The organism is Clostridioides sp. ES-W-0018-02 (assembly GCF_020658175.1).
Classification (GTDB): domain Bacteria; phylum Bacillota; class Clostridia; order Peptostreptococcales; family Peptostreptococcaceae; genus Clostridioides.
The window spans coordinates 1-115,343 of record NZ_JACVVY010000001.1; the positions used below are offsets into that span (position 1 = coordinate 1).

A 115,343-nucleotide genomic window follows, 5' to 3' on the forward strand; every position below is an offset into this window, starting at 1 on the left:
TTTGCTATATCATCGCCAATTTTGTACCATTTTGCATACCCTTTTGAATCTATTTGATATGTAAAAGATTTTTCTGATGATAAATTAGTTAGGGAATCTTCACTTACATATGTTTGTGTTGCAAATTCTAGGTATTCTGTACCATTTTCTTTATATAGTTTGATATCACTCAAATCACGACCCATTACACCAGGTATTTCTATAAAAGCATTTGAATTATTCTCATCTATTATTTTAGTATTAGCTAAAAAACCTGGAGTTTTATCAGAAACACCAAGAATTGCTTTAACAGAACCAAGCATATAGTGTTGAGAACTATATTTTTCATCCACTATATAGTAGCCTTTTTCACCTCTTTTTTCCCATGCTTCTTTGACACTATCTGATATATCATTGTCATCTACCTTTTGAGCTACGTAGTATAAACTTGCTGTCTGACCTAATCCAGGAACATCATCATAAGAGCTCATATTTAAATATGTGATATTATTTTTTTCTTTTACAAATTTTAGGCAACTATTACCTTTTTCAGATACAAATCTATCTTGACCTATGTATACATATTTATCTTCAGGTCCATTTTCTATGTATGGAGAAGATACTGTTAAAGTACCATTATCATTAACATCGATTTTTAGCATATTTGAAGAAGCATAAAGTCCACTATTTTCTTTTAAGTAACTTGGCATTTTGACTTGTTGTGGCTTACTAAATGTTTTATCAGGTTTTATTTCTTTAATTTTACCTTTTTCTTTTAATGCAGATAGTAAAATTTCTTGTCCGATTACTTCGTTAAGTTGACTACTTCCACCAGAAGAAACAACTGCAACTGCCATATTTTCATCTGGAAGCACTGTAAGATTACTATGGAATAATAAAGAATCTCCACCTTTTGTAAGTGCTTTTAGATTATATTGATTAAATGGATAAGTGTTGACACAATCCCATCCTAAACCATATCCAAGGATAGAGTCTTCTCCCTCAGGCCATAGACCATTTAAATATTCTTTATTTTCCATAGCTTTTACTGAAGCAGGAGAAAGAATTCCATTTGATTTTTTCATAAATGTTTGTGCAAATGTACATAGATTTTCTGCACTTGAATATAAGCCACCCATACCTATAGTATTAAAGTTATCTTGTGGAACTGCATCTTCCCAATAAGGTACATAGGCTTTTGCAAGTCTTGAACTATCAAAGCTATTTTCTGGAGTTTTTGTGTTTTGTAAGTTAAGTGGATTATTTATGTACTTATCAAGAAAATTAGTAAATGACATACCAGATACTTTCTCTACTAAAATTTCAGCTAAAGTAAATCCATCATTACAATAAACGGAAAAAGCTCCTGGCTTAGCTTTTAATCTTTGTTTCTTTAATTCTTCTAAGAAATTATCATGACTATAAGAATCATTGTCTCCCAATAAAAGGGCATTTTTTAAACTTCCTCCCATTAGCCCTGATGAGTGATTTAATAACATTCTTGGAGTGATTTCTTTATATCTATCATCAGCCATCTTAAATTCAGGTATATATTTTACAACAGGAGTATCTAAATTTACTTTTCCCTGTTCAACCAACTTCATAACAGCTGTAGTAGTAAATACTTTACTGATAGAGGCAATATTATACATATTATCCTTAGTTAAATTTTTATTATCTTGTTTGCTGTAGACTCCACCATTTCCAGAAATCTCAATTTTACCATTATCAATTAGAGCATATTGAGCGCTTACAGCTCCGTATTTAGATAGTAAAGTTTGAATTTTCTCTTTAGCAAGAGCTCTAGTTTTTGTGTAAGACTCCGAACCTTTACTATAATCATTTAACTCTATATCAGAGCTTTGATACTTATCGGAGATATTGTTTGTGTCATTATCAGCAAAAGTAATACTTGGAGTAGCAGTAAATAACATACTAAGTACTAATGTGCTAGATAATAACTTACATAATCTTTGCTTAAACATATTAAATTACCTCTTTTCCCTTTTAATAATTATAATTAGCATAACATTCTTAATTATTTTAATCAACAGATTATTGTTTTAAGAAAAGTGTATTTATAATAAGTATACATTTTATATATATGAGAAAAATAAAAATACAATATTTTGTTATCTGATAAAAAATAAAGGGTATAAGTAATATATAAATAAAATGGAGGAATCTTAAATTATGTACAAGACTATAAATAAAAATCAACTTAAGGAAATGATGAAAAATGAAAAAGATATTTTATTGTTAGATGTAAGAACTAAAGATGAATTTAATGAAAGTAAAATAGAAAATGCGATAAATATATCTTTACAAGAGTTAATTAATAATATAGATGAAATTTATGAATATAAGGATAAAAAGGTAATAGTTTATTGTAGAAGTGGTCACAGAAGTGTTACAGCATGTAATTTATTAGCCGAAGAAGGTTTTAAGCATTTGTATAACTTAAAATCTGGAATAACTGATTATATGAATTAAATACTTAGGTTATGTTAGGTGAAGTAATTTAATATTAAATTTTTATGATATGCTTTTATAAATTATAAAGGCATATTTTTATTTAAAGAAAATAAAGCTAGAATATATGTAAAAGTTATATTTATTTTTTAGAGGAAGAGAATTACAAAGGATTAATGTAACTACAAGTTTATCTAAAGATATGCAGAGTGGTATAAAAAGTGTCAATCTGTGTATCTTTAGATATAGAAGTAAGAGATAGAGTATAATGCTAAATTGTATTTGTAAAATATATGTATCTCTGATTATTGAGCTGGTATATATTTAAATATTCATAAGATAAGTTAGAAAAGAACGAATTCTTTCTATCTTTTCATCATTAGAAATGTCATTACGTAGTAATATACCTTGTTGACCGTATACACAAAAGTATGCTGTTGTATCGGAATCAGGAACATCAATTTCTCCTCGCGAATGAGCTAGTTCAATTTGTTTTTTTACAATTGGCAAAAGCTTTTCACAGACTTTTAAAGATAACTGGTCATGAATTTTTTTGTTTTGTTCTCCATGACATATTTTGTAATAAAGATTATCATCAGTTTCTATATCAATAAATGTTGGTACTTCTTCAATTATTTGTTTTAATGTTTTATTTTTATCGTTTAGTATAGATAGCATTTTATCTACTAAAGTTTGTGCATACTGATCTATAGCACTATCAAATAAGATTTCTTTTGATGGAAAATAACGATAACATAAACCTTGTGCAACATTCATATATTTTGCAATATCATTAATAGAAGTTTTTTCATATCCATTTTCATAAAATAACTTCATTGCAGTATCTAAAATTTCTTGTCTACGCTCATTAGGTTCTTTAGTAATACGTGGCATATAATAGCATCCTCCTTCTGATTTCAAGTACATAATAGCATATGGGATTTTGAAAGTCAATGAATGAATATCAGTCATTTATAAGTAATTGTGAGGGATAGTCTATTAACTAGAAAAAGGTAGTAACTGAGAAGCTACTACCTTTAATATAAACTTAAACTATAGATTATTTTTATAGGATTTTTAAAGATATAATCAAGTGTTTAATGTCCAGTTAAATTACTATCACCAAATTTTTTGTTAAATGGTTTTATAACTCTATTTATAGGCCCTTTTAAAAGTACATTTAAGCAGATGAACAAAATCATAAATAATAGTAATACTAATACATCCTTAATTAAATTTGGAGGATATATACCACCAACAGCCTCCCTTGTGGCACCTATTGCGTAAGTAAATGGCATTATAGGGTTTATTCTTTGGAAGAATGTAGGTGTAACTTGTATAGGGAATGTACCACCAGAAGAACCAATCTGTACAACTAGTAGTACTATTGCAATTGCCTTTCCTATATTTCCAAACACAGACACTAAAGAGTAAACTATAAAATTAAACACCATACTAGTAAACATGAGTAGAATTATTAGTAAAATTGGATGTTCTGCTGTTACTCCTAATAATAATATATCTCCAGTTCCAATTATAAATCCTTGAACGAGGGCTATACTTAAAAAAGTAAGTCCTCTTCCAAAATAAATCTCATAAGGTTTATAGTTTCCATGTACAGATGTAGATAATAATGCTGAAAGCAGTAATATACCTACCCATGTAGAAAGAACACTATAAAATGGTGTCATTGCAGAACCATAGTTGGCAATTGGATATAATTTTTCTGTCTTTACTTCAACAGGTTCCTTTAAAAAGTTTGATTTTGTCAATATATCACTTTCAAGTAAGTTAACTAATTTTTTCATATCCTCGCCATTGCTAATTTTACTTAAAGTATCAACTAAGTCATCCAACATTCCTTTTGCCAAAGGCAGTTTTTCTCTTATTAATGATATACTTTCTTGTGCATTTCCTGAAAGACTTAAAGAAGTAGTAAGAATTTCTTCAACCTTTGGAAGTTTTGCTTCTGCTTTATCTAAAACAGTAATTATATCATTTGCTACATTTATGCTTTTTTCAAATATACTGTTTATAGGTTTTGATATTTTTGAGTCAAAATTATTCAAAATATTTAAATTAATTCTTCCTATACCATTTGATAAACTTAAAACATTATTTAAGGCACTTATAGATGGCTGTTGCCCAGATATAACCTTATCTTTAATATCATTTAATGTTGATATAGAAGAATCTATTTTATTACTGGAATCTTCAAGGCTATTTATTACATCATCCAGTCTATTGTTGGATGTAAGCTGATTCAATTTAGTTAAAAAATCTTCTAAAGTATCATTTAAAGATTGTAAGTTAGAAAGCTTTTCTGATAAATTGTCTATCAATTTTGGTACATCTTCACTTCCACTGTTTACAGCATCAATTAAATTTAATGTAAGAGAAGAAGCAGAAGATGAAAGGTCAACCATTAAATTTAAATCAGACTTTATAAGAGGAGAAAGTTCATCTACATTGTTATTTGTATCCTCTAAGAATTTTTTTACATCACTTGATAATAATTTTGTATCATTTAAAGTCTTTTTAATTGTAGGTAAATCAGCCTTAATATCTCTAACTGTACCTGATAATTTTGAAGTAGCATCAGCAGCTAAATCGACCGTTTTATTTATATGGTCAAATCTTTTTTGAAGGTCCATAAGAGAGTTTTCAACTTTTGTTAGTTTTGGAAGACCATGTTCAATTCCTGCACCAACTCCATTTGATACACCAAGAACTATTTCACTCACTGTCTTTATTATTGTTTGATTAACTTGTAACTGTATTGCAGAAGCTCCCTTGTCAGTAATCTTTGGTGCAACTGCATTTATCTTTTCATTTACTGTATAGATAAGTTCACCCTTTTTGACATCATCTGTAATTAGGGAAGTTAAATCTTTTGTGAAATTCTTTGGAATCTTAAGTGATGCATAATAAGTACCTTTTTTAACACCTTCAAGAGCCGTTTTCTCATCTACAAACTGCCAACCTAAACTTTTATTATCTTTAAGTTGTTCAATTAACTGGTCTCCGATATTAATTTTCTGTCCTGCTATCTCATTACCTTTATCTTCATTTGTTACTGCTACAAGCATATTAGCAGTACTCCCATATGGGTCCCAAGATGCTTTTATGTTAAACCAAGCATATAAAGATGGTAAAAAAGCAAGTCCTACAACTATTATAAGTACTGCATAATTTCCACGTATATCTTTTAGGTCATTTTTAAAAATTTCTAATATATTTTTTAAACCCTTTGAAGGTCTTAAATTTTTCATATTATTCCAGTTTAAAATTTCTTTTAAACCATTTGTTTTTTTCAAATCTCTCACCTCCTGAATATTTTAATAGATAAAAAAGTTAGATTTATAATCAATTTTAAATTATATTACTTTTTACACAAATAGTAAAGTTAAAGTTTTGTCTTAATTTTAATACATATATATTATATATAATAGTATGCTATAAATATATATAAATATGGGAAATAAAAACAAATAATTTATAAAATATATAGTATAAAAATTAAGAATAAATCAAATATTTATAATTGATATAATCAATTAAATTATTGATTGTGATATACTTTTAATAGTTAGAAAATGCTATGAAGGGATGGTTGAATGAGGTATTTTAAAAAATATATAAAAAAATATATAGTGTTGTTTTTAACAGCAATATTTTTCTTAACATTGGAAGCTTTTTGTGATTTGGCACAACCAACTATAATGGCTAAAATAATTGATATAGGGGTTTCAAATAAGGACTTAGATTACATATTATCAACGGGAGCATTAATGATAGGTATAACTTTTTTAGGAGCAGTATTTTCAATAATAAGAAGTATAATCTCAGCAAGAGTTTCTCAGTGTTTTTCTTATGATTTAAGACAGGATGTATTTGAAAAGATAAATACATATTCATTGAAGCAAGTAGATAAATTTGGTAGAGCCTCAATAATAACAAGAATTACTAATGATATTAATCAGATACAATTATTTGTTCATGGAATGATGAGAGTTTTTATAAAATCACCAATTATGTGTATAGGAAGTTTAGTTATAGCGATAAAATTAAATTTAAAAATGTCAATAATTATTTTAATTGCAGTTTCAATTATATTTATTATAATATTGCTTAACATGAAGATTGGATATAAGTTGTTTAAAAAAGTACAAGAAAGTACAGATAAGATAAACTCAAAATTGAGACAGTTTTTAGGTGGAATAAAGGTAGTTAAATTATTCTGTAGGTATGATTATGAGAATAAACGTTTTGAAGAATTAAATAATGAACTTTTTCAAAATAGTAGAAAAGCCACAACAATGATGTCATTTTTTAGACCAACAATTACAATAATTATTAACATTGCTATAATAATAATATTGCTAATTGGGAGATATTTAATTTATTCTGGAGAAATTAAAATTGGAATTATAGTTGCCTATGTAAACTACATGACTAGAATATTAACATCACTTATAATGATTTCACACGTTTTTAATGTTTTTGTGAGAGCAAAAGCTTCTTATGAAAGAATAAGTGAAGTCCTAATTGATGAGAATGAAGAAGTAATTATCAAAAATACTGATTTAGATGCTAAAGAAAGAGAGTTAGAATTTATAAATGGTGATATAATTTTTGAAAATGTAGATTTTTCGTATAATAAAAATATAGATGAGAAGATATTAAAAGACATATCTTTTAAAATAAAAGAAGGGCAAAATATTGGCGTGATTGGTCAAACTGGTTCAGGAAAGACTTCTTTAGTCAATTTAATCCAAAAACTATATATAGTTGATAAAGGAGATATTAAGATTGGAGAGCATAGCATATACAGTATATCTAAAGATAGTTTAAGAGAAAAAATAGGTGTAGTCTTTCAAAATAGCAGTGTGTTTGGAAAGAGTATATCAGAAAATATAATTATGGGAAGTAAAGATATAAGTAAAGAAGATGTTGTAAAAGCATGCGAAATAGCAAATGCAAATCAATTTATAACAAAACTTGAAAATTCTTATGATGAAGTTTTGTTTCAAAGGGGTAAAAACCTATCAGGAGGACAAAGACAAAGAGTTACAATAGCTAGAGCTATAGCAAAAAAACCACAAATATTAATTCTTGACGATTGTTTTAGTGCGATGGACATCAATACAGAAACAGTTATAAGGAAAAATATAAAAGATTATATAAATAATTTAAGAGAAAATGAAAACAAGAAATGTACTATTATAACTATTTCACAAAAAATTAGTTCTATAATTGACTGTGATAAGATTTTAGTTTTAGATGAGGGAGAGGTGGTTGGATTTGCTGCACATGAAGATTTACTGGTTAGTTCTCCAACTTATAAAAAGATTTTTGAGTTGCAAAATCTAGTAAATGAAGATGTAAATTAAGGAGGAAGTGTATTGAATTTGAGTACTGGAAATCAAAAGGTGAGTAGACTAAAGAAAAAAGCAAAGCCTAAAGATTTTAAAAAAACATTTAAAAGAGTTTTTATGTACTTTAAAAAAGATAAAAAAATTACTAGATTAATTTTTTTACTAGTAATAATTGATTCAATTATATCAACTATAATACCATATACTCTTGGAAAAGTAGTTGACATAATAAATATTGATATATATTCAAAGTCTATTTTCTTAAAAGGAATACTTATTTTACTTTTATTTTATATAATTGAATTTTTAGTTAAGTTGTTCAAGGGGATATTTACAGCTAGATTATCTCAAAGCATAGTTAGAGATATGAGAAGTAATTTATTTCTAAAATTCAGGAATTTACCAATAACTTTCTTTGATAAGAGTCCTACTGGAGATATTATGAGTAGAGTAACAAATGATGTTGATAATATTAGTACAGGTATTTCAACTTCATTAGTACAATTAATTACAGGAATTTTGAACATATTGCTAACTTTCATTATGATGTTTATATTAAGCCCTATTTTAACTTTTTGCAGTATCGTATTAATACCAATAGTAATGTTTCTAAGCAATTTCATTGCAAAGAGGACTAGAGTTTTTTTTAAGCAACAACAAGTAGAATTAGGAAAACTAAATTCTCATATTGAAGAAATGATATCAAATATAAATGTAGTAAAAGCTTTTAATTATGAAAAAAAATCTGTAGGTGATTTCAAAGTAATCAATGATAGGCTTTTGAGTATTTCACTTAAATCACAGATTTATACATCTCTTTTAATGCCTATTATGAACGTAATTAGTAATATAGGATTTGCAATTATATGTATTATAGGTGGAGTACTTGCGTCTAAAGACGTTATAACTATAGGAGTTATAGCAAGTTTTTTAAGTTATGTAAGACAATTTACAAGACCTTTAAATGAATTAGCTAACTTATTTAATACATTGCTTTCAGCTGTAGCAGGATGTGAAAGAGTCTTTGAAGTTATGGATGAGCAAGAAGAAGAACAAATAAATAGTAACACTAAAAGTGACATTTACAACAATAAAAATAATAATTTAAAAAAATCTTTTATAAATGGAGATATTGAATTTAAAGATGTAAGTTTTTCATATGACTCAAAAAAGATTATTCTAAGTGATATAAACTTAAAAATCAAGGCTGGAACATCAAATGCCATAATAGGAGAAACTGGCAGTGGAAAAACGACAATTATAAATCTGATTACAAATTTCTATCAAGTAGAAAAAGGGAAGATATTTTTAGATGGGAATGATATATATTCAGTTGATAGGAATTGTTTAAGAAATTATTTTGGAGTAGTTCCACAAGAAAGTTATATATTTAATGACACTGTTATGGAAAATATAAGGTATGGAAACCTAACAGCAACTGATGAACAGGTTATATCTGCTAGTAAAATAGCAAATTTACACAAGTTTATAATTAAAATGCATGGAGGATATGAGACTGTTTTATCAGATAGGGGTGAGGATTTAAGTGAGGGGCAAAAACAATTAATTAGTATTGCTAGGGCGGTATTAAAAAATGCACCAATACTTATTTTGGATGAAGCTACGAGTAATATAGATATAGCAACTGAAGCTAAGATTCAAGATGCAATAAATAATGTGACTTATGGAAAGACTAGTATAATTATAGCTCATAGACTAAGTACTATATCAAATTGTAACAATATAATAGTTTTAGAAAATGGACGAATTGTAGAATCTGGAAATCATAAAGAACTAATGAAACTCAAAGGTCATTACTACAGAAATATACTGCTGACAAATCGAAATTAAAAATTAATAAAAAATTTTAAAAAAAATTGTTTGAAGGTATATGACACGGGTATATATAGACTAACTTAGAAAATAAAAAATTAAATTTGATATATAAAATATTAGGAGGAAATTAATTATGAAAAAATTTGTTTGTACAGTATGTGGATATATACATGAAGGGGATGCTGCACCAGCACAATGTCCAGTATGTAAAGTTGGAGCTGATAAGTTTGAAGAAATGAAAGGCGAAAAGAATTGGGCTGATGAGCACAGAATAGGAGTAGCTCAAGGTGTAGATGAGGAAGTAATCGAAGGATTAAGAGCTAACTTTGTTGGTGAGTGTACAGAAGTAGGAATGTATTTAGCAATGAGTAGACAAGCTGATAGAGAAGGATATCCAGAAGTTGGAGAAGCTTATAAGAGAATAGCTTTTGAAGAAGCAGAACATGCTGCTAAATTTGCAGAACTTCTTGGAGAAGTTGTAGTTGCAGATACAAAAGAAAACTTAAGAGTTAGAGTTGACGCTGAATATGGTGCAACTGATGGAAAATTAAAATTAGCTAAAAAAGCTAAAGAATTAGGATTAGATGCTATACATGATACAGTACATGAAATGTGTAAAGATGAAGCTAGACATGGTAAAGCATTCTTAGGATTATTAAATAGATATTTTGGAAAATAAATTTAATATAAATTAAGTAAACTTTTAGGAGTATTTCATTCATGGTTTTTAAAGATTATGAGTGAAATACTCCTTTTTGAGTAAATTAGATTCTAAAACAGTAAATTGACATGCATATAGGAATACATTAAACTAAGTATAAAAATATTGACTATTTAATAAAGGTGGTGGATAAACTGATTAAGTATACACATAAAAGTAATATAGCTATTGTAGTGCTACATGAAATTTATGGAGTTAACAATTTTATAAAGGATATTTGTGAAAAATACTATCAAGATGGATATGATGTATTTTGCCCTGAACTTTTGGGTAGCGGGAAAGTTTTCTCTTATTTAAAAGCTCAAGATGCATATAATTTTTTTATAAGTAATATAGGATTTAATATCTATGAAAAAGTAGAAAAACTTATAAATGATTTAAAATTAAAATATAAGCATGTATTCGTTATTGGATATAGTGTAGGTGCAACAATTGCATGGAGATGCAGTGAAAATTCCTTATGTGATGGAATAATTTGCTGTTATGGTTCTCGAATTAGAGATTATATGGATGTAATTCCAAAATGTCCTGTTTTATTAGTATTTGCAAAATACGATTCATTTGATGTTGAGTTTGTTGCCTCTCAACTTCTTGCCAAAAAACAAAATATTCAAATTGAAATCGCAGAGGCAAATCATGGTTTTGTTGATACATACTCAAAAAATTATTCCAATATTCATACACAAACATTTAATCTTCAACAAATAGAATTTCTATCTAAATATTCAAGTTAATAGAGAATATAATTATTTATAATAGAATTTAAACTTTGTTTGTCACACTCTCATACACAGAAGAAGAGAGTATGTCAAAATACATTTGTTTGTTGATATTTTAAAATTAGATAAAGACATTTTTACAGAAAAAGATGAAAGTAATAATGAAAATGTTTCCAAGTAAGAATTAAGTATATAAATAAATATAAAATAGATGAAAAATTATGTTAAGATAAATAAGATTTGTATGAGGAATAAAATTAATTGAGAGAAAAAATCAAAAGAATACAATAATCACTTGCAAAAACTATACTATTATGATAGACTTAAATCAAAATTAAGAATTGTAAAAAGAAGGAAAAAAATAGGTAATCATTTTAATGAACCACAATTTAAAAATAAGATACTAGAATTTAAATAGAAGGAAAAGTCTACATATAAATTTAAATTAGTATAAGGAGGAATATCGTATGCCATTAGTATTATCAAATATAGGAGAAGAAGTAGTTATAAAGAAGATTTCAGGAAGTGATAAGACAAGAACATTTTTAAATAGCATAGGATTTGTAGTAGGAACAAATGTTAAAATAATTTCTAAGATAGATGGTAATTTAATAATAGATGTAAAGGATACTAGAATTGCATTAGATAAAAAAATGGCAAGTAGAATAATAATATAGGGAGGTAGTAATATGAACAAGCTAAAGGATATTAAGTGTGGGGAAACTGTAAAAGTTAAAAAATTAGAAGGAGAAGGAGCTACACGAAGACGTATAATGGACATGGGAATTACAAGAGGTGTTGATGTATTTGTGAGAAAAGTAGCTCCTCTTGGAGACCCAATTGAAATAACAGTTAGAGATTATGAACTATCAATTCGTAAATCAGATGCAGAAAAAATTATTGTGGAATAATAAAGTTAATTATAGTAGAGTTAATGCAATTATATAGTGAGAATGATTTTCTGTATCAAAAATAATTTATATATCTAAATATTAATGGAGGGAATGGAAATGTCAATAAAAATAGGTCTCATAGGAAATCCTAATTGTGGCAAGACAACAATGTTTAATGGACTTACAGGTTCATCACAATATGTTGGTAACTGGCCAGGAGTAACAGTTGAAAAAAAAGGTGGAAAATTAAAAGGAAATAAAGATGTAGAAATAGTAGATTTACCAGGTATTTATTCTCTATCACCATATACATTAGAGGAAGTTGTTACACGTAATTTTATGCTTGATGATAAACCAGATGCAGTAATAAACATTGTAGATGCATCAAATATAGAGAGAAATTTATATTTAACAACTCAGGTTTTGGAATTAGGTATACCTACTGTTATAGCTCTTAACATGATGGACGTTGTTAAGAAAAATGGAGATAAGATAAATATTAAAAAATTATCAGAGGTTATAGGTTGCCCTGTAGTAGAAGTAACAGCTGTTAAAGGGCAAGGAATTATGGAAGCTGCTCAAAAAGCAATTGAAATTGCAAGTGGTAACAATAAATTAGATTTTAAGTTACCTTTTGTTGATGAAAGCAAAGGAGCAATAGAAAAAATCGAAAAGATAATAGAGGAAAAAACTCCATATATAGATATGGAAACACGTTGGTTAGCTATAAAGTTATTTGAAAGAGATGAAAATGTTATACAAAAGCTTGATATTTCTAAAGTAATATTAAATGACATAGAAGAGATAACTAGAAATTGTGAAGATGAATTGGATGATGATAGTGAAAGTATAATCACAGCAAATCGTTATGAATTTATTAGTTCAATAATTTCAAGCATAATAAAGAAAAATAGAAATGGTAAAGAAACTGTTTCAGATAAAATAGATAAGTTTGTAACAAACCGTATATTAGCACTACCTATTTTTGCACTTATAATGTGGGGAGTTTACTACATAGCAGTAAGTTCATTGGGTGCTATAGCAACTGATTGGACAAATGATGTATTGTTTGGAGAAATTATTCAAGGTAATGTAAGTAATTTCTTAGCTTCCGTAAATGTAGCTGATTGGTTACAAGGTCTTGTAGTTGATGGCTTAATTGGTGGAGTTGGAGCTGTATTAGGATTTGTACCACAAATCATGCTTTTATTTTTGCTATTATCAATACTTGAAGATTGTGGATACATGTCACGTGTGGCTTTTATAATGGATAGAATATTCCGTAAGTTTGGTCTTTCAGGAAAGTCATTTATACCGATGCTTATAAGTTCAGGTTGTGGAGTTCCTGGTGTTATGTCAACTCGTACTATAGAAAATGACAGAGATAGAAAAATGACTATCATGTTAACTACATTTATTCCATGTGGAGCTAAGATTCCAATAATAGCTTTATTTGCAGGAGCACTGTTTGGAGGGGCTTCATGGGTAGCACCATCAATGTATTTCTTAGGAATTGTAATGATAATTGTTTGTGGAATTATATTAAAAAGAACTTCTTTATTTGTTGGAGAACCATCTCCATTTGTTATGGAACTACCTCAATATCATGTTCCTAGTGCAAAAGGAGTTTTAATTCATATGTGGGATAGAGGAAAAGCATTTATAATCAAAGCAGGTACAATTATCTTTGTTGCTTGTGGAGTAATATGGTTCTTACAATCATTTAACTGGTCACTACAAATGGTAGATGCAGGAGATAGTATATTGGCTAGTCTAGGAAATATAGTTGCACCAATATTTGCACCTCTTGGATTTGGAAACTGGCAATCATCAGTAGCAACAGTTACAGGTCTAGTAGCAAAAGAGAATGTAGTTGGAACATTTGGCGTTTTATTTGGTATATCAGATGCAACAGAACAAGACCCAACACTTCTTGGTTCAGTTGCAAGTATGTTTACAGTAGTCAGTGCATTTTCATTTATGGCATTTAACATGCTTTGTGCACCTTGTTTTGCAGCTATTGGTGCTATAAAAAGAGAAATGGGTTCATGGAAATGGACATGGATTACATTAGGGTTCCAAACTTTAACAGCTTATATAGTTGCTCTTCTTATCAATCAAGTTGGAAGTGTACTTTTAGGAACTGGTGGAAGTATTGCTGGGGCAATAATATCTATAGTTATAGCAATAGCTGTAGTATTTGGGGTTTTAACTTATTCAAATCGAACAATAAAAAAAGATAAAATTGGTAATTTGAGCTATATGAAAAATTAGTTCATATAAATAAGGAGTGATGATTATGGCTACATTTATTATAGCAGCTATTGTGGTAGTATTAATGGCATTGGCTGTGATGCATATGGTTAATAACAAGAAAAAGAATGGCAGTAGTTGTGGATGTGGTTGTTCTGGATGCTCAAGTAGTAAGAGTTGCCATGATACTAAAAGATAGATAAAATAAGAGTCTGATAATAAAGTAAGTTAAACTTTTTATCAGGCTCTTATTTTTTATATAAATAATAAATTTCATATTTGAAGTCAATTAGACTATATTATATTTTTACTGTATAATTATAGACAAATATATGATTAGGAGGGATTATTGCTAAATACAGCAATATAAATGTTTATTATGTTTAAATTTGATGTAACAAATGAACTTATGTGTATAGCAAGAGGAAGTGGTAAATTTTTTGCTAAAAAAGGTGCTATGGTAGCATTTAAAGGAAATTTTAACTTTGAAAAATTAATATTAGGCCCAAATAATGGTGGTGGTTTAGGTAGAGCATTGCTAGGACATGTTCAAAGGTCATTGACAGGAGAACAAATGCCAATAATGGTTGTTGAAGGTGAAGGTGAAATTTACCTAGCACAAAATGCTTATCATGTAGATGTAATATCAATTGACCCAGGTGACTCGATTTGTGTTGAGAGTGAAAACTTATTAGCATTTTCAGAACAACTAGATTATAGTGTAAAATTAATTGGTTCAGGAGTAATATCTCAAAAAGGACTTTTTACTACACATTTAATAAATAAAACAAGTCAAAATCAAGATATTGCCATAATAACAGATGGGAACCCTCTAATACTTGAAGGGCCTTGTTGTGTCGACCCAGATGCGTTAGTAGCATGGACTGGAAGGGAACCATATCCTAAAGTAGCAAAACTATCATGGAAAACTTTTGTTGGTCAGACTTCAGGGGAATCTTATCATATGGAGTTTGTTGAGCATGGTCAAATTGTTATTATACAACCATCTGAAAGATTGTCCAGCTTGAATACAGATGCAACACCTTCTGACAGAATGAGGTCAGGTGGAGTAAGAATTGGTATAGATTAATTTTTATAGTGAATTTTAATTGTAGCTTAAAATATATTTAAAGAATAAAAAGGGTAGCAGGGGTAGGTATATTAAAAAGGAGTATTAGATGCTGGAGAGAATTCATAGAAAGTTTAAAGGATATTACATTTTCTTACTAATCTTAGTTTTATGGAAAATTGTATGTGTTTTAGGTATATGGAGTAGCTATATTTTGCCTCCGCCTGAAAGAGTTTTGGAAACTTTTATAAAAATGATAAATGATGGTTCTATTTTTTTAAATGTTTATGCTAGTGTGAAGAGGATATTTATAGGTTTTTTAATAAGTTCATTGATAGCAATACCACTTGGAATCGTGTTTGGTGTAAATAAAAAAATGTATGAATATTTCAAGCCACTATTTGAATTTATGAGAAGTACACCTCCACTAGCCTTAATACCTATGCTGATTTTATGGTTTGGTATAGGTGAAGAGTCTAAAATTATAATTATAGTTTTAGCATCGTTTTTTCCAATATTTTTAAATACACTAAAAGGGATAAAAAATTGTGACAGTAAATTAATTGAAGTAGGCAAGTCTTTTAATTTATCTAAGAAAAGAATTTTTTGCAAAATAATAATTCCTAATTCTATGTTAGATATTGTTGTTGGACTTAGTTTAGGTCTTGGGTATAGCTTTAGAGCTATAATTGGTGCAGAACTTATTGCGGCTTCTTCAGGTTTAGGATACTTGATTTCTGACGGTAAGGATATGTCAAGAACTGATATTGTACTGGTTGGAATTTTTGTTATTGGTTTTTTAGGTATACTTTCAGATTATCTATTTTCAATGGCAATAGCAAAATTTAGTAAAGGGAAGCAGGTTGATTTAAATGGTTAGAAATGGATTTTTATTAGAGAATATACATAAAAAGTATTTAGTTGATAATAAAGAACATTTAGTGCTTGATGATATATCATTAAGTATATCTAGCGAAGAAATAACGGTTATACTAGGGGAAAGTGGCTGTGGGAAGACAACCTTGCTTAGAATTTTAGCAGGTCTTGAAAGTACTACTAGTGGAAATGTATATTTTTTTAATAATGATAAAAAGTGTATCCCAAAAGTAGGAGTTGTTTTTCAAGAAAGTAGACTAATGCCATGGCTAAATGTAAGTGAAAATATACTTTTACATACTGAAAAAAATAATAGAAATAAAGTTGATTTAGATAGATATTTAAAGATGATGAAACTTGAAAAGTTTAAGAACTCATATCCAAATGAGTTATCAGGAGGAATGGCTCACAGGGTAAGTATTGCAAGAGCTCTTTCTTTTAACCCAGATATTCTATTGATGGATGAGCCATTTGCAGCATTAGATTATTTTACAAGAAGAAAAATGCAAAAAGAAGTAGTAAATATCCATAAAAATACTAAAAAAGGGGTAGTATTTGTAACTCATAATATAGAAGAAGCTATGGAAATAGCAAAGAAAATAATTGTTTTTAGTAAAAATAAAGGGATTAAACAATTTAGTGTCGAAGATGAATATAATAGAGATTTAACTAAAAGCTATTATATAAGCTTAAAAAAAGAAATATTAAGGGAATTGGGGGAGTTTTAAGTGATTAAGAGAAACAAAAAAATTTTAGCAGTAATGACATCTTTAGTAATGGTATTGGTTGGGACTGTGGGATGTTCAACCAAAGAAGAGGGTAATAAAGATGTTCCTACAAAAAAAGAGACTAGTTTACCTAAGGAAATAAATTTAACCTATGTGAAGTCTCCACTTAACGTTCCAAGTATACTGGAAAAGAAAGATGATTCATTTGGTAAGGAATTTAAAAAGGATAATATAAAAGTTAATTTTCATGAACTAACAACAGGCCCAGAACAAACTCAGGCACTAGCTGCTGGAGAATTAGACTTTTTACATGCATTAGGTGGAACATCTGCTATAATAGCAGCATCTAATGGAGTTGGACTTAAAGTTACAAATATCTATAGTAGATCACCAAAAGGATATATGCTTATAACTAACAATGAAAATATCAAATCTATAAAAGATTTAAAAGGTAAGAAAATTGTAGGTCCAAAAGGGACTATACTTCATCAATTATTGATTGCTGCACTTGCTAAGGAAGGTTATACGATAGATGATGTTGAATATGTAAACATGGATATTCCTAGTGCTGCCTCTGCATTAGAAAGTAAAAGTGCAGATGTTGCAATGCTTGCAGGGCCAGTGGCTTTAAAAACAATAAATGCAGGTAGCAAAATGATAGTAAATGGAGAAGGTTTAGTTAGTGGAATAATAGTTACTGCAGTAAGTGATGATTTTGCTCAAAAATATCCTGAATTAGTAAAAAGATTTATGAAAGTTCATGAAGATACTTTAAAATATATGGATGAGAATAAAGATAAGGTAATGGAAGAGGTATCAAAAGAAGTTGGTTTAACTTTAGATGAAACAAAGGAAATGTATTCTTGGTATGATTTTAGTTCTAAGATAACAGATAAGGACATAAAAGAGTTAGAGGATACACAAGAATTCTTGATGTCTAATGGAATGCAAGAAAAGAAAATAAATATTAAAGATATGTTATATAACCAAAATTAGTATATTAAGAAATTAGCATATTAAAATAGAAAATACATCCTTAAGTTATTGTGATAATAACATGATAAAAAAGGATGTATTTTTATTTTTAATTATTTTATAGAATAAAATCTAATTAGAAACAGCTTACTATTTTATCTACACTTATGTAGTCAAGTAATTTTCTCATTTTTTTACGATGAAGCAAGAACTTAGAATATGTGTCTTCTGATTGTTTTGGATCACCATAAACTTTCCAATACCTAATCATAGAAACTTCATAGTTACTATATCCCATAAATCCAATTACATCTTTAAGGGGATATCCTAAAAAAATACCTATTTCATCAGGAAAAGTATCAGTTTTAAGCTTTTCAACTAGATGCTCTAAATAAGCATTTACATTAGTATTTTGTTTGTATCCTAAAAACTTCAAGAAATTTACTGTTTTTTTACATTTTAATCTTTCTGACAATGCTGTTTTATTTACAAATAAAATTTTTAATCCTTTTTTTTCTTTATCAATAACTATAAAATCTATTCTTTTACAATTATATAGATATTTGTAAATATCATTAATTTTTTCCTCTCTATTTACATCAGTAAATGAAATATTTATTATTTCAGCAGGTTTAGAGCCTAAAAAAACTGGACCTAAAACTTCTAAAAGCCATTTTATATATGATGATTCAATTTTATTCTTACAACAAAATTGTGAATTGCAACAATGCATAAAAGATAACCTCCTTCAAATGAAAATTAATATCAATTAATTAAATTATACTATGAATGATAATCAATATCAATAATAAAATTATATTTTTTTTATTAATTACTTATCTATTATAATTTCCCAAAAAATAAATTATAAATTGTTTAATTTTAGTAAATAAAAAATAAAAATATAGAAATACTAAATTGAGAAAGAACTTTATTAAAACTTTTTGTAATATAAAACATCTAGGAGGATAATAAAAATGAAATTAAAAAGAACTTTATTTGTAGGACTAGCGTTAGTATTAGCTATAGGTATGACTGCTTGTACTAAAAAAACTGAAAAACCAAATGAAAATGCAGGAAAAAATCCAAATGAATCAGTAAACAACAATGAAGGTTATATGAATTATTATTCAACAAGCTATAATGATTATATAGCAGGTTTAAATAGATATTCTATTTATGATACTCCAGAAAGTATAAATAATCAATTTAAAGATAAAGAATATCCAGGAAATGAAAAATATTTAAGTGATGTAAAGGCTGCATACAAAGACAGTAGAGACAAAATACAATCATTTGTAACATCTCTTAAAAAAGATGGTAAAACAGAAGATGCTGAATTAAAGAAAATGAATGATGAATTAATAACTGAAGGTGAAAGATTAGTAAAAGATATAGATGCTAGATTAGAGAAATTAGATAAAGTATCTGATGAAGATATGAAAAAAGGTCAAAATGACTTTATGAAACTAGTTCATGGAACAGAAGATGTTGGAAATGATATAGGTAGTGGTTTTAGAAAAATGATAAAAGACATGAATGATAGATTAGGAATAACAGGAAATAATAAAAAATAGTAGAATAACCTGCCAATATCAACAATAAAAATTATTTTATAAAGCGCTGTAAAGCCACACGAACACTATGTTTGTGTGGCTTTATGTGTTTCTGTTTTAGTTGCTTAAAAATTCCGTTTTACGCCTATTTGATTTCAATATTTAATGATGGCTTATAAAAACAGTAAAAAAATATAAAACGAGAAATTTTCAGGTATAGTATCTAATCGAATTTTTAGCCTTGTTTTGTTGCCACATACAGGATAGCGTATCTACTCTATTTTTATAATGCTTTACTTTATTTCGATAAATAATTTAGAACACGATTATTAAAATCTTTTGCTTCCTCATACGCAGCATGTCCAAGACCTTTATATATAAATAATTCGCTGTCCTTAATTTTATCAGTTAATTCAACAGAAGAAGTTACACCAACTATCTTATCGTTATCGCCCCCAATTATCAAAGTGGGACATATAATATTATTCAACTCCATATATGCATCATGCTGAATACAAGAGGATGCTTGTATGAGAAACCGTCTAAAATCTTTAGGTTTACCGATTTTCCCAAGCAAGGGGTAAAGAAAACGATATTTTTTTAGATAATTCTCTGAATAAGAATTTTCTGATATGTCAATCATTAGATGCTTATATTTTTCTTGCTCTGCCAATGTAATCCAATTCCCAACAACTTCTTGTATGTTTTTATTCTGCTTTGATAGCGTAACTGCCAGTACGAGTTTCTCAATTAAATCGGGATAATCAATAGCAAGGTATTGTGCTATCATTCCACCTTGAGAAATACCTAAAACTTTAGCTTTAGTGATACCAAGTATTTTCATGGCTTTCGCTTGGTCTTTAGCCATATCTCGTGTAGAATAACCTTCTTTTAAATGGTTTTTTCTGCTAAAAACATATACTTTATAGTCTTTGGCGTACATGCGATATGCTATAGCCATTGCGATAGCCATTCTTTTGACTGTGGTTAATCCATCGCCTAGTCCAGGAAGCATGATTAAAATATCACTACCATTTCCAAAAGAGATATAGTCCATATCTGTATCGTCAATGCTGACGCATCCACCTTTTGCCTTCCAAAACATAACTGTATCCTCCTTTTATTTTAAAAGCCCCATTTTTAATATTTCCAGATATTCTGTTAGACTTTTTACATATTCATTTTGTATGTGTTCGAATGAATAGTTATCTATTTGAGTACTTACTAAAAAAGAATCGTTAAAACCTTTTAGAAACCACTTCAAAATGTCGATAGTTTTCTGCTTATCCCAACGAAAATTACTCAAATCAATATCTTTAACTAGATTGTCATATACATCAAATTCCTTAATACTATATCGTTCTATGGTCTTTTGGTAAATCTCAGTATCACTTCTTGTAAATGCACCTATTAACAATTTTGCTTTTTCAGGATTTTGAATATACCAAGAAAATTCTAAAGCAGAATATTCAATTATTCGTTGGAATAACTCTGGTGAAATGGCGATTGTCTTTTTTTCTAAACTTTCAATAAAGTCTGCTGTGACGGTATCAAGTATGAAAAAATACAATTCTTCTTTAGTAGAAAAATATTTAAACAAGCTACCTTTACTAATACCAGAGCTTTTAACTATTCTATTGGTGGAACTATTTGTATAACCATATGTTGCAAATTCAGATATTCCCACACTAATAATATTCCTTTGTTTGTCTTCATTAAGCTCAAAAAATAATTTTGTAGGCATGATATCTCCTTATGTAATGACCGACTGGTCATTTCCGTTGTACAATATTAGTAACCATGTGGTCACTGATATTTAGTATACTTATTAGTCACTTACTTGTCAATGAGTTTTTCAAAAAAATGTTACAAGTGGAGATATTATAATGCTTTATTACAATCTTTTCTTACATAGTGATGTATTTGGTTTTTGCCTGCCAACGAGACTGTATTTAAAGTTCCAATAACTCCAGTTCAGATGATTAGTATTTTCACAAATATTTACTTCGCATTTTAAAATAGTTCGTTTTTATTTTTTACTCCAAGTTCTTTGCAAATAAGTTCTTTATATGCTTCTACTTTTGCTGGAAAATCACTAACATTCTACTCGAAGAAATCCACATCCAAATAGAAATTAGATAGAACAAGTATCAGTTTTGTCAAAATAATTGAAAGAGTAGTATCTTGATATCCATTTTCTAAACTGATATGAGGTTTTATGAACTTTGTTTTCAATTCAGAATAATAAAAAATAAAAATTTCAAATAAATTTATTGACAAATATTATTAATAAATATATTATATATAACATAGCAAGAAATGATAATCGAATTAAATTAAATAACGTCTTATCAAGAGTGGTGGAGGGACTGGCCCTTTGAAACCCGGCAACCAGTATATTTTATATACATTGGTGCTAAATCCTGCAACTAATATAGTTGATAGATGAGTATAAATAGCTTTCTAAGCCTGAGTTTATACTCAGGCTTTTATTTTGTTAGATACAAATTTAAAATACATAAATAAAAATAAACATACAAATTGAGCAGAATATGTGGGGAGGAAATTTTATGATTAGCATAAAAAATGTTAATAAGTATTATGGAAAGACTCAAGTACTTAAAGATGTAAGTATTGAGATAGAATCTGGAGAAATTTTTGGAATAATAGGTCATAGTGGTGCTGGAAAATCAACACTACTTAGATGTATAAATGGGCTAGAAGAATATCAAGAAGGTAGTGTGCTTGTATCTAATAAGGAAGTAAAGTCATTAAATGAAAAGCAAATGAGGGATTTAAGAAAAGAGTTAGGTATGATTTTTCAACACTTTTCATTACTTGAAAGAAAAACAGTGTTTGATAATGTAGCATTACCTTTAGAGTGCTTTGGATATACAAAGGCAGAAATAAAAAAAAGAGTTTTAGAGTTACTAGAAGTGGTTGGTATATCTGAAAAGAAAAATGATAAACCAAGAAACTTAAGTGGTGGTCAAAAACAGAGAGTTGCAATTGCTAGGGCTTTAGCACTAAACCCACAAGTACTTCTTTGTGATGAAGCAACTTCAGCACTAGACCCAAATACTACAAAATCAATTCTTTCATTACTTGAAGATATAAACAAAAACCTAGGAATAACAATAATAGTTGTAACTCACCAAATGGAAGTTATAAAACAAATTTGTGGAAGAGTGGCAATAATGGAAAATGGAGAGGTATTAGAAATAGGAGATACAGAAGAAATTTTCTTGAGAAATACTAAAGGACTTAGAAAATTAATAGGTGAAGAAAGTATAATTTTACCAAAAGGAACAAATATAAAAATACTATTCCCTAAAGACATTTCTAATGAAGCTATTATTACAACAATGGCAAGAGAGTTAAACATAGATGTATCTATAATATTTGGGAAATTAGAACAATTTAAAGAAGATATTTTAGGTTCACTTATTATAAATGTTTCAGATAAAAGTGGAGATAAAGTAAAACAGTATCTTACAGATAAGGACATAAGATGGGAGGAAATGATAAATGAATAGTCTAATTGATTTTTTAACAACACTATTTCCAAATGCATTACTACAAACTTTATATATGGTCATAGTACCAACTGTAGTGGCAACAATATTAGGATTTATACTAGCAATTATATTAGTAGTGACAAAACCAGATGGATTAAAACCAAATAGTACGATTAATAGTGCACTAGGATTTATAGTAAACATATTTAGAAGTTTCCCATTTATGATACTTATAGTTGCAATGATTCCAATAACAAGATTAATTGTTGGAACAAGTATAGGAGAAACTGCTGCAATAGTACCAATAACTATTGGTGCAGCACCATTTATCGCTAGGATTATAGAAAGTTCATTAAACGAAGTTGATAAGGGACTAATAGAGGCTGCCAAATCTTTTGGAGCTACAAAAAAACAAATAGTATTTAAAGTTATGATAAAAGAAGCAATGCCTTCAATAGTATCTGGAATTACATTATCAGTAATTTCTATACTTGGTTATACAGCTATGGCAGGTGCAGTAGGAGCTGGTGGACTAGGTAATATAGCTCTTATTTACGGATACCAAAGATTTGACACAGCAGTAATGGTTTATACAGTAATAGCACTTGTAATACTAGTTCAAATAATACAAGGTTTAGGAAATCTAGCTTATAAGAAACTAAAATAATTTAATCAATAAAACATTTTTAAAGGGGGAGTAAAAAATGAAATTAAAAAAATTATTATCAGTAGCATTAGTGTCAGCAATAGCAATATCAGCAGTAGGATGTTCAAACAAAGAGGATAAAAAAATATTAGTAGGGGCATCATCAAATCCACATGCAAAAATATTGGAAGTTGCAAAACCTTTATTAAAAGAAAAAGGATATGATTTAGAAGTAAAGATATTTGATGATTATGTGCTTCCAAATACAGCTTTAGATGAGGGTTCTTTGGATGCTAACTTCTTTCAACATATTCCATTTTTAGAGGAGACTGTGAAGGAAAAGGAATATAAACTTACTTATACATCTAAAGTTCATATAGAGCCAATGGGATTCTATTCAGAAAAAGTTAAATCATTAGATGAAGTAAAAGATGGAGCAGTTATAGCTGTACCAAATGATGCGACTAATGGAGCTAGAGCACTTAAATTATTAGCAAAGCATAAATTAATAGAAGTAAAGGATGGCGAACTTATAACTAAAAAAGATATAACTAAAAATCCTAAAAATATACAAATAAAAGAAATGAATGCAGAACAATTACCAACAGTATTAAAAGATGTTGATGGAGCAGTAATAAATTCTAACTATGCTTTAACAGCGAATTTAAATCCTACTAAAGATGCAATAGTAATAGAATCAAGCGATTCTCCATATGTAAATATAATTGCTTGTAGAGAAGATAATAAAGATAGCGATAAGATTAAAGCTTTATCAGAGGCTATGAACAGTAAAGAAGTTAAAAAGTTTATACAAGATGAATATAAAGGAAGTATAGTTCCAGCTTTTTAAATTAAATATACAAAATCTATAAAATGAGTAAAATTTTAAAAACTTTACTCATTTTTTTTTATAACTAGAAAGTGACAAATTTTTTGGGAGAATTGTGGTAACATATTTATAGATAAAACTATATAAAAATGAAGAAGTGGTGGAGAATATGGAATCTAAAGGAACTTTAAGGAAGAATAAGGGCTATATATTGGCTAATGGGTTATTTTTAATTATTGCACTTTTGAATATAAATTTGTATACAGTTTCCATAAATATGTATAGAATAATTTTACTTTGGATATTTGGATATTCTATAGTTTATATAACTAGTTTTGAAAAAGATGAATTTATAAACATACTAAAATTAGGATGCCTTGTATTAGTTTTTGTGGGGATTTTAGGCATAGCAGAATTAGAGATTCAAAAATTCCAAGTTATGATACTCAATTTAAGTATAATTAATATATCTACATTTATATACTTAACAATTTCTAAAATAAAAAAACTGAGAATAAGTCATTTGTTGATTTTCAACAGTACTTTTGTAATAGTAGATTATCTTCTAAGAAGTATTTTTAATAACTTTTATTTGAATATGATTATTATGGCAATTAATGTTGCCATGTCTTTGTTCAATTTATTGTTTGTATTAAACAAAACTAATAGTGAAACTGAACATTATAGCTTAATAAAAAATTTATCATACTTTGCTTTATTTGCAACTATTATAGGTTTTATAACAACTTGTCAAATTAGTATAGTAGATACAGATAGATTAATAGGAGTAGTGTATTTATTGTTATGTAATTATACTTACTATGTGTATGTATACAGTCTAATTAATAGAGTGGTATATCCATATTATGAATTAAATTCAATAAATAAGAAATTAAGTAAAAAGTCAGAACAATTAAGTAAGATAAATCTAGCAATAGAAAAGGACATGACTATACAGAAAACATTAAAAAATTACATAGATGAAAGAAAAGAGTTATTAAGACAAGCACTTGATACTATACCAAATGTATGGATAATAACAGATTATGATTTTAATATAAGTTATACAAATAATGCATTTAAAGATGAATTTTCAAAGGACATGAAAAACTTTTATCAGATATTAAATTTTATAAAAGAAGATGAGTATGTAGCTGAAAAACTAAAGAAATTTGATACGGATATAAGTATAATTGATAAACAAGTAGAGCTAAATAATAAAATATATTTGTTAAGTTTAAGTAATAACGAAGAAGAAAGTAATTATTTAATAAGCTTAAATAATATTACAAATGAAATAAAAATGGATAAAGAGATAAGGGCTATAAATAAAGATTATGAAAATATAATATTAAATATACCATCTCCGATACTTGTAAGAAGTGCAGAAGGTGGTATAAAGAAGAATAAAGTAATAAGCATAAATAAAAAATATGAAAAGAGTTTTAAATGTACACCAAAAGAGCTAGTTAATATGACATTAGAAAAATATTTTGAAACCTTTAACATAGATTTTTTTGATAATAGAGAGTTTAAAAGATTAAATCTAACAAAAGAAAAGAAAGCTGAAATAGTAAGTTATAATGATACAGCAAATTGTATAATTAATTTTGTAATGTCTGATTCAGAGGGCGAAGAACATGTTGAAGAAGTGAGAGTTGGAGATTATTGGTCAAATAATAAATTATTTAAGTTACTTACATTTAGAGATATAACTAAAGAAATAAATATACTTAGAACAGTAAATGAACAAAAAATAATATATGAAAAATTATTAGATGCTATACCAGAGGCTATTTTTCTTGAAGATTTAAGTACATCAAGAGTACTCTATACGAATAGAGCTTTTAGAGAATTATTTGGAATATCAAGTGATGTACTAGGCGTAACAACACAAAAATATAGAAATATCTTAGTAAAAAAATACATAAACAATTTAAATATAGGTGAAAGAGAAAAAAGTATTCATATAGTAAATGAAAACAATCATATTAAAGAAGTAAAGATGATATCAAGAACCTTATACTTTGGGCAGAAGAGAAGTAGAGTGAGAATAATTAAAGATTTAAGTGTACAAAGAGAGTCTGAGAGACTTAAAAAAGCATTAATAAAACAAAGACAGTATGACCAGATGAAGATGGAGTTCTATGCTAATATATCTCATGAACTTAAGACCCCTTTAAATAATATCTATAGTTCAGTTCAGCTTATCGAGAATCTTTATAAAAAAGGAAAGATAATTGACTGTCAAGATATATTAAGAGAACACATAAAAATAACTAAACAAAACATGTTTAGATTATTAAGATTAATAGATAATATAATAAATATTTCTCAAGTTAAATCAGAAATATATAAGATTAAAGCGGTTAACTTTGATATTATCGATATAACAGAAAGAATAGTTACATCCATTAGCAGTTATGCAAAATCTAAGGGAATAGACTTAGTTTTTGATACAAATGAAGAAACCATGAGAGTAGGACTTGACCCAGAATCTATAGAGAGGATAATATTGAATATATTATCAAATGCTATAAAGTTTACTTTAGAAGGTGGAGAAATGCTTGTAGGAATATATAAAGAGGGTGAAAATGTAGAAATACTTATAAAAGATACTGGAATAGGTATAGAAAAGGAGAAATTAAACGACATATTTAATAGATTTAAACAAATTGAAAATAGTGGTATATCAAACGAATTCGGCAGTGGAATAGGATTATGTCTTGCAAAATCGTTAATTGAAATTCAAAATGGAGAAATTTATATAGATAGTAAATTAGGAGAAGGAACAAAGGTAAAAATAATATTCCCAATTAAAGAAGTAGTTGAAGAAGTCTATGATAAATCAAATTACAACGATAATATTGAAAAATTCGAGATAGAATTTTTTGATATATATAAGTAGTAAATATTGAAATCCATTATTTTATATATTAATATACAATTAAAAGCAGACTAATTTTACTTATGATTTTAGCTGTATTTAACTGACTATAAATAAACTTTATGAGGTGAAATTTTGGAAAAGGATTTTTTTAGGAAAAATGGAATTGATTTAGCTAAATCTATATTAGGTAAATATTTAATAAGAAAATATGAAAATAAAACCATTGTTACCAAGATAGTAGAGACAGAGGCATACATGGGTATAAATGACAAAGGCGCACATGTATATGGTGATAAAAGAACTGAGAGAACTAAGCCTCTCTATTTAGATGGTGGACATATATATGTTTATTTAATTTATGGTATGTACAATTGTCTAAATCTATCAGCAAATATAGAAAATGTACCAGAGTGTGTGTTAATAAGAGGTGTCGAACCAATAACTTCTTTAAATGAGATATCTGTAAATAGATATAATAAACTGTATGATAATTTGAGTAAGTATCAAATAAAAAATATTACTAATGGACCAGGAAAACTTTGTAAGGCTTTAAAAATAGATAGAAGCTTAAATAGTAAGAGTATAATGGGCGAAGAATTGTATATAAGTGACTTTTATTATGATAATGAAGGAAAAAAAGTATTTAGTGAAGATAAATTGGATATAAAAACTAGTAAACGTATAAATATAGACTATGCAGAAGAAGCAAAAGACTTTTTATGGCGTTTTTATATAGAATAGGTACTGATATCAATAAGATATATATTTATAAAAATTATTTTTTATAAATATATATCTTATTTTTTATAGAATTTTTATTTTAGTATAAATAAATTTATAAAGCAGGAGATGTATTTTCAGTAGATTTTTATAATTATTTTCAATTGTTTTGTTTATACAAACAAAGATATATTTCAACAAAATAAGTATGATAATATTATACTATAAAATAAATGAATATTAACTTTTGGACGCATTTTATTAAGAATAGTCGTGTTTATATATAAAGTTAGTTTATTTTATATTAAACAGATTATTTATTACAACAAATAATTATTTATAAAAAATAGAAAAATTTTGACAAAAAAAGAAAGTATCTTTAGAATAGAGATATATTTAAAATCGTATGATTGAGGTTATAAGGTGATTTCATATGGTTTATTATGAAAATTATTGTTAGACAGAAAATTTAAAAATGGAATTTAAAAAGATGATAAATATTTTGATAACGATTGTTAAATTAGGAAATAACAAGTCTGTATCTGTATAAATATTAGAAAAATATGTATAGTTTTAGACTGTAAAATATAAGATATTGTAGAAATAAAAAAAGGCATTGAATAGATACTATTAAATTGTAAAATTATGTTATAATTATTGTAAAGGATGTAAAAATCTGTAGAAATAGCAATGTAATAAGCTTGATTTTTAATAGTTAAATTCAAATAAACTATATAATGCAATATAGATAAATTAAAGATAGTAATCTGATAAAAATTATACTAATAGGATTTATATATTATGAACTATATAAATAATAAAGTAAATTATAGGAATAACTTAAGTTTTATAATATAGTTTTATAATATAAAAAAAGTCATTATAATCATATATATTAAAAAATAGAAAAATGATTAATAAATTTTATTAAATTAGGTAGAGAGATATATATAATAAATTATAAATAATGATAAATGTGTAGACAAAAGAAAGTGAATAAATTATATTTATACTAATAAAGTTTTTTTGAGGTGAAATATTATAGATATAATAGCCTATATTTATATTCTTATATTTATATTATGAAAAAATTAAAATTATTTAGGGGTGATGGTTTTGAATAAGGACATAGGAGCAAAAATAAAGCAACTTAGAACTCAAAAACAAATGACACTGAAAGATATGAGTGAGAAAACAAACTTATCAATTGGATTTTTGTCACAGCTTGAAAGAGGATTAACAAGTGTGGCAACAGATTCATTAGGTAAAATAGCAAATGTATTGGATGTAGATTTAACTTACTTTTTTATGAAACCAAAGGAGCATAAGAGACCTGTATTAAGAAGTTATGAAAAAGAAGTTTTTGATGTAGAAAATTCAACATTTATACATTATCATTTATCATCTAATTTAAAAGAAAAAACTATGTTACCAAGATTAATTGAAATTCTTCCAAGTAAAAGTAGTGAAGAAATTTGTTGCTATGTACATAGTGGTGAAGAATTTGTATATGTTTTAGAGGGCACTCTTACAGTGTTTTTGGGTGACGAGCAAATTGAAATGTATCCAGGTGATACAATACACTACAATAGTGAAAAGAACAATCACAATTGGGTTAACTATACTAATAAGATGGTAAGAATTTTAGTGGTAAGTATACCAAATCCATTTGAAAATTCTGATACAGTTAAAGAAGCTTAAAGTTTAGTTATTACTTATTTAAGGAGGAGTATTACAGTGAAAAGAATTGGATTTATAGGTGCAGGGAATATGGCCAGTGCTATGATAGGTGGTATAGTAAATTCAAAATTAGTTGAACCTAATATGGTAACAGCATCAGCATATACTCAAGGAACTCTTGATAGAATACATGCAAATTTTGGTATAAATACTACAAAAGATTCAAAAGAGGTTACTAGAAATTCTGATATAGTAATTGTAGCTGTTAAGCCAGACATATATGATGATATTTTAGAAGAGATAAAAGATTTTGTAGATGATAGTAAGATTATAGTTACAATAGCAGCAGGAAAATCTATAAAAGATATAGAGGCAATTATAGGTGAAAATAAAAAAATAGTTAGAACTATGCCTAATACTCCTGCACTTGTAAATGAGGCTATGTCTTCAATATCTATAAATAAAAATATAAAAGATGAAGATTTAGAAGCAGTGGTAGAAGTATTTAGTTCTTTTGGAAACACTGAAGTCGTACCAGAATATCTTATAGAAGCAGTGATTGGAGCGAGTGGTTCTGCACCAGCCTATGTGTTTTTGTTTATAGAAGCTATTGCAGATGCAGCAGTAATTGCAGGAATGCCAAGACAACAAGCATATAAATTTGCAGCACAAGCAGTTATGGGTTCTGCAAAAATGGTACTTGAAACAGGAAAACATCCTGGTGAACTAAAAGATATGGTATGCTCACCTGGAGGGACTACTATAGAAGCAGTTAAAGTCCTTGAAGAGGAAGGTTTTAGAGCCTCTGTTATAAAAGCTATATGTGCATGTATAGAAAAATCTCAAAAAATGAGCAAGTAATAAGAATTTATTTGAGATAAAAAGAATTGCCTTTTATAGAAAATTTCTATATTAGGCAATTCTTTTATTTACTTAATTTTTAAAATAAACCTGAAAGCCAATTCTTTATTTTTTCAAAGAAACCAACTGAGTCATTAGTATTGGATTGATTTTCAGAATTATTAGTTGTGTTATTTTCACTTGATTGAGTGTTATCATTATTCTCGCTATTATTTTCTGAGTTATCCGTATTATTAGAGTTAGTACTATCTTCTGAGTTATCTGTATTATTAGAGTTAGTATTATCTTGTGGATTTATTTGAACACCTTCTGTAGAGTTTATCACAGCATTTGAGCCAAGAGACTCATCATTAGTGTTATTTAAGATTCCCAAATCTTTTTTATCTCCTCCTGAGAATAAACCAGAGAACCAATCTCCTATTCCACTAAACCATCCACCTATAGTATCTAGTATTCCAGAACCTTTAACACTATCACCTAATTTTTTTAGTTGTTCATTTACATTGTCTGATACATTATCCAATGTATTTTTCATACTATTGTAATCATAATCTTGGTCAGCTATTTTTTTCATTACACCTTGAATTTGTTCTTTTTGTTCTGGTGTAATAGTAATATTGTAATTGTTTACAACATTATTTATCGTATTAGCTATTTGATTAGTATCCTTTGTACCATTTTTTACAATTTCTGTTTTGATATCATTCATCACACCAGTTGCTTTTTCTTGACCTATATCATCTCCTAAATCACCTGTAACCACTAACTCTTCAGAAGCAATTTCCTTTTTTGTTTCGTCAAGTTTTTTTCCTGATGCATCTTCAAATGCTTTCATAATTCCTGTCAATGCACCAGTACCACTTACAGGATATGGAGCAGCAGCAATAACATTTGCATTTTCAAGACCAGCTGTTGTAAGTGTTGAAGCAATCATTGAGCTAGTTACCCAAGTTAAATTTGCTGTTTTAACATTAATTCCATTGCCATTTGTTGTAGGCTCAACATAAGAGCAAGAAATAGTAACTTTACCAAGTTGGCTCTCTGTTGCAACACCTTGTAAATATTGTCTTTCTTCTGCATTTGTTACATCTAAAACTAAGACTTGGTCTTTTTTAACTCCAAAATAATTAAGCATTTGTTGTTTTTGAGATTCTGATAAGTTAGCTCCAAGTGTAACAACATTTGTTCCATCTGCATAAGCAAGGTTTAAACTTCCAAACACAAGCATAGTAGATATAATAATAGAGCTAATTTGTTTTTTAAACTTCATAATAATCCTCCTAGATTTAACATACATTACATTTTCAATATACATTTTTATCAATATACTGAATAAAAATATGTGCTACATTTCTATTATACTAAATATAAACTATTTTTTAAATCAATGCGATTACAAGTTTGTAATAAAAAAGGTAATATAAGGTAAATAATGAAAAAATAATTTTTATAAGAGATTGAAAAAACAATTAATGTAGTATACTATAATATAGAAATGATTATGATAATGTTATAGAATCGGAAGGAGAAAAAATAAATGTCAAAAGAATTAGTAAAAGACAGAGTAATAAAATATTTAATAGAAGATTTATTGGTACCTCAGGACATGATTGATACAAATGTTGAATTAGCAGAATTTGAAGAAGGTGCAGAGGGAACTTTAGATATTATTGTAAATGTTAAAGATGATGAGGATTATTACGCTCCAGTAATGATAGTGCAGTGTTTAGATGAAGATGTAGAATTAGAAGGGGAAGTTTTACAAAAACAAATAGAATTTTTAGAAGAAGTAGATAACATAACTATGTCAGGTAGATTGGTTTTAACTAATGGTGATGCTATGATGTATGCTGATTGGAGAGGCGAAGAATATGATACTGAGGCAGCACTTCCAACTTATGATATAATGGTAAAAGAGTTTAATGAGATGGAACAACAAGTTAAAGATTCAGAAGAAGAACATCATCATCACGATGAAAATTGTGGATGTGGATGCAATCATCATGAAAAGTAAATAACAAGCATATATATTAAAAAAGACTGTTTAATCAACAGTCTTTTTTTAGACATATATCAATCTAAAAACTTAGGATATAACAATATATAATAAAATAAATTATATATATAAGGAGGATATTAGGGTTAGAGGTAGAATAATATTATAGGTATAGTTTTTATAACTTTGTATACATAATATACAAAACAACTTATTTGAAGAAGGGGATATTATGTAGTTGTAGATTATGTAGTTTTAAATTATTTATTTTTGTTTTAGCAAATTCTATGAATAGAAGGGGTTTGATTATGGATACTAAAAAAGAAAATAATTATGAAAATTATATTTGTGTGGGTTCATCAAATGTATCAAATGCGATGAAAATGTATTTAAAGGAAATTGAGGAATACAAAATGTTGTCAGCAGGAGAAGAGGTAGAGCTGGCAAAGGAAATAATCAACTCATCTTCAGTAGCAAAGGAAAAGTTTATAAATTCAAATTATAGGTTGGTAGTGAGCATAGCAAAAAGATATAAAAGAGATAGTATTGATATGCTAGACTTAATTCAAGCGGGAAATATAGGACTCATAAAAGCAGTAGAGAAGTACGATTATAAAAAAGGATACAAATTTAGCACTTATGCTACATGGTGGATAAAACAAAGCATAACAAGATATATTGATGATTGCGAAAATACTATTAGAATACCTATACATCTTCACCAAAGAATAAATTTTGTAAAGAAAAAGAAACAAGAACTTTTAAATGTATTATTAAGAGAACCAACTGTAGATGAGATTGCAGATGCTTGTGGTCTTGAGGTTGAGAAAGTATTGGAATTATTAAAACGAGATAAAAATGTTGTATCTTTGGATACACCATTAAAAGAAGATGAAGATAGTAGTTTAGTTGAATTTATACCATCAGATGCTGATTTTAAAGATGTTGTAATGCATGAAGTGGAACAACATAATTTAAAAGAAAAAATAGAAGAATTACTTACAGGTCTTGGAGAACAAGAACAGCAGGTTTTGAGAATGAGATTTGGCATTGATGATGATGACCCTAAGACATTAGAGCAAATTGGAAAGGTGTTTGGAGTTACTAGAGAAAGAATAAGACAAATAGAAGCTAAAGCAATAAGAAAATTAAGACATCCAAGTAAATTAAAACAATTAAAGCATTTTTATTAATATTTATAAAGCGAATATAAAAGAAAGTAGGAGAAAGATTCTCCTACTTTTGTTTTTTCTTTTGTTATACTTACACATAATCAATAATGGTTTTTCAATAGGAAAATATGAGATTAATAAAATAAAAATTACCTTTACATTACTTTAACTTGCAGAAAAGTTGAGTTTTTATTAGCTTATTGACGACTATTAATAATCATATTGATGTACTTTATTTAAAATGCACTTATATATTTCTGTTAAGTATTCTTCATTGAGGAGAATACTTTTTTGGATTTTCTTTAAATAAATAGTTATTTAGTAAAAGTGATTAAAATTTTTCAAAATAGATAAAATATGTTAAAATATAACTTAAAAATGATTATATATTTTCCTTATGTTGAGATTATTAAGTTATAAGAAATGAATAAAATGAAATTTAAAGATATTGCTAATATAAGTGTTTTGTTTTACCCAGATTAGAAAATAATAACTCCATTTCTGTAAATTCAATTAAATTTATTCTATTAGATTTAAATTGCGATTATAGAAAATGTTGTATAAATAAAAAACATAAAAAATAATGTTATTTATGATATATTAAAGAATAAACAACTACTATTATCTTCAGAAAATGTAGGAATAATAGATTAAATTATATATAATAGGCTGGCTTTTACTGAACTAAAAGAAGTGTGTTAGAAGTGGAGTGATGAAATGAGCAAAGTGGCTAAAGCAACTTTTTATTTGATGATAGTTACTGTAATATCTAAGATTCTTGGAATGGGTAGAGAATTAGTTTTATCATCAATTTATGGAACAGGTTTGTATACAGAAAGTTATTTGACAGCTATGAATATACCAAATATTATATTTGCAGCAATAGGAACGGCTATAGTTACTACTTTTATACCAATGTATCAAGACATAAGTAGTAAACAAGGTGAAAAACAAGCAGTAAAATTTTTAAACAATGTCTTAAATATAATAGTTGGTATATGCATAATTGTAGCTATACTGGGTGTGATTTTTTCAAAACAACTTGTGAGTATATTTGCTATAGGATTTGAAGGTGAGAGATTTGAGCTTACTGTAAAATTTACTAAAGTACTTATAACGGGAATAATATTTATAGGTATTACTAGTGTTATGTCAGCATTTTTACAAATAAAAGAAAATTTTATCATAGTTGGATTTGGTAGTATCCCCTATAATATAGTAATAATTATTTCAATAATGATAAGTACCGTGTTTGGACCATATGTACTTCCAGTTGGTGCTGTAGTTGCTATGATAGTTCAGCTACTTTTTTACATGTTTTTTGTTAAAAAAACAGATTACAAATATTCATTTTACTTAGATTTTAAAGATGATAGTCTTATAAAATTGCTGGCATTACTTTCACCAGTGTTTATAGGTGTTGCTGTTAATCAAGTAAACTCATTAGTTGATACAACTTTAGCATCTACATTAGTTAAAGGTAGTATACCAGCACTTACTTATGCAGATAGGTTAAATGGTTTTGTTACAGGGACATTTACAGCCTCAATAGTGTCTGTTATGTACCCAATGCTGTCAAAATTAAGTGCAGAGAATAATCAAAAAAAATTTACTAGTTCAGTTAAATCTAGTGTCAATATGATAATAATTTCTATGATTCCTATTTCAGTTGGGTCTATTGTTTTTGCAAATCCAGTTGTTAGAATTATATTTGAAAGAGGAGCTTTTGATGCTAGAGCAACTCAAATGACAGCAACTGCTTTAGTTTTCTATGCAGTTGGAATGACTGCATTTGGACTTAGAGATATATTAGGTAAAGTTTTTTATTCATTACAAGATACAAAAACACCTATGGTAAATGGTATTATATCTGTTTGTGTAAATATAGTGCTAGATTTAATTTTAATAAAACCTATGGCTCATGGTGGTCTTGCTCTTGCAACTAGTTCATCATCAATTGCATGTATATTGTTACTTTTCATAAATTTAAGAAGGAAAGTAGGTTATTTTGGACAAGATAAGATAATAAAAGCAACCTTAAAATCATTAGTAGCATCAGTTATTATGGGAATTTTATCATATTTTACGTATAAATTTATATTTGGACTTTTAGGCGTAGGTACACTTAACGAGTTAGTATCATTAACCATTTCAGTAATAGTTGGAGGTGGAATTTATACATTACTAATGACCATTTTTAAAGTTGAAGAAGTTGATATGATATTAAATATTGCAAAAAGAAAGTTACACTTAAAAAACTAGTTTAACTATATTAATTATATATTTAGGAGGATTTTATGAAACACATATTAAAAACAGTAGACCATACTATTTTAAAGGCTACAACGACATGGGAAGATATTAAGATTTTATGTGATGAGGCTATAAACATGAATGTAGCATCAGTTTGTATACCACCATCATATGTAAAAAGAGCAGTAGAATATTTAAATAGTAAAATAAAGGTATGCACAGTAATAGGATTTCCTCTAGGATATCAAACTACTGCAACGAAGGTATTTGAAGCTGAAGATGCAATTAAAAATGGAGCAGATGAAGTTGATATGGTTGTAAATATTTCAGATATTAAAAATGGGGACTATGAGAAGATAGAAAATGAGATAAAAGAAATAAAAGCAATTATTGGAGATAAAATATTAAAAGTTATTATAGAAACATGTTATTTAGAGGAATATGAAAAAGTAAAGATGTGTGAGATAGTAACAGTGTCTGGTGCAGATTTTATAAAGACATCTACTGGAATGGGAACAGGTGGAGCTACTTTAGAAGATATAAAGCTTATGAAAGAGCATGTTGGAGAAAATGTTAAGATAAAGGCTGCTGGAGGTGTTAAATCGATTTCTGATGCAGAAAAATTTATAGAGGCAGGTGCTGAAAGATTAGGTACTAGTTCAATATGTAAAATATTAAAAAATGAAGACATAACAGGTTATTAAAACTATTAATTAATGGATAAAACAATGACAACTAGATATTAGTTTAATTATAAATTTATAGAACAAAAGGCAGAGGGAAATTTCCCTCTGTTTTTTTTATTTAATCTTGACAGAGAAAACTTTATAATATATTATAGTCTTATAGTTAGTTGCTTAAGTAATTAACTAACTTGGGAAGGAGGAACCTATGAAATTAATATTAAATAATGAAGAACCCATATTTATTCAGATAGCACGAGCAATTGAAGATGAAATACTATCAGATGGAATAAAAGAAGAAGAGCAGGTTCCATCAACAACTGAACTTTCAAAGCTTTATAAAATTAATCCTGCTACAGTCTTGAAAGGAATAAATACATTAGTTGATAAGAATATTTTATACAAGAAGAGAGGGATAGGAATGTTTGTATCAGAGGGGGCAAGAAGTATAATAAAAGAAGTTAGGAAAGAAAACTTTAAAAATAATTTTATAAAAAATCTACTTCAAGAAGCAGATAAATTAGAAATAAACAGAGAAGAATTAGTTGATATTATAATAAATTTTAAGGGGGAGTAATGTATGAGTAACTCTATTAGGATAAAAAATTTGTCTCATAGCTTCAAAAAACAAAAGATTTTTGATAATGTATCTCTGAATTTTGAAGAAAATAAAATATATGGTTTATTAGGAAAAAATGGTGCTGGGAAAACTACATTATTGAATATAATAGTAAATCAATTAATTCAAAGTGAAGGAGATATAGAAATTTCAGGAAAAAATATAAAAGAAGATTTAAAAGTATTGGAAGATATTTGTATTGTAAGAGAAAAAGAATTTTATAATTCAGACTTTAAGGTAGGTCAGATATTTGAGTTTTCTTCTAGCTTCTATAAAAATTATGATAAGGCATTAGAAGAAAAACTATGTAAATATTTTGATTTAAATATAAAGAAAAAGTATAGACAATTGTCTAGGGGAATGAAGACTATACTTTCAAATATAATAGGAATTTGTTCCAATTCAGCTATTACTATATTTGATGAACCAACAATTGGTCTAGATGCAGTAAACAGGCAAGAATTTTATAATGTAATCTTAGATAATTATATAAAAAATCCAAGAACGATAATAATATCAACTCATTTGATTGATGAAATAGATGATTTATTAGAGCATGTAATAATATTAAATGAAGGTAAGATTATTATAGATGAAGATATTGATACTATAAAACAAAAAGCTCATTATATTACTGGAAGCAGAGAAGAAGTAGAAAAATTAGAAACAATAAGAAATGTAAAGCCTAAAAAATCATTTGGAAATACAGTTGCCTATTTTTACTATGGTGACTTTAATAAAAACGATGAAAATATACTTAAAAATTCAAATATAGATGTAGGATATATAGGATTACAAGATATGTTTGTAAGTATGACTAAAAAGGAGGTTTTGTAATTGAATGAATTAAGACCATATATGAAATTTTTTAATAAAAATACAAAAACGTATATAATTTTATTTTTGGTAATAGGTGTTTTTTTAAATGTTTTACCACTTATTATTGTAAATTTTGCTAATTTACCTAAAGAAGACTTATCTTCATTTACAACTCCACTTTTAAACTATATAAGTATACTAATATTTGTATATGGAATATCTATAGTAAATAAAGATTTTTCAGGTGCTTTAAGTATAAGGGCAGATAGAAAGAATTGTATAAAAGCTATTATACTAACTTTAATTATTTTAGCCTTTGTTCTTTCTATTGTAAGTATAGTTTTGATATTTTTATCAAAGTTATCTATTGAGCTTATAACTGGTTATAAGGTAGATATGTTAGTTTTACTGAAACAAGATTTAATTTGGACCTCTATACCCATGATAATAAAATCATCAACAACAAATATGCCACTAGCTTATTTAAATTATTTTATAAATTTATGTATTAGTGAAATATGTATAGGTTTGATAGGCGCTTTATTGGGTGCTTTTACGTATAGGGTTAGAAAAGCTACAAGCTTTACCATATTAATAGGACTACCAATATTGATATTAATTTATGTAGTTAATTTTGCAATTAAACATATGCAAAAAATGATTACATATTTAGATAAAATTATTATTTTATTTGAAAATCCTTCTATTTTATTAGGGTTAAAAGTAGGAACTATATTTGTTTGTATAGCCTTAATAATATTACTACTTAGAAGAGCTCCAATTAAGGATTATGCAAATGATTTATTATAATTAAAATAGAAATCACCTTAAAAGTAGATTTAAATATTACTAGTAAAAAGCCCTTAAAAACCATTTATTTTGGATTTAAGGGCTTTAATTTCATTACAAATATGAAGTTTCTAAAGCGAAATTTGAATACGGTTACTTTAAGCTAGCTTTATTAATTTTAACAAGTATATATTTTACTAATACTTATATTTACTCTTATATTTTTTTATAAACAATATAGATATAAATATAGTTATAATTTCAGCAAATGGAACAGTAAGCCATAATCCATTTAGATGCAATATAGGAGGAAGAATTACAATTCCTATAATTACAAAAACAAAGGCACGACTAAAAGATATAATAGCTGAAATTTTTCCGTTGTGAAATGCTGTGAAAAATCCTGATGCAAATATATTTATACCAACAAATAAAAAAGCAAAAGCAAATATTTTTAGACCTTGTAAAGCTAAACCAAATACCTCATTATCAGGATTTACAAAAACTCTAACAATAAGTGGTGCAAAAACTAAAGCTACAATAAAAACTAAAATAGAAGAAACAAATATAAATTTTAAAGAATGCTTAAATGTTTCTTTTAACTTATCACTATTTTCAGCACCAAAATTATAACTTATCAATGGTGATACTCCAGCAGCAAAACCTAGATAAACCGATGTCATCAAAAAGTGAGCATAAAGTACTATAGTAAGAGCTGCAAGTCCAGTTTCTCCTGCTAATCTTAAAGCAACTATATTAAATAAGAATGTTGTAATTCCTGTAGATAATTCTGTAACCATTTCAGAAGAACCATTTATCATTGTATCCCTTATAAGTCTAAAATCAGTTTTTGGTTTTTTTAATTTTAATGTAGACTTACTTGATAAGAAGTAGGCTATACCTAAAATACAAGTTAAAATAATACCTATAGCAGTTGCAACCGCAGCACCTAGAAGACCCATTCCAAAATATTTAATAAACACATAATCTAATATTATATTTGTTACACCTCCAATTACTGATAGAAATAAACTAAATTTAGAGTTTCCATCAGTTCTTGTAAAATATTCAAATATAAATTTTAAAATATAAAAAGGTGTACATAAAATCATAACCTTACCATAAGTTATACAATAAGGTAGTAGTTTATCTGTTGCTCCAAGTAAAATAGATATTTCTTTGACAAAAAAATACGAGATTACTGTGAATAAAATTCCAATAATCAATGAAAATAAAACTATAAAAGAAAATGTAGAATTGGCTTCATCTTGTCTATTTTCCCCCATACGTATAGAAACTATAGCTCCTCCACCAGTTGCCATCATTATTCCAAAACCACAAACAAGGTTGATTATGGGTAGTACAATATTTATACTAGCAAGAGCATCTGAGCCAACTAATGTTGACACAAATATACCATCTATTATTGTGTATAAAGATATAAATACCATGGATATAATTGCAGGAGAAACAAATTTCAGAAATTCAAAAGTAGTGAATTTTCTTGTAAATAAATTTTCCATAAATTTTACCTCCTTTTATTACTCTCTATATATAATAAGGTATATAGTAACTATATAGTCAAGAAAAACTTTGCTAATACTATAAATGGCTTTAAATCAATAATAACTTATGTTTCGTATAATTTATAGAATAGCGATTAATGAACTTTTATTGAAAGAATAATTATACTCTATTGAAAAAGATAATTATATCTTAAGAAAATCTTTAGAAATATAGGTATATAATCTTAAGTTTTACAGCTTATCATATATATAAGATTTTGTTTGATAAGAAGTATATTTTAGTAACTATATATATTCAATATAGTTTTCCTTAGGTTGGCTATTATTTATTAAATGTAATAACTATAGTATAGAGAATAGGTTACTTTTATTTCAATCAACAATTTTATATATTATATAGATATTAGGAGTGTGAAGTATGAAAAGGTTTTTTGTGTTAGTTTTGGGATGTGTTTTTGTTTTAGGTATACTTTCTGGTTGTAGTAAAAAAGAGTCTAAGCCTATAGACACAAGCGAAAAGAATAGTGAATGGTTTTTTAATCTAGAAACCAAAGATGTAGATGGAAATAAGGTAACAAAGGAGGTGTTTTCAAGTAAAGACCTTACTCTTATTAATGTTTGGACTACCTGGTGTGGTCCATGTGTAGGTGAGATGCCAGAACTTGAAGCTTTATCAAAAGAATATGCAAGTAATAATTCAAATGTAGCTATAAAGGGATTAGTTGTAGAAGTGGATGGAGCTGATATGAAAACTGGTCTTTCGGATGAAGAGAGAGACTTAGTTAAAGATATTATGAAAAAATCAAATGCTACCTATCAACAATTAACAGTATCTGAAGGTTTGAAAAAGACTGATTTTAAAAGAATTATAGAGTTTCCAACAACTTATTTTGTAGACAAGAACGGGAAATTTGTAGGTGACAAAGTTGCAGGTGCAAATAGCAAAGAAGAATGGAAAAAAATTATAGATGAAAGATTAAAGATGGTAAAAAGTAATGAGTAACTTTATTAAAGAAAATAAAAAAGGTATTTCTATTATTGTAATTGGTATTTCATTTATTGTATTGGGCATATATCGTGGAGAAGCAAATATAGTATTAACTAAAGCAATTATGATTTGCCTTGAATGTATTGGTATTGGTTAGGAGAGCAATCATGAAGTTATTATCAAAAATAAACAATAATATAAGAATTATTACTCAGATTGCATTTACAGCATTAACAAATGGATATATAAATGGTTTTTTGCAAGGGACTATTTATGGTGGAGAAAGTAAAAACTTGTGTGTACCTGGATTAAATTGCTATTCTTGTCCAGGGGCACTAGGTGCATGTCCAATGGGTTCACTACAAGCCGTTTTATCAAGTAGGGATTATAAATTTTCATTTTATGTTGTAGGATTTTTAATGGCATTTGGAGCTTTTTTTGGACGCTTTGTTTGTGGATGGCTTTGTCCTTTTGGACTTATTCAAGATTTATTATATAAAATACCATTTCCATTAAAAGTAAAAAAAGTTTATGGTGACAAATATTTAAAATATCTAAAATACATAGTTTTAATAGTTTTTGTAATTATTTTACCAATTACTATTGTAAATGTAGCAGGTGGTGGTAATCCTTGGTTTTGCAAGTGGATTTGTCCTTCAGGTACATTATTAGGTGGGGTACCTCTTATTTTAGAAAATGAAAGTTTAAAAGAATCCATAGGATTCTTATTTAGCTGGAAATTAAGTATTTTGATATTGATTTTATTAGTGTCAATAATGATTTATAGACCATTTTGTAGGTACTTATGTCCTTTAGGTGCAATTTATAGTTTCTTTAATCCTATTTCAATATATAGATTTAAAATTGATAAAGATAAATGTACAAATTGTACAGTATGTCAGTCAAAATGTAAGCTTGATATTCCAATATATGAAGATGTAAATAGTTTAGAATGTATTAGATGTGGTGATTGTATAAAAGTGTGCCCTAAAAATGCAATTACTGTAACTTTTTCAAAAAATATAAAGAATAAATCAATATTTAAAAAAAATGTAAGGGGAAATAATTTAATGAAGAAGATTACTATATGTATTATGATGTTTGCAATCTCAGTATTAGTATTAACTGGGTGTAATAATGACAATAAAATAAAAAGTGAAGTAGATAATATGTTTAATGCAATAAAGACTCAAGATTCTGATAAAGTAGATAAATATTTTCCAGAATCAGGGTTAGGTAGTTTTATCTATAGTGACAAAGAAGGATTTAAAATGTATTCTAAAAATATGTCTTGGAAAATCGAAAATATAAAGAAAAAAGACGATAAAGTTATTGTAGATTTAAAAATTAATAATACAGATATGGTTTCTATATTAAAAAAGAATCCTCCTAAATTAGGAGAAATGATGCCTAATCCAACTATGAAGGACATTGATTCTGCAAATAAAAAAGAGTTTACAATTGCTTTAGAAGTCGTTAAGTCTGGGGAAAATTATATATGTAAAGCTAGCCCTGAATTTGCAATGAAACTTTTAAATGTAATTACTGGAGGAGGTACAGATTATCTAGCTGAGTATAATAAAGATTATTTTAAAAAACTTGATGGAGAATAAAAAAACTAAATTTATAGATAAAACATACTCAATAATTTATTAAAATTATGGTCAATATATAGAAGTTTATTATGTAAAAGTTGTTTCTTATAGAAATAAAGATGCTAATAAAGAACATAATTGGCAATATAAATATTTACTTGAATTATATAAAAATAATTAAATATGTAACATAAATAGTATAATAAAAGTGGCACTTAATTATAAGTGCCACTTTTATTATACTATTTATGTTATTTATAAGAGTTTATGTAGGTATTTTTTATAGGTTATAAATAGATTATATTGATTTGAAAAATTAAGTATTATAGTAATTATAAGTTTTAAATTTTAAGTTTTAAGTTTGGGACATGATATAAAGGATGATTCATATATTTTTCATAATTAGAACGAAGAATAAAATTATGTGTAGCTATGTATATTTGTTCTCCAATGTCATTGTTTAGTTCAACTCCCAATTCTTCACTTGCCTCTTTAGGAAATCCAATATGACCTTCATTTTTAATTGTATTGATAACTTTTTGGATGTTAATCATTTCGTTATCTTGAATAGATATATCAGGGCGTTCTTGGTAATTATCATTTACTAATTCTGGATAGAGTGATAACATATTAGATGTTTCAATCCAGCCTGCGTGAAAATCATTTGGAAATAATTTGATTTTTTCTTTAATAGAATTAGAAAATTTTCTTAAGATTCCCTTTTGTTCGCAATTAAAAATTGAACCCATAGGTGCAATGGAAATTATGCCATATTCTTTGTTGATTGATTCACAGGCTTGTTCTATAGCAATTGTATGTAGTGGGTCAGCATGAGCAGATATAACAACGATATTTTTAACACCCCATTTGACTATGTTCTTTAATGTACTATAAATTATTTTGTAAATTAATTCACGGCTAATATGAATATTACCTGGGAAAGTTCCCATATCTGCAAAGCCCAAAGGTATTATAGGCAGTTTTCCATAACAATAGCTAGGTAAAATTGAGTCTAGTTTATTAATTGCAAGGTTAATCCATTCATCTGTTTCATAAATATCCACACCTATTGGTAAATGTCTACCATGTTCCTCAATTGGAGCTATACCAACAAATACTACTAGTTTTTCTTTGTCTAAATTCAAAATATCTTCCCATGAAAGAGTAAGTAAGTTATAATTCATAGCCTTGAACCTCCTGAAAATTTATTTTAGTAGTGATATTATTTTCTATATACATAATAATTAACACTAATATGTATATATAGTACTTTATATAAATAGTAATATATATACATATTAGTGTCAAGAAAGAAATAACTCTGATTTTAAAAACAACGACGATTCTTTTAATAATTGTTAAGTGAAAAAGTTAATGCTTATAAATTTATTACAATATTTTTTAGACTAAATATAAAGAGCAAGTATAGTACTATTAAAAAATAGAAGATATTTATTCAAAAAACACCAATCGGAAATTAAAACAAAAAACTTTATGGTATTTATGAAAACTTTATTAGAAATACAATTTAAATTATATATTATAGAAGTTTAAATAATAAAAGTAGTAGATATTTTGATTTCTAAGGGAAATAGTATTTAAGAAAATTGGAATATAGAAATTTGAGGACAAGGTAAAAGTGATAGAGAGAAAATTTTATATAGAATTTTCTCTCTATCACTTATGTAGGTAAACTATGTAACATTATTTTATTATTTATGTAATTATTTTTGTTTACAGATGTATTTTATAGACCAAGATTTTCTCCAACTAATATTACTTTTATCTTATTTGCTGGACGACTGATTCTTGTAGTTACCATATATGCACAAATACTTTCAGGACTTGTGCAATCTATACAACTACCATTAATATAGCAAGGAGTATTAACATCTTGAAAACGCTGTACAACTGCTGGTGCAGCAATTGTTCTAGTTCTTTGTATTGCATCACCAATATTTTTTACAATCTTATTCATGCCAGCAACAACTATAACATTTTTTGGTCCAAAAATCATTGCAGCTACACGATTTCCATTCCCATCAATATTAAAAAGCTGACCATCTTCACTAATAGCATTACTACTCATTAAAAAAGTATCACATAGAAGTGCTTGACGCATAATTTCTGTTCTTTCTTCTGGACTTTTTGCCAAATCCCTATCAATAACTTTATATCCTTTATTTTTAACAGCAATTTGTACACCCATTTCCTTAAGAGTTTCAGAACCTCCCCATGAGACTGTATGATTTTGAGGAATTAAATCTAAAATTTGTTGTAAAGCATCGTTTTTAGTTTTACAGTAATAAGCATCAAAATAGCGTTTTTTAAGAGCTGTAACGATGTTTGGACCTAACTTATCGTAACGTTTTTCTAATGGTGTTTGTCTTATCATACTAAAATCACTCCTGTATTTAAATTTTAAAGTTGTAACTATTATGCTAATTAAATTTACCTACTAGATAATTGTATAAATAAAGATAAAGAAAAGATTATACAAAATAAGCTTACATAAAACCAATTTTATTATTAACTTTTCCTAAAATTATGAAAATAGTTACAATATAGTTATAACACAAATAAGTTTTTATTATAAGATGTATATTATTAATTTTTAGTAAATAATCAAGTGGAAAAATAGTTCTGTTAAGAGTTCTTATTTTTAAAACTACTATATAAGAATGTTGTAAATTGTAGTTGATTATATGATTTTTTCACAAATATTTATTATAAATAAATGACTTAAGTTCTATTGAATAATAAAAAAGTAAAGAAGCAGTTTAGATGCATCTTTACTTTAATTAATTTTATGTTATATAAATTTGTTTAGAGTTTTTTAATTACATATTTTTGTAGTTTTCCAATATTCTGATATAATGATTGGCTTCTCTTAACACATGGTCTGCTAAAAGTGGCAATATTATAGATTTTATTTTACATTCTTCTATTCCAGATACTCCAGCCTCTTTAAAATCTTTGAATTCAACTGTTTCATCTAGAGTTTTATCTGTCATACTATTTATAGTAGCATCATTCATTTTATTTGCTTCTTCTATTAATTCCTTAAATTTTGCAGCAAATTCGTTTGAAGTATTGATTAGTTCATTTTCAGATGGGTCAAGTAATCCTCTTATAAACAATGCATGCTCCATCATAATTTGATCCCAAAATAATTCTATCTCTTTAAAATCTTTTGAATCAATATCTATTTTATTTTCTAGGTCAATTACATAGGAACGATATAAGTTAGCTTCATGTATTATATGTTCAATAAGTAGAGGGTAATTTGAGGTAAATAGATTGCATGATAGCACTCCATCTAGAACTCTTTCCTTTAGATTAATAAGTCCATCAAGTAACTTTAGTGAATCTGAGTTAAGCTGAGCTACATAATTTACTAAATCTTGGCTAACCTGTGGATTTACACCACTTTGTAAATTTAATTCTCTTGTGGTTATGTTTTGATTTATTTCTATTCCTGTAAATTCCTCTGTCTTTTTTTCTGCATTCAATGTATGACTAGTGACAATTTCTTCTGAATATAATATATCAGGTCTAATTACACCATTGCTAGCACTAACAGCATATGATAATAATTCCTCAAATTGCTTTTTATAGTGGTCAGCTTCTAGAGCAAGATTGTAATCCTTAGGTGTGAATCCTGCTTCCAAAAAAAGAGAATGCTCTTTCATGATTCTTGAAAAAAATAAGTGTAATTCAAGTGATAAAATAACATATTTTTGATTATCTATCATAACTTCCTCCCTTTAAAAATTATCTTGTTTATAATACTTTATTCTTAAGATTTGATTTTATGTATATTAGAAATAAATTAATTAAATTCTCTTGTTACTAGTTTTAAGATTTATTATTAGATTTTAGTTTTGAATACATAACTTTTGGATAAAACTATTAAAGCTAAAATACATAAAAGTAGGCAAGAAGAATCTTATATAAAATTCTTTTGCCTACTTAATATACTTGACTTTATGCCAAACCACACTCACATAATAAAATCATTATTCTATGGAGACATGACTCCACAGTATCTTCGCCATATTTTTTAATAAAATCATCGATTTGAGTTTCTATAAATGAATAGTATTCTTTTAAATTAGCAATATATGCAGTCATTATATGGACACATTCATCAATTTTATCTTTAAACACAACCAATCCCCCTAAAAAACGAAAAATTAAAATATTCAGTAAATAGCATGTATTATTTCATTTGGTAACCTATATAGTATGATATATTGGCTAGAAAAATTTTACAAGTGGGTATGCAAAACTGGTTGTTATAATTGCAAAACTGGATAGCTGTTTTGTTATATATTCATGAATAAGAAACCAAGTAAGATATTGGGCAAATCCATTATCAAATAGATTTTTTATATATCATTTAAATTGGTAAATAGGATATTGATGTATTTTTTTTTATCAACTATAATTTAGAATATGAAGTGATAAATTTCCCCAGTAAATTAAGCTATTTAATGTGTATATATAAATGATTAAGCAATCCTCTGTAATAAAAAATAATTTTGGAAATGTTGTTATAAGTAATAGTAACAATGAAGGAGGCATGTATATGAACAGACATAACATTGAAATTATATTAAATCAGATAAAGACTAATATATATATTACAGATATTCATACTAATAAAATTATTTTTATGAATGAAAATATGAAAGAAGAATACAGTATTTTAGTTCCAGAAGGAAAAGTCTGTTGGGAAGTATTATATCCCGAAAAAAATATTCCTTGCAGTTGTTGTAAGATTTCAGAATTACTAGCGAGCAATAAAAAAGGAGTATCAATAAAATGGTATGAAAAATGTAATAAGTTAAATAGAGTTTTTGAGAATTATGATAGTTTAATTACATGGTATGATGGGACAACTGTTCATATACATCAATCTATAGATATTACAAACTCTATAGATTTAAACAAACAACTTAAGATTGATGAGTTTTGTCACGTATCAGATAACGATGAAAAAAAAGAGAACTTTGAGTATTTAAATATATCAAGAGATAAATTTGATTATGATTCCACTTTACTTTATGATGCTCTTATTAGAGGTACAGATGAATATATATATATATGTAACTTCAAAACAGGAGTATTTCGATATTCACCATCACAAGTTGAATTATTTGATTTACCAGGAGAAATTGTGGAAAATCCACTTGAATATTGGAAAAAAATTGTACATCCAGAGGACTGGAATCGTTTTTATAAGTCAAATATGGAAATAGGTAAAGATTATATGGATTATCATACAGTTGAATTTAGAGCTAAAAATCGTAGTGGAGAATATATATGGTTAAAGTGTAAAGGCCAATTAATGCGTGATGAATTTGGAGAGCCAAGTATTTTTGCAGGAATTATGACGCAGTTAGGTAAACAAAATAAGATTGACCCATTAACACAGTTATTGAACTACTATGAGTTTATGAGTGTATTTGAAGAAAAACTTTCAAATCCCATGATTGAAAAATTATGCATAATGCTACTAAATATTGATGACTTTAAGAATGTTAATGAGATGTATGATAGAGCCTTTGGAGATAACATAATAAAAACTTTAGCACAATCTATAAAATCTATTTTGCCAGGTAATGCTGAACTTTATAAACTTGATGGTGATGAAATGGGAATTCTTGTTGATAATGTTGAAGAAAATGACATTCGAATTCTATATGAACAAATACAGAATTTGATTATACATCTTCACTTGTGGAGAAAATATGGATTAAATATAACAATTTCTACTGGATGTGCTATATATCCAAAGCATGGAGATACAGTAAAAGAACTTTATAAATATGCTAGCTATTCTTTACAGTATGCTAAAGAACATGGAAAGAATAAACTTGTTTTTTTCTCTGAAAAAATCTTGAAAAATAAAATGCATTCATTGGAAATGATGTGGGAGTTGAAAGCATCAATTAATGATAATTTTCGAGGATTTAGTCTTAGATTTCAGCCACAAGTAGACACGCAAAGTCATAAAATAATAGGTGTAGAAGCACTTTTAAGATGGACTAACCAAAAAGGTGAAGCAATTTCTCCTTTAGAATTTATTCCGATTTTGGAAGAAAATGACATGATAAATGATGTGGGAGCATGGGTACTTCGAATGGCATTACGTACTTGTAGTGATTGGATTGATTATAATCCTCTTTTTACAGTAAGCGTAAATATTTCAGCTGTACAAATATTAGAGGAGACGTTTATTGAGGATGTAATTAAAATTATATCTGAGGAAAGTTTTCCTTATCAAAATCTTGTATTAGAGTTGACAGAAAGTCATACAGTACAAAATATGAGTATTTTACAAGATAAGTTTGAAATTCTACAATGTTTAGGAATTCGTATTGCTATGGATGATTTTGGTACAGGGTACTCTTCTTTAGAGATTTTAAAATTTTCTCCAATAGATATAGTTAAAATTGATAGAGTATTTGTCAAAGACATATTAAAAAGTAAGTTTGATGCTACATTCATACGATTTATTGTTGCAATTTGTCATGATGTAGGCATAAGAGTGTGTTTAGAAGGAGTAGAAACACAGGAGGAGTATGATTTAGTTAAGCAAATGAAACCAGATTACATACAGGGATATTTTTTTGGAAAGCCGCAAACAGCAAGAGAAATTTTAGCTATTTTAAAATTAGATATCTAATACTAATCAAATTTTCAATTTCACATTTACTTATATAATCTAGCAAGTAAATATATTTTAATTTTAACTGACATTTAACCTTAGATAAAAATAAAGAAAAAGTAAAATATAGGTAGATTATGTAAATATATATGCTATAATAGGGTTAACAAGAAGAAGCAGTCTACAATCTAAAGAGTGAGGTTCATGCGTAAAGAATATCCTCCCAACGTTAAGAAGGGAGGTGAATTGTGCATGGATATTTTTTTACGAGGTGTACTAGAACGTTTAGTTGCCAGTTTTATAGTTAACAAACTATTTGGAAAATGTAAAAAACCACTCGAAGCGGCAACTAAGAGTGGTTGGGAATTTGATTTAAAAATCACATTCCGTAAAAATGAGTAATTTTAAATTACGAACTCCACTCTACTGACAATAGATTGTAGTTCTTCTTGTTTTTTATTATACCACAAATTGATACAATTATTCAAAAAAAATATTTATATAATATGATTGATGATGCTAGTTCAATTCTAATTGTGTTCAAAATCTATTAATACACTATATTAAGTATTTGAATTGAGATTAAAATCTCATACAATTTTGTATCTTAGTTCAAAGTCTAAAAATCGGGTGGGACTTGGTAACTTCACTCATTATACAGGTACTGGTGATTAATCTAGGTTCGATTCATAGAACTTGAGACATAATATGTAATTCCACCTTAAAAAGACTAAGTTTGGGTAAGTTTAGTCTTTTTAAATTCTAAAATTCTTCTAATGCAGTTCATATTCAGTACACAAACTTTTGGTAATATATAAGTAAATCAAAGAGTGTATAGACACTAAATGAATTCAAATATACATACTTGTACATAAAATATATGATAATTTTGGGAGGTATAAACATGAAATGTCCTAACTGTGCTAGTGAGAAAATTCAAAAAAATATTAAATGGGGAGGAAAAGGAAATGCTGGTAATGTTGGACTAAGATATAGTTTACTAGGAGTAGCAACCGTATATTCTGATTTATGTTTGGATTGTGGTGAAATAGTTAGAACATACATAATGGAAAATACTGATGAGGATTGGCAGATAAAGAGAATAAAGAATATAAAAAAATAGAATAAGTTAAAAGGCTATCTTTGTAGATGGTCTTTTTTTATATAATAAATTGAAAAGGAGAATGAATTATGAAATTTGAAGAAGTATTACCACTAATAAAAAATGAAGAAAAAGCATTTAGATTATATTTGAATGGTAAAGGAATGTACATGCAAATGGATAAAGGCAGAAATTATGAGTTTTCATAAATTTATCCATTCTTTGTAATAAAAAACACATTAAATTCTTTTAATACATGGGTTCCAAGTGTAAGTGATATATTTGCAGAGGATTGGGAAGTAATAAGAGGAGAATGATAAGGGATGGATAGGAGGTTAATAAATGATAAGAGTTTTTATCCAAATAATATTTATCCAGCAATAGACTTTCTCAAGATAAAAAGACAGTTAAAATCAATATACGTTTATGAGATTGAACAGTTATTCAAGTCTCAAGTTGAAAATTTTAGTATATCAAAACTTAAGAATTGATGCTTAAGAAGGTAGCAACTGGAAATAGTTGTTACCTTCTTTTTTAATAAATTTAAAGTTTATAGAACAATATATCTTTTCCTAATTAAATAATAGGATATTATTGTTATGATAGACACTAATATTACTGATATTATTGCAGTATCAAGTCTTCTTATTAATAAACCCATGATTATATATTCTAAACCTATTAAATAGTGATAAAATATTTCTAGTTTAGTAGCTTTTTCTCTATCTATATTCCTATATTTTAATTCTAATTTATCTAAATATTTTTTCTTACAATAATTAGTTTTACCCTTGATTAAATATCCTACAGTAACTACTATTGTAAATGTTACTCCATAACTTAAAAATATAATGTTCCAAGAATTCATAGTAGAGATACCTCCATTTAGATTTATTTTCTTAATCAAAGTATATCAGTAGTATAAACATAAAGAGTGTCTAAAAAATTACAAATATTAACAAAGGGAATAAAATTATAGTAAAAGTTTTAATAATAAAACGAACAAAAACTATCATACTAAAACATAAGACATGTTATAATTGTATTACAAAGTTTCATTAATTACACTAAAAGCACTTCTGCAAAAGAGTGCTTATTTTTTTGGAATTCATTAATATATATGAACTATTAAGAACATTACTCAACACACTTTAAAATTGATTTAAATAGGTCTTTTTAACAACCTAAATCATATGATATAATAAAAAAATAGAAGTGTACTGCCAATACACTTCTATAGTTATAACTAAGCATTCTCATGTCGGGGAGTGCTTTTTTCATTTTTCCAAACAATATTATTTACTTCATCAATAATTATCAAATCAATCTCATTTTCTTCTAATATTTCTGTTGCAGTAAAAATTAGATTATCTAAGTCAAAACTTCGAGTTATTTCTAGTTGATTGTTGTTTAGAGTTCTTTTTAGTATGTAAGTCTTAAAACACACTTATATCACCTCTCATATTTATAAAAAAATTAAACATATATTAGCCTCTAAAATAGTTACATTAACTTGTGTTTTTAATAAACTTGTATTTACTCTTTTTTATCTAAAAGTATATTTATGAGCAAATATGCAACAAATAAAAAAATCTCAATGACACATAGTGTTATAGCTATAACTAGAAGTGATTGATTTTTCCATGCACTATAAGCTATGATGAAAAGAAATGTAAAAGCGCATAATGTATAATTCATAATTTTAACTAATATATGACTTGTTTTCATTGTTAAGTATAAGTCTCTTTCATCTGCATTATCTTGTAATTCTTCAACAATGCCTTTTTTTGAAAAAGCATTGTAAAAATTAAAGATTGCTATTGTAATTAAAAGGAATGATGAAATTAGGAATCTTTGTTCTTTTAAAATGCAGTAAATAACTATGCTAGCACAGCATAACATAGAAGCTATAACAGCTACTATAAAACCTCGTCTATTCTTTACCTTCATGTTTTTTGTCCTCCATTTCTTTATTTTCTTTTAAACAACATAGTTCTTCAATAGTTATACCAAACACTTGTGCCATACGATAAGCAAGCATAAGAGAAGGACTATATTGCTCTTTTTCAATAGAAATAATTGTTCTGTTTGATACATGGACTAAATCAGCAAGTTGTTGCTGTGTTAAACTCATATTTGTTCGAAATTCTCGCACTTTTGTTTTCATTCCATACCCTCTCTCTATATGAAGCTAACTTCATGTGAAGTTAGCTTCATAATATCCTAAAAAGAGTAAAATGTCAATTTTTTTTAGAGAAAAGATAAAAATAAACTAAAAAAGTAGAATATATTGTAAATTTTACCTGTAGTTTTTGTATTAAAAAGTTCCTACTATTAGTTTAAGTTAAATTTTATGTTATATAGAAAGAAGGAATATATTATGCTAAATAAAAAATTACCAGATGCAGAATTAAAACTCATGAAATTTATTTGGAATTTGGGATACAAAACTGTAATATCAAAAGATGTTGCAGATGAAATGGATGAAAACTATGGGTGGAAACATACAACTACAATTACAATCTTAGCAAGATTAACTAAAAAGGTTTTTTAATATCTCAGAGAATTAGAAGACATGTACACTATACAGTATTAGTGAAAGAAAAAGAATATTTGAAATTAGAAAGAAAAAGAATTTTTTGAGGTTTACATAACAATCCTTTATCAGAACTAATTTCAAAGCTACATAAAGAGGAAATAACAGAAGACAAAATAACAGAAATATGAGAATGGATAAAAACTTGGAAAGATGAAGATTAATAGAGTAAAAGGTAGCTACTAATATAAGTGCTACCTTTTTATTGATATGGATAAAATATGGAAAAGTTATATAAAATTGTGGGTAAAATATTTTACTGATATCTAACTGACATTTGACCTTTAAAATTAAAAAAATATTGATTTTATTAAATAATAACTACTTGATTTAGTAAATACTAAAGGATATAGTAACTATATAGACAACAAAGCGAAAAGGAGTGTACAAACCTTGGAAAAACAGTATTTTACTACAGGTGAATTTGCAAAACTATGTGGTGTTTCTAAGCAGACGTTGATTTTTTATGATAAAATAGGGATTTTTTCACCTGAATATAAAGATAAAAACAATTATAGATATTATTCAGTATATCAGTACGATACATTAGATATATTACAATCATTAAGAGAAATAGGCATGAGTTTAGAAGAGATAAAAGAATATATAAAAAATAGAAGCCCTCAACATTGTGTAGAAATGCTTAAAGAAGAAGAAAAAAAGATAAAAGAGAAAATAAAAAAATTAAAACAAATAAGTTCTAAAATACAAAACCGGATAAATACTACAGTTGAAGGTATTTCTAAGATATATAATGAAGAAATTTATATATCCAATAGATGTGAAGAATACTTAGTATTATCAAGTGATTTGAGTAGTATAAATGATGGCAATTTTATGATGGAATTGATTGATTTTACAAATTACTGTAAGTCAAAAAATCTGTATCAGGGGTATGAACTAGGAGCAATAGTAAGTAATGAAAATATAAAAAATGGAGAATATTTAAGTATATCAAGTTTTTATTTAAAAATAGATAAAAAAATAAAAGATAAAAAGCTATATATAAAGCCAGAAGGAATGTATGTGTGTATAAAGCATATTGGGAGATATGAAGACTCATATAAGTCCTATGAAAAATTAAAAAAATATATATACGATAATAACTATAAAATTATTGGTAATTCATATGAAGAAAGTATACTTGACTTTTTTTGCGAAAATAAGGAAGAAAATTATATGACTGAGATTTCAATTCAAATATCTATATAAGAATTAAAAATTAAAATAGAGGTATATTCACGTGATAAGTAATTTTACTTATCACCTGAATATACCTCTATTTTAATAATAAAGTATATGAATTTTTAAATAATACTTATAGGATAAAGTTTAATGTTAACTAAATGCTAATTATACAAATAAATTATAAACAAAAGTTGTTAAAAAACAAACAACAAAAGCAAGTACAGTAGGCATTAAAAATCCTAAGGCAGTCCATTTTAAACTTCCAGTTTCTCTTTTTATAGTTAAAAGTGTTGTTGCACAAGGCCAATGAAGTAAGCTAAATAACATAACATTTAAAGCTGTTAAATAAGTCCAACCATGTTCTCTAAGAACTTGACCTAGAGCACTAAAGCTATCTAATTCTATCATAGAACCAGTTGCTAGATAAGCCATTAAAAGTATAGGTACAACTATCTCATTTGCTGGAAAACCAAGAATAAAAGCCATTAATATGAAGCCATCTAGGCCAATTAGCTTAGCTAAAGGGTCTAAAAAGTTTGCAACATGTGATAATATGCTCAAATCTCCTATATAGATATTTGCAAATATCCAAGTTATTACACCAGCAGGTATAGCCACCATTACAGCTCTTCCTAAAACAAATATTGTTCTATCTATTATAGAAGTATATAAAGTTCTACCTATTTGAGGAACTCTATAAGGAGGAAGTTCTAATGTAAATGTAGAAGGAACTCCTTTTAATAATGTTTTGGAAAGAGTATAAGAAACCAACAATGTTATTATAACTCCTAAAATTATTAATAAGGTTATACAAAATGCAGTTGCTATACTAGATACAAAAGAGCTAGTTACAACAGAGCTAAAAAATATTGTAGATATGGCTATTAAAGTAGGAAAACGACCATTACAAGGTACAAAGTTATTTGTAAGTATAGCAATAAGTCTTTCTCTTGGAGAGTCAATTATTCTACAACCAATAACTCCAGCAGCATTACATCCAAATCCCATACACATAGTCAGGCACTGTTTACCATGAGCACATGCTTTTTTAAATAGATGGTCTAAGTTAAATGCAACTCTTGGCAAATATCCAAAATCCTCAAGTAATGTGAATAATGGAAAAAAGATTGCCATAGGAGGTAACATTACAGAAATTACCCATGCTAAAGTTCTATATAATCCTAATACTAACATATCATTTAACCACAATGGACAATTAATACTATTTAATATATTTGAAATACTTGGTTCAAATCCAAGTAATAAATTAGATAATAAAGTGGATGGATAGTTAGCACCTTCTATAGTAATCCACAGTATAGTACCTAATAATAAGAGCATTATTGGAAGTCCAAATATTTTAGATGTTAATATTTTATCTACTTTTTCTTCTCTATCTGTTGGTTTTTTAGCATTATTAGAACAACACTTATCACTTAATTTTTTAGCATAATCATAATTGATTTTAGTAAATTCATCTCTAGTCTTCTGTTTGTTTATATCATTTGGAACTTTTTTCTTTACTTCGTTAATAGCATCTATAGAATCTTTATCTATATAATTACTCATAGATTCAAAAATACTTTCATCGCCATCAATAAGTCTAAGACCCAACCACCTAGAATTTATATTTGGCATGATATCATCTAACTCTGGTTGAATTGATTTTACTGTGTTTTCTATATTTTCGCTGTATTTTACTGGCTTATTATTAAACTTGTATCTATCAAAAGATACATCATTTAAAATTTCTAATAGTTCACCCATACCAGAACCATTTCTTGCAGCAGTTAAAACAACTGGAATTCCAAGAGATTCCTCTAAGAAATCTTTATTAATATTAATACCTTTTTTTCTAGCTTCATCTATCAAATTTATACACAAAATGACTTTATCTGTGAGTTCCATTACTTGAAAAACTAAATTTAAATTTCTTTCAAGACATGTAGCATCACACACTACTATTACTGCATCTGGATTACCAAAGCATATAAAATCACGAGCTACAACCTCTTCTTGTGACAAAGCAAATAGAGAATATGTTCCTGGTAAATCTATTAATGCATACTCTGTATTTTGATATTTGAAATTACCACGAGCTGTAGCTACAGTTTTTCCTGGCCAATTTCCAGTGTGTTGTCTAAGTCCAGTAAGATGATTAAATACAGTACTTTTACCTGTATTTGGATTACCAGCTAGTGCAATTACAAACTGGTCTTCCTTGTTATCTATATCAAACATGTCTTTTAAAGAATTCATTTTAGTTGAGTTGTGTGTTAAACCCATATTAATATCCTCCTGCTAGAAAATTTTAAATGTCAGAAACTAATATTAGTCTACTTTCTTCTTGTCGTAGAGCTATCTTGCTACCTCTGATATTGTAGACAGTTAAATTATTTTTTGGTCCTTTTCTAACTACATCTATAACAGCTCCTCTAGTAAGACCAAGCGCTAACATTCTCTCTCTTAAATTACCACTAGATAATATATCTTCAACTTTAACAGTTTTTTTCACTTGAATATCATTAAGGTTTTTCATAGTAGCACCTCCATGCATGAAATTTAGCCTGAGCTAATCTTCTTATTTTAAACTATGCACTATGCTATTACCTTGTTACTTTTTGCAAAAAAAAGATAGGCAATATGCCTATCACAAAGTTGGGTATAATTCTTACTTTTGGGGAAAGTAGAATATAGAATAAAAATTAACATTTTGAATCTATATAATTATTGAATTTTGATAATAAAAAAGTCAGAAAGCGCAAAAGCCTTCTGACTTATATAAGGTATTTTCAAATACCTAGATATCAATTCAATATTTAATTTATGATTTAATTATATATTAACAATGTTAGCTTGTCAACACTATAATCTCATTTTAATATGTTCAATACCTGCTTCATCATACACTTCTGAAATTTCTTTAAAACCACAAGATAAGTAAAGATTTTTTATGTAAGCCTGTGCTGATAAGGTTATATTATTTTCATGCAAATTAACCTTTATAAAGTCTATAGCACAGTCCATCATTTTCTTTGCCAAGCCCTTTTTTCGATGAGTAGAAAGAACTAAAACCCTACCAATAGAAACATCATTATAAGAGCTATATTTTTTAGGGATTATTCTGGCATAAGCACAAATCAACCCATTCTCTTCTAAAAATATATGATAAGAGTTTTTGTCTACATCATCATAATCATTTAATGAAAATATCCTCTGTTCGCATGCAAATACTTCATATCTTGACTTTGCTATTTCGTAAAACTCATTTAGACTTAAATCATTAAAGTGTTTTATTTTAAACATAATAATTACCTCCTAAGTATATTAAAACCAAATATTAAGATATATTATACCATTTTATAATTTTTAACAGTAATACTTTTATTAAAATAGGTATGTGTTAAAAATATTTTAAAAAAGTGTTATACTGTATTAAAAACAAAATATTAGTTAGAAAAATTATGGTTTGTGGAGGAAGTTGTTTTGAATACTACCAAAAAATTAACTGAAGCGGCTTTATTGTCGTCTTTATTTATAGTAATAACAATTATAGCTGTAGGGACTGGGTTTGGATATGCCATTTATTTAGATTTTATAGTGCCAATATTTTTTTGTATAATATGTTTAAAGTGTGATTTAAAGTATACTGTTTTATCTGGAGTTATATCTCTTTTAATAATTTCCTTGGTGCTTGGAAATTTGGGAACTGCTATTTGGGCAAGTCAGAGTGTATTACTTGGTATAATATGTGGTTATTTGATAAGTAAATCATCAACAGTTATGGATGATTTAGTATATGGTTCAATTATTGGAGTCATTATAATGGTTTTTATTGATATATATGCTTCAGCATTAATAGGATACAGTTTTATGAGAGAATTTCAGGGATATAGTAAATTGATTTATTTTAATGAATACTCAGATTCTATTTTTTACTTACTGATAGCACTGTTTCCTTTTGGAATGGTTTTTTGTATATACTTTTTAAGTTTGATTATGGGACATAAATTACATATTTTAAACTCTAATGCATTAAAAAAGTTTCTAGTGTTTAAGAGTTTTAGATTTTTAAATCAATTTTTATGTTGCTCAAAGAAAGTTTTTTATATGTGTGTGTTTTATTTAACTATTTTTGAAGTTACAAATATATTAAATATTAAAACTGAGTTAGTTTACTTAAAAACAATTTTTATATCAATTGGATATTTGTGTATGTATTTTGTTATTAGAGATTCCTGTATGTCACTACAAAATTTTATAATAACTAAATTTGGAAAAGTAGCATACGCTAGAATTTCTTTTTTGATAGTAGTTATATCTTTATTTCTAATGTTTAAGATAACTGTTATTGGATTAATAATTATAAATGCATTTTTAAATAAGAAAATGAATATAAGATTGACTCAAATTAATATTGTCGATAAACAAATAAATATTTTAATTGAAAAATAAACTTTATACATTGGTAAAAAATATAAAAAAGTAGTATAATGTAAAAAAACATGTATATAATAATAAAAAAGGTTGACAAAATGTAAAAATAATAATATATTATGAGTAAGTTGAGAAAAATTTCTTGTAATTGATGAAATAATCTGAATATATAAGTGCTGTGAAGAGAAGAAGTAGAGCTGAATTTTATTTAACAGAGAGTTCCAGTTTGGTGAAATGGAATAAATTGATTTAGTTTGAATACATCTTGGAGCAATATCTCTGAAAGATAACAACCACTAAGAGATATCGGAATAGTACACGTTATAGTACATGAGTAAACAAATTATACTCTACAGAGATTAATATCGTGAGATATTAGTGAACTAAGGTGGTAACACGTAAGCAATGCTTTCGTCCTTTTAATAGGATGAGAGCTTTTTTTATTATAAAAATAAAAATCATAGATTATATAAATATTTTAGGAGGAATGAAAATGAAATCAATAGACGAGCAAATGCGAATCATTATGAAAGGTGTAGACGACTTAATAGACGAAAAAGAGCTAAGAGAAAAACTTATTAAATCAGAAAAAGAAGGAAAACCTATGATAGTAAAATTGGGGTTAGATCCAAGTGCTCCAGATATACACTTAGGTCATACAGTAGTTCTTAGAAAGATGAAACAATTACAAGATTTAGGTCATCAAATAGTAATTATAATTGGAGATTTTACAGGTAAAATTGGAGACCCAACTGGAAAATCTAAAGCTAGAAAAGCTTTAACAACAGAGCAAGTTCTTGAAAATGCAAAAACTTATCAAGAACAAATATTTAAAGTTTTAGATAAAGAAAAAACTATTGTAAGATTTAATAGTGAATGGCTAGCTAAATTAAACTTTGAAGATGTAATAAAATTAGCTGCAACTATTACTGTTGCGAGAATGTTGGAAAGAGAAGATTTTAAGAAGAGATATGAAGGACAAATGCCAATATCAGTGCATGAATTTTTCTATCCATTGATGCAAGCATATGATTCAATAGCATTAGAAGCTGATATAGAGCTTGGTGGAACTGACCAAAGATTTAACTTATTAATGGGAAGATCTTTACAAAGAGAATTTGGTATGGAATCTCAAATAGTAATAATGATGCCTTTAATAGAAGGTTTAGATGGAAAAGAAAAAATGAGTAAGAGTTTAGGTAACTATATTGGAATAGATGAAGAAGCTGGAATAATGTACCAAAAATCTATGGAGATTCCTGATGAACTTATAGTTAAATACTATAATTTAGTAACTGATGTTCATCCTGATGAAGTTAATAAAATTGAAACTCAGTTAAAAGATGGTTCAGTAAATCCAAGAGATATAAAAATGAATCTAGCAAGAGAAATAGTAACTTTATACCATGGAGAAGAAGCTGCTAAAGAAGCTGAGGAAAGGTTTAAATCTGTATTCCAAAAAGGTCAAATACCTGAAGATATACAAACAATTCAAGTTAAACAAGAAGAATTTGATTTAATTGAAGTATTAGTTTCTAATGAGATTGTTAAAAGTAAGAGTGAAGTTAGAAGATTAGCATCTCAAGGTGGAGTAAAAGTAAATGGTGAGAAAGTGGAAGATTTAAGTACAGTTGCTAAAGAAAGCGAACTTGTTGTTCAAATAGGAAAGAAAAAATTTGTAAAAATAGAGTTAGTAAAGTAAAATAAAAGCAAGTTCGTTGGTTATATAAAAGTATAATCAATGAACTTGCTTTTTTATTATATTAAGGTTTTAAATTGGTAACCATTATCTTTAAAATATGTTATAATTTGGTCTAGTGCATTTACTGTTTCTTGCTTTCCATAAGTATCATGCATTAAAAGTACAACTATTTCTTTACCTTCAGAAGATTTCTTTGCATGTTCAAATAACTCTTGAGCATTTTTCTTTTTACCTTCTGCATCAGCATTTAGAGCATTCCAGTCTATTGATGCCATATTTTTTTCTTTTAAGTAGTTACCTAAAGGTTCCATATTTTTCCATGACATATATCCACCTGGGCATCTAACTACATGTGATGAAAAATTCTTTCCTAGAACTTTTTTCATGGCTTCATCTGTTTTATTAAGTTCATTTACAAATGTATCAAGATTTAGGCTTCTGCCAGGGTATAGTTTTTTGTAGTCATGAGAATATGAGTGATGAGCTATTGCATTTCCCTCATCAAATGTTCTTTTTAAAATTTCATTGGCACCTTTTCGTTCAAGAGAATCCCCCTTAATAAAGAAAGTTCCTTTAACATCGTGTCTTTTTAAGATATCTAGGACTTGTGGAGTATTAGTAGTAGATGGTCCATCATCGAATGTAAGGAATACTATTTTTTCTCCATTATTTGAATAGTCGTATTTGTTAAGTTTATCCCAAACTGATTTTGCGTCATATCCATATTCTTTTGCAGCTTCTTTTTTTGCACCAATGATAGGCTCATTTTTTTCTTTTTCAATTCTTTCTTTTTCTAATTTTTCAGCTTTAAGCTTTTCTTGAGTTTCTTTAATTTCTCTTTTCTTGGACATATCCGCCCATGCCATAGAAAAAATACCAATAACTATTACAACAATTATAGTAAGTGCCATAGTTTTCTTTTTTCTTTTTTTTACCATGATTTCAACATTCCCCCTTTTTGTCGAATTGTATCAAAAATATATTATAATTATATCGAAGAAAGTAGAAAAAGTAAACCGACAAAGTTGTAACTAAAATAACTAAAGTGTAACTTATACAACATTATTTGCATAATATTAAATTATCCTAGATATTGAAATTATCTATAAAAAAATTTAATATAAGTAAAAAAAATATAAAAAAGGTAAAAATTTATTAAAAAGGTGTTTACAAAAAATGATTAATATATTAATGTTAAATAGTGGATATAAATCTAGATTTAAAATACTGAAAAAATTTACTATAACTATATAAATTTATAGTAATGCTTATAGAAAAACTCTCTTGCTGTTTAGGGGGTTTATAATTTTGCAAAAAAATAAAAAGGAGGGGGCTTTATTGAAAAAATACTTTGGAGAAATAGGACTAATATTCATAGCAATTATATGGGGAAGTGGCTTTGTAGCAACCCAATTTGCACTAGATGGTGGGCTTACACCTCTACAAATAATAACTATAAGATTTTTCTTGGCAGCTGTAATTATGAATTTATTATTTTTTAAACAAATTCGTGCCAATATGGGAAAGCATTTATTAAAAGCAGGAGGGCTTTTAGGAATATTTTTATTTTTAGCCTTTACAGTACAAACCATTGGACTTATGTACACTACACCATCTAAAAATGCATTTATAACAGCAGCAAATGTTGTAATAGTTCCATTCATAGGATTTATACTTTATAGAAGAAAACTAGATAAAATAGGATTAATAAGTAGTTTAGTAGCTCTTGTAGGTATAGGTATACTTTCTTTAGAGGCTGATTTCTCTATTAATTTTGGAGATTTATTAACACTGATATGTTCATTTGGATTTGCATTTCATATATTCTTTACTAGCGAATTTGCTAAAGATAACAATCCAATGGCATTAACAGCTATTCAATTTACTGTAGCATTTTTACTGTCTTTAGTAGTTCAGACATTTGCAGGACAGTTGAAAATGGAAGCTGAATTGTCTGGATATATGGGAACTATATATTTAGCTATATTTAGTACTTCAATAGGGTTTTTATTCCAAACTATATGTCAAAAGAGAGTTGATGGAACTAGAACAGCCATAATACTATCTACTGAAGCTATATTTGGGACTATATTTTCTATAATAATTTTAAAAGAACCTATTACAGCCAAATTAGTTATTGGTAGTATATTGATATTTGGTGCAATTATAACAGCAGAAACTAAATTATCATTTTTAAAAAGTAAAAAAGTAGAACTTAAAGAGTCAAAAGATTCTTCACTAGAAAGCATTTAAATAGACAATTGTTTCCTAATTAATCAAATAAAGTATATATTATGTAGAAATTTGACATCAAAACTTAGTTGATACCAATGTTTCAAAGTGATAAAATTAATTAGGAAATAAATTTTATTTTTAGTGTTTAAACTATAGTACATGGGGTATATATATTCTTGTAGCAAGTTATTAAACTTTAAAATAAAAATTTAATTAATATAAAATTGGGAGGAATTTAATTATGAAAAAATTTGTTTGTACAGTATGTGGATATATACATGAAGGAGATGCTGCACCAGCACAATGTCCAGTATGTAAAGTTGGAGCTGATAAATTCGAAGAAATGAAAGGTGAAATGGTTTGGGCTGACGAACATAGAATAGGAGTAGCTCAAGGTGTGGATGCAGAAATAATCGAAGGATTAAGAGCTAACTTTACTGGTGAATGTACAGAAGTAGGAATGTATTTAGCAATGAGTAGACAAGCTGATAGAGAAGGATATCCAGAAGTAGCAGAAGCATATAAGAGAATAGCTTTTGAAGAAGCTGAACATGCTGCTAAATTTGCAGAACTTCTTGGAGAAGTTGTAGTTGCAGATACAAAAGAAAACTTAAGAGTTAGAGTTGACGCTGAATATGGTGCAACTGATGGAAAATTAAAATTAGCTAAGAGAGCTAAAGAATTAGGATTAGATGCTATACATGATACAGTACATGAAATGTGTAAAGATGAAGCTAGACATGGTAAAGCATTCTTAGGATTATTAAATAGACATTTTGGAAAATAATAATTAAAAACATAGATTAAAAGGAGAAACTTTGGTTTCTCCTTTTTTAAATTATACAAAAAATATAAAAAAATCTTTGTAATAAAAGGGTGAAGATAATATGAAATCGGTATCTGTTAGAAGCTGTAAAAATTATGAGTATGAAAATGTAAGATTTTCTATTGAAAAAATTTTAGATGACATTGGAGGGCTTAACAAGTTTGTAAAAGAAGGAAGTAAAGTACTTGTAAAACCAAATCTACTGATGAAAAAAAAGCCTGAAGAAGCTACAACTACTCATCCTATGGTAGTAAGGGTTGTATGCGAAAAGCTTTTAGAATTAAACTGTGATGTAGTAGTAGCAGATAGTCCTGGTGGACCATATAATCAAGCCTCTCTTAAAAGTATATATAAGACATCTGGAATTGAAAAGGTAGCAAATGATTTAGGTATCAAATTAAATTATGATGTTTCAGATGTTAAGATACATAGTGAAAAAGCGCATGCTCTTAAATATATGGATATTATTAAACCAGTAATAGATGCTGATTATGTAATAAATCTTTGTAAATTAAAAACACATGTGATGGCAACTTTTACTGGTGGAACAAAAAACTTATATGGATGTATAGCTGGATTAAAAAAAGCAGAAATACATTATAGATTTCCTACAGAGGAATTATTTTGTGAAAATGTACTTTTAGATATTTGTGATTATGTAAATCCGACACTGACAATTATGGATGGAATTGTAGGGATGGAAGGGGATGGTCCTTCAGCAGGAAACCCTAAAGAAATAGGTGTTTTATTAGCATCACAAAATCCATATGCTATAGATGTTGTTGCATGTAAGATTATAGGTTTGCTTCCAAATAAAGTTGCTACAATTAGAGGGGCTATTAAAAGAGAGTATATAAAAGAAGACTTTTTAGATATTGAGATTGTAGGAGAAGATATAAAGGATTTAATTATAAAAGATTATAAGGTACCAATTGTAAGTAAAGATTTAAGGCTATTTTCTGTAAAATTGCCAAAATTTTTAAATGAACCTATTTCAAAACTTATAACACCAAAGCCAGTGGTTAGATTTAAGGATTGTATAAAATGTGGAAAGTGCAAGGAAGCTTGTCCTGCAAATACCATAGAGATAGGGAATAGAGGTGCTCTTATAGATTTAAATAAATGTATAAGATGTTACTGTTGTCATGAACTTTGTCCTAAAAAGGCTATTGATGTCAAACGTAATTTTGTATTTAAGTATGTAAAATAATGTATAATATTATATGAGTCTATATAAATGAAAATTATAAAGGAGAAATAACATGATTTTAATTAAAAATGGTAGAGTGATAGACCCTAAGAGTCAAAGAGATGAGAAAATAGATTTAATTATAAAAGAAAATAAAATCTATAAAATAGGTAATTTTGATGAAAATGATGAATTTGAAAAAATAATAGATGCTAGTGGGAATATAGTTGCACCTGGATTAGTAGATGTACATGTACATTTTAGAGACCCAGGATTTACATATAAAGAAGATATAGATAGTGGAGCTAAATCTGCAGCTAGAGGTGGATTTACAACCGTTATATGTATGGCAAATACTGACCCAATTGTAGATAATGAAGATACTTTTAACTATGTGAAGGAAAAAGCAAAAAATGCATGTATAAATGTTTTACAAGCAGCAGCTATAACAAAAGGTTTTGAAGGTAAAGAGTTAGTGGATATGGAAAATCTTAAAAAGGCTGGAGTTCCAGGATTTACTGATGATGGATTACCTTTAATGGATAGCAGTCTAATTATGGAAGCAATGATTAAGGCAAAAGAGTTAGATGTACCACTTAGTTTTCATGAAGAAGACCCTTCTTTAGTTGGAAATCCTGGCGTAAATGCAGGAAAGATAGCTTCAGAGCTTGGTCTAAAAGGTGCATCGAATGTAGCAGAAGATGTAATGGTTGCTAGAGATTGCATGTTAGCACTAAAAACTGGTGCTAAGATTGATATACAACATATAAGTTCTGGGGTTTCTGTTGATATGGTTAGATTTGCAAAATATCTTGGAGCAAACGTAGTTGCAGAAGCTTCACCACATCACTTTACACTGACTGAGGAAGATGTATTAGAGTTTGGAACAAATGCAAAAATGAATCCGCCTTTAAGAACTAAGTGGGATAGAGATAAGATTATAGAAGGATTAAATGATGGTACTATTGAGATAATAGCAACAGACCATGCACCTCATAGTAAAGAAGAAAAAGATAGAGAGTTTATAAAAGCTCCAAGTGGTATTATAGGGCTTGAAACTTCGTTGTCTCTTGGAATAACAAACTTAGTATATAAAAATCATCTTAGTATGATGCAGTTAATAGAAAAAATGTCTACAAATCCTGCAAAACTATACAATTTAAATGTTGGTTTTATAGAAGAAGGAGCAGTAGCAGATATTGTTATATTTAATCCTGAAGAAGAATGGATAGTTGAAGATTTTGCTTCTAAAGCTGACAATTCCCCATTTAGAGGTAAATCTCTATATGGGAAAGTTAATTATACTATATGTAATGGAGAAGTTGTATACAACGCTTAAGGTTGTGTTTTAAGGGTGGTGAATACAGTGATTGAAAGCAAAAGATTATATATTAGACAAATGAATCATAGTGATTTTAAGGAAATAAGTAAAATGTTACAAGATTCAGAAGTAATGTATGCATGGGAACATGCTTTTTCTGATGAAGAAGTTACAGAATGGATTGATAGAAATATACAGAGATATAATAATGATGGATATGGATATTTTATTGTTATAGATAAGTATATAGATAATGTAGTGGGGCAAATAGGCCTTATAAAACAGGACATAGGGTTAGGAATAGGTTATATAGTAAAAAGAGAATATTGGAATCAAGGTTATGCTACAGAAGGTGCTACTATATGTATAGATTATGCTATTAGAAACTTAAATGTAGATACTTTAGTAGCAGATATCAGACCTGAAAATATAGCATCTATAAATGTGGCAAAAAAACTAGGTATGAAGAAAATATCTGAGTGCGACAAGATTTATAGAGGACAAGTAATGAAACATGATGTCTACCAATTAAAAGTAACAGGATTAACTACAAAAATTGTTGAAATAGTAGATTATAATCCAAATTGGAAGTATGAGTTTGAAAAATTAAAATCTACACTAGAAAAGACTCTAGGTAATTCGATTTTGAAAATAGAACATGTTGGTAGCACATCTGTTGAAGGGCTTTCTGCAAAACCTAGATTAGATGTTGATATAATAATTGGAGACTATAGCTACTTAAATGATGTTGTCAGTAAACTAAAAAAATTAGGGTATAAACATCTAGGCAATTTAGAAGTAGAAGGAAGAGAAGCATTTTCTTATGAGACAACTAGTTTCATGGAGCATAATTTATATGTATGTCCTAAAGATGGGAAAGGATATTTAGAGCATATTAAATTTCGAGAGTATTTGAGACTAAATCCAGATAAGGTTAAAGAATATTCTGACTTAAAAAAGAAGCTAGCAAAACTTTATAGGTATGATGTTAACTCTTATTGTGATAACAAAACAGATTTCATAAGAGGCATAATAGATTAGATATTAATATTAAAAATATTTAAAGCAAATAATTCATTAGTAATTTTGAAAATAACAATGCACTATTATATTTGATTTGAAAAAGATTAAGTTCTTAATCTATCATATATAATAGTGCATTAAATATTTAAGCATGTTTTAGAAAACAATTTAAAAATAATAACTTATTAATGGAAATACTATTTATAAATTGCCTTTATAGGGTCTAGTTTAGAGGCTTTAAAGGCTGGTATTAAACCAAATACAACTCCAGTTAATATAGTAGCCAAAATAGCATAAAGTAAGCTATTTAAGCTAGGAATTGCTTCAAATCCAATGTATTTAGAAACATAGTTAGTAGCAATAAATCCAACTATAGTTCCTAAAATTCCTCCACATACCGTTATAAAAACAGCTTCAACTAAAAATTGAAATAATATAGACCTAGGTTTTGCACCAATAGCACGTCTTATACCAATCTCTCTTTGTCTTTCCATAACTGATACATACATTATATTCATTACACCAATACCACCAACAAACATTGCAACTACAGTTATTATAGATACATATTTATTGACATTAGAATTGATGCTTTCAAGATAAGCTGTTTGTTCAGTTGGGTCTGGTGTAGTATAAGAACCATTGATACCAGGATGCATTTCATATAGTTTAGCTATAATATTGTTTGCAACTTCATTCACATTATATCCTTTAGAACAAACTAAGTCTAACTGATAAATTTCAGTGGAGTAAGAGTTTTGACTCATTAGACTATCAAAAGCTTTTTTAGGTATAAGAGAAGTTATAAATTGCATATCTTGATAACCTCCTAAAAATCCTCCAGCTTGTTGTTGGTTAGAAGAATCATCCAATACTCCAATTATTTCAAATATAGTTCCATTTACATTAATACCATGGCCTAAAGCGTCTTCTGGATTTTCAAAAATTTCACTTGCACTTTGCTGTGTAAGTAGAATTACCTTTCTTTTTTCATCATCCAAGGAAAAATCTCTACCACAGATTAAATTTATTTTTGAATCTTTTTTTACTGGTCCAACTTCCACATAAGTCGTTTTTTTATCAAAAGATGCCTCAGAAGAATAAGTTGAATCAAGATTAAATCCATCTCTTGCAGGAGCAATTCTTTCTACACCTTCAACAAATGATAATTCTTCTAAATCTTTTGCATTGAATGGCTTTAAAAATATACTCATATCATTGGTAAGACCTGTGTTATCAGCTGATTCAAATGAAATAGTAGTTTTATTAGGATTAGCGTTATTTACAGATTTCTTGATTTCTTTTTGAAATCCATTACCTATAGAACTAACAAGTATTACTGAAGTTATTCCTATAATAATCCAAAGTAAAGCTACAAAGACACGAAGCTTGTGCCCCTTTAAATTAGCCAAAGAATTTTTTAATAAGCCCATGATTACACCTCCGAAGTAAACACACCATCTTTAAGTCGTATGACCTTAGTTGCATACTTAGTCAAATCCTGATCATGTGTAACCATTATTATAGTCTTGCCTTGTTCATTAAGTTCTGTCAAAAGTTCCATAATTTCCCTGCTAGTTTCACTATCCAATGCTCCAGTTGGTTCATCAGCAAAGATTATTTGAGGGTCATTTGCCAAACAACGTGCAATAGCTACACGTTGTTGCTGACCACCAGATAATTGAAGAGGTTTTTGTTTGATTTTATCTAAAAGCCCAACAGATTTTAGTTTGCTCTTAACAATTTCTTCTCTTTCAGATTTTTTTAATATTTTATTGTAAATTAGAGGTAGCTCTACATTTTGATATATATTTAAAGTTTCTATTAAATTAAATTGTTGAAAAACAAAACCAATATTGATATTTCTAAAAACAGAACGCTCATTTTCACTGAGATTAGTTACATCTGTGCCATCAAATATATATCTTCCTTCGTCAAACACATCAAGAAAACCTAAGATGTTAAGTAAAGTGGTTTTACCACTACCAGATTTACCCATTATCATGACAAATTCTCCAGATTCAATTTCTAAATTTAAGGATTTTAAAACATGTAATTCATCTTTCCCTACTTTGTAATATTTTTGAATATTTTCTAATTTAATTAACATATGTAAATTAATTCACATCCATATTAACTTCTTTTAAATTTTTGTCTGGAGTAGCATCTCCATTATTATTAGAGCCAGCAGTTACACCATCACCTTGAACTGGGTCTCCTTCTTTCATTTCTTTAGTAGGGTATTTTATTACTATATCACCTTGTTCAAGACCGCCTCTAATTACAGCAAAGTCATTATTTTTACTTGCAACATCTACAATTTGTTTTTTCAAGATTCCATCTAAGTCTTTAAATACATATGAGTGTTTTTTATCCTTAAGTACACAAGATGCTGGTATTTTAAAGCTTGAGTTAGCTACTTCAAGTGATGCTTGAAGATGGAATCCATTTGTCAACCCTTCTTGGTTATCAAATGCTATGTTTATATCATAATAAGATAAAGTACTTTGTTGAGCTCCCATCTCGCTACTTGGAGTAGATGGCTTATCAGATATAAAACTTATTCTACCAGTAAGATTTTGGTCAGTTGAGAAAACTAATATATTAACCATTTGGTCAATTTTCATCTTAGGTAAATCTTGTTCACTTGCTTGCCCCTTCATATAAAACTCTAGACCTTGAATAGTCATAAATGAAGCTGGTTGGTCTGGATTTCCAGTTTGGTCATTTAAGTATACAGTACCATCAAAAGGAGCAGTAGTTCTATCATATGCTTTCTTATCTAAAGAAGCTATCTGAGAGTTTAAAGCTGTTATTTGTGCATTTATAGAAGCTATAGCATCTCTATTTTCATCAATATTTGCAAGTGATATCTTTTGTTTTTTATATTGGCTAAGTTGTGATTTTAGACTATCTATTTCTGCTATTATAGTTGGATTTTTAGCAGTAAAAAGAAGGTCTCCTTGATTTACCTTTTGCCCATTTGTAACATTTACATCACTTAACTCATAATCTCCAGAAATATTAAAGTCTTTAGTTTGCTTAGGAACAACCATACCATTTATAAATATTTTTTCGTTTTCTGGAATAGTGTATGTTTCTATGAAGTTTTCATTAGTTTGTAATTCAGTATTTTTTGAATCGACATAAGCAAGTACCCCTAATATTAAAAGTATGATTATCACGATTCCTGCATAGATTTTAAATCTCTTGTTTTTAAAAGGATTATTTTTAAAACCTTTATTTTTAGCTTTGAAATTATTACTTCCAAAGCTAGTATTTTTAAAGCTATTACTCTTAAAGCTACTATTTCTAAATTTTTTATTTTTAAATTTTTTTAGAAAAGACATGTTTTCCTCCTTTGTATAAAAACTACTTATTATATACTGGGATGTACATATAGAATCATTATAAGAAGCATGTTGAATATAAGTCAAATGAAAATAACTTATCAATATATAAGATACTATAGATAATCTTTGAATGTAATAGTAATTTTTGTATATTGATTGTACTCTGAATCTACATCAATTTTATGGCCAAGTTTGTCACAAAGTTCTTTTACTAAATAAAGACCAAGCCCTGTAGATTTAGTGTTATTTCTTCCATTATTACCTGTAAATCCCTTATTGAATATTCGATTTAAATCTTCCTTTTTTATACCACAGCCAGTATCTTCCACCCTTAATTGTAAATAATTTTTGTGGGTTTTGCAATAGATAGATATATTATCTTCTATTGAGGCATATTTTAGGGAATTATTTAATAATTGCTCGAATATGAAGTGAAGCCATTTTTCGTCTGATAAAACTGTATAATTCAAATTATTTAAGTTTAAAATTATTTTTTTTGAGATAAAATATTTTGAATATTTTCTTATAATATCTCTAAGAATATTTTCAATATTTACTTCTTGAATCAAAAAATCTTTATGAAAATCTTCAAGTCTAGATAAATATAAAATTCTTTCAACAGAATTTTCAATTCTAAATATCTCTTTATCAATATCATCTGAAATTTTTTCTTCGATTAAATCTTCGTTTTGTTCAAGTACTAGTTTAATTATTGCTATAGGTATTTTTATATCATGTACCCACATACTCATAATTTCTTTATTTTCTTCAAATTTCTTAGTATTGATATCTATTATATCATCACACTGGTTTTGATAACCTTTAATTATATCCAAATATATTTTTTCTTCATTTGTACATTTAACTAATTCTATATCATTAGTACTAACTTTGAATGTATTATTTTTAATTTTCTCTAAAAATCTATTTTTCTTAATGTAGCCAGTAAGTATATATATAAATGAAAATACTATATTTACAATTAATATGTATACAATAGTATCTACTAAGAGAGCATCAATAGGAGAAAATATAATAACTGCTATCGTAAAAAGTAAGAAACCAAAGTTGTATACTAAAAATTCGAGTTTATCTTTGAGAAAATCTTTAAAACTCATAAATTCACCTACTTAAAACTATTTTAACTGATTATATAACCTAATCCTCTTTTAGTTTCTATAAAGTCTTCCAATCCAATTTCACTTAATTTTGAACGTATTCTGTTTACATTAACAGTGAGAGTATTATCATCTACAAACCAATCATTATCCCATAATTTTTTCATAAGTTTATTTCTACTAACTATTTTACTTTTATTCCTCATAAGTTCATGAAGAATTTTAATTTCATTTTTGGTTAGCTCAATAGTACTATCTTTATAACATATAGTTGCAGTTGATAAATCCAAAGTAACCCCATTATGGACAATTTTATTTGAATTATTATCAACAAAATTATAAGTTCTTCTTAAAAGAGCATTTACTTTAGCTATTAAAACATCTATAGAAAATGGTTTTTGTATATAATCATCTGCGCCTAGATTTACACCCATTATCACATCCATATTAGAATTTCTTGAAGAAATAAATATTATTGGAACTTTGGAAATTCTTCTTATCTCATTACACCAATGAAATCCATCATAAAATGGAAGATTTATATCTAATAAAACCAATTGTGGTTTATAATGCTTAAATTCTTCTATTATGTTTTCAAGATTTTCTATTTGATAGACAATATGTCCCCATTTAGAAAGACAATCTGCTATTTGATGTTTTAATGAAACATCATCTTCAATTACCATTATTTTAAACATTTTTACCTCCTAATCCAGAATAGTTATATTAACATAACTATATTTTACTTGATAAGTTCAAACATTTCTACCTTATAATTTAAAATAATTATATTAATATAACTATATTTTACTTGACAAATTATATTTTAAATATAATTCTAGTAAAAAGGAAGAAATATAATTAATACTTACAGAAATGTAACATTATATTAATATAAGTAAATGGTTAAAAACTACTTTAATATATATAATATATTTATAAGAATTGGAAAATGAGCAATTATGTTGAGGAGTGGTAAGTAATTATGGAAGAAATATTAATTGTTGAAAATATAAAAAAAGAGTATGGTAGAAAAGGCTCAAAATATGAAGCTTTAAAGGGAATAAGTTTTAAAGTTTATAAAGGCGAATTTGTAGGTATTATGGGTTCATCTGGAGCTGGAAAATCAACTCTTTTGAACATTATTTCTACAATAGATTTGCCTTCATCAGGAAATGTTTATATAGAGAATAAGAATATTATTAAAATGAAACAAAATAAATTAGCCGACTTTAGACGTGATAATCTTGGATTTGTATTTCAAGACTCTAACCTTTTAGATACATTAACTATAAAAGAAAATATAATGCTCCCTCTTTCTTTAAAAAATGAAAAAGTATCAGTAATAGAAAGTAGAATAAAAGAAGTTTCAAAATCACTAAATATAGAATCAGTATTAGATAAATATCCTAATGAAGTCTCAGGTGGACAAAAACAAAGAGGCGCTGTTTGTAGAGCAATAGTAACAAAACCATCATTAATACTTGCAGACGAGCCTACAGGAGCATTAGATTCTAAATCTGCAAGGGATTTATTAAATTCTCTAGTAAAATTAAATAAAGATAACGATTCAACAATATTAATGGTAACACATGATGCTATAAGTGCAAGTTTTTGTAGTAGAATACTCTTTATAAAGGATGGAATAATCTTTACAGAACTTATAAAAGGAGAAAGCACAAAAGAATTCTATAATAAAATACTAAATACAGTTTCCTTAATTGGAGGAGTTAATAAAAATGAGTTTATTTAAAATTGCTATAAAAAATATAAAAAAGAACTTTTTAAGCTATTTTATGTACTTCGTTTCAATTGTATTTAGTGTATTTATATTCTTTAGTTTCAAGTCAATAGAGTACAATGAAGCCTTAAATTTACTTGGTAGAAAAACTAAAATAGGTATTAATACAAGTTCAATTGTAATAGTGGTATTTGTTTTTTTGTTTATATATTATTCAAATTCATTTTTCTTTAATAGACGTAGGCAAGAGATAGGTACTTATAGCTTGATTGGAATGAGAAAAAATCAGATAGGCAGAATATTTTTATATGAAACTTTTTTGATGGGAATCTTTGCAATATTAATAGGAATATCTTTAGGTTTTTTATTTTCAAAGCTTATGACAATGATTCTTGTAAAATTAATGAAAGAGATTATAGTAGTAAAGATGACTTTAAGTATAAGGGCTTTAATTCAGACATTAGGAATATTTTTAATAATATTTGTAGTAATTGGAATGAGAAATATTATAGTTATTAGGAATAAAAAAATTGTAGAGTTATTTAAGAAGTCACCAGAAAAATATACAAATAAAAGATTTATAAAGCTAAAGGGAACTCTTGGAGTTTTACTGATAGTATTTTCTTATTTAATGTCAGTTAGTCATTTCATTGTTGAAAACATAATGTTTTCAGCTTTTATATTAATTACAATAATACCAGGTACTTTTTTATTTTTTTCATCAATAATGTCGATAATTATAGATGTTGCTAAGAAGAAAAAAAGTTTTTATTACAAGGGAAGAAATCTAATTGCATTTTCAGAACTTGGATTCAAATTAAAGAATAATAGCAGAGTATTGGCAATAATAGCAATATTAATAGCTACAAGTGTAACTATGTTAGGATTTACAATATCAATTTATTACGATATAGATAGAAATATAAATGAAAACTACAAGTATAGTTATACTATAAATGCAGAAAATTCTCTTGTAAATAATGAAATCGATAAGCTGCTATATAAATATAAAGAAGATGATAAGGTGCTTTTTGATAAGACAGTAGAGTTTATAAGTAGAGATGTAAATTTTAAATTGTACTATAAAAAAGGAGGAGTTTATAGAGAAAATACAGTGATTGTAGATTTTATTAAAGAAAGTGATTTTAAGAAATTAAGACAATATCAAAACAGTAATTATGAAGAATTAACTTCAGAAGAGCATGTATATTATGTTTCAGATTCATATAAGAGAATGTTTCTTAAAAGTACTGGTACTCAAAAAATAGATGTATACATTAAAGAAAAAGAGAAGATGAATTTATTTACAGTTCAAAAAAATATTTTAGAGCCAGAAATAAATTTACAATCAACATTTGATTTAATTGTGGTAAAAGATAACATATTTAATAGATTAAAATCAGGAGGAGAATCGAGATTATTAAGATTAATTGATATAAAAAATGAAAAAAAAGAGTTTGATATGTCTTTAAGATTAAAAAATATAGTTGATAAAAATATGGAATCAACTTATCCTTTTAATTTTACATCAAATGTCGAAAACTATAATGATTTAATTAGAGTAAGTGGTCTTATGTTATTTATAGGTATATTTCTATCTGTAGTATTTCTTTTGTGTACAGGAAGTATAATTTTATTTAAGCAATTATCAAATATATATGATGATAAAGAACGATATATTATGCTAAAAAAACTTGGGGCAAATAATCAAGATATTGAGAAAATAATATCAAGACAATTAAAAGTTGTATTTTTGTTGCCATTAATTGTAGGTACAATTCATAATTTATTTGCTATGTCAATTGCTCAAAAATTTATAACTAGGCCATTGCTTATACCAATTATTACAACACTAGCCATTTATTATATAGGTTATTTTATATATTATTTTATAACATTAAAATACGCTCAAAATATGATAATAGATTAAGTTGTAGAGTATTTTTTACTTAATAAGAATTAAATACTAAAAGCAAGATAGCTTATCTAATCAAAACAAAAAAATATTATAATAATGTAATTAAGTCTTGGAAAAAGTTTGTATTTTGTATCAGTTGTATTAATTAATGTTATATAATAAATTTAAGGAAAATATAAAATAAAAATGACAAGGAGTTGAAAATTATGATGTTTGATGCTCATCAACATAAATATCCATCAATAAGAAATGTTATATATGCTAAAAATGGAGCAGTTGCAACTTCAACGCCATTAGCTTCTCAAGCTGGGCTTGAAATACTAAAAAAAGGTGGAAATGCTGTGGATGCAGCAGTTGCAACTGCTGCTACATTATCTGTAGTTGAACCTACAAGTAATGGAATTGGAGGAGACGCATATGCTCTTGTTTGGATAGAGGAAGAAAAACGATTATATGGACTAAATTCTAGCGGTTTTGCTCCAGAAAGAATGGAATTAAAAAATTACAAGAACATGAAAGAAATGCCAAAGTATGGATTTGGAGCAGTAACTGTACCTGGAATACCTGCAGCTTGGGCAGAATTAAATAAAAAGTATGGAAAACTTAGTCTACTAGAATGTTTATCTCCAGCAATTAAATATGCAAGAGAAGGATATGTTGTTTCTCCTAATGTATCAAAAGTATGGAAAAAATCCTATGAACTATATGAAAAAGAATTTGTTGGAGAAGAATTTAAGTCATGGTTTGAGACGTTTTCTAAGGATGGTAAAGCTCCAGAAGCTGGTGACATATTTGTATGTGAAGAGCATGCTAATACATTAGAAGAAATAGCCAATACACAAGCTGAAAGTTTTTATAGAGGTAGACTAGCAGATAAAATAGATGAGTGTTCTAGAAAGTTTGAGGGAGCTATAAGAAAAAGTGATTTAGCGAGTTTTTATCCAACTTGGGTAGAACCTATAAGTACAGAATATAAAGGATATAAAATATTTGAAATTCCACCGAATGGACATGGAATAACAGTCCTAATGGCATTAAATATATTAAAAGAATTGGACATAAAAGGAGATATAGAAAATGTAGATGACATACATAAGATTATAGAAAGCTTAAAACTGGCTTTTGCAGATTCTAAAACTTATGTAACTGATATAGAACATATGAAAGTAAAGGTTCAGGAATTATTAAGTCAAGATTATGCAAAAAAGAGAAGTTTATTGATTGATAATGAAAAAGCTTTATACCCAAAAGAAGGAGAACCATATTGTGGTGGAACTGTATATCTTTGTACTGCTGACAAAGATGGAAATATGGTTTCATATATACAGAGTAATTATATAAATTTTGGTTCTGGGATAGTAATACCAAACACTGGTATTGCACTACATAGTAGAGGTAATAATTTTAACTTAGACCCTAAACACCATAATGTAGTAAAACCATTTAAAAAACCTTATCACACAATAATACCTGGTTTTTTAGGTAAAGATGATAAGGCAATAGGTCCATTTGGTGTAATGGGTGCTTTTATGCAACCACAGGGACATCTTCAAGTATTAACGAGTATGATAGACTTTGGTTTAAACCCTCAAGAGGCATTAGATGCTCCAAGATGGCAGTGGATAAAAGGTAAAGAGATAGAAGTTGAATCAGAGATGCCAAGACAGATGGTAGATGCTCTTATTGAAAAAGGTCATGAGATAAAAGTAATTCATGATAATGTTGATATGGGTAGGGGACAAATAATCTTCAAAACAGAGCAAGAAAGTTATGTTTGTGCAACAGAGTCAAGATGTGATGGTCATGTTGCAGTTTATTAATATTGTAAACTAAATTTATATTTAATGACTAAAGGAATCTATATGAAATGATGATAATAAAAGGCGAAAGTCTACAATGACTAACGCCTTTATAAAAAACTAAGATATATAATATGCTAGATTTATTTATTATTAACTTTATTCTTGTCCAGTTTTAACTTTGTTGTCATCATAGCTAATCCAGTCACTAAAGCTACCAACATAAATCTTATGGGGCATATTAAGTTCTCTAAGTGCAAGGCTGTTAACACAAGCAGATATTCCTGAACCACAAGACAAAATTATTTCTTCATAATTGTTTAAATCCTTAAAGAAGTCTTTTAAAAATTCAGTATCTTTAAGTGAGCCATTTTCAAAATCACCTTTTATTAAATCCTTGCAAAAGTAATTTTTTGCACTAGGTATATGGCCAGCTTTTGAATATGCAGGTTCAACTAAACCTTGGTATCTTTCATTAGCACGACAATCTATAATCACAGTATTTTTGTCATATAATTTAGACTTAACATATTCCATTGGAACAACTAAACTGTCATTTACATTAGGCTTAATTTTTTTGTCTGTACAGTTTGGAATATTTATTTTTTCTTCTAATTCTCCACCTTCTTTTACAAAAGCTGTTATTCCACCATCTAATACATAGACATTTTCAAGACCTAAGTGTTTTAATTGGAAGAATAGTCTACAAGCACCATTTAAATCTCCATCATCATAAGCTACAATTGTAGTGTAATTATCAACACCCATTTTTTCTAACTTTTCTTTTAATATAAAAGGGTCTTGTAAAGGATTTTTACCGCCATGTTCTTTTGTAGGAGATGATAAATCCTTGTCTATATCCAAGATAAAGCTACCTTTTATATGTCCTTTTTTATAAGAATCAATACCATAAGTTCTATTGATAAGGTCAAATCTACAATCTATAACAACTAGATTATCATTATGTTCTAATTTAGATATAAGTTCTTTTGCAGAAATAATATTTTTCAAAAAACAAACCTCCTATTTTTAATTATTTTTATGTGTATTCATAATAATTATTAACTTTATAAATTAATATTATTATAAATTATTACATAAGTAAATAAATCTTTAGAAAATATAAAAATTTTATATAAAAATTCAAATAATTAATGAATATTAAAAATTTTAGATATATAATAAAATAAGAGTATATTTTAGTTTATATAAAAGCTGGTATTGCAATAGATTAAAGCCTTATACATGTTTAGTTTTTAAAGAAATCTGAGTTATTATGAAAACCTAGGTTAATTTATTAAACAAATAATTGAATAAAAAAAATTTATTATGTATTTATAAAATTTTTGTTACAAATTTGGCATAATATAGTATACTTTAAGTGTGTATTAGGTTAAATCTATAACAAATTATACGTATAATATGGGTTTTAATATTTGTTGGAATTTAAACGTAATTTGTTAATATCAACTATTTGTAATTTGGGCAGTTATAATTATTTTACAGGGGGGATGTCCAATACAAAACATTTAATCGAGAACTAATATTGTATTATAATTAGAGTTATAGTTTTGTGTGTTTATGTTTTAATTAAATTTAAAGTGGGAAAAATATATTTGTTAGAATGGAGAATAGCGAGATGAGTAATAAAATAGTTAGTAAGAGACAATTAACAGATAGTATTTATTTGATGGAAATAGAGGCTCCTAGAGTTGCAAAATCTTCTCAGCCTGGTCAATTTATAATAATTAAAAATGATGAAAAGGGAGAAAGAATTCCTCTTACAATAGCTGATTATGATAGAGAAAAAGGAACAGTAACTATCGTATTCCAAACAGTTGGTGCTTCAACTAAGAAATTAGCAATGTTTGAAGAAAACGATTTTGTAATGGACTTTGTAGGGCCATTAGGACAAGCAAGTGAATTCATACATGAAGATATAGAAGAATTAAAAAATAAAAAAATCCTATTTGTAGCTGGTGGAGTAGGTTCTGCTCCAGTGTATCCACAAGTTAAATGGTTTAAAGAGAATGGATTAGATGTAGATGTAATAATTGGTGCAAGAACTAAAGAATTAATCATATTAGAAGATGATATGAGAAAAGTAGCTAAAAATGTATACATATCAACAGATGATGGTACATATGGATTTGATGGAAGAGTTACAGATTTATTAAAAGATTTGGTTGATAATCAAGGCAAAAAATATGACCAAGCAATAGTAATTGGACCAATGATAATGATGAAATTTATGTGTCAATTGACTAAAGAATTAAACATACCTACTATAGTAAGTTTAAATACAATAATGATTGATGGAACAGGTATGTGTGGTGGTTGTAGAGTTAGTGTTGGAAATGAGACTAAGTTTGCATGTGTAGATGGTCCTGAATTTGATGGACATTTAGTTGATTTTGACCAAGCTATGAGAAGACAATCTATGTACAAAACTCAAGAAGGAAGAGCTATGTTAAAACTTGAAGAAGGCGATAGTCATCATCATAGTAATTGTGGATGTGGAGGTAACAAATAATGGATGCTAAAAAAGTAAAAGTACCAGTTAGAGAACAAGAACCTGCTGTAAGAGCAACAAATTTTGATGAAGTATGTTTAGGATACAATAAAGAAGAAGCTATGGCAGAAGCTAATAGATGTCTAGGATGTAAAAAACCAAAATGTGTAGGTGGATGTCCAGTAGGAATTGATATCCCAGGATTTATAACAAAAATTAAAGAAGATGATATAGAAGGTGCTGCTAAAGTAATAGCCAAGAGTAGTTCACTACCTGCTGTTTGTGGTAGAGTATGTCCACAAGAAAGTCAATGTGAAGGTGTATGTATACTTGGAATAAAATCAGATGCAGTATCAATAGGAAAATTGGAAAGATTTGTAGCAGATTGGTCAAAAGAAAATGATATAAACTTATCTGATACAGAACCTAAGAAAAATCAAAAAGTAGCTGTAATAGGAAGTGGACCAGCAGGTCTTGCTTGTGCTGGTGACTTAGCTAAAAAAGGCTATGATGTAACAATATTTGAAGCAATGCATGAACCAGGTGGAGTTTTAACTTATGGAATACCTGAATTTAGACTTCCAAAACAAGCTGTTGTTCAACCTGAAATAGATAATATAAGAAAATTAGGTGTAAAAATAGAAACTAATGTAATTGTTGGTAAAACAATAACAGTAGATGAACTTATAGAAGATGAAGGATTTGAAGCTATATTCATAGGTTCAGGAGCTGGTCTTCCTATGTTTATGAACATACCAGGAGAAAATGCTAATGGAGTATTTTCTGCAAATGAGTTTTTAACTAGAGTAAACTTAATGAAAGCTTATAGAGATGATTATGATACACCTATTAGTTCTGGTAAAAAAGTTGCTGTAGTTGGTGGTGGAAATGTTGCTATGGATGCTGCTAGAACTGCATTAAGATTAGGTTCAGAATCATATATAGTTTATAGAAGAAGTGAAAAAGAGCTTCCAGCGAGAGCTGAAGAAGTACATCATGCAAAAGAAGAAGGAATTATATTTAATACATTGACAAATCCTAAAGAAATTTTAGTAGATGAAAATGGATATGTTAAAGGTATGGTTTGTATAAGAATGGAATTAGGAGAACCAGATGATTCTGGAAGAAGAAGACCTATAGAAATAGAAGGTTCTGAATTTGTACTTGATGTAGATACAGTTATAATGTCACTTGGAACAAGTCCAAATCCATTAATATCTTCTACAACAAAGAGTCTTGATATAAATAAGAGAAGATGCTTAATAACAGATGAAAATGGTCAAACTTCTAAAGAAGGTGTATTTGCAGGTGGAGACGCTGTTACTGGAGCAGCAACAGTAATATCTGCAATGGGTGCTGGTAAAACTGCAGCAGCTTCAATAGATGAATATTTAAAAGCAAAAGTTAATGCTTAATTTGTAAATTAAATATACCAAGTTAGAATAATTTCTAGCTTGGTATATTTTTTTGAAAAATTATATAATAAAGCCATAGTTACTATTGTAATATTTACTATTAAGCAACATAATTTTGTTTAATTATGGTAAAATAATATCGAATAAAGATTTTATAAGGGGGAAATAATGTGTGGTTGGCAGAATCAGAGTTATCAGACTTGACATTAGAACTTATACCTAAAAAGAATATTTTTGGTATAACGGTTACATATATTAGTGCAACAGATATTGAAAATGTAAGCATTTTAGATAAAGCAAGTATAAATTACTTAAAAAATAATATCCCATCATTAGAATATAGGCCTTTCCTATATAAAATTGAAAAATTAAATGTGCCAGTTTTAAATTATGAATCTCGTATAAAGGATTCATATAAATTTAAAGAAAGAATACTTTTGGATTATTCACATAGAGTAATGTCACAAGTTATTAAAGAGCCGATTGAGTATGTATTACAATAGTATAATTAATGGTGTTTAAATATGAGAAAAAGAGAAAAAATATTTGATGGATTAGTTTTTAGGTATATATTAATTTTATGGATGTTATTAATTTTAATTGATTTTACAAGTACAATTATATATGCAAGTAATTCTATGGAGGTTGCTTCTAAAAATATGATTGAAGCCTCAAAAAGAGAATTAGAAAATTATTTAAGTGTCAATGCATCCTTATTAAAAGCTCTTAGTCAAGACGATAGATTTTCTGATGCCAGAACTTCTCTAATTGAAAAAGGTAAGTTATTAAGACCTTATCAAAAACAATATAACCTTTTTATGCTTGGAATAACTGATGCACAAGGGAATACTTCAAGTACATATAGAGAAAGGGTTGGGACAATAAAAGACCGAACTCATTTTCAGAAGGTATTAGAAACAAAAAAAATGGTGATTTCTGACATTACAGTTAGTAAGGTTACAGGGGATAAAGTATTTATTATATGTGTACCTATTATAAAAAATAATGAAGTAACTGGAACTATTTTTGCTTCCTTTTATTTTCAAGATGTAAATAAGATAGTAAGTAGAAGTAATTCTGATGATTCTATTAAGTTTTTAATGGTAGATAAAAATTATGCCATTATTTCTCATCAAAATAAAGACTATGTCCACAATAAGACGGACATGTTTAGTATAGAAGGAAATATTATAGGGTCCAGTAAAAATGAAATTTTAAAAAATATAGATGAGAAACGTCAAGGTGGTTTTTTATCATGGGATAATTGGAAGTTATATAGTGCAAGATATACGAGTATCGAAGGAACTGATTGGACGTTAATATCAAGTTGTGATGTCTTTAAGAACTTTAAAAGCTTGATAATTGATTTTATAATCAAGTTATTTTTCTATATATTAATATTTTTGATATTGTGGAAATTAAGTAATGTTACACTAATAGAACAACTGAAAAAATTAGCTTACTATGATTCATTAAGTGGAATAAAGAACAAAGAAAAGTTTAAAAAAGATTCTATATATATTTTACATAATTATTATAAGGATGATTTTTACTTAGTTCAATTGGATGTCAATAAATTTAAATACATAAATGAGATGTTTGGTTATACTGAAGGAAATAAGATATTAATACATATTGCAAATGTGTTAAAACACAATACAAACAAATATGAACTTTGTGCCAGAATGGATAATGACCACTTTATATTATTGCTTTCTTGTAATACTGATACTGACCTTTTAAATAGACTAGCTAAAATAAATAATGAAATATGCAATTTAAGTACTAGTAATTCTTCACAATATAAAATTGTTATGTCAAGTGGCATATATAAGATAAATAGAAGTGATGATATACAAAAAATTGACTTGTTAATTGATAGAGCGAATATTGCTGCAAAAACAAAAAAAGATAAGTATGAGCATTCATATTCATTTTTCAATGAAGATACAAGAAATCGATTATATAGAGAAAAGAAATTGGAGGATAATATGAATAAAGCTTTGGAAAAAGGCGAGTTTGTAGTATATTACCAACCAAAATATAGTTTAAATGATGGAAATGAAATTGAAGGAGCAGAAGCTCTAATAAGATGGAACAATCCAGATATAGGATTTATTTCACCCGTAGATTTTGTACCTTTATTTGAAAGAAATGGTTTCATTGTAAATATTGATATGTTTGTATTTGAAGAAGTATGTAAGACCTTGAGAAAGTGGCTAAACAAAGGTTATAACCCTGTGCCAATCTCAGTGAATATATCTAGAGTTCATTTACATAGAGATAATTTTATAGAGAATATTACTGAATTGATAAATAAGTATAATATATCTCCTAAGTTTATAGAACTTGAATTAACAGAAAGTGTTGTATTTGATAATTTAAATATATTGATTGATATAATTAAGAGGCTTAAAAAGATAGGATTTCTTATATCAATGGATGATTTTGGCTCAGGATATTCATCCTTGAATCTATTAAAGGACCTTCCTTTTGATATTTTAAAATTAGATAGAGGCTTTCTAATTGAAACAACAGATACAAAACGTGGAAAAATTATTATCTCTAAGATAGTAGAAATGTCAAAAGCGATTAATATTAAAGTTATATGTGAAGGTGTAGAAACCAATGAGCAAGTAGAGTTTTTAAAAGAAATAGGATGCGATAAGGTTCAAGGTTATTTATTTGCTAAACCGATGGTACTTAGTGAATTTGAAAAGCTTCTAAAATTTTAGTTGAATTAATTATTAATACTAATTAGTTTGTTGATACCCTAACAATTAACTTACAAATATGTAAGTTAATTGTTAGGGTATTTTTATGGTTAAAATGGGATATTCACGATAATATATTACTGTAGTGAAAATAAAAAAGTAATGGAGAATATAAAATGAACATATTAAGTATTAAAAATATATCAAAAACATATTATGGAAAAGTTCCATATAAAGCATTAGATAGTATTAATTTAAGTATAGAAAAGGGCGAATTTGTAGCTGTTATGGGTCCATCTGGAAGTGGTAAATCTACTCTCTTAAATATAATATCTACAATTGATAAGCAGAGTGAAGGCCAAGTTATATTAAATGGACAGGATACAAGTAAATTAGAAGGAGAAAAATTAGCTGAATTTAGAAGAAAACAACTTGGTTTTGTATTTCAGAATTTTAATTTGATTGATACTTTGACAGTTGGTGAAAATATAATGTTGCCACTTACACTAGATGGTAGAAATGTTAAAAAAATGAACAGGGAAACTAAAAATATATCTGAATTTTTAGGTATTGATAAAATTTTAGATAGAAGAACTTATGAGATTTCAGGAGGACAAGCTCAAAGATGTGCAATTGCTAGAGCAATTATAAATAACCCATCATTACTTCTTGCAGATGAACCAACAGGGAATCTTGATTCGAAATCCACTGATGATGTTTTAGAGTTATTTGCTAAGATAAACAAAGAACAAAATGTAACTACACTTATGGTAACTCATGAAGCATATAGTGCAAGCCATTCAGATAGAGTTGTTTTTATAAAGGATGGATGCATATATACAGAGATAAAGAAATCAGGCACGAATAGTTCTTTTTACAATAAAATACTATCTGTCTTGTCTCAAATAGGAGGTGTAAGGTAGTGACTTTTGGAAGATTTGCTTATAATAATATAATTAGAAATTTTAGAGCATATTTAGCGTATTTTTTAAGCTCAATTTTCTCTATAATGATATTTTTTGTATTTGCAGTATCTATGTTTCATCCAATTATAACGGATTCTGGAATCCAAAGTGGTTCTACTGCATTTATGGCTCTTATGATTTCAGAATTAATAATATTAGGATTTAGTCTGCTTTTTATATTATATTCCTTAGGAAATTTCTTAAAATCTAGATTAAGAGATTTTGGAGTTATGATAATAATTGGAATGAGTAATAAACAATTGAAAAGATTGATATTGATTGAAAATTTAATAATAGGATTATTAGCAATAATGTTAGGAATACTTTTAGGGCTATCTATTTCTAAGTTATTTTTATTGTATTTAGGTAAAATATTTTATATGAACTTGACAGAAAGTTACTTTCCAATAAAAGCGATACTAATGACAATTATATCTTTTATGTTATTATTTTTGATAACAGGACCACTTAGCTTAAAATTGTTAAACAAAAATAATATTTTTGAACTTTTAGTAGGCACAAAGAAACCTAAAAAAGATATAAAACCTTCAAAATTATTTGGAATACTTGGTATATTATGTCTTATGACAGGATATGCTATGATGCTATTTGTTAATAAGTTAAATATAAATGGTGATATGTACATGATAGCGCTGTTGATTACTCTAGGAATGTTTTTATTTTTTTCTCAGTTTACCATTTTAATATTAAAGCATATGAAAAATAGAGAGAAGTTTTATAAAAACAAAATAAATATGTTGCTTATAGGTAATTTAGTATATAAGATGAAAGATAATTCTCGATTATTGTTTTTAATGACAATACTTTTATCTGGTACTTTAGTAGCATTTACAACAACTTCAACACTTGTAACTTCACAAGGTAAATCCTCTAAAAATAATTTTCCAATGGTTTACTCATATTTCTCAGAAGACAATAATAACAAAAAATATGAGGACTTAGAAGAAATTAGAAACACAATAAAAGAATATGATTATAAGGAATTAAGTTTTCCTATGCTTGAATATAATAATGAAGTATTATTAAGTATGAGTAACTATAATAAATTATCAAAACAATTGGGATTAGATAAAATTAATCTAAGGATAGATGAGGGCATTATAGTTCCTAGATATAATTCTAAAGAGCATATAAATTCTTTAAAAGAAATTAAAGCTTATAAGATAAAAAATGTAAACATAAAGATAAAAGAATCAACAGATAGGATAATTTTTCCTACAGGTATGTTTAGTAAAATTATAGTTATACATGATAATTTATATAATAATATACAAAGTAAGTTTTCAAAAATAAACTTTCATGGATTTGATTATGAAAACTGGCAAGATAGTGCTGATATAACTGAAGCATTAAAAGAAAAACATTTTAATCTAGATAGAAATGATATGAAGTCATATTTTTTAACCTTACCAGATATGTATTTAGCTGAGTTACAACAAAGTAAAATTCTTCAATTTATGGGTATTTTCATAGGTGTTATTCTGTTTATGGCAGTTCTTAGTTTTTTGTATTTTAGACTATACACAGATGAACCTTTTGATAAGGTTAAGTACAACAATCTATCAAAAATAGGTCTATCTTTTAAAAATATGAATAAGATTGTTAGTATAGAGATAGGTATACTATTTTTTGTACCTTTTATCATAGCTATTGTAAATAGCATATTTTCTTTACTCTTTTTAAATAGTGTACTAAACAATAGTTTTAACTTAAAAAATTGGGGTATATTATTAGTGCTCTCATGTATATATTCACTTTATTTTCATTTACTAAAGAAATTTTATATTAGAAAAGTTTGGTTTTTTGATTAAAGTGGTATATAATATATATTATAGAAAATTAATATTTAAAAAGTAGTTAATATTAAGGGAGGGCATATGCACCTCCCTTGTAATATGTGGAAAATTAAATATTAGAAGAAGGAGGAGACTTGATGGATAATCAACAATTATTAGGAACGGAACGAATCAGTAAATTACTACTGAAATACTCTATACCGGCAATAATAGGTATGCTGGTAAATAGTCTATATAATGTGGTAGACAGAATTTTTATTGGGAACATACCAGGGGTTGGACCACTTGCAATAACAGGTCTTGGTGTTACGATGCCAATAATGACAATAATACTTGCATTTGGTATGTTGATAGGAATAGGAACAACGACAACTATATCGATAAAACTTGGGCAAGGTAAAGTAGAAGATGCAAGGAAACTTATAGGAAATGCAATGACATTAGCTGTAGTTACAGGAATTATAATAATGGTACTTGGGATATTATTTGCAAATAAAATACTTACATTATTTGGAGCAAGTGAAAATACATTAATATATGCAAAGACATATATAAATATCATCTTATTAGGAACAATAGTAAATCTTCTATCCTTTTCTTTAAATCACTCAATAAGAGCTGATGGTAGCCCTAAGATTTCAGCAGGAATAATGATAATAGGATGCCTAACTAATATAGTTTTAGATTGGATGTTAATATTTGGATTCAATATGGGAATACAAGGAGCTGCAATTGCTACAGTAACTTCTCAAGCTCTTACAGCTATTTTAACTATAGGCTACTATATAAGTGGAAAATCAAATTTAAAATTCAGTAAATCTCATTTAAAATTAGATAAAAGATTAGTAGGTGCAGTATTTGCAATAGGAATGTCACCATTTGCTATGCAACTTGCAGCAAGCTTAGTTCAAGTAATATCAAATATTGCACTTAAAACTCATGGTGGAGATTTAGCTATAGGAGCTATGGCTACAATTTCTTCTATAGCAATGGTATTTTTAATGCCTATCTTTGGAATAAATCAGGGAGCGCAACCCATTATAGGTTTTAACTATGGGGCTGAAAAATACGATAGAGTTAAAAAAGCATACTTAGGTTCATTAGTAGTAGCTACTATAATCTTATGCATGGGTATGGTAGTAATTATGCTTTTCCCAGAGGCAATTATAGGGATATTTAATAAAGACCCTGAGCTTATGAGTATATCTGTAGATGGTTTAAAAATATACCTACTTATGTTACCAATTGTAGGTTTATCAATTACAGGAACAAACTTTATACAATCTATAGGTAAAGCAAAAATGGCAATGTTATTAAGTCTTCTAAGACAGGTAATTTTATTGATACCAGCAGTAATAATTCTTCCTACATTCTTAGGTTTAAAGGGTGTATGGACAGCTCAACCAGTATCTGACTTTATAGCCACAGTAATTACAGGTGTAGTAGTATTTAGAGAGTTGAAAAGATATACACCTAAAAGTGAACGTTTAAGTGAAATAACAACTGAATAAAAAGTATAATTTCAGATAAATAAGTAAAAAATTGTAAAAAATACAATTATATGATAAAATAAAACCGCTGTCAAAAAGAAGAGAAATTCTAATTATGGAGTGATTTTATGGAATTTACAAAAAAAAGCAAATTAAAAAATATGTATGTAAACATGAATGTAGCTAGAATGTTGTCTAAGATAAATGAGTATAAGGGTAGACAACTGCTTTACAAAAAACAACCAAAAGAAATTTTAGAAAGTCTAGAAAAAAAATCTTTAGTAGATTGTTCAGAATCTACATATATTGGAAATCAAAAAGAAAGTAATACTTTTAATTTAGAAAAATTAATAAGCAATGAAGTCACACCTAAAAGTAGAGAAGAGTTAAGTATTGTTGAATACAGAGATGTAGTAAAAACTATTAACAGTGCTTATGAGAGTATACCAATAAGCTCACAAACAATTCTTGAACTTCATGGATACTTATATAAATTTTCATCTACCAGAGGGGGAAGCTATAAATCAGAAAGTGGATTCTTTGAATATAATTTAAAAAATAGTGACTTCATAAATGTTGATGCAAGTGTTAATAAGGTTGAAAAAGCTGTAGAAGAAATATGTGAAGCTTATAATACATTGATAGATGAGGATGAAATTGATATATTAATATTAATTTCTGCATTTGTGTTAGATTTCATCTTGATACATCCATTTAAAGAAGGTAATATAAAAATGGCAAGAGTACTTATACTATTGCTGTTAAACAAAAATGGATATGAAGTTGGAAGATATATAAGTTTAGGAAAAATATTTGATGACAGTTCATATGAATACTATAGTAACTTAAACTATTTGAAGTCATCTATAGGGAATGAAAAATCAGATATGAATGCTTGGATTGAATATTTTTTAGAAACTATATTGACTGCATATAAGAAGTTAGATGACAGTTTAAATGTATCTGATAAGAAAAGACAGACAAAAACTAGTAGAATAGAAAAAATAATAAATTCTACTCTTGGATATTTTACAAAAGAAGATATAAAGGACTTGTGTCCTGATATTCCAGAACCTACTATAAATAGAGTTTTTAATAATCTAAGAAAACAAGATAAGATAGAGGTTGTTGCAAGGGGAAGAAGCGCAAAATGGAAGAAGAAGTATTAAAAAATACTTTAATAATTTTAATGGTATAGTGTTAAAGCACTATACCATTTTTTATTGAAATTAGAAACTCTGAGAGGAATTTACATAACTTTATGGAACACTTATCTTATCTAAAATACTATAGGTAATTTCTTGATTAGAATTTTAAAATATTTAAAATTATATTATATAATAAATTATGTTTTATTCCTGTACTCTATCAATTTACTTTTTAAGATTATTTAACAAATATATTTCTATTAACTTTATAATTTAATTACAGAATAGAATGGTTATTTTTGTGAAATAATAATATAAAAATAATCTTAGGAGTGAGCTTATGAAGAAAAAATTATTATATATAAATGTGAATTCAAAACCAGAAGATTTATCTTCAAGTAAAACTGTAGCAAGAAAGTTTATCAATAAATTTATAGAAAAAAATAAGGATTTCGAAGTTGAAGAAATAGATCTTTATAAAGAGCATATACCAAGACTAGAATATCAATACTTCGAAAAGAGAAATAGTATAGTCAGCGAAGAAGCCGCTAAGCAATTAGATGATAAGGATAGAAAAGAACTTGCAAAAATTAGAAGCCTTTGTGACCAATTTGTGAGTGCAAGTGTATATGTAATAGCAGCACCTATGTGGAGTTTATCTTTTCCAGCACCACTTAAAGAATATATAGATTGTATAATTCAAGATGGAAAAACTATATCTTTTGAAGGTGATGATAAACCACAAGGAATACTGAATGATATTGATAGAAGTATGGTATATATACAATCTTCAGGTGGACATATACCATGGGTACTAAAACCAGTTATGAATAAAGGGGTAAATTATGTGGAAAGTATCATGAAATTTATAGGAATCAAAAAATTTGATGAATTATTAGTAGATGGAACTGGAACTAGTGAAGAAGAAAGACAAAGTGCAATAGAAAAAGCATCTGAAAAAATAGAAGGCATAGTAGATTCTATGAAGTTTTAGTTATAATATTTTATTTTATTGAAAATATAAAGGAAAAACCTCTCTTAATGTAGAAACCTATATTGAAGGAGGCGAAAATCATGCGAGAAGAAAAAAGTAATGAGAAGTATGATTGTTATTGGTGTAATCAAGAAAATAATTTCCATGTAGAGATAAAAGACAATGTAGTGATGATAGATGATGGCACTGGTATACTTAAACAAGCCGTTTTCATAGGGTATAAACAAATTCAAGTTAATTTGAATTGTTCACATTGTCAAAACTTAAATAGAATAAAATTAAATTTGTAAACTTTAGATATGGAGATTCTTGAAAGAGTTAAAAATAGAAAGTATTAATATTTAGACTGAAAATTATATTGTATACAATAATGATTAATTTAAGCTGTATTGTATTTTAATATTTATTTTCAGTCTTACTTTATTAAAATTATTTTTTGGGAGTATCTTGGAAAAAAGTATCTACTATTTTTTCTGAAATACTTTTTAATTGGTCAGCCATTGAAGTTAGGCTTAGTAAGCCTATCAATAAATCACCTTTATTTTCTGGATTAATACTGATATTTTCAAAATTAGACTCTATAAAGTTTGGCATATTATTTCTTTGCCTTTCTTTTATTGATATAAACTTTTCATAACATGCCACTAAATCTTCTCCGCTGAAATCATCTTTTTCGTATACACCATTTAAGATTCTTTTAATCTCTTGTATTGTAAGTGTATTTTTCATAGAATAAATGATTATCATTTGTAAGATTTGTTCTTTGGTATATTTTTTTCCCTTAATTGGTTTGATTAATCCTTCTTTACTATAATTATTTATCATTGTTTTAGTGAGAATTTTATCATCCTCAAATCTTTTATTGGCAGAAAGTTTACTGTCAATTAGAGAAATAATCTGATCCATATATAGGTCAATAGATGGAATATCATTTGAAGTTATATCTGTATTATTTAGCGTTTCCAGTATTATGGTATTTAATTCATTGTTCATCATATGTTACCTCCATAATATTTATAATACACTAATTTAGAAAATAAAACAATATTAATGGTTGCAAAAGATATATAAAGTGGTATAATTAAATTTATAATATAGTATTAAAAACTATATATAAAATGTAATTTTTAAAATACATAATTGTAGGAGGATGAAATGTATCAATTTTTTTTAAAGGGTAGAGACCCAATAAGTAGTTTAACTCATTTTATAGGGGCTTGTTTATCTCTTATAGCTACTATAATTTTAATTTTTCAATCTATATCTTTACAACAAACTTCTTTTTTGATGATAGTGTCTGTGTCTGTATTTGGATTATCATTAATTGCTCTTTATAGTGCAAGCTCATATTATCATTTTTTAAAAGGTACACCAGAACAAGAATTATTTTTCAGAAAAGTAGACCACGCAATGATTTATGTATTGATTGCTGGTTCATATACACCAATATGCTTATATTTTATGCAAAAAGAAGAGGGAATAATATTTACTACAGCAATATGGATAGTTGCATTTATTGGTATAGTAATAAAAATATTTTGGATGGATGCACCTAGATGGTTGTCTACAAGTCTATATTTACTTATGGGGTGGGCAATTGTCTTTGATATAAATGCATTTAATTCAATTCCTAAGGATTGTCTTAACTTATTAATAATAGAAGGTGTATCTTACTCTATAGGTGCAGTTATTTACATTATTAAGAAGCCAAACATAAGTCCTGAATTTGGATTTCATGAGATATTTCATATTTTTATTATGTTAGGTTCTTTATTCCACTTTTTAGCTGTTTTATTGTATGTTTTATAGTTTAAGAATCCAGTTAATTGATACTAAAATTTCTACAATGAAGAAAATAAAAAGAACTGTCTTATATAGAATCTATCTTCTACTATAAGACAGTTCCTTATTATAAATACAATTATATTTATAATAACCTGTTTATAAAAATAGCATATTCAAAATGTCTATTCCATAATTCCTTTAATGTATTTCTCATTTACGACATATAGTTTGAATTTATGTACTATAATTATATCCTCTAAATTCTCTGACACACTAACAATTCTAACACATTTATTTCTAATTTCTACAGGCAAATCTAAATCATTTGTTAAATTTACATAGTCATCATATTTATACATAAAATCATCCCTTTACATTAAGATATACTTATTATACTATATTTTAATAAGTTTTTTTAAATTATTACAATTTTTCCCGAAATTTCATTTTTTATACACAAAACTTCCAAATTAAGTAAATATTAAATATCTAACTGTACAAATAAAAAATCATATAAAATATTTTATTTAAATTTTTAAATAACTATTGCCAATTTTTGAAAAGTATATTATTATTAATAGTAATAAAAAAATTGTAAATTTAGAATATTAATAAAAAATATTTGGGAGGAAATTATCATGGTGAGATTAAATGTAGAAAAATTAAATATAAAATTAAATCATCACCATCATCATAGATTAAAGGGATTGTAATATGAAATTGATTCATAGACACAAGCCCTGTTTTTAGTGTAATTGGTCTTGTATCTATGATGGGAAGTAATTTTAAAAGAAAATTATAGCCATATAGGTATAAAGCCTATATGGCTTTTTTATTGTTTTAAATTTGCAAATGTAAGAGTAATTTTAATGAAAAGGGTGAGAGTATGAAATTTTTAAGAATTGAAGATGAGGTTATTTATTCTAAAAAAAGATACAAATTAAAAAGAGAAATAGACAGGCTTTTCTTAGATGAAGAATATTTTCAAATAGAACCACAATTATTTGAAGAATATGATGAATTTACAAATATAAATAGTAAAATCCCAAAAGAATCTATGGTAAAGGTTGTAAATGGAAGAGTAATGGTGTTAAGAGCTGATATAACTACAAGTATAATAAAAAGCCTCATACCAAGATGGGAAGAGGGTTTAAAACTTAAACTTTTTTATAATTCATCTATATATAAAAATAAGAATACAGTTGGAATAAAAGAGATAAGACAGATAGGTTGTGAGTATTTAGGAGAATCTTCTGTAGAAGCAGATAGAGAAGTGGTAAAATTGGCCCTTAAGATACTTGAAAAGTACAACAATAATTTCATTTTGGAAGTTGGGAGTAGTAAATATATTAATGGATTATTAGAGGAATTAAAATTGAATAAGAATTGTGAAAATCAAATTAAAAACTTATTATATACCAAAAATAACCATGAATTAAAAGTATATATTGAAGATTTAAAAATTAAAAATGATGTAAAAGAATTATTATCAAATATCTTAAGTTTTCAAGGTAATCTATATAATGTTATTGAAAAGGCGCAAAAATTCTATTGTAATGATAAGATGAAACAAGCACTTGAAGAGTTAAAACAAATAAACGATTTAATTGAGGAATGTAATTTTTTAGATAAAGCTAGATTTGATTTATCAATGATTACAATGCTTGACTATTATGAAGGAGTTATGTTTAGAGGATACTATCCAGACTCATATAAAGAAATTCTAAGCGGTGGAAGATATGATTCTCTAACTAAAGAGTATGGAAAAGAAATTCCAGCTATTGGATTTACATTAAGTGTTGATGAGCTAATGAAGTATGTATATAAGTAAGATTGAAAAGGAGGTATTATTTTGGATTATTTAACTATAGCACTAGCAAAAGGAAGAATAGAAGGGGAATCATTTAAAAAATTTAAAAAAATGGGCTTGGGAGACAGTATAGATACTGATACAAGAAAGTTAATTTTTAAAGATGAAAAAAATAAAATCATATATATACATGTAAAACCATCAGATGTGGTTACCTATGTTGAAAAAGGAGTTGCTGACCTTGGTATAGCAGGGAAAGATACTATTTTAGAAAATGAAACAGATGTATATGAAATATATGATTTAGGTTTTGGAAAGTGTAAATTTGCAGTAGCAGGATTAAAGGGAGATAGCATATATAGAAAAGATGAATATTTAAAAGTGGCAACAAAGTACCCAAATATAGCAAAAAAATACTTTAAAGAAAAAGGTCAAAAAATTGAAATAATAAAACTAAATGGTTCTGTTGAACTAGCTCCAATAGTAGGCTTATCAGATGTAATTGTTGATATAGTTGAGACAGGTAATACACTTAAAGCAAATGGACTTGAAATATTAGAAGATATATGCGATATAAGCGCTAGGATTATATCAAATAGAGCTAGTTATAGATTTAAGTATGAACAAATTCAAAATATAATTCGTTTGTTTAAGGAAATTGATAACTAAAATATAATTAAAATTGACAAGGAGAGGTTTAGATTGAGAGAAAAAGAAAGTATAAGAGAACTAAAGGGATACGAACCAAATCATGTAAATTGTAAGGTAAAGCTTGATGCAAATGAAGGAAATAAAAAGTTGTTCAAGTATCTTGTTAAAGAGCTTGGAGATAGCGATATAGATTTAAATTTATATCCTGAAGACTCTTATAGCGATTTAAAAGAGTCTATAATAAATTATATAGATATTTCTGGAGTAAGTAAGAAAAACCTTTTAGTAGGAAATGGTTCAAGTGAAATAATTGATTTGATAATACATACTTTTGTAGATAAAGATGAAACAATATTAAGTTTTTCTCCAAGTTTTAGCATGTACTCTATATACAGTCAGATAAATGGTTCAAAGTTTATAGGTGTTGAGAGTGATGAAAATTTAGTTATAAATATAGATGATGTAATTGAAACAGTAAAAGAAAATAATCCAAAGATAGTAATTGTTTGTAATCCTAATAATCCAACAGGGGCAATACTTAAAAGAGAAGACATAATAAAACTTTTAAACTCAACTAACAGTTTAGTAGTTTTAGATGAAGCATATATGGATTTTGGGGAAGAAAGCATGTTAGAGAATGTTTTTGAGTATGAAAACTTAATCGTTCTTAGAACTCTATCAAAGGCATTTGGATTAGCTGGGATAAGAACTGGATATATGCTATCTAATAGTAGTTTGATAAACTCTGTTGAGAAGGTAAGACCTCCATATAACTTAAATTCATTGTCCGATTTCATTGCTACAAGAGCATTGAAAAATAAAGAAGTAGTTAAGTCTTATATAGATGAAGTAAAAAAAGAAAGAGAAAAATTGTATAAAGAAATAATTGATATGGGTATCAAAGCGTATGAGTCACAAGCAAACTTTATATTATTTTACTCTGAGATAGAAAATTTATCACAAAAGCTGATTGATAGAGGAGTACTAATAAGAAAGTTTAGTGGAAAACTAGAAAATTATTATAGAGTTACAATTGGTGATAAAGAAGAAAATATTATGTTTGCAAATGCTATAAAAGATATTTTTCAAAAGGAGAATTAGGTATGAGAGTTTGGAAGATAGAAAGAAATACACTTGAAACACAGATTTTAGTAGAACTAAACATTGATGGTACTGGAAAAGTTGAGGTAGATACTGGAATTGGATTTTTAGACCATATGCTTACTTTAATGGCGTTTCATGGTAAGTTTGATTTAAAGATTATTTGTAAAGGAGATATATATGTAGATGACCATCATAGTGTGGAGGACATAGGTATAGCTGTAGGAGAGGCATTTAAAAATGCTTTAGGGGATAAAAAAGGAATAAGAAGATATTCTACTATCTACATACCTATGGATGAATCTTTATCCATGGTGTCTATTGATATAAGCAACAGACCATATCTTGTATTTAATGCAAAGTTTGATACTCAAACGATTGGTAGTATGAGTACTCAATGTTTTAAAGAATTTTTTAGAGCTTTTGTAAATGAATCTAGAGTAACTTTACATATTAATCTTTTGTATGGAGAAAATGACCATCACAAAATAGAAAGTATTTTTAAAGCATTTGCAAGAGCATTGAAAGAAGGTAGCGAAGTAATTTCCAATGAAATAGCATCTTCAAAGGGGGTCTTATAAAATGAATATAATAGTAGATTATGGTCTAGGAAATATAGATTCTGTATCTAGAGGTTTTAAGAAGGCTGGAATAGAAACTAAAATTTCTAACAATTTAAATGAAATAAAGGAGGCAAATTCACTAATACTTCCAGGTGTTGGAGCTTTTAGAGATTCTATAAATGCTTTAAATAAGCTAGATTTGGTGCCAATAATAAAAGAACATGTGTCAAAGGGAAAGTTTTTAATAGGCATATGTTTAGGCATGCAATTACTTTATGAAAAAAGCTATGAATATGGAGAATATGAAGGGTTAGGTCTTATAGAAGGTAGCATTGATAAACTGGATATAAGTTTAAAAGTTCCACATATGGGATGGAATAATCTAAAATTTAATAAGAAAAATGATGATATTCTTAAATATATTAAAGAAGATGACTATGTATACTTTGTTCATTCATATTATGCAAATTCATCAAATAAAGAACTTGTTGCGTTTTCAGAGTATGAGAAGAAGATTCCAGCAATAGTTAGAAAAGATAATGTATATGGTATACAATTTCATCCAGAAAAAAGTGGAGAAGTAGGTTTAAATATATTAAGAGCATATGGGGAGATGATAAAATGATAATATTTCCAGCAATAGATATAAAGGATAACAAGTGTGTAAGATTAACTCAAGGTGATTTTGACAAAGTAAATGTATATTATGATAATCCATTAGAAGTAGCATATAAATGGAAAAATGAAGGTGCAGAATATATACATATAGTAGATTTAAATGGAGCTAGAAGTGAATTTGGTGTAAATACAAAAACAATTGAAAATATAGCAAACAATATAAAAATACCTATTCAAGTAGGTGGAGGGGTTAGAGATAAGGAGAAAGTTCAAAGTTTAATAAAAGCAGGTGTTACTAGAGTGATACTTGGGAGTATCGCAATTGAAAATATGGAGTTAGTTGAAGAGTTGGTTAATGAATATCAAGAAAAAATTGTTGTTTCAATTGATGCTAAAAATGGAAAGGTAGCGGTTAGAGGTTGGGAAGTTGTAAGCAATGTAGATTCTCTGACTTTATGTAAACAACTTGAAAAAATAGGAGTAAAGACGATTGTTTATACAGACATATCAAAAGATGGTATGCTTCAAGGTCCAAACTTTGATATATATGAAAAAATATCAAAAGAGACATCTTTAAATGTTATTGCTTCTGGGGGAGTGACTTCTATTGAAGATATTAAAAAACTTAAAGATATGAACTTATATGGAGCAATAATAGGTAAAGCACTTTATGATAAGAAGATAGACTTTAAGGAGGCTCAACAACTATGCTTACTAGAAGAATAATACCATGTTTAGATGTACGAAATGGAAGAGTTGTAAAAGGGAAAAAATTTACAGATATAGTGGATGTGGATAGTCCAGAAGTCCTTGGAAAATTTTATAGTGACTGTGGCGCAGATGAACTTGTATTTTATGATATAACTGCATCAAATGAAGACAGAAAGACATCTTTGGAATTTGTATCTAAAGTTGCAGAAAATCTAAATATTCCATTTTGTGTAGGTGGAGGAGTAAATAAATTAGAAGACTTTACTAATATTTTAAGAAAAGGTGCAGATAAAGTTTCTATAAATTCATCAGCAGTAAAAAATCCTGAATTAATAAGAGAAGCCTCACTAAAGTTTGGTGCACAATGTGTAGTTTTATCAATAGATGCAAAAAAAAATGAAGCGGGTTCATGGAGTGTATATGTAAAAGGCGGTAGAGAGAAAACAGATTTAGATGCAATTGAATGGGCAGTCAAAGGTGTTGAACTTGGAGCTGGAGAGATTGTTGTAAATAGTATGGATGAAGATGGAATGAAAAATGGATACGATATAGAGTTACTGTCAAAAATAACATCTTTAGTAAATGTACCTGTTATAGCATCTGGAGGGGCTGGGAAAATGGAAGATTTCTATGAAGCAGTCAAAGAATCTAATGTAGATGGAATCTTAGCAGCATCTGTTTTTCATTTTGGAGAGATAAAAATAAAGGATTTGAAAAAGTATTTAAAAGAAATGGGTGTAGAAGTAAGATTATAAATTAAATATCTATAAGGAGATTGGAAAAATGAATGATAAATGTAATAATGTATGCAGTGAAAAATTTGAAGAATTTATAAAAAATGTAAAATTTGATGATAAAGGATTAGTTCCTGCTGTTGTTCAGGATGTAATAAGTAAAGATGTATTGATGTTAGCATATATGAATGAGGAGTCTATAAAGAAAACTTTAAAAGACAAAATAGCTTGTTACTTTAGCAGAAGTAGACAAGAATTATGGGTTAAAGGTGAGACATCTGGAAATATTCAAAAAGTGGTCAAGATTTCTTATGATTGTGATGTAGATACAATATTACTTTTAGTTGAACAAACAGGTGTAGCTTGCCATACAGGTAATTACTCTTGTTTCTATAGAAATTTATTTGATGATACTGATAAAATTGACTTTGAAGTACAAAAAAATACATTAAAAGAATTATATGATTTAATAAATGAAAGAAAAAACAATCCTATTGAGGGGTCTTATACTAACTATCTATTTGACAAAGGTTTAGATAAAATTCTTAAAAAAGTTGGAGAAGAAAGCAGTGAAGTAATTATAGCCTCAAAAAATGAAGATAAAAGTGAACTTATTTATGAGATTAGTGATTTAGTATATCATACATTGGTTTTAATGATAGAAAAAGGTGTTGAAATTGATGAAATAAAAAAAGAATTAATTAAAAGAAGAAAATAGAATAAAAATAGATTGATAGAAAATAAGAAAGTATACCGTTTTTTAAAAAAAACGGTATACTTTCTTATTTTCTATTTTATATTGTAGAAGAAAATCACAGGTTTCTTACTTAAGTTTATTATGTATACAATTTATCAATAAAACGATTATAATACATTATTTATTTTAGAAAAAATATAATTATATAATTAATATTTAAGAAAAATAATTTTAAATTAATTTTCATATTGAATAATATGGGCTGAAAAAGGATATGTTTTAAGATGAAATAGATATAAATTTTAATAAAAAGTAAACGTTTTCAAAACTAATATTTTATTTTTTACTAAAAAATAAAATATTAGTTTTGATTTATGGTTTAATTTGGGTTATAATAAATTGTTAAATTATTTATTACTATAAAACAAGCTATAAAATAAATAAAAGTGATACTATTTAGTCAAAAACATTAATAATAAAATACAAATTACAAAAATATAATAAAATGTTTTTGAAAACAGTGAAAATTTATTGCAAAAGGTTTAAATTAACTTTTACTTGTGGATAGAATCTATTCTAATAGATAAATAGATATTGAAATGTAAAACAATTTAACTGTTATGAAGAATGTATCATCATATTGGGATTTTTAATTTTTATAATTTTTTTAAAAAATTTTAATTTTACTTAAAAATTAAAATTTACAAAAGTTTAGCATATGTTATTTTATCTTAATAAATAATAAAAACTATTTTTCTATAATATTGGCATAGTAGATGCTTATATAACTATGAAATTAAAATTAAATAGGAAGAAATAGGAGGAAAAAAATGGGAAATAGTGAGCTAAAAAAGACTCTTGGTGTATCTGCAGCATTATCAACTGTTGTAGGTTCAGTAATAGGAGCAGGTGTATTTTTTAAACCGCAAGCAGTTTATACATTAACTGGAGGAGCTCCAGGACTTGGCATATTGGCATGGTTAATAGCAGGAATCATAACTATAACAGCTGGTCTTACAGCTGCAGAGGTATCAGTTGCAATACCAAAAACTGGTGGAATGATGGTATATATAAAAGAGATTTATGGAGATAAATTGGGATTTTTAACTGGATGGATGCAAATTGTATTATTTTATCCTGGGATGATGGCAGCATTAGGTGTCATATTTGGAGAGCAAGCATCAGCTTTAATTGGTAATGCATCATTATTACTTCCAATAGCAATTGGAATTATAGTGATAGTTGCAGGGCTGAATATGTTGGGTTCAAAAACTGGGGGAGCTATACAAACAATTTCTACAATATGTAAATTAATACCACTTATATTAATAATGATTGTTGGATTTATTAAAGGCGGTGGAGATAATCCAATACTTAGTCCTATGGTTGGTGAAGGATTAAGTCTAGGAAGTGTAATAGGTCAAGTTTTAATTGCTATATTATTTGCATTTGATGGATGGATGAATGTTGGTACTTTGGCTGGAGAAATGAAAAATCCAGGAAAAGACCTTCCAAAAGCTATAATAGGTGGATTATCAGTGGTTATGGCTGTTTACTTTGTAATAAACTTAGCATATCTTTGGGTATTACCAGCTAGTGAGCTAGCTAATTACGCTTCACCAGCATCAGCAGTTGCTGAGGTTATATTTGGTTCAATAGGTGGAAAAATAATATCTGTAGGTATATTAATTTCAGTATTTGGAGCATTAAATGGATTCTTATTAACTGGTTCAAGAGTGGCCTATACTTTAGCAACAGATAAAACTTTGCCTAAATATAAAGTATTTTCTAAATTAAATTCTGCTCAAGTTCCAGCAAATTCTATAGTATTAGTATCTGTTCTTGCAGCTATCTATGCTTTATCAGGTCAATTTAATTTATTAACTGATTTAGCAGTATTTGCTACTTGGATATTCTATGTATTGACATTTATAGGGGTAATGAAGCTTAGAAAAACTCACCCAGATATACCAAGAGAATACAAAGTACCACTATATCCAATTGTTCCAATAATAGCTATAGTGAGTGGTATATTTGTCGTAGTTAATCAATTATGCTTCGCGGGTATGAAAACTACTATGATATCTGTTGGAGGTCTTATAATAACAGCTATAGGCTTGCCAGTGTATGCTTATATGACTAAGAAAACAAAAAATGAGTCTAACTAGTTTATAAATACTTTATGATTATATAAAAAATAAAATCCCAATCTATAATGTAGATAGATTGGGATTTTATTTTTTTATTTTTAGCTTTTATAATTACACCTCTAAAAAATCACCTGTCTTAAAATACTCTATTTTGTCTCCAAGTAATTCTTTCATGTAATCAAATGCAACTAATCCTGTACAATGGAATGTATATATTTTCTGAAAACCAATTGTGTTAAGTTCCTTTATGACATCATCTATGTATTCTGTAGAACAGTTAAGTCCACCTTGTTTTGATAAATTATCCATATGAAATCCTCCAATAATAAACTTAATTGATTTATCTGGAAAGTATTTTTTAACAGTATGAGCGATATTTACAATTCCACTATGACTACAACTACTTATTATTGATACATAGTCTCCATCAACATATACTAAGAATAATTCGTGTTTAAAATCATCTTCAATAAACATATTGTCTTTAAATTTTAACAGATTTTTATCTCTACAAAAAAAATCTTTATTATTGTTTTTATCAGAGAAGATATAAAGATTTTCACTAAGTTTGTAAAAATCATCTATCCAAATAAAGTTTTTATTAAAATCTTCAAATAAGCCCTTTCTATTTCCTATATAGTAGTTTTCTTGCTGATTTTCGTTATGGTAGAAATATTCATATAATTTAGCTTGAGATTTTATATAAACGTTAATATCTTTATTAATTTCAAAAAATTTATCTATACCGCCAATATGGTCGGAATGATTATGAGATATTACAAGTGCATCTAAATTTAATAAATCAACATTTAAATTTTTAGCATTTTCTATAAAATTTCCACTTTTTCCTGTATCTAATATATATCTTTTATCATTAATTTCTAAAAATAAAGATAAACCATGTTCAGATTTTAAGTTTTTGGAGCCAGAAATATTTTCAATTAAAGAAATTACCTTCATAAACAATACCTCCCAATAATATTTTTAGAATTTTTATACAACTAATACTTATATTGTAACAAATTATTATGTTGTAATGTAAAAAGTTTCCTATAAAGTATAACACTTTGTAGACAAGTTTATAAATTTTTATTTAATAACAAAAACAAATGTATATGAATATATAACATATAAGGTCAAAACAAGAAATAATATTGTTTTCTTAATATATTTCTTATTTTAAATTTCTATTTTATAGAAAAAAAATTATAAATTTTAAAAATTAGAAACGACATTTTAACTAGTATTAATTGTAAAAAACACTATATAATACTCAATTTTCAACATTCTATACAATTATACAGAAATTATACAGCATAATAATCAGCAAAATAACAAATTTTAAAAATTAAGTAAAACTTTTTGTCGAAGTTCAACGTCTATATATATGTAGTGTAGATTCTGATTCTAAAATACTACAAAAATATAAATGTAAAAATATAGTAATATTGGAGGTCGAACGATGAGAAATAAAAAGAAAAAAATAAATAGAAAGAGATTGTATTTGCTTTTAAGTGCTATAGTAGTCTGTTTAGCATTTATAATAATTGGCATACGAGTTAGTTATATGAACATGAAAGAAGATGAAATTAGTAGAAATGCTAAACTATCAAGTTCTACTATTACAGATATAATATCTAATACATCAGCAGAAGTTAGTAAAGGGCCTAGTAAAAGTTCTGGAAAAGTAGCATACATAACTATAGATGATGGTCCATCTAAATTTACTGACCAAATGATAAAAACTTTAAATAAGTATAATGTTAAAGCAACTTTTTTTATGATAGATGGAAATATGAAGGAATATCCACAGCAAGTTAAAAATATAATTAAAAATGGGAACACAGCAGGTTTTCATAGTGTATCTCATGATATTCATAAACTTTATGTTACTAGTACATCAGCAAAAGATGAATTTGATACGAATGATCAGACTCTTTATAGTATAACTGGTAAACATTCAAAAGTAATAAGAATTCCTTATGGAAGTAAACCATATACTCCACAAGCTTCATATCAAGCCTTAGTTGATGCAGGGTATAAAATTTGGGATTGGGATTTAGATACTGAAGACTGGAAATCTAATTCTGCACAAATTGTACAGAATGTAAAAGCTCATATTAAGAATAGAAAAGGTGAAGATAAGGATCAACTTGTAGTTTTAATGCATGAGAAAAAACAAAGTGCAGAAGCTTTAGATTCAATTTTAAAATTTTTATCAGATGAAGGCTATGAATTTGCAGCAGTAGAGCAAAATCAGATACCAAAAAATTATTGGTTACGTAATTTGGAATAGTAAAAATAAAAAATGTTGATTAAGAGTTTTAAAAATTGAAAATAAAAAATGAGTGAGGTGTAAGTGTTTTGAATAAAAAACTTTGTGTAGGAATGGTCGGAGTACTATCTTTAATGATGGTTGGTTGTAATAAAAGTTTAGCTAAAGTGAATGATGTAGAAATCACAAAGGCGCAATATGAAAAAACAAAGGCAGTATTATCTGCTACTAACAGTTATATAAATGGTCAATCTTTAGATGAAATGGAAAAAAGTTTAGATAAAAAAGGTAGAAATAAATTAGAAAATGTTATAATATCGTTTATGGTGGATAATGAACTTTTATATCAAGAGGCTAAGGATAAAGGATTAACTCCAAGTAAAGGTGAGATAGACTCAAAATATCAAGAACTAGAAAATGAAATGAATTTGAATACAAGCTATAAAGAAAAAATGGACAAAGCAGGTGTAGATAAGGAATATTTAAAGCAAGAAATATCTAGAGATTTAGCCATAGACAAAAGTAAAAAAGCCTTTGAAAATAAAATGAATATAAGTGATGCTGAGATGGAATCTTATTATGTAAATCATAAAAAAGATTTTAACGTAGAAGAAGTAAGTGCTTCTCAAATATTGATATCAACTTTAGACAAAAATAAAAAAGAAGTAAGTAAGGATAAAAAAGAAGCTTTAAAAAAAGAGGCAGAGAGTATATTGACTAAAATCAAAAATGGAGAAAGTTTTGAAGCATTGGCTAAAAAATATTCAGATGACAAAGCGACTGGAAAAAATGGAGGTCAGCTAGGATATTTTTCAAAGAATGATAAAAATGCTGAATTTACAAAAAAAGTATTCAAATTAAAGAAAAATGAGGTTTCAGGTGTTTTTGAAACTAGTTATGGATATCATATAGTCAAAGTTACTGATAAAAGAGAAAGACAAAAAAGTCTTAATGAGTGTCAGAGTTTAGTAAGAGAATCTATTTTAAACGAAAAATATATTGAGCACATAAAAAAATTGAATGAAAGTGCAAAAGTAGAGAGATAGAATCTATAAAAACTCAATCCTAGCCTGTAGCCGGAGGGAGATTTTACAGGAATGTTTAAGAGTTTAAAGAGAAGGAAAGTTGAGAGATACATTATCGATAATAAAGACTCTTTTTATAGAATTGCATATAGTTATACAAAAAATGAAGAGGACGCATTAGATGTGGTTCAAGAAGCCATGTATAAGGCTCTATATTCAGTAGAAAACCTTAAAGAAGTAAATTATATAAAAACATGGTTTTATAAAATTCTAGTTAGAACGAGTATAGATTTTATTAGAAAAAACCGCAAATATAATAATATGACAGATATCACTCTTATAGATGAGACAGGAGAATGTGATAAGTATACTGATTTAGACTTAAAAAAAGCATTAGAAGAATTACCTATTGAATATAAATCTATTATAATATTGAGATTTTTTGAGGATTTAAAGATTGAAGAAGTAGCAATAATATTGGATGAAAATGTGAATACTGTTAAAACTAGGTTATACACTGCTTTAAAAAAATTAAAATTAAAAATTGAAGAGTAGGGATAAAAAGAATGACGAACAAAGAAAGGTTAGATAAGTTAAGAGATGAGTATCATAAAATTCCAATACCAAAGAAACTAGATACTATAATAAATCATAAAAAAATAAAAGATATATATTGCGAACAAAATAAAAAGATAAATAAATGGAGATTTAAAGTCATTATGGCTTCAGCCTGTATGTTTATAGTATTAGTAAATATTAGCCCTGTATTTGCAGATAACTTTTCTAAATTACCTATAATTGGAGGATTAGTAAAAGTAGTAACTATAAAAAATTATAGTTTAAAAAACGAAAACTATGAAGCTAAAATTGATATTCCTAAAATACAAGGTTTAAAAGATAAAAATTTAGAGAAGAGATTAAATAATAGTTTTATGGAAGATGGAAAGAGGCTTTATGATGAATTTCAAAATAGAATGGAAAAAATAGAATTATCAAAAAATAAGGAACATAAGTATTTAAGCTTAAGTTATAGTGTTAAAAATAATTCTAAAGATTTTCTATCAATAGAAATGACAAAAAATGAGATAGAAGCATCATCATATGTGAGCAAAATACATTATAATGTTGATAAAAAAAGACAAATAGTTTTAACTTTACCTATGCTTTTTAAGGATGATAAATATATAAAAGTTATTAGTAATAATATAAAAGAACAAATGCGAAATCAAATGAAAAATGACAGCACAAAATCATATTTTATAGATCAGGGGAAAGATTCTCCTGTTAAAGATTTTAAAACAATAAATAAATATCAAGATTTCTATTTTAATAAAAATGAAGACCTTGTAATTTGTTTTGACCAATTTGAAGTAGCACCTGGTTATATGGGTTCAGTAGAATTTGTAATTCCATATAAAGTAATAAAAAATTTGTAAATAGAATAGTAATTTATATATAAATATATTAAGGAGGCTAATATGAATACATATAAAAAACTTAAAAAATCTATATTTAAAATTGCTGTGATTTCAGTGTGTCTACTTGTAGCATTAGTAAATGTAAATCCTATATTTGCAGGAAGTTCTTCTGATAGAGTTATAAAAATAATCCGATAAAAGTGATAAATGCTAAAAATTATAGTTTGAAACAAGATAATTATGAAGTCAATATCAAAATTCCTAAGATAGAAGGTTTAAAAGATAAAGATTTAGAGAATAAATTAAACAATGAATTTATGGAAAATGGGAAAAAACTTTATAGTGAATTTCAAAATAAAATGAAAAAAGAAAACAATAAAGGTCATAGATACTTAAATGTAAGTTATAGTGTAAAAAATAATTCTAAGGACTTTTTATCTATAGAAGTTAAAAAAGAAGAGATAGAAGCTTCCTCATATGTAACTAAAACACATTATACTATTGATAAAAATAGAGAAATACTATTAAACTTACCAATATTTTTTAAAGATAGTAGATATATGGATGCTATAAGTGATAATATAAAAGGACAGATGAAAAATCAAATTAAGAAAGACAATACAAAATCATATTTTATAGACCAAGAAAAAGATTCCCCAGTAAAAAATTTTAAGTCTATAAATAAGTATCAAGATTTCTATTTTAATAAAGATGGAAACCTTGTAATTAGTTTTGATGAATATGAAGTAGCTCCTGGGTATATGGGGCCAGTTGAGTTTGTAATACCAGACAAAGTAATAAAAAACTTAAAGTAGACATATAGAAGATTTTTAAATAGACTAGTAAGGAGAAATATATGAATATATATGAACAAGCGATAAAGTTAATAGAAAATAATGAGGACTTTGCATTTGCTACAATAACTTCTCACTCAGGTTCAACACCACGTGAAACTGGAGCAATGATGATTGTAAAAAGTGATGGCTCTATATTTGGTTCTGTAGGTGGGGGAAGTGTAGAAGCAACATGCATAAAACATTCAATTAATGTTATAAAAAATAGAGAGTCAATGTTGTATAAATTTACTCTAAATAAAACTGATATAGCAAAGCTTGGAATGATATGTGGTGGTACTGGAGAAATACAGATAGATTTTATTGATAGTAATTTGAAGAGCAATTTAGAAAGATTTAATAAAAACTTAAAAGAAAATATAAGTAAAGCATATATATTTGGTGCAGGTCATATTTCAAAAGATGTAGCAGTAATATTATCACTTCTAGAGTTTAGAACAATAGTAATAGATGATAGAGAGGAATTTGCTAATTCTGAAAGATTTCCACACTCAGAAGTGGTAGTTTTAGATTCTTTTGAAAATATACCAGATTTTCCAATTGATGAGAATAGCTATATAATTATTTTAACGAGAGGTCATCTATATGATTCAAGTTCATTGGAATGGGCTCTTAAAACGAATCCTTGCTATATAGGTATGATTGGAAGTAGAACAAAAATTGGATTGACATACGAAAAACTTATGAAAAAGGGGTTCAGTAAGCAAGAACTAAATAAAGTACATGCTCCAATAGGAATAAAATTAGATGCTCAAACACCAGCAGAAATAGCTGTGTGTATAGCAGCTGAACTTATAAATTGTAGAGCAAATAAGGAAAAAAGAAATTAATGAAAATGATGAGCAAAGATTATCAGATTTTAAATATTAATTTTAAAAATAAAGAAATAGAAGCAGTATTACTGTATAAAAATAGAAAAAATATTTGCATAAAAATAGACTCATTTGGCAAAGTAGTTGTAATAAGTCCACCTAAAGTTTCTAAAAAAATAATAGAAGAAATAATAATTAAAAAAGGAGACTGGATACTTAAAAAATCTGGTGAGTATAAAGACAGAGAGGAAGCATACAAGCAAAGAACATTTATGACAGGTGACAAATTTCTTTATCTTGGTGAAGAATATTGCTTAGTTGTAAATAAAACTTTGGATGATTGTGCGAAAAAAAGTAAGTGTAAAATAAATCTTGAAGAATATAAAATAATTGTTAAAACAAATGACCTAAGTAAAGATTTTATCAAAAAATCTTTACAGTGTTGGTACAAAAATGAAAGTCAAAGAATTGTTTCAGAAAGAATCGATTTTCTTAAGTCGAATTGTGATATAATGAAGCAACTAACACCAGTTAATGTAAAAGTAAAAGAACAAAAAAGTAGATGGGGGAGTTGTACATCTCAAAAAAATATTTATATAAATTCAAAAATATCTATGGCGAGATTAGATGTAATTGACTATATAATAGTACATGAGTTTAGTCATTTATTACATATGAATCACTCAAAAAAATTTTATGATTTGGTAAAAAATATTATGCCAGAGTATAAAGATAAAGAAAATTGGCTTAAAAAAAATGGATATAAGATAATAATATGAAAACGATTACTTCAAATGTTCATTTAAAATATAAAAAAGTGATTATTGCGAAGAAAAAAAATAATCTGAAAATTTTAAAAAAGTCGTTGACATTCCAAAAGATAGATAATATAATCTATATTAACAGCAAAACAAAGTTAAAAAAATTAGATAGATAAAAGCAATGACAGAGACAACAATACTAATAGAGTTATCTACAGAGAACCAATGTTGCTGAGAATTGGTGTTAACAGTAGTATAATGATCACTCTGGAGCTTTTGTACTGAATATATTTTAGTAAGTACAAACGTCTGCCAACGTTATATGGCTAAGGTTAAGGTAATCAATTACCCGACCTGAAAAAAGAGTGGTAGATATATTTTTTATATCTACAAATAAGGTGGTACCGCGGAATTTAACTTTCGTCCTTATAAGTAATATTTATATTGCTTATAAAGATGAAAGTTTTTTTATTTTGAGCGATATAAAAGATTAATCCATATAAAATTAATGAAAATAATAATAAAAAATAAGGAGGAGTTTTTTATGGAAAATACTGTATATGCTAAATTAAACCAAGGAATAGATTCTTTTTTAAGAGTGGCGATGACACTTAGAAGAAGAGAAGTTGATATACAATCAATAAGTATGACTGTAGATAATATGAATAATTCAGGTATAAAATTGATAGTAAATGAAGAAAAGACATCTCTAGATAGTGTCTTAAATCACATGAAGAAACTACATGATATAAGAGAAATAACTGTTGAACAAGTAAGACACTAATTAAATATGACTTATAAAAATTAAAAACTAGTATGAAGAAACTAATGTTTAAATAAAAACTAAAGAAAAATATTAGATGAGAAAAATTTTAGATTAAAAATACGATTATTATTGAAATTATAAACCTATTACAAATTCTAAAAACTGAAAATTATAAATATTAAGATTATTAAAACTATAAATATTGAGATTCTGAAGATTAAAATTCTATAAATTAGAAAATAAAGTTTGTTAAGTAGCATAGAATCAATGATAATGAGTATAAATTTCTAATAAAAATAAATATCACAAAATAATTGAGAGAAAATATTGGGAGGAAGTAAAGATGGCAAAGATGTATTATGAAAATGATGTAAATTTAGAGGTTTTAAAAAATAAAAAGGTTGCAGTTTTAGGATATGGAAGTCAAGGTCATGCACATGCACAAAACCTTAGAGATAATGGTGTGGATGTAGTGATAGGACTTTATGATGGAAGTAAGTCAGCGCAAAAAGCAAAGGAAGATGGATTTGAAGTAAAAAGTGTAGCAGAGGCTACGAGAGAAAGTGATTTAACAATGTTGTTAATGCCTGATGAAAAGCAAAAGAAAGTTTATGAAGAAAGCGTTAGAGATAATTTAAAAGAAGGTCAAACATTAGCATTTGCACATGGATTCAATATACACTATAATCAAGTACAACCACCAGAATTTGTTGATGTTGTAATGGTAGCTCCTAAAGGACCTGGTCACTTAGTTAGAAATGTATTTACTAAAGGAAGTGGAGTTCCAGCATTGTTTGCAGTATATCAAGATTACACTAAAAAAGCCACAGAGACAGTTTTGGCATATGCAAAAGGAATAGGAGCTACAAGAGCAGGTGTTTTAGAAACTACTTTTAAAGAAGAAACAGAAACTGACTTATTTGGAGAGCAATCAGTACTTTGTGGTGGTATAAGTGAACTTATAAAATTAGGATATAAGACACTTGTAGATGCAGGGTATCAAAAGGAAGTAGCATATTTTGAATGTCTACATGAAATGAAACTAATAGTTGACCTTATATATGAAGGTGGATTTGAAAGAATGAGATACAGCATAAGTGATACAGCAGAATATGGAGATTATGTATCTGGTAAAAGAGTAATAACTGATGCAGCAAAACAAGGTATGCAGGATGTATTAGAAGATATACAAAATGGAAAATTTGCTAAGGCATGGATTAAAGAAAATGAAGAAGGGCGTGAAAACTTCCTAAAAACTAGAGAAGCAGAATATGCTACAGAAATAGCTGAAGTTGGTAGAAATTTAAGAAGTATGATGTCATTCTTGAAATAAATATATTAAATGGATTAGTTTGAGGGAAAGAGTGGTGCATAGTAGTGCGTATGAACGGAGCAAAGGTAATTTTAGAATGTTTAAAGAAAGAGGGAGTTGACACAATATTTGGATATCCTGGTGGAGCAGTAATACCTCTTTATGATGCTCTATATGATTATACAGATTATTTTAAACATATAAGGACTTCACATGAACAAGGTTTGGTTCATGCAGCAGATGGATATGCAAGAAGCACTAATACAGTGGGGGTTTGTTTTACAACATCTGGACCAGGAGCAACGAATGCTATAACTGGTATAGCAACAGCCTTTATGGATTCTTCTCCTATGGTTGTAATTTCAGGTCAAGTTCCAACTAGTTTATTGGGGAAAGATTCTTTTCAAGAAATTGATATAACTGGAGCAACCTTATCTATGACAAAGCACAATTATCTAGTTAGAAATACTAAAGAGTTAGTACCTACAATAAAAGAAGCTTTTAAAGTTGCAAACTCAGGTAGAAAAGGACCTGTACTTGTGGATGTTCCAAAGGATTTGTTTTTAGCAGAAATGGATTTTAATGATGAGGACTATGGTTTATGTCAAATAGATGAGTATATGGATTATAAGGATGATTTTGACTTAGATGATGAAAACAACTTTAAACTTTTAAAAGATGCAGTGGAGATGATAAAAGAGTCTAAAAAACCTATAATCTATGCTGGTGGAGGTGTTAAATCATCCAATAGTGAAGAAGTTCTTGTAAAATTTGCAACTAAGATAGATACACCTATATTAAATACACTTATGGGACTTGGAAATATAGATAGAAAAAATGAATTATCTCTTGGAATGGTTGGAATGCATGGAAGTAGAGAAAGTAACTTAGCACTTTCTAATTCAGATTTAGTGATAGCGATAGGTGCAAGATTTAGTGATAGAGTAATAAGTAAAAGTTCTGAATTTGCTAAAAATGCAAAAGTAATACACATAGATATAGACCCATCTGAAATAAGTAAAAATATAAAGTCCAATATATCTTTAGTTGGAGATGTAAAGATGGTTCTTAGTCTACTACTAGAAAGAGTTGAAGGTAAGGACAATAGCAATTGGAAAGAGGAAATAAAGACCTTTAGAAAAGGTGAGGGTGTAGAGGAAAAAGAGTTTCATCCACAGAATATACTTAGAAAAATAAACGAAAAATACGAGCAATTGGCAAATCCAACTGTAGTTGTTACTGATGTTGGCCAGCACCAAATGTGGTCTGCAAAGTATTGGGATTTTAAAGGAAATAAAAGTTTTATAACATCAGCAGGTCTAGGAACTATGGGATTTGGTCTAGGAGCAGCTATTGGAACTAAAGTTGGTAATTTAGATAAAAATGTAGTTTTAGTTACTGGTGATGGAAGCTTTAGAATGAATTGTAATGAGTTAGCTACAGTTGCAAATTATAATGTACCTATGCTTATTTTATTGCTTAATAATAGAACTCTAGGAATGGTAAGACAATGGCAGAAATTATTTTCTAATCAAAGATACTCTCAAACTGATATTAATGAAAATGTAGACTATGTTAAGCTTGTAAATGCTTATAATATAGATGGATATAAAGCATGTGATATGGAAGGATTAGAAAGAATTTTGGATGCAATAGATTTTAATAAACCTGTGTTTTTACAATGTGATATAGATAAAGACTATGATGTTTATCCTATTGTAGCTCCTAATGATGCATTAGAAAATTTGATATGTAACTAAAAATTGATACTGAATATTGATAAAGTTTTTTATTAAACTTTTATTGATATTCAGTTTTTTATTTTACAATAATCTCAAGTATAGATTAATATTTTTTAGTTTTATAATAATTTAATTCATGTATGATAAAGTATTGATTAAATATTAATGATGGAATTTAGAATAATAATGTAACTTAAGTAAATAATAATTCTGAATAATAATTTACGGAGGTATTTATATGTTTAAGCATGATAAAGCTTTATTAAAAGAAGTAAAAGTAGAAAGACCAAACCCTCAATATGCCGTTTTGATGCAAGAACAGTTAGGTGGTGGAAATGGAGAATTAAAAGCAGCAATGCAATATTTAGCTCAAAGCTTTAGAATAAAAGACCCTCAAATAAAAGATTTATTTCTTGATATAGCAGCAGAAGAACTTAGTCATATGGAAATGGTAGGTCAAACTATAAATTTATTAAATGGGCATGATGTTGATTACAAAGCAGTTGATACAGGGGAAATCGAAACTCATGTTTTAACTGGATTATCACCAGTATTAATAAATTCATCAGGAGCTCCATGGACTGCTGATTATGTTACAGTTACAGGTGATTTAGTAGCTGATTTACTTTCAAATATAGCTTCTGAACAAAGAGCAAAGGTAGTTTATGAGCATCTATATAGACAAATTGATGATAAATATGTAAAAGAAACAATTGATTTTTTACTTAATAGAGAAGAAGCACATAATGCTTTATTTAGAGATGCTTTAAACAAGGTTAAAGATACAGGTTCAAACAAGGATTTTGGAGTTACAGAAGATTCTAAGCTATACTTCGATTTATCAACTCCAGGACCAAATCATGATACTAAGATAGATATCAATCCTCCTTCTTTTGAAAAACCTTTAAAGAAATAGCTTGATATTTCTTGTATTGTTTTGTTTTGGTAGGTATTTTAAAAATTATTTGCCTAGAGGAATTAAGTAGATAAAAACTTAAATATATACAGTTAAAAATGGGTATATGCTTATTATAAGTGTATATCTATTTTTTTATTGCAAAACATATAACAAAATAATAAATGAGGTGGTATTATGGCAACGAATAAAAAACCTAATAATTTAATAAGTGAGAAATCTCCATATCTTCTGCAACATGCATATAATCCCATAAATTGGCATAGTTGGAACGACGAAACTTTTAAAAAGGCAAAGGAAGAAGATAAACCGATATTTTTAAGTATTGGATATTCAACTTGCCACTGGTGTCATGTTATGGAAAATGAATCTTTTGAAGATGAAGAAGTTGCTGAAATAATGAACAAAAACTTTATAGCAATAAAAGTAGACAAGGAAGAAAGACCAGATATAGATAGTGTGTATATGACAGTTTGTCAAGCAATGACAGGTAGTGGTGGATGGCCAATGACTATAATAATGACTCCTGATAAAAAACCTTTTTTTGCAGGAACTTATTTTCCAAAATACTCAAGATATAATAGACCAGGTGTTATAGATTTATTGGAAAATGTATCTGACAAATGGAATACAAATAAGGATATGCTTATAAAATCTGGAAATGAAATAGTAGAGGCTCTTAAAGATGATTTTGGAGTGAAAAATACAGATGGTGATTTATCAAAAGATATGTTGAGTTCATCAGTTAGAATATTTAAAACTATTTATGATGATAAATATGGTGGTTTTGGTAATGCACCTAAGTTTCCAAGTCCTCAAAATCTTATGTTTTTGATGAAATACTATAGTATAGAAAAAGATGAAGATGTATTAAAAATGGTGGAAAAAACTTTAGATGGAATGTACAGAGGAGGTCTATTTGACCATATTGGATTTGGTTTTTCAAGATATTCCACTGATAAAAAATGGTTAGCACCTCATTTTGAAAAGATGCTATATGACAATGCTATGCTTACAGTTGCATATTTAGATGCATACAAGATAACCAAGAAAGAGTTATATAAAGAAATTGCTATAAAAACTATAGATTATGTAATTAGAGAGATGCAAGATAAAGAAGGTGGATTTTATTCAGCACAAGATGCAGATAGTGAGGGCGAGGAAGGTAAATTTTATACATTTAATCCACTTGAAATAATTGATATATTAGGTGAAGAAGATGGAAAATTCTTTAATGATTATTTTGATATAACTAGTAGTGGAAATTTTGAGGGGAAAAGTATTCCTAATCTCATAGAAAATAAAGAATATGATAAGTATAATGAAAGAATAGCTAATTTGAGTAAAAAGGTATTTGAATATAGGAGAGAAAGAACTTCTTTGCATAAAGATGATAAAATTCTGACATCATGGAATGCATTGATGGTAGTAGCTTTAGCAAAGGCTTATAAAACTCTAAAAATGGATAGATATTTAGAGTATTCAAATAAGTGTATTGATTTTATAAATAGTAATCTTGTGAATAAAGCAGGTAGATTATTAGCTAGATATAGAGATGGTAGTGCTGATTATTTAGCATATTTGGATGATTATGCATTTTTAATATGGGCATATATAGAACTTTATGAATCAACATTTGATATAAAGTATTTAGAAGAGGCATTAAAATTAAATGAAAGTTGTATTGAGCTTTTTTGGGACTATGAAAAAAGTGGATTTTACCTATATGGTAAAGATAGTGAAAATTTAATAGCAAGACCAAAAGACTTGTATGATGGAGCTATTCCATCAGGTAATTCTGTACAATTATATAATCTTATAAGACTTGCAAAAACTACTGGTGACAATAAACTTGAAGAATTGTCATACAAGCAATTAAAGCTTTATTCAGATAGTGTAAAAAATTCACCAACAGGATATAGTTTTTATATGCTTTCATTAATGTATGAACTTTATCCTACAAAAGAAATCATATGTATTTTAAAGGAAAACTCTGATTTAATTGGTTTTAAGACTTTAGTAAGTGAAAATTTTTTACCAAATTCAACTTTTTTAGTAAAAAAATACAATGAAGAAAATACTAAGATAGATTTTTTAAATAATTATAGATTAAAAAACGACAAAACTACTTATTATGTATGTCAAAATAATAGTTGTAGTCAACCATTTAATGATTTACAAAAGCTAAATGATATAATTTTTATGAGAGACTAATTATAATGTTGAAAGAACTCAGTATTGATATTTGATACTGAGTTCTTTTTGCAATAGTTATTCACCTAGTTACATTTTACTGTTCTCCTTTCTTTTTAGGGATATTTACG

Annotated in this window: 111 protein-coding genes, 1 pseudogene, 1 riboswitch and 2 other annotated features; of the genes and pseudogenes, 82 read left to right on the forward strand and 30 right to left on the reverse strand. The window is 27.2% G+C overall.

Going from position 1 to position 115,343, the window contains the following annotated elements; translation table 11 throughout:
- Nucleotides 1-1,964, reverse strand: a 1,964-nt coding sequence (locus IC219_RS00005; RefSeq protein ID WP_227853315.1) for a serine hydrolase domain-containing protein, incomplete at its 3' end; no start/stop codon positions are given.
- A 208-nt stretch (nucleotides 1,965-2,172) separates the two neighbouring features.
- On the opposite strand from IC219_RS00005, the gene IC219_RS00010 reads away from it, so the two are divergent.
- On the forward strand, nucleotides 2,173-2,472 hold the full coding sequence (locus IC219_RS00010) for a rhodanese-like domain-containing protein (protein ID WP_227831151.1): 300 nt from the start codon (nucleotides 2,173-2,175) through the stop codon (nucleotides 2,470-2,472).
- Nucleotides 2,473-2,775: 303 nt separating this feature from the next.
- On the opposite strand, the gene IC219_RS00015 is transcribed toward IC219_RS00010, so the two are convergent.
- Nucleotides 2,776-3,345: a TetR/AcrR family transcriptional regulator gene (locus IC219_RS00015; RefSeq protein ID WP_227831150.1), complete on the reverse strand. Its 570-nt coding sequence runs from the start codon at nucleotides 3,343-3,345 to the stop codon at nucleotides 2,776-2,778.
- Nucleotides 3,346-3,548: 203 nt separating this feature from the next.
- Nucleotides 3,549-5,777: a YhgE/Pip domain-containing protein gene (locus IC219_RS00020; RefSeq protein WP_227432838.1), complete on the reverse strand. Its 2,229-nt coding sequence runs from the start codon at nucleotides 5,775-5,777 to the stop codon at nucleotides 3,549-3,551.
- Nucleotides 5,778-6,068: 291 nt separating this feature from the next.
- On the opposite strand from IC219_RS00020, the gene IC219_RS00025 reads away from it, so the two are divergent.
- The 12 genes from IC219_RS00025 to IC219_RS00080 all read left to right on the forward strand — a co-directional run bounded on the left by IC219_RS00025 (nucleotide 6,069) and on the right by IC219_RS00080 (nucleotide 17,920).
- Nucleotides 6,069-7,844, forward strand: a complete 1,776-nt coding sequence (locus IC219_RS00025; RefSeq protein ID WP_227831149.1) for an ABC transporter ATP-binding protein — start codon at nucleotides 6,069-6,071, stop codon at nucleotides 7,842-7,844.
- Nucleotides 7,845-7,856: 12 nt separating this feature from the next.
- Nucleotides 7,857-9,680, forward strand: coding sequence for an ABC transporter ATP-binding protein (locus tag IC219_RS00030; protein ID WP_227831148.1), 1,824 nt, complete (start codon nucleotides 7,857-7,859; stop codon nucleotides 9,678-9,680).
- Nucleotides 9,681-9,798: 118 nt separating this feature from the next.
- The gene (locus tag IC219_RS00035) at nucleotides 9,799-10,344 is read left to right on the forward strand and encodes an NADH peroxidase (RefSeq protein ID WP_107594844.1); all 546 of its coding nucleotides are present in this window, start codon (nucleotides 9,799-9,801) and stop codon (nucleotides 10,342-10,344) included.
- A 164-nt stretch (nucleotides 10,345-10,508) separates the two neighbouring features.
- On the forward strand, nucleotides 10,509-11,120 hold the full coding sequence (locus IC219_RS00040) for a dienelactone hydrolase family protein (protein WP_227831147.1): 612 nt from the start codon (nucleotides 10,509-10,511) through the stop codon (nucleotides 11,118-11,120).
- A gap of 452 nt (nucleotides 11,121-11,572) precedes the next feature.
- Complete coding sequence (locus IC219_RS00045; RefSeq protein ID WP_227432843.1) at nucleotides 11,573-11,782, forward strand: FeoA family protein; 210 nt, start codon at nucleotides 11,573-11,575, stop codon at nucleotides 11,780-11,782.
- A gap of 12 nt (nucleotides 11,783-11,794) precedes the next feature.
- Nucleotides 11,795-12,016, forward strand: a complete 222-nt coding sequence (locus IC219_RS00050) for a FeoA family protein (RefSeq protein ID WP_227432844.1) — start codon at nucleotides 11,795-11,797, stop codon at nucleotides 12,014-12,016.
- Between the two features lie 99 nt (nucleotides 12,017-12,115).
- Nucleotides 12,116-14,272, forward strand: coding sequence for a ferrous iron transport protein B (gene feoB / locus IC219_RS00055; protein WP_227432845.1), 2,157 nt, complete (start codon nucleotides 12,116-12,118; stop codon nucleotides 14,270-14,272).
- Nucleotides 14,273-14,297: 25 nt separating this feature from the next.
- The gene (locus IC219_RS00060) at nucleotides 14,298-14,450 is read left to right on the forward strand and encodes a FeoB-associated Cys-rich membrane protein (protein WP_227432846.1); all 153 of its coding nucleotides are present in this window, start codon (nucleotides 14,298-14,300) and stop codon (nucleotides 14,448-14,450) included.
- A gap of 180 nt (nucleotides 14,451-14,630) precedes the next feature.
- Complete coding sequence (locus tag IC219_RS00065) at nucleotides 14,631-15,341, forward strand: AIM24 family protein (RefSeq protein ID WP_227432847.1); 711 nt, start codon at nucleotides 14,631-14,633, stop codon at nucleotides 15,339-15,341.
- Nucleotides 15,342-15,429: 88 nt separating this feature from the next.
- The gene (locus tag IC219_RS00070; RefSeq protein ID WP_227432848.1) at nucleotides 15,430-16,200 is read left to right on the forward strand and encodes an ABC transporter permease; all 771 of its coding nucleotides are present in this window, start codon (nucleotides 15,430-15,432) and stop codon (nucleotides 16,198-16,200) included.
- A complete protein-coding gene (locus IC219_RS00075; RefSeq protein ID WP_227432849.1) occupies nucleotides 16,193-16,924 on the forward strand; it encodes an ABC transporter ATP-binding protein in 732 nt (243 codons plus the stop codon). Before IC219_RS00070 ends, IC219_RS00075 begins: the two co-directional genes overlap by 8 nt.
- 33 nt (nucleotides 16,925-16,957) lie before the next feature.
- On the forward strand, nucleotides 16,958-17,920 hold the full coding sequence (locus IC219_RS00080; RefSeq protein ID WP_255612921.1) for an NrtA/SsuA/CpmA family ABC transporter substrate-binding protein: 963 nt from the start codon (nucleotides 16,958-16,960) through the stop codon (nucleotides 17,918-17,920).
- Between the two features lie 115 nt (nucleotides 17,921-18,035).
- Here IC219_RS00080 and IC219_RS00085 read toward each other — a convergent pair whose 3' ends face one another.
- On the reverse strand, nucleotides 18,036-18,632 hold the full coding sequence (locus tag IC219_RS00085; protein ID WP_227432851.1) for a DUF3793 family protein: 597 nt from the start codon (nucleotides 18,630-18,632) through the stop codon (nucleotides 18,036-18,038).
- Nucleotides 18,633-18,876: 244 nt separating this feature from the next.
- On the opposite strand from IC219_RS00085, the gene IC219_RS00090 reads away from it, so the two are divergent.
- A complete protein-coding gene (locus tag IC219_RS00090; protein ID WP_227432853.1) occupies nucleotides 18,877-19,476 on the forward strand; it encodes a hypothetical protein in 600 nt (199 codons plus the stop codon).
- A gap of 152 nt (nucleotides 19,477-19,628) precedes the next feature.
- Here the strand turns inward: IC219_RS00090 and IC219_RS21910 are convergent, their stop codons facing one another.
- From IC219_RS21910 to IC219_RS00105, 3 genes are read right to left on the reverse strand one after another with little or no spacing between them, the layout of a single operon-like run.
- Complete coding sequence (locus tag IC219_RS21910) at nucleotides 19,629-19,727, reverse strand: cysteine-rich KTR domain-containing protein (RefSeq protein ID WP_227433305.1); 99 nt, start codon at nucleotides 19,725-19,727, stop codon at nucleotides 19,629-19,631.
- 26 nt (nucleotides 19,728-19,753) lie between these two features.
- Nucleotides 19,754-20,560 (reverse strand): alpha/beta fold hydrolase, encoded by an 807-nt coding sequence (locus IC219_RS00100; RefSeq protein ID WP_227831146.1) that lies wholly within the window; start codon nucleotides 20,558-20,560, stop codon nucleotides 19,754-19,756.
- Between the two features lie 15 nt (nucleotides 20,561-20,575).
- Nucleotides 20,576-21,199 (reverse strand): TetR/AcrR family transcriptional regulator, encoded by a 624-nt coding sequence (locus IC219_RS00105; RefSeq protein WP_227831145.1) that lies wholly within the window; start codon nucleotides 21,197-21,199, stop codon nucleotides 20,576-20,578.
- Between the two features lie 601 nt (nucleotides 21,200-21,800).
- Nucleotides 21,801-21,907, forward strand: a riboswitch (SAM riboswitch).
- A 118-nt stretch (nucleotides 21,908-22,025) separates the two neighbouring features.
- Between IC219_RS00105 and IC219_RS00110 the strand changes: the two genes are divergently transcribed.
- From IC219_RS00110 to proC, 7 genes are all read left to right on the forward strand, one after another.
- Nucleotides 22,026-22,991, forward strand: coding sequence for a methionine ABC transporter ATP-binding protein (locus IC219_RS00110; protein ID WP_227432855.1), 966 nt, complete (start codon nucleotides 22,026-22,028; stop codon nucleotides 22,989-22,991).
- Entirely contained in the window at nucleotides 22,984-23,640 is a 657-nt protein-coding gene (locus tag IC219_RS00115; protein ID WP_227432857.1) for a methionine ABC transporter permease, read from the forward strand. Before IC219_RS00110 ends, IC219_RS00115 begins: the two co-directional genes overlap by 8 nt.
- 37 nt (nucleotides 23,641-23,677) lie before the next feature.
- Nucleotides 23,678-24,469: a MetQ/NlpA family ABC transporter substrate-binding protein gene (locus IC219_RS00120; protein ID WP_227432859.1), complete on the forward strand. Its 792-nt coding sequence runs from the start codon at nucleotides 23,678-23,680 to the stop codon at nucleotides 24,467-24,469.
- Nucleotides 24,470-24,617: 148 nt separating this feature from the next.
- Nucleotides 24,618-27,356, forward strand: coding sequence for a PAS domain-containing sensor histidine kinase (locus tag IC219_RS00125; RefSeq protein WP_227831144.1), 2,739 nt, complete (start codon nucleotides 24,618-24,620; stop codon nucleotides 27,354-27,356).
- 114 nt (nucleotides 27,357-27,470) lie between these two features.
- Nucleotides 27,471-28,079, forward strand: a complete 609-nt coding sequence (locus IC219_RS00130; protein ID WP_227432862.1) for a DNA-3-methyladenine glycosylase — start codon at nucleotides 27,471-27,473, stop codon at nucleotides 28,077-28,079.
- A gap of 1,089 nt (nucleotides 28,080-29,168) precedes the next feature.
- Nucleotides 29,169-29,759, forward strand: coding sequence for a helix-turn-helix domain-containing protein (locus IC219_RS00135; protein ID WP_413840640.1), 591 nt, complete (start codon nucleotides 29,169-29,171; stop codon nucleotides 29,757-29,759).
- A 36-nt stretch (nucleotides 29,760-29,795) separates the two neighbouring features.
- Nucleotides 29,796-30,599: a pyrroline-5-carboxylate reductase gene (gene proC, locus IC219_RS00140; protein ID WP_227432864.1), complete on the forward strand. Its 804-nt coding sequence runs from the start codon at nucleotides 29,796-29,798 to the stop codon at nucleotides 30,597-30,599.
- Nucleotides 30,600-30,678: 79 nt separating this feature from the next.
- Here the strand turns inward: proC and IC219_RS00145 are convergent, their stop codons facing one another.
- Nucleotides 30,679-31,869, reverse strand: a complete 1,191-nt coding sequence (locus IC219_RS00145) for a DUF1002 domain-containing protein (RefSeq protein WP_227432866.1) — start codon at nucleotides 31,867-31,869, stop codon at nucleotides 30,679-30,681.
- Nucleotides 31,870-32,136: 267 nt separating this feature from the next.
- On the opposite strand from IC219_RS00145, the gene IC219_RS00150 reads away from it, so the two are divergent.
- The 7 genes from IC219_RS00150 to IC219_RS00180 all read left to right on the forward strand — a co-directional run bounded on the left by IC219_RS00150 (nucleotide 32,137) and on the right by IC219_RS00180 (nucleotide 38,951).
- A complete protein-coding gene (locus IC219_RS00150; RefSeq protein ID WP_227432867.1) occupies nucleotides 32,137-32,613 on the forward strand; it encodes a type I restriction enzyme HsdR N-terminal domain-containing protein in 477 nt (158 codons plus the stop codon).
- A 290-nt stretch (nucleotides 32,614-32,903) separates the two neighbouring features.
- On the forward strand, nucleotides 32,904-33,788 hold the full coding sequence (locus tag IC219_RS00155; protein WP_227432868.1) for an RNA polymerase sigma factor RpoD/SigA: 885 nt from the start codon (nucleotides 32,904-32,906) through the stop codon (nucleotides 33,786-33,788).
- 696 nt (nucleotides 33,789-34,484) lie between these two features.
- The gene (gene murJ, locus IC219_RS00160; protein WP_227482327.1) at nucleotides 34,485-36,029 is read left to right on the forward strand and encodes a murein biosynthesis integral membrane protein MurJ; all 1,545 of its coding nucleotides are present in this window, start codon (nucleotides 34,485-34,487) and stop codon (nucleotides 36,027-36,029) included.
- 35 nt (nucleotides 36,030-36,064) lie between these two features.
- Nucleotides 36,065-36,724 carry a deoxyribose-phosphate aldolase gene (deoC, locus tag IC219_RS00165; RefSeq protein ID WP_227831143.1) on the forward strand — a complete coding sequence of 220 codons (660 nt, stop codon included), beginning with the start codon at nucleotides 36,065-36,067 and terminating at the stop codon, nucleotides 36,722-36,724.
- 187 nt (nucleotides 36,725-36,911) lie between these two features.
- Nucleotides 36,912-37,280, forward strand: a complete 369-nt coding sequence (locus IC219_RS00170; protein ID WP_227432872.1) for a GntR family transcriptional regulator — start codon at nucleotides 36,912-36,914, stop codon at nucleotides 37,278-37,280.
- 3 nt (nucleotides 37,281-37,283) lie between these two features.
- Entirely contained in the window at nucleotides 37,284-38,159 is an 876-nt protein-coding gene (locus IC219_RS00175; protein ID WP_227831142.1) for an ABC transporter ATP-binding protein, read from the forward strand.
- Nucleotides 38,160-38,951, forward strand: a complete 792-nt coding sequence (locus IC219_RS00180; protein ID WP_227831141.1) for an ABC transporter permease — start codon at nucleotides 38,160-38,162, stop codon at nucleotides 38,949-38,951. It abuts the gene before it with no gap.
- Nucleotides 38,952-39,127: 176 nt separating this feature from the next.
- On the opposite strand, the gene cdeA is transcribed toward IC219_RS00180, so the two are convergent.
- Complete coding sequence (gene cdeA, locus IC219_RS00185) at nucleotides 39,128-40,453, reverse strand: multidrug efflux MATE transporter CdeA (RefSeq protein WP_227831140.1); 1,326 nt, start codon at nucleotides 40,451-40,453, stop codon at nucleotides 39,128-39,130.
- Between the two features lie 421 nt (nucleotides 40,454-40,874).
- Here cdeA and IC219_RS00190 point away from each other — a divergent pair, with 421 nt between their 5' ends.
- The 3 genes and pseudogenes from IC219_RS00190 to IC219_RS00200 all read left to right on the forward strand — a co-directional run.
- Nucleotides 40,875-41,459 (forward strand): TlpA family protein disulfide reductase, encoded by a 585-nt coding sequence (locus IC219_RS00190; protein WP_227432876.1) that lies wholly within the window; start codon nucleotides 40,875-40,877, stop codon nucleotides 41,457-41,459.
- The gene (locus IC219_RS00195; protein WP_227432878.1) at nucleotides 41,452-41,601 is read left to right on the forward strand and encodes a CD1871A family CXXC motif-containing protein; all 150 of its coding nucleotides are present in this window, start codon (nucleotides 41,452-41,454) and stop codon (nucleotides 41,599-41,601) included. Before IC219_RS00190 ends, IC219_RS00195 begins: the two co-directional genes overlap by 8 nt.
- 10 nt (nucleotides 41,602-41,611) lie before the next feature.
- A pseudogene (locus IC219_RS00200) lies at nucleotides 41,612-42,463 on the forward strand (4Fe-4S binding protein); the annotation flags it as partial.
- Nucleotides 42,464-43,380: 917 nt separating this feature from the next.
- On the opposite strand, the gene IC219_RS00205 reads toward IC219_RS00200, so the two are convergent.
- From IC219_RS00205 to IC219_RS00220, 4 genes are all read right to left on the reverse strand, one after another.
- Complete coding sequence (locus IC219_RS00205; RefSeq protein ID WP_227831139.1) at nucleotides 43,381-44,223, reverse strand: creatininase family protein; 843 nt, start codon at nucleotides 44,221-44,223, stop codon at nucleotides 43,381-43,383.
- Between the two features lie 563 nt (nucleotides 44,224-44,786).
- Nucleotides 44,787-45,434: a lactate utilization protein gene (locus IC219_RS00210; protein ID WP_227432881.1), complete on the reverse strand. Its 648-nt coding sequence runs from the start codon at nucleotides 45,432-45,434 to the stop codon at nucleotides 44,787-44,789.
- 445 nt (nucleotides 45,435-45,879) lie between these two features.
- A complete protein-coding gene (locus tag IC219_RS00215; RefSeq protein WP_227482332.1) occupies nucleotides 45,880-46,794 on the reverse strand; it encodes a DUF2935 domain-containing protein in 915 nt (304 codons plus the stop codon).
- 232 nt (nucleotides 46,795-47,026) lie between these two features.
- Nucleotides 47,027-47,209: a hypothetical protein gene (locus IC219_RS00220; protein WP_227432883.1), complete on the reverse strand. Its 183-nt coding sequence runs from the start codon at nucleotides 47,207-47,209 to the stop codon at nucleotides 47,027-47,029.
- 421 nt (nucleotides 47,210-47,630) lie between these two features.
- Between IC219_RS00220 and IC219_RS00225 the strand changes: the two genes are divergently transcribed.
- From IC219_RS00225 to IC219_RS00250, 6 genes are all read left to right on the forward strand, one after another.
- Complete coding sequence (locus tag IC219_RS00225; protein ID WP_227482333.1) at nucleotides 47,631-49,733, forward strand: bifunctional diguanylate cyclase/phosphodiesterase; 2,103 nt, start codon at nucleotides 47,631-47,633, stop codon at nucleotides 49,731-49,733.
- A gap of 234 nt (nucleotides 49,734-49,967) precedes the next feature.
- Nucleotides 49,968-50,117 carry a hypothetical protein gene (locus tag IC219_RS00230; protein ID WP_227432886.1) on the forward strand — a complete coding sequence of 50 codons (150 nt, stop codon included), beginning with the start codon at nucleotides 49,968-49,970 and terminating at the stop codon, nucleotides 50,115-50,117.
- A gap of 502 nt (nucleotides 50,118-50,619) precedes the next feature.
- Nucleotides 50,620-50,838: a hypothetical protein gene (locus IC219_RS00235; protein WP_227432888.1), complete on the forward strand. Its 219-nt coding sequence runs from the start codon at nucleotides 50,620-50,622 to the stop codon at nucleotides 50,836-50,838.
- Nucleotides 50,839-50,906: 68 nt separating this feature from the next.
- A complete protein-coding gene (locus IC219_RS00240) occupies nucleotides 50,907-51,026 on the forward strand; it encodes a DUF2829 domain-containing protein (RefSeq protein ID WP_227432890.1) in 120 nt (39 codons plus the stop codon).
- The gene (locus tag IC219_RS21915) at nucleotides 51,027-51,134 is read left to right on the forward strand and encodes an MW1434 family type I TA system toxin (protein ID WP_227831156.1); all 108 of its coding nucleotides are present in this window, start codon (nucleotides 51,027-51,029) and stop codon (nucleotides 51,132-51,134) included.
- Nucleotides 51,135-51,140: 6 nt separating this feature from the next.
- Nucleotides 51,141-51,308, forward strand: coding sequence for a hypothetical protein (locus tag IC219_RS00250; protein WP_227432891.1), 168 nt, complete (start codon nucleotides 51,141-51,143; stop codon nucleotides 51,306-51,308).
- 59 nt (nucleotides 51,309-51,367) lie between these two features.
- Here IC219_RS00250 and IC219_RS00255 read toward each other — a convergent pair whose 3' ends face one another.
- From IC219_RS00255 to IC219_RS00270, 4 genes are all read right to left on the reverse strand, one after another.
- Nucleotides 51,368-51,685: a hypothetical protein gene (locus tag IC219_RS00255; RefSeq protein ID WP_227831138.1), complete on the reverse strand. Its 318-nt coding sequence runs from the start codon at nucleotides 51,683-51,685 to the stop codon at nucleotides 51,368-51,370.
- A gap of 378 nt (nucleotides 51,686-52,063) precedes the next feature.
- Nucleotides 52,064-52,264, reverse strand: coding sequence for a hypothetical protein (locus tag IC219_RS00260; protein ID WP_227432893.1), 201 nt, complete (start codon nucleotides 52,262-52,264; stop codon nucleotides 52,064-52,066).
- 89 nt (nucleotides 52,265-52,353) lie between these two features.
- Nucleotides 52,354-52,767 carry a hypothetical protein gene (locus tag IC219_RS00265; RefSeq protein ID WP_227432894.1) on the reverse strand — a complete coding sequence of 138 codons (414 nt, stop codon included), beginning with the start codon at nucleotides 52,765-52,767 and terminating at the stop codon, nucleotides 52,354-52,356.
- Nucleotides 52,751-52,984 (reverse strand): helix-turn-helix transcriptional regulator, encoded by a 234-nt coding sequence (locus tag IC219_RS00270; RefSeq protein WP_227432895.1) that lies wholly within the window; start codon nucleotides 52,982-52,984, stop codon nucleotides 52,751-52,753. The genes IC219_RS00265 and IC219_RS00270 overlap by 17 nt, the downstream gene beginning before the upstream one ends.
- 213 nt (nucleotides 52,985-53,197) lie before the next feature.
- Here IC219_RS00270 and IC219_RS00275 point away from each other — a divergent pair, with 213 nt between their 5' ends.
- Both IC219_RS00275 and IC219_RS00280 read left to right on the forward strand, forming a co-directional pair.
- A complete protein-coding gene (locus IC219_RS00275) occupies nucleotides 53,198-53,371 on the forward strand; it encodes a BlaI/MecI/CopY family transcriptional regulator (protein WP_227432897.1) in 174 nt (57 codons plus the stop codon).
- Nucleotides 53,372-53,806: 435 nt separating this feature from the next.
- Nucleotides 53,807-54,625, forward strand: a complete 819-nt coding sequence (locus IC219_RS00280; RefSeq protein ID WP_227831137.1) for a MerR family transcriptional regulator — start codon at nucleotides 53,807-53,809, stop codon at nucleotides 54,623-54,625.
- A gap of 141 nt (nucleotides 54,626-54,766) precedes the next feature.
- Here IC219_RS00280 and feoB (IC219_RS00285) read toward each other — a convergent pair whose 3' ends face one another.
- The 3 genes from feoB (IC219_RS00285) to IC219_RS00295 all read right to left on the reverse strand — a co-directional run bounded on the left by feoB (IC219_RS00285) (nucleotide 54,767) and on the right by IC219_RS00295 (nucleotide 57,907).
- Nucleotides 54,767-56,887 (reverse strand): ferrous iron transport protein B, encoded by a 2,121-nt coding sequence (gene feoB / locus IC219_RS00285; RefSeq protein ID WP_227432901.1) that lies wholly within the window; start codon nucleotides 56,885-56,887, stop codon nucleotides 54,767-54,769.
- Between the two features lie 25 nt (nucleotides 56,888-56,912).
- Nucleotides 56,913-57,140, reverse strand: coding sequence for a FeoA family protein (locus IC219_RS00290; RefSeq protein WP_227432903.1), 228 nt, complete (start codon nucleotides 57,138-57,140; stop codon nucleotides 56,913-56,915).
- A gap of 326 nt (nucleotides 57,141-57,466) precedes the next feature.
- Nucleotides 57,467-57,907 carry a GNAT family N-acetyltransferase gene (locus IC219_RS00295; RefSeq protein ID WP_227432904.1) on the reverse strand — a complete coding sequence of 147 codons (441 nt, stop codon included), beginning with the start codon at nucleotides 57,905-57,907 and terminating at the stop codon, nucleotides 57,467-57,469.
- 180 nt (nucleotides 57,908-58,087) lie between these two features.
- Between IC219_RS00295 and IC219_RS00300 the strand changes: the two genes are divergently transcribed.
- Nucleotides 58,088-59,056, forward strand: coding sequence for a DUF2232 domain-containing protein (locus IC219_RS00300; protein WP_227831136.1), 969 nt, complete (start codon nucleotides 58,088-58,090; stop codon nucleotides 59,054-59,056).
- A gap of 151 nt (nucleotides 59,057-59,207) precedes the next feature.
- Nucleotides 59,208-59,460: a binding site (T-box leader), on the forward strand.
- 71 nt (nucleotides 59,461-59,531) lie between these two features.
- The gene (gene tyrS / locus IC219_RS00305) at nucleotides 59,532-60,740 is read left to right on the forward strand and encodes a tyrosine--tRNA ligase (protein WP_227432906.1); all 1,209 of its coding nucleotides are present in this window, start codon (nucleotides 59,532-59,534) and stop codon (nucleotides 60,738-60,740) included.
- Between the two features lie 56 nt (nucleotides 60,741-60,796).
- Here the strand turns inward: tyrS and IC219_RS00310 are convergent, their stop codons facing one another.
- Nucleotides 60,797-61,678, reverse strand: a complete 882-nt coding sequence (locus tag IC219_RS00310; protein WP_227831135.1) for a polysaccharide deacetylase family protein — start codon at nucleotides 61,676-61,678, stop codon at nucleotides 60,797-60,799.
- A 370-nt stretch (nucleotides 61,679-62,048) separates the two neighbouring features.
- Between IC219_RS00310 and IC219_RS00315 the strand changes: the two genes are divergently transcribed.
- The 5 genes from IC219_RS00315 to IC219_RS21920 all read left to right on the forward strand — a co-directional run bounded on the left by IC219_RS00315 (nucleotide 62,049) and on the right by IC219_RS21920 (nucleotide 67,352).
- The gene (locus IC219_RS00315; RefSeq protein WP_227831134.1) at nucleotides 62,049-62,993 is read left to right on the forward strand and encodes a DMT family transporter; all 945 of its coding nucleotides are present in this window, start codon (nucleotides 62,049-62,051) and stop codon (nucleotides 62,991-62,993) included.
- Nucleotides 62,994-63,216: 223 nt separating this feature from the next.
- The gene (locus IC219_RS00320; RefSeq protein WP_009889371.1) at nucleotides 63,217-63,762 is read left to right on the forward strand and encodes an NADH peroxidase; all 546 of its coding nucleotides are present in this window, start codon (nucleotides 63,217-63,219) and stop codon (nucleotides 63,760-63,762) included.
- Nucleotides 63,763-63,862: 100 nt separating this feature from the next.
- Nucleotides 63,863-65,011 carry a DUF362 domain-containing protein gene (locus tag IC219_RS00325; protein ID WP_227432909.1) on the forward strand — a complete coding sequence of 383 codons (1,149 nt, stop codon included), beginning with the start codon at nucleotides 63,863-63,865 and terminating at the stop codon, nucleotides 65,009-65,011.
- 52 nt (nucleotides 65,012-65,063) lie between these two features.
- Entirely contained in the window at nucleotides 65,064-66,329 is a 1,266-nt protein-coding gene (locus IC219_RS00330; protein WP_227432910.1) for a dihydroorotase, read from the forward strand.
- Nucleotides 66,330-66,356: 27 nt separating this feature from the next.
- Entirely contained in the window at nucleotides 66,357-67,352 is a 996-nt protein-coding gene (locus IC219_RS21920) for a GNAT family N-acetyltransferase (RefSeq protein WP_227432911.1), read from the forward strand.
- 179 nt (nucleotides 67,353-67,531) lie between these two features.
- On the opposite strand, the gene IC219_RS00340 is transcribed toward IC219_RS21920, so the two are convergent.
- The 5 genes from IC219_RS00340 to IC219_RS00360 all read right to left on the reverse strand — a co-directional run bounded on the left by IC219_RS00340 (nucleotide 67,532) and on the right by IC219_RS00360 (nucleotide 72,503).
- The gene (locus IC219_RS00340) at nucleotides 67,532-68,767 is read right to left on the reverse strand and encodes an ABC transporter permease (RefSeq protein ID WP_227432912.1); all 1,236 of its coding nucleotides are present in this window, start codon (nucleotides 68,765-68,767) and stop codon (nucleotides 67,532-67,534) included.
- A gap of 2 nt (nucleotides 68,768-68,769) precedes the next feature.
- Nucleotides 68,770-69,444, reverse strand: a complete 675-nt coding sequence (locus IC219_RS00345) for an ABC transporter ATP-binding protein (protein WP_227482338.1) — start codon at nucleotides 69,442-69,444, stop codon at nucleotides 68,770-68,772.
- Nucleotides 69,445-69,451: 7 nt separating this feature from the next.
- Complete coding sequence (locus IC219_RS00350) at nucleotides 69,452-70,684, reverse strand: biotin/lipoyl-binding protein (RefSeq protein ID WP_227482339.1); 1,233 nt, start codon at nucleotides 70,682-70,684, stop codon at nucleotides 69,452-69,454.
- Between the two features lie 116 nt (nucleotides 70,685-70,800).
- The gene (locus IC219_RS00355; protein WP_227432915.1) at nucleotides 70,801-71,805 is read right to left on the reverse strand and encodes a HAMP domain-containing histidine kinase; all 1,005 of its coding nucleotides are present in this window, start codon (nucleotides 71,803-71,805) and stop codon (nucleotides 70,801-70,803) included.
- Between the two features lie 23 nt (nucleotides 71,806-71,828).
- Nucleotides 71,829-72,503, reverse strand: a complete 675-nt coding sequence (locus IC219_RS00360; protein WP_227432916.1) for a response regulator transcription factor — start codon at nucleotides 72,501-72,503, stop codon at nucleotides 71,829-71,831.
- A gap of 287 nt (nucleotides 72,504-72,790) precedes the next feature.
- On the opposite strand from IC219_RS00360, the gene IC219_RS00365 reads away from it, so the two are divergent.
- The 3 genes from IC219_RS00365 (at nucleotide 72,791) to ggt (ending at nucleotide 77,284) form a co-directional block, all read left to right on the forward strand.
- Complete coding sequence (locus tag IC219_RS00365) at nucleotides 72,791-73,558, forward strand: ABC transporter ATP-binding protein (protein ID WP_227432917.1); 768 nt, start codon at nucleotides 72,791-72,793, stop codon at nucleotides 73,556-73,558.
- Nucleotides 73,545-75,476, forward strand: a complete 1,932-nt coding sequence (locus IC219_RS00370) for an ABC transporter permease (RefSeq protein WP_227831133.1) — start codon at nucleotides 73,545-73,547, stop codon at nucleotides 75,474-75,476. Before IC219_RS00365 ends, IC219_RS00370 begins: the two co-directional genes overlap by 14 nt.
- 194 nt (nucleotides 75,477-75,670) lie before the next feature.
- Nucleotides 75,671-77,284 (forward strand): gamma-glutamyltransferase, encoded by a 1,614-nt coding sequence (gene ggt / locus IC219_RS00375; RefSeq protein WP_227432919.1) that lies wholly within the window; start codon nucleotides 75,671-75,673, stop codon nucleotides 77,282-77,284.
- A gap of 138 nt (nucleotides 77,285-77,422) precedes the next feature.
- Here ggt and IC219_RS00380 read toward each other — a convergent pair whose 3' ends face one another.
- Nucleotides 77,423-78,274 carry a sulfurtransferase gene (locus IC219_RS00380; RefSeq protein WP_227831132.1) on the reverse strand — a complete coding sequence of 284 codons (852 nt, stop codon included), beginning with the start codon at nucleotides 78,272-78,274 and terminating at the stop codon, nucleotides 77,423-77,425.
- Between the two features lie 628 nt (nucleotides 78,275-78,902).
- On the opposite strand from IC219_RS00380, the gene IC219_RS00385 reads away from it, so the two are divergent.
- The 10 genes from IC219_RS00385 (at nucleotide 78,903) to IC219_RS00430 (ending at nucleotide 90,608) form a co-directional block, all read left to right on the forward strand.
- A complete protein-coding gene (locus IC219_RS00385) occupies nucleotides 78,903-79,796 on the forward strand; it encodes a sulfide/dihydroorotate dehydrogenase-like FAD/NAD-binding protein (protein WP_227482343.1) in 894 nt (297 codons plus the stop codon).
- Nucleotides 79,796-81,190: an NADPH-dependent glutamate synthase gene (gene gltA, locus IC219_RS00390; protein ID WP_227432922.1), complete on the forward strand. Its 1,395-nt coding sequence runs from the start codon at nucleotides 79,796-79,798 to the stop codon at nucleotides 81,188-81,190. Before IC219_RS00385 ends, gltA begins: the two co-directional genes overlap by 1 nt.
- Nucleotides 81,191-81,360: 170 nt before the next feature.
- Complete coding sequence (locus IC219_RS00395; RefSeq protein WP_227432923.1) at nucleotides 81,361-81,693, forward strand: hypothetical protein; 333 nt, start codon at nucleotides 81,361-81,363, stop codon at nucleotides 81,691-81,693.
- Nucleotides 81,694-81,714: 21 nt separating this feature from the next.
- On the forward strand, nucleotides 81,715-83,925 hold the full coding sequence (locus tag IC219_RS00400) for an EAL domain-containing protein (RefSeq protein WP_227432924.1): 2,211 nt from the start codon (nucleotides 81,715-81,717) through the stop codon (nucleotides 83,923-83,925).
- A gap of 155 nt (nucleotides 83,926-84,080) precedes the next feature.
- Nucleotides 84,081-84,827 carry an ABC transporter ATP-binding protein gene (locus tag IC219_RS00405; protein WP_227823745.1) on the forward strand — a complete coding sequence of 249 codons (747 nt, stop codon included), beginning with the start codon at nucleotides 84,081-84,083 and terminating at the stop codon, nucleotides 84,825-84,827.
- Entirely contained in the window at nucleotides 84,827-86,701 is a 1,875-nt protein-coding gene (locus IC219_RS00410) for an ABC transporter permease (RefSeq protein WP_227831131.1), read from the forward strand. The genes IC219_RS00405 and IC219_RS00410 overlap by 1 nt, the downstream gene beginning before the upstream one ends.
- A gap of 122 nt (nucleotides 86,702-86,823) precedes the next feature.
- Entirely contained in the window at nucleotides 86,824-88,197 is a 1,374-nt protein-coding gene (locus tag IC219_RS00415; protein WP_227482349.1) for an MATE family efflux transporter, read from the forward strand.
- A gap of 107 nt (nucleotides 88,198-88,304) precedes the next feature.
- Nucleotides 88,305-89,345 (forward strand): Fic family protein, encoded by a 1,041-nt coding sequence (locus IC219_RS00420; RefSeq protein WP_227432928.1) that lies wholly within the window; start codon nucleotides 88,305-88,307, stop codon nucleotides 89,343-89,345.
- Nucleotides 89,346-89,664: 319 nt separating this feature from the next.
- Nucleotides 89,665-90,318, forward strand: coding sequence for an FMN-dependent NADH-azoreductase (locus IC219_RS00425; RefSeq protein WP_227432929.1), 654 nt, complete (start codon nucleotides 89,665-89,667; stop codon nucleotides 90,316-90,318).
- An 80-nt stretch (nucleotides 90,319-90,398) separates the two neighbouring features.
- Complete coding sequence (locus IC219_RS00430) at nucleotides 90,399-90,608, forward strand: hypothetical protein (RefSeq protein ID WP_227432931.1); 210 nt, start codon at nucleotides 90,399-90,401, stop codon at nucleotides 90,606-90,608.
- A gap of 139 nt (nucleotides 90,609-90,747) precedes the next feature.
- On the opposite strand, the gene IC219_RS00435 is transcribed toward IC219_RS00430, so the two are convergent.
- Entirely contained in the window at nucleotides 90,748-91,314 is a 567-nt protein-coding gene (locus IC219_RS00435) for a DUF1836 domain-containing protein (RefSeq protein ID WP_413926920.1), read from the reverse strand.
- A gap of 159 nt (nucleotides 91,315-91,473) precedes the next feature.
- On the opposite strand from IC219_RS00435, the gene trhA reads away from it, so the two are divergent.
- Nucleotides 91,474-92,127, forward strand: coding sequence for a PAQR family membrane homeostasis protein TrhA (gene trhA, locus IC219_RS00440; protein ID WP_227432934.1), 654 nt, complete (start codon nucleotides 91,474-91,476; stop codon nucleotides 92,125-92,127).
- Between the two features lie 158 nt (nucleotides 92,128-92,285).
- On the opposite strand, the gene IC219_RS00445 is transcribed toward trhA, so the two are convergent.
- Nucleotides 92,286-92,462 carry a hypothetical protein gene (locus IC219_RS00445; RefSeq protein ID WP_003420092.1) on the reverse strand — a complete coding sequence of 59 codons (177 nt, stop codon included), beginning with the start codon at nucleotides 92,460-92,462 and terminating at the stop codon, nucleotides 92,286-92,288.
- Nucleotides 92,463-92,989: 527 nt separating this feature from the next.
- Between IC219_RS00445 and IC219_RS00450 the strand changes: the two genes are divergently transcribed.
- The 9 genes from IC219_RS00450 to IC219_RS00490 all read left to right on the forward strand — a co-directional run bounded on the left by IC219_RS00450 (nucleotide 92,990) and on the right by IC219_RS00490 (nucleotide 101,156).
- Nucleotides 92,990-93,934, forward strand: coding sequence for an ATP phosphoribosyltransferase regulatory subunit (locus IC219_RS00450; RefSeq protein ID WP_227432936.1), 945 nt, complete (start codon nucleotides 92,990-92,992; stop codon nucleotides 93,932-93,934).
- A gap of 21 nt (nucleotides 93,935-93,955) precedes the next feature.
- On the forward strand, nucleotides 93,956-94,582 hold the full coding sequence (hisG, locus tag IC219_RS00455) for an ATP phosphoribosyltransferase (RefSeq protein ID WP_227432938.1): 627 nt from the start codon (nucleotides 93,956-93,958) through the stop codon (nucleotides 94,580-94,582).
- Nucleotides 94,583-94,615: 33 nt separating this feature from the next.
- Nucleotides 94,616-95,665 carry a histidinol-phosphate transaminase gene (gene hisC / locus IC219_RS00460; RefSeq protein ID WP_227432939.1) on the forward strand — a complete coding sequence of 350 codons (1,050 nt, stop codon included), beginning with the start codon at nucleotides 94,616-94,618 and terminating at the stop codon, nucleotides 95,663-95,665.
- Between the two features lie 2 nt (nucleotides 95,666-95,667).
- On the forward strand, nucleotides 95,668-96,246 hold the full coding sequence (gene hisB, locus IC219_RS00465; RefSeq protein ID WP_227432940.1) for an imidazoleglycerol-phosphate dehydratase HisB: 579 nt from the start codon (nucleotides 95,668-95,670) through the stop codon (nucleotides 96,244-96,246).
- A 1-nt stretch (nucleotide 96,247) separates the two neighbouring features.
- Complete coding sequence (gene hisH / locus IC219_RS00470; RefSeq protein ID WP_227831129.1) at nucleotides 96,248-96,853, forward strand: imidazole glycerol phosphate synthase subunit HisH; 606 nt, start codon at nucleotides 96,248-96,250, stop codon at nucleotides 96,851-96,853.
- The gene (hisA, locus tag IC219_RS00475) at nucleotides 96,850-97,572 is read left to right on the forward strand and encodes a 1-(5-phosphoribosyl)-5-[(5-phosphoribosylamino)methylideneamino]imidazole-4-carboxamide isomerase (RefSeq protein WP_227823748.1); all 723 of its coding nucleotides are present in this window, start codon (nucleotides 96,850-96,852) and stop codon (nucleotides 97,570-97,572) included. Before hisH ends, hisA begins: the two co-directional genes overlap by 4 nt.
- Entirely contained in the window at nucleotides 97,554-98,312 is a 759-nt protein-coding gene (gene hisF / locus IC219_RS00480) for an imidazole glycerol phosphate synthase subunit HisF (protein WP_227831128.1), read from the forward strand. Before hisA ends, hisF begins: the two co-directional genes overlap by 19 nt.
- A 28-nt stretch (nucleotides 98,313-98,340) precedes the next feature.
- The gene (hisIE, locus tag IC219_RS00485; RefSeq protein WP_227831127.1) at nucleotides 98,341-99,009 is read left to right on the forward strand and encodes a bifunctional phosphoribosyl-AMP cyclohydrolase/phosphoribosyl-ATP diphosphatase HisIE; all 669 of its coding nucleotides are present in this window, start codon (nucleotides 98,341-98,343) and stop codon (nucleotides 99,007-99,009) included.
- A gap of 809 nt (nucleotides 99,010-99,818) precedes the next feature.
- Nucleotides 99,819-101,156, forward strand: coding sequence for an amino acid permease (locus IC219_RS00490; protein WP_227831126.1), 1,338 nt, complete (start codon nucleotides 99,819-99,821; stop codon nucleotides 101,154-101,156).
- A gap of 93 nt (nucleotides 101,157-101,249) precedes the next feature.
- On the opposite strand, the gene IC219_RS00495 is transcribed toward IC219_RS00490, so the two are convergent.
- Nucleotides 101,250-102,098: an MBL fold metallo-hydrolase gene (locus IC219_RS00495; RefSeq protein ID WP_227831125.1), complete on the reverse strand. Its 849-nt coding sequence runs from the start codon at nucleotides 102,096-102,098 to the stop codon at nucleotides 101,250-101,252.
- Between the two features lie 502 nt (nucleotides 102,099-102,600).
- Here IC219_RS00495 and IC219_RS00500 point away from each other — a divergent pair.
- The 13 genes from IC219_RS00500 to IC219_RS00560 all read left to right on the forward strand — a co-directional run bounded on the left by IC219_RS00500 (nucleotide 102,601) and on the right by IC219_RS00560 (nucleotide 115,233).
- On the forward strand, nucleotides 102,601-103,434 hold the full coding sequence (locus tag IC219_RS00500; RefSeq protein ID WP_227432951.1) for a polysaccharide deacetylase family protein: 834 nt from the start codon (nucleotides 102,601-102,603) through the stop codon (nucleotides 103,432-103,434).
- Between the two features lie 68 nt (nucleotides 103,435-103,502).
- Nucleotides 103,503-104,459 (forward strand): peptidylprolyl isomerase, encoded by a 957-nt coding sequence (locus IC219_RS00505; protein WP_227831124.1) that lies wholly within the window; start codon nucleotides 103,503-103,505, stop codon nucleotides 104,457-104,459.
- A 51-nt stretch (nucleotides 104,460-104,510) separates the two neighbouring features.
- Complete coding sequence (locus IC219_RS00510) at nucleotides 104,511-104,993, forward strand: sigma-70 family RNA polymerase sigma factor (RefSeq protein ID WP_227432953.1); 483 nt, start codon at nucleotides 104,511-104,513, stop codon at nucleotides 104,991-104,993.
- 11 nt (nucleotides 104,994-105,004) lie between these two features.
- Entirely contained in the window at nucleotides 105,005-105,874 is an 870-nt protein-coding gene (locus IC219_RS00515; protein ID WP_227831123.1) for a DUF3298 and DUF4163 domain-containing protein, read from the forward strand.
- 42 nt (nucleotides 105,875-105,916) lie between these two features.
- A complete protein-coding gene (locus IC219_RS00520; RefSeq protein WP_227831122.1) occupies nucleotides 105,917-106,054 on the forward strand; it encodes a hypothetical protein in 138 nt (45 codons plus the stop codon).
- Between the two features lie 26 nt (nucleotides 106,055-106,080).
- Complete coding sequence (locus IC219_RS00525) at nucleotides 106,081-106,671, forward strand: DUF3298 and DUF4163 domain-containing protein (RefSeq protein ID WP_227831121.1); 591 nt, start codon at nucleotides 106,081-106,083, stop codon at nucleotides 106,669-106,671.
- A gap of 41 nt (nucleotides 106,672-106,712) precedes the next feature.
- Nucleotides 106,713-107,540 carry an XdhC family protein gene (locus IC219_RS00530; protein WP_227432959.1) on the forward strand — a complete coding sequence of 276 codons (828 nt, stop codon included), beginning with the start codon at nucleotides 106,713-106,715 and terminating at the stop codon, nucleotides 107,538-107,540.
- Nucleotides 107,540-108,301 (forward strand): SprT family zinc-dependent metalloprotease, encoded by a 762-nt coding sequence (locus IC219_RS00535; RefSeq protein WP_227831120.1) that lies wholly within the window; start codon nucleotides 107,540-107,542, stop codon nucleotides 108,299-108,301. Before IC219_RS00530 ends, IC219_RS00535 begins: the two co-directional genes overlap by 1 nt.
- Nucleotides 108,302-108,455: 154 nt before the next feature.
- Nucleotides 108,456-108,714: a binding site (T-box leader), on the forward strand.
- A gap of 113 nt (nucleotides 108,715-108,827) precedes the next feature.
- Nucleotides 108,828-109,067 (forward strand): ACT domain-containing protein, encoded by a 240-nt coding sequence (locus tag IC219_RS00540; protein WP_227432962.1) that lies wholly within the window; start codon nucleotides 108,828-108,830, stop codon nucleotides 109,065-109,067.
- A 295-nt stretch (nucleotides 109,068-109,362) separates the two neighbouring features.
- Entirely contained in the window at nucleotides 109,363-110,382 is a 1,020-nt protein-coding gene (gene ilvC / locus IC219_RS00545; protein ID WP_255606542.1) for a ketol-acid reductoisomerase, read from the forward strand.
- 50 nt (nucleotides 110,383-110,432) lie between these two features.
- Nucleotides 110,433-112,121 (forward strand): biosynthetic-type acetolactate synthase large subunit, encoded by a 1,689-nt coding sequence (ilvB, locus tag IC219_RS00550; protein WP_227824256.1) that lies wholly within the window; start codon nucleotides 110,433-110,435, stop codon nucleotides 112,119-112,121.
- A 220-nt stretch (nucleotides 112,122-112,341) separates the two neighbouring features.
- Nucleotides 112,342-113,019 (forward strand): manganese catalase family protein, encoded by a 678-nt coding sequence (locus IC219_RS00555; RefSeq protein ID WP_227432965.1) that lies wholly within the window; start codon nucleotides 112,342-112,344, stop codon nucleotides 113,017-113,019.
- Nucleotides 113,020-113,196: 177 nt separating this feature from the next.
- On the forward strand, nucleotides 113,197-115,233 hold the full coding sequence (locus tag IC219_RS00560; protein WP_227831119.1) for a thioredoxin domain-containing protein: 2,037 nt from the start codon (nucleotides 113,197-113,199) through the stop codon (nucleotides 115,231-115,233).
- Nucleotides 115,234-115,343 lie beyond the last annotated feature (110 nt).

What these genes read in the sequence shown, in the direction of transcription:
- IC219_RS00350 (WP_227482339.1), bottom strand. Translation starts at nt 70,684, where the DNA reads ATGTCTTTTCTAAAAAAATTTAAAAATAAAAAATTTAGAAATAGTAGC.
- IC219_RS00190 (WP_227432876.1), top strand. Translation starts at nt 40,875, where the DNA reads ATGAAAAGGTTTTTTGTGTTAGTTTTGGGATGTGTTTTTGTTTTAGGT.
- IC219_RS00370 (WP_227831133.1), top strand. Translation starts at nt 73,545, where the DNA reads ATGAGTTTATTTAAAATTGCTATAAAAAATATAAAAAAGAACTTTTTA.
- IC219_RS00270 (WP_227432895.1), bottom strand. Translation starts at nt 52,984, where the DNA reads ATGAAAACAAAAGTGCGAGAATTTCGAACAAATATGAGTTTAACACAG.
- IC219_RS00355 (WP_227432915.1), bottom strand. Translation starts at nt 71,805, where the DNA reads ATGAGTTTTAAAGATTTTCTCAAAGATAAACTCGAATTTTTAGTATAC.
- IC219_RS00255 (WP_227831138.1), bottom strand. Translation starts at nt 51,685, where the DNA reads ATGAATTCTTGGAACATTATATTTTTAAGTTATGGAGTAACATTTACA.
- IC219_RS00310 (WP_227831135.1), bottom strand. Translation starts at nt 61,678, where the DNA reads ATGGTAAAAAAAAGAAAAAAGAAAACTATGGCACTTACTATAATTGTT.
- IC219_RS00085 (WP_227432851.1), bottom strand. Translation starts at nt 18,632, where the DNA reads ATGCATTGTTGCAATTCACAATTTTGTTGTAAGAATAAAATTGAATCA.
- hisF (WP_227831128.1), top strand. Translation starts at nt 97,554, where the DNA reads ATGCTTACTAGAAGAATAATACCATGTTTAGATGTACGAAATGGAAGA.
- IC219_RS00060 (WP_227432846.1), top strand. Translation starts at nt 14,298, where the DNA reads ATGGCTACATTTATTATAGCAGCTATTGTGGTAGTATTAATGGCATTG.
- IC219_RS00265 (WP_227432894.1), bottom strand. Translation starts at nt 52,767, where the DNA reads ATGAAGGTAAAGAATAGACGAGGTTTTATAGTAGCTGTTATAGCTTCT.
- IC219_RS00530 (WP_227432959.1), top strand. Translation starts at nt 106,713, where the DNA reads ATGAATATATATGAACAAGCGATAAAGTTAATAGAAAATAATGAGGAC.
- ilvB (WP_227824256.1), top strand. Translation starts at nt 110,433, where the DNA reads ATGAACGGAGCAAAGGTAATTTTAGAATGTTTAAAGAAAGAGGGAGTT.
- IC219_RS00235 (WP_227432888.1), top strand. Translation starts at nt 50,620, where the DNA reads ATGAAATGTCCTAACTGTGCTAGTGAGAAAATTCAAAAAAATATTAAA.
- IC219_RS00170 (WP_227432872.1), top strand. Translation starts at nt 36,912, where the DNA reads ATGAAATTAATATTAAATAATGAAGAACCCATATTTATTCAGATAGCA.
- IC219_RS00155 (WP_227432868.1), top strand. Translation starts at nt 32,904, where the DNA reads ATGGATACTAAAAAAGAAAATAATTATGAAAATTATATTTGTGTGGGT.
- IC219_RS00080 (WP_255612921.1), top strand. Translation starts at nt 16,958, where the DNA reads ATGACATCTTTAGTAATGGTATTGGTTGGGACTGTGGGATGTTCAACC.
- ggt (WP_227432919.1), top strand. Translation starts at nt 75,671, where the DNA reads ATGATGTTTGATGCTCATCAACATAAATATCCATCAATAAGAAATGTT.
- IC219_RS00430 (WP_227432931.1), top strand. Translation starts at nt 90,399, where the DNA reads ATGCGAGAAGAAAAAAGTAATGAGAAGTATGATTGTTATTGGTGTAAT.
- murJ (WP_227482327.1), top strand. Translation starts at nt 34,485, where the DNA reads ATGAGCAAAGTGGCTAAAGCAACTTTTTATTTGATGATAGTTACTGTA.
- IC219_RS00325 (WP_227432909.1), top strand. Translation starts at nt 63,863, where the DNA reads ATGAAATCGGTATCTGTTAGAAGCTGTAAAAATTATGAGTATGAAAAT.
- IC219_RS00105 (WP_227831145.1), bottom strand. Translation starts at nt 21,199, where the DNA reads ATGCCTACAAAATTATTTTTTGAGCTTAATGAAGACAAACAAAGGAAT.
- IC219_RS00025 (WP_227831149.1), top strand. Translation starts at nt 6,069, where the DNA reads ATGAGGTATTTTAAAAAATATATAAAAAAATATATAGTGTTGTTTTTA.
- IC219_RS00360 (WP_227432916.1), bottom strand. Translation starts at nt 72,503, where the DNA reads ATGTTTAAAATAATGGTAATTGAAGATGATGTTTCATTAAAACATCAA.
- IC219_RS00210 (WP_227432881.1), bottom strand. Translation starts at nt 45,434, where the DNA reads ATGATAAGACAAACACCATTAGAAAAACGTTACGATAAGTTAGGTCCA.
- IC219_RS00125 (WP_227831144.1), top strand. Translation starts at nt 24,618, where the DNA reads ATGGAATCTAAAGGAACTTTAAGGAAGAATAAGGGCTATATATTGGCT.
- hisIE (WP_227831127.1), top strand. Translation starts at nt 98,341, where the DNA reads ATGAATGATAAATGTAATAATGTATGCAGTGAAAAATTTGAAGAATTT.
- cdeA (WP_227831140.1), bottom strand. Translation starts at nt 40,453, where the DNA reads ATGGAAAATTTATTTACAAGAAAATTCACTACTTTTGAATTTCTGAAA.
- IC219_RS00115 (WP_227432857.1), top strand. Translation starts at nt 22,984, where the DNA reads ATGAATAGTCTAATTGATTTTTTAACAACACTATTTCCAAATGCATTA.
- hisH (WP_227831129.1), top strand. Translation starts at nt 96,248, where the DNA reads ATGAATATAATAGTAGATTATGGTCTAGGAAATATAGATTCTGTATCT.
- IC219_RS00425 (WP_227432929.1), top strand. Translation starts at nt 89,665, where the DNA reads ATGAAGAAAAAATTATTATATATAAATGTGAATTCAAAACCAGAAGAT.
- IC219_RS00275 (WP_227432897.1), top strand. Translation starts at nt 53,198, where the DNA reads ATGCTAAATAAAAAATTACCAGATGCAGAATTAAAACTCATGAAATTT.
- IC219_RS00535 (WP_227831120.1), top strand. Translation starts at nt 107,540, where the DNA reads ATGAAAATGATGAGCAAAGATTATCAGATTTTAAATATTAATTTTAAA.
- IC219_RS00215 (WP_227482332.1), bottom strand. Translation starts at nt 46,794, where the DNA reads ATGATAGATAATCAAAAATATGTTATTTTATCACTTGAATTACACTTA.
- IC219_RS00035 (WP_107594844.1), top strand. Translation starts at nt 9,799, where the DNA reads ATGAAAAAATTTGTTTGTACAGTATGTGGATATATACATGAAGGGGAT.
- IC219_RS00495 (WP_227831125.1), bottom strand. Translation starts at nt 102,098, where the DNA reads ATGAAGGTAATTTCTTTAATTGAAAATATTTCTGGCTCCAAAAACTTA.
- IC219_RS00345 (WP_227482338.1), bottom strand. Translation starts at nt 69,444, where the DNA reads ATGTTAATTAAATTAGAAAATATTCAAAAATATTACAAAGTAGGGAAA.
- IC219_RS00540 (WP_227432962.1), top strand. Translation starts at nt 108,828, where the DNA reads ATGGAAAATACTGTATATGCTAAATTAAACCAAGGAATAGATTCTTTT.
- gltA (WP_227432922.1), top strand. Translation starts at nt 79,796, where the DNA reads ATGGATGCTAAAAAAGTAAAAGTACCAGTTAGAGAACAAGAACCTGCT.
- IC219_RS00515 (WP_227831123.1), top strand. Translation starts at nt 105,005, where the DNA reads ATGACGAACAAAGAAAGGTTAGATAAGTTAAGAGATGAGTATCATAAA.
- IC219_RS00520 (WP_227831122.1), top strand. Translation starts at nt 105,917, where the DNA reads ATGAATACATATAAAAAACTTAAAAAATCTATATTTAAAATTGCTGTG.
- IC219_RS00145 (WP_227432866.1), bottom strand. Translation starts at nt 31,869, where the DNA reads ATGAAGTTTAAAAAACAAATTAGCTCTATTATTATATCTACTATGCTT.
- IC219_RS00230 (WP_227432886.1), top strand. Translation starts at nt 49,968, where the DNA reads ATGGATATTTTTTTACGAGGTGTACTAGAACGTTTAGTTGCCAGTTTT.
- IC219_RS00340 (WP_227432912.1), bottom strand. Translation starts at nt 68,767, where the DNA reads ATGGGCTTATTAAAAAATTCTTTGGCTAATTTAAAGGGGCACAAGCTT.
- IC219_RS00225 (WP_227482333.1), top strand. Translation starts at nt 47,631, where the DNA reads ATGAACAGACATAACATTGAAATTATATTAAATCAGATAAAGACTAAT.
- IC219_RS00555 (WP_227432965.1), top strand. Translation starts at nt 112,342, where the DNA reads ATGTTTAAGCATGATAAAGCTTTATTAAAAGAAGTAAAAGTAGAAAGA.
- IC219_RS00400 (WP_227432924.1), top strand. Translation starts at nt 81,715, where the DNA reads ATGAGAAAAAGAGAAAAAATATTTGATGGATTAGTTTTTAGGTATATA.
- IC219_RS00510 (WP_227432953.1), top strand. Translation starts at nt 104,511, where the DNA reads ATGTTTAAGAGTTTAAAGAGAAGGAAAGTTGAGAGATACATTATCGAT.
- IC219_RS00415 (WP_227482349.1), top strand. Translation starts at nt 86,824, where the DNA reads ATGGATAATCAACAATTATTAGGAACGGAACGAATCAGTAAATTACTA.
- trhA (WP_227432934.1), top strand. Translation starts at nt 91,474, where the DNA reads ATGTATCAATTTTTTTTAAAGGGTAGAGACCCAATAAGTAGTTTAACT.
- hisB (WP_227432940.1), top strand. Translation starts at nt 95,668, where the DNA reads ATGAGAGTTTGGAAGATAGAAAGAAATACACTTGAAACACAGATTTTA.
- IC219_RS00500 (WP_227432951.1), top strand. Translation starts at nt 102,601, where the DNA reads ATGAGAAATAAAAAGAAAAAAATAAATAGAAAGAGATTGTATTTGCTT.
- IC219_RS00120 (WP_227432859.1), top strand. Translation starts at nt 23,678, where the DNA reads ATGAAATTAAAAAAATTATTATCAGTAGCATTAGTGTCAGCAATAGCA.
- feoB (WP_227432901.1), bottom strand. Translation starts at nt 56,887, where the DNA reads ATGGGTTTAACACACAACTCAACTAAAATGAATTCTTTAAAAGACATG.
- IC219_RS00045 (WP_227432843.1), top strand. Translation starts at nt 11,573, where the DNA reads ATGCCATTAGTATTATCAAATATAGGAGAAGAAGTAGTTATAAAGAAG.
- IC219_RS00065 (WP_227432847.1), top strand. Translation starts at nt 14,631, where the DNA reads ATGTTTAAATTTGATGTAACAAATGAACTTATGTGTATAGCAAGAGGA.
- IC219_RS00195 (WP_227432878.1), top strand. Translation starts at nt 41,452, where the DNA reads ATGAGTAACTTTATTAAAGAAAATAAAAAAGGTATTTCTATTATTGTA.
- IC219_RS00015 (WP_227831150.1), bottom strand. Translation starts at nt 3,345, where the DNA reads ATGCCACGTATTACTAAAGAACCTAATGAGCGTAGACAAGAAATTTTA.
- IC219_RS00075 (WP_227432849.1), top strand. Translation starts at nt 16,193, where the DNA reads ATGGTTAGAAATGGATTTTTATTAGAGAATATACATAAAAAGTATTTA.
- IC219_RS00420 (WP_227432928.1), top strand. Translation starts at nt 88,305, where the DNA reads ATGGAATTTACAAAAAAAAGCAAATTAAAAAATATGTATGTAAACATG.
- IC219_RS00290 (WP_227432903.1), bottom strand. Translation starts at nt 57,140, where the DNA reads ATGAAAAACCTTAATGATATTCAAGTGAAAAAAACTGTTAAAGTTGAA.
- IC219_RS00090 (WP_227432853.1), top strand. Translation starts at nt 18,877, where the DNA reads ATGAAATTAAAAAGAACTTTATTTGTAGGACTAGCGTTAGTATTAGCT.
- IC219_RS00445 (WP_003420092.1), bottom strand. Translation starts at nt 92,462, where the DNA reads ATGTATAAATATGATGACTATGTAAATTTAACAAATGATTTAGATTTG.
- IC219_RS00150 (WP_227432867.1), top strand. Translation starts at nt 32,137, where the DNA reads ATGTCAAAAGAATTAGTAAAAGACAGAGTAATAAAATATTTAATAGAA.
- IC219_RS00175 (WP_227831142.1), top strand. Translation starts at nt 37,284, where the DNA reads ATGAGTAACTCTATTAGGATAAAAAATTTGTCTCATAGCTTCAAAAAA.
- feoB (WP_227432845.1), top strand. Translation starts at nt 12,116, where the DNA reads ATGTCAATAAAAATAGGTCTCATAGGAAATCCTAATTGTGGCAAGACA.
- IC219_RS00320 (WP_009889371.1), top strand. Translation starts at nt 63,217, where the DNA reads ATGAAAAAATTTGTTTGTACAGTATGTGGATATATACATGAAGGAGAT.
- IC219_RS00490 (WP_227831126.1), top strand. Translation starts at nt 99,819, where the DNA reads ATGGGAAATAGTGAGCTAAAAAAGACTCTTGGTGTATCTGCAGCATTA.
- IC219_RS00365 (WP_227432917.1), top strand. Translation starts at nt 72,791, where the DNA reads ATGGAAGAAATATTAATTGTTGAAAATATAAAAAAAGAGTATGGTAGA.
- IC219_RS00250 (WP_227432891.1), top strand. Translation starts at nt 51,141, where the DNA reads ATGGATAGGAGGTTAATAAATGATAAGAGTTTTTATCCAAATAATATT.
- IC219_RS00100 (WP_227831146.1), bottom strand. Translation starts at nt 20,560, where the DNA reads ATGTTTTGGAAGGCAAAAGGTGGATGCGTCAGCATTGACGATACAGAT.
- IC219_RS00450 (WP_227432936.1), top strand. Translation starts at nt 92,990, where the DNA reads ATGAAATTTTTAAGAATTGAAGATGAGGTTATTTATTCTAAAAAAAGA.
- IC219_RS00050 (WP_227432844.1), top strand. Translation starts at nt 11,795, where the DNA reads ATGAACAAGCTAAAGGATATTAAGTGTGGGGAAACTGTAAAAGTTAAA.
- hisA (WP_227823748.1), top strand. Translation starts at nt 96,850, where the DNA reads ATGATAATATTTCCAGCAATAGATATAAAGGATAACAAGTGTGTAAGA.
- IC219_RS00435 (WP_413926920.1), bottom strand. Translation starts at nt 91,314, where the DNA reads ATGATGAACAATGAATTAAATACCATAATACTGGAAACGCTAAATAAT.
- IC219_RS00560 (WP_227831119.1), top strand. Translation starts at nt 113,197, where the DNA reads ATGGCAACGAATAAAAAACCTAATAATTTAATAAGTGAGAAATCTCCA.
- tyrS (WP_227432906.1), top strand. Translation starts at nt 59,532, where the DNA reads ATGAAATCAATAGACGAGCAAATGCGAATCATTATGAAAGGTGTAGAC.
- IC219_RS00205 (WP_227831139.1), bottom strand. Translation starts at nt 44,223, where the DNA reads ATGAATTATAACTTACTTACTCTTTCATGGGAAGATATTTTGAATTTA.
- IC219_RS00330 (WP_227432910.1), top strand. Translation starts at nt 65,064, where the DNA reads ATGATTTTAATTAAAAATGGTAGAGTGATAGACCCTAAGAGTCAAAGA.
- IC219_RS00070 (WP_227432848.1), top strand. Translation starts at nt 15,430, where the DNA reads ATGCTGGAGAGAATTCATAGAAAGTTTAAAGGATATTACATTTTCTTA.
- IC219_RS00240 (WP_227432890.1), top strand. Translation starts at nt 50,907, where the DNA reads ATGAAATTTGAAGAAGTATTACCACTAATAAAAAATGAAGAAAAAGCA.
- deoC (WP_227831143.1), top strand. Translation starts at nt 36,065, where the DNA reads ATGAAACACATATTAAAAACAGTAGACCATACTATTTTAAAGGCTACA.
- IC219_RS00135 (WP_413840640.1), top strand. Translation starts at nt 29,169, where the DNA reads ATGGTTTTGAATAAGGACATAGGAGCAAAAATAAAGCAACTTAGAACT.
- IC219_RS00295 (WP_227432904.1), bottom strand. Translation starts at nt 57,907, where the DNA reads ATGTTTAAAATAAAACACTTTAATGATTTAAGTCTAAATGAGTTTTAC.
- IC219_RS00405 (WP_227823745.1), top strand. Translation starts at nt 84,081, where the DNA reads ATGAACATATTAAGTATTAAAAATATATCAAAAACATATTATGGAAAA.
- IC219_RS00010 (WP_227831151.1), top strand. Translation starts at nt 2,173, where the DNA reads ATGTACAAGACTATAAATAAAAATCAACTTAAGGAAATGATGAAAAAT.
- IC219_RS00385 (WP_227482343.1), top strand. Translation starts at nt 78,903, where the DNA reads ATGAGTAATAAAATAGTTAGTAAGAGACAATTAACAGATAGTATTTAT.
- IC219_RS00110 (WP_227432855.1), top strand. Translation starts at nt 22,026, where the DNA reads ATGATTAGCATAAAAAATGTTAATAAGTATTATGGAAAGACTCAAGTA.